Annotated in this window: 113 protein-coding genes and 3 tRNA genes (1 of these 116 only partly in view); 50 read left to right on the forward strand and 66 right to left on the reverse strand. The window is 55.9% G+C overall.

Annotated features, from left to right (window positions below):
* The 4 genes from AC2FLX_RS03535 to AC2FLX_RS03550 all read left to right on the forward strand — a co-directional run.
* On the forward strand, positions 1-359 hold a 359-nt coding region (locus AC2FLX_RS03535), incomplete at its 5' end, for a putative nucleotidyltransferase substrate binding domain-containing protein (RefSeq protein WP_496875378.1).
* Positions 360-385: 26 nt separating this feature from the next.
* Positions 386-910: a hypothetical protein gene (locus AC2FLX_RS03540; RefSeq protein WP_496810844.1), complete on the forward strand. Its 525-nt coding sequence runs from the start codon at positions 386-388 to the stop codon at positions 908-910.
* Positions 907-2,319, forward strand: a complete 1,413-nt coding sequence (locus AC2FLX_RS03545) for a 3'-5' exonuclease (protein WP_496810845.1) — start codon at positions 907-909, stop codon at positions 2,317-2,319. The genes AC2FLX_RS03540 and AC2FLX_RS03545 overlap by 4 nt, the downstream gene beginning before the upstream one ends.
* Positions 2,320-2,407: 88 nt before the next feature.
* Complete coding sequence (locus AC2FLX_RS03550) at positions 2,408-2,908, forward strand: flavin reductase family protein (RefSeq protein WP_480749917.1); 501 nt, start codon at positions 2,408-2,410, stop codon at positions 2,906-2,908.
* A gap of 94 nt (positions 2,909-3,002) precedes the next feature.
* Here the strand turns inward: AC2FLX_RS03550 and AC2FLX_RS03555 are convergent, their stop codons facing one another.
* Genes AC2FLX_RS03555 through AC2FLX_RS03570 form a run of 4 tightly spaced genes read right to left on the reverse strand, consistent with a single transcriptional unit; the run spans position 3,003 to position 5,435 of the window.
* Positions 3,003-3,482: a DUF6505 family protein gene (locus AC2FLX_RS03555; protein ID WP_496810846.1), complete on the reverse strand. Its 480-nt coding sequence runs from the start codon at positions 3,480-3,482 to the stop codon at positions 3,003-3,005.
* Positions 3,479-4,183, reverse strand: coding sequence for a biotin/lipoate--protein ligase family protein (locus tag AC2FLX_RS03560; RefSeq protein ID WP_496810847.1), 705 nt, complete (start codon positions 4,181-4,183; stop codon positions 3,479-3,481). The genes AC2FLX_RS03555 and AC2FLX_RS03560 overlap by 4 nt, the downstream gene beginning before the upstream one ends.
* Positions 4,180-5,241, reverse strand: coding sequence for an Mrp/NBP35 family ATP-binding protein (locus AC2FLX_RS03565; RefSeq protein ID WP_496810848.1), 1,062 nt, complete (start codon positions 5,239-5,241; stop codon positions 4,180-4,182). Before AC2FLX_RS03565 ends, AC2FLX_RS03560 begins: the two co-directional genes overlap by 4 nt.
* Positions 5,238-5,435 (reverse strand): DUF6494 family protein, encoded by a 198-nt coding sequence (locus AC2FLX_RS03570; RefSeq protein ID WP_480749913.1) that lies wholly within the window; start codon positions 5,433-5,435, stop codon positions 5,238-5,240. The genes AC2FLX_RS03565 and AC2FLX_RS03570 overlap by 4 nt, the downstream gene beginning before the upstream one ends.
* Positions 5,436-5,500: 65 nt before the next feature.
* On the opposite strand from AC2FLX_RS03570, the gene AC2FLX_RS03575 reads away from it, so the two are divergent.
* Positions 5,501-6,229 (forward strand): hypothetical protein, encoded by a 729-nt coding sequence (locus AC2FLX_RS03575; protein ID WP_480749912.1) that lies wholly within the window; start codon positions 5,501-5,503, stop codon positions 6,227-6,229.
* Here AC2FLX_RS03575 and AC2FLX_RS03580 read toward each other — a convergent pair.
* Positions 6,223-8,178, reverse strand: coding sequence for a 4Fe-4S binding protein (locus AC2FLX_RS03580; RefSeq protein ID WP_496810849.1), 1,956 nt, complete (start codon positions 8,176-8,178; stop codon positions 6,223-6,225). The genes AC2FLX_RS03575 and AC2FLX_RS03580 overlap by 7 nt on opposite strands.
* Positions 8,179-8,445: 267 nt before the next feature.
* Between AC2FLX_RS03580 and AC2FLX_RS03585 the strand changes: the two genes are divergently transcribed.
* The 9 genes from AC2FLX_RS03585 (at position 8,446) to AC2FLX_RS03625 (ending at position 17,577) form a co-directional block, all read left to right on the forward strand.
* Positions 8,446-9,000, forward strand: coding sequence for a DUF3305 domain-containing protein (locus tag AC2FLX_RS03585; protein WP_496810850.1), 555 nt, complete (start codon positions 8,446-8,448; stop codon positions 8,998-9,000).
* A complete protein-coding gene (locus AC2FLX_RS03590; protein ID WP_496810851.1) occupies positions 8,997-9,575 on the forward strand; it encodes a DUF3306 domain-containing protein in 579 nt (192 codons plus the stop codon). Before AC2FLX_RS03585 ends, AC2FLX_RS03590 begins: the two co-directional genes overlap by 4 nt.
* Before the next feature lie 4 nt (positions 9,576-9,579).
* On the forward strand, positions 9,580-10,191 hold the full coding sequence (locus tag AC2FLX_RS03595) for a TorD/DmsD family molecular chaperone (protein WP_496807434.1): 612 nt from the start codon (positions 9,580-9,582) through the stop codon (positions 10,189-10,191).
* A gap of 61 nt (positions 10,192-10,252) precedes the next feature.
* The gene (locus AC2FLX_RS03600; RefSeq protein WP_496810852.1) at positions 10,253-10,441 is read left to right on the forward strand and encodes a twin-arginine translocation signal domain-containing protein; all 189 of its coding nucleotides are present in this window, start codon (positions 10,253-10,255) and stop codon (positions 10,439-10,441) included.
* Between the two features lie 105 nt (positions 10,442-10,546).
* Complete coding sequence (locus tag AC2FLX_RS03605; protein ID WP_496810853.1) at positions 10,547-13,441, forward strand: formate dehydrogenase subunit alpha; 2,895 nt, start codon at positions 10,547-10,549, stop codon at positions 13,439-13,441.
* 12 nt (positions 13,442-13,453) lie between these two features.
* Entirely contained in the window at positions 13,454-14,047 is a 594-nt protein-coding gene (gene fdh3B, locus AC2FLX_RS03610; protein WP_480601309.1) for a formate dehydrogenase FDH3 subunit beta, read from the forward strand.
* 75 nt (positions 14,048-14,122) lie between these two features.
* Positions 14,123-15,319 (forward strand): formate dehydrogenase subunit gamma, encoded by a 1,197-nt coding sequence (locus tag AC2FLX_RS03615; RefSeq protein WP_496746199.1) that lies wholly within the window; start codon positions 14,123-14,125, stop codon positions 15,317-15,319.
* Complete coding sequence (locus AC2FLX_RS03620) at positions 15,320-16,585, forward strand: c-type cytochrome (protein WP_496810854.1); 1,266 nt, start codon at positions 15,320-15,322, stop codon at positions 16,583-16,585. It begins immediately after the preceding gene.
* A gap of 119 nt (positions 16,586-16,704) precedes the next feature.
* Complete coding sequence (locus tag AC2FLX_RS03625) at positions 16,705-17,577, forward strand: substrate-binding domain-containing protein (RefSeq protein WP_496810855.1); 873 nt, start codon at positions 16,705-16,707, stop codon at positions 17,575-17,577.
* Positions 17,578-17,625: 48 nt separating this feature from the next.
* On the opposite strand, the gene AC2FLX_RS03630 is transcribed toward AC2FLX_RS03625, so the two are convergent.
* From AC2FLX_RS03630 to AC2FLX_RS03675, 10 genes are all read right to left on the reverse strand, one after another.
* Complete coding sequence (locus AC2FLX_RS03630) at positions 17,626-18,441, reverse strand: ABC transporter substrate-binding protein (RefSeq protein ID WP_480749902.1); 816 nt, start codon at positions 18,439-18,441, stop codon at positions 17,626-17,628.
* A 19-nt stretch (positions 18,442-18,460) separates the two neighbouring features.
* A complete protein-coding gene (locus AC2FLX_RS03635; protein WP_496810856.1) occupies positions 18,461-19,195 on the reverse strand; it encodes an ATP-binding cassette domain-containing protein in 735 nt (244 codons plus the stop codon).
* The gene (locus AC2FLX_RS03640; RefSeq protein ID WP_496810857.1) at positions 19,188-19,901 is read right to left on the reverse strand and encodes an ABC transporter permease; all 714 of its coding nucleotides are present in this window, start codon (positions 19,899-19,901) and stop codon (positions 19,188-19,190) included. Before AC2FLX_RS03640 ends, AC2FLX_RS03635 begins: the two co-directional genes overlap by 8 nt.
* Positions 19,902-20,070: 169 nt before the next feature.
* Positions 20,071-21,060, reverse strand: coding sequence for an ABC transporter substrate-binding protein (locus tag AC2FLX_RS03645; protein ID WP_496810858.1), 990 nt, complete (start codon positions 21,058-21,060; stop codon positions 20,071-20,073).
* Between the two features lie 59 nt (positions 21,061-21,119).
* Positions 21,120-21,968 (reverse strand): ABC transporter permease, encoded by an 849-nt coding sequence (locus AC2FLX_RS03650; RefSeq protein ID WP_496810859.1) that lies wholly within the window; start codon positions 21,966-21,968, stop codon positions 21,120-21,122.
* A complete protein-coding gene (locus tag AC2FLX_RS03655; RefSeq protein WP_496810860.1) occupies positions 21,965-22,897 on the reverse strand; it encodes an ABC transporter permease in 933 nt (310 codons plus the stop codon). Before AC2FLX_RS03655 ends, AC2FLX_RS03650 begins: the two co-directional genes overlap by 4 nt.
* Before the next feature lie 27 nt (positions 22,898-22,924).
* Positions 22,925-23,707, reverse strand: a complete 783-nt coding sequence (locus AC2FLX_RS03660) for an ABC transporter ATP-binding protein (RefSeq protein WP_480749896.1) — start codon at positions 23,705-23,707, stop codon at positions 22,925-22,927.
* Positions 23,704-25,104, reverse strand: a complete 1,401-nt coding sequence (locus AC2FLX_RS03665; protein WP_496810861.1) for a pyridoxal phosphate-dependent decarboxylase family protein — start codon at positions 25,102-25,104, stop codon at positions 23,704-23,706. Before AC2FLX_RS03665 ends, AC2FLX_RS03660 begins: the two co-directional genes overlap by 4 nt.
* A gap of 5 nt (positions 25,105-25,109) precedes the next feature.
* Positions 25,110-26,564, reverse strand: a complete 1,455-nt coding sequence (gene hydA / locus AC2FLX_RS03670) for a dihydropyrimidinase (protein WP_496810862.1) — start codon at positions 26,562-26,564, stop codon at positions 25,110-25,112.
* A gap of 92 nt (positions 26,565-26,656) precedes the next feature.
* Positions 26,657-27,907: a Zn-dependent hydrolase gene (locus AC2FLX_RS03675; protein WP_480749893.1), complete on the reverse strand. Its 1,251-nt coding sequence runs from the start codon at positions 27,905-27,907 to the stop codon at positions 26,657-26,659.
* 171 nt (positions 27,908-28,078) lie between these two features.
* Between AC2FLX_RS03675 and AC2FLX_RS03680 the strand changes: the two genes are divergently transcribed.
* Complete coding sequence (locus AC2FLX_RS03680) at positions 28,079-28,690, forward strand: TetR family transcriptional regulator C-terminal domain-containing protein (protein WP_480749892.1); 612 nt, start codon at positions 28,079-28,081, stop codon at positions 28,688-28,690.
* Between the two features lie 3 nt (positions 28,691-28,693).
* Here AC2FLX_RS03680 and AC2FLX_RS03685 read toward each other — a convergent pair whose 3' ends face one another.
* From AC2FLX_RS03685 to AC2FLX_RS03705, 5 genes are all read right to left on the reverse strand, one after another.
* A complete protein-coding gene (locus AC2FLX_RS03685) occupies positions 28,694-29,953 on the reverse strand; it encodes an MFS transporter (RefSeq protein WP_480749891.1) in 1,260 nt (419 codons plus the stop codon).
* 94 nt (positions 29,954-30,047) lie between these two features.
* Complete coding sequence (gene preA, locus AC2FLX_RS03690; protein WP_480749890.1) at positions 30,048-31,352, reverse strand: NAD-dependent dihydropyrimidine dehydrogenase subunit PreA; 1,305 nt, start codon at positions 31,350-31,352, stop codon at positions 30,048-30,050.
* A gap of 18 nt (positions 31,353-31,370) precedes the next feature.
* Complete coding sequence (locus AC2FLX_RS03695; protein WP_480749889.1) at positions 31,371-32,207, reverse strand: class I SAM-dependent methyltransferase; 837 nt, start codon at positions 32,205-32,207, stop codon at positions 31,371-31,373.
* Between the two features lie 46 nt (positions 32,208-32,253).
* On the reverse strand, positions 32,254-33,588 hold the full coding sequence (locus AC2FLX_RS03700; protein ID WP_496810863.1) for an NAD(P)-dependent oxidoreductase: 1,335 nt from the start codon (positions 33,586-33,588) through the stop codon (positions 32,254-32,256).
* Between the two features lie 157 nt (positions 33,589-33,745).
* On the reverse strand, positions 33,746-34,378 hold the full coding sequence (locus tag AC2FLX_RS03705; RefSeq protein WP_496743928.1) for a cupin domain-containing protein: 633 nt from the start codon (positions 34,376-34,378) through the stop codon (positions 33,746-33,748).
* A gap of 172 nt (positions 34,379-34,550) precedes the next feature.
* Between AC2FLX_RS03705 and AC2FLX_RS03710 the strand changes: the two genes are divergently transcribed.
* From AC2FLX_RS03710 to AC2FLX_RS03720, 3 genes are all read left to right on the forward strand, one after another.
* Positions 34,551-35,549, forward strand: coding sequence for a GT-B fold glycosyltransferase domain-containing protein (locus tag AC2FLX_RS03710; RefSeq protein WP_496810864.1), 999 nt, complete (start codon positions 34,551-34,553; stop codon positions 35,547-35,549).
* 116 nt (positions 35,550-35,665) lie between these two features.
* Positions 35,666-36,958 (forward strand): O-acetylhomoserine aminocarboxypropyltransferase/cysteine synthase family protein, encoded by a 1,293-nt coding sequence (locus AC2FLX_RS03715; protein ID WP_496743931.1) that lies wholly within the window; start codon positions 35,666-35,668, stop codon positions 36,956-36,958.
* A gap of 20 nt (positions 36,959-36,978) precedes the next feature.
* Positions 36,979-37,686 (forward strand): GNAT family N-acetyltransferase, encoded by a 708-nt coding sequence (locus AC2FLX_RS03720; protein WP_480749884.1) that lies wholly within the window; start codon positions 36,979-36,981, stop codon positions 37,684-37,686.
* A 7-nt stretch (positions 37,687-37,693) separates the two neighbouring features.
* Here the strand turns inward: AC2FLX_RS03720 and AC2FLX_RS03725 are convergent, their stop codons facing one another.
* The gene (locus tag AC2FLX_RS03725; protein WP_496875379.1) at positions 37,694-38,416 is read right to left on the reverse strand and encodes an SIMPL domain-containing protein; all 723 of its coding nucleotides are present in this window, start codon (positions 38,414-38,416) and stop codon (positions 37,694-37,696) included.
* A 138-nt stretch (positions 38,417-38,554) separates the two neighbouring features.
* Here AC2FLX_RS03725 and AC2FLX_RS03730 point away from each other — a divergent pair, with 138 nt between their 5' ends.
* Positions 38,555-40,705, forward strand: coding sequence for a hypothetical protein (locus AC2FLX_RS03730; protein WP_496811401.1), 2,151 nt, complete (start codon positions 38,555-38,557; stop codon positions 40,703-40,705).
* 264 nt (positions 40,706-40,969) lie between these two features.
* Here AC2FLX_RS03730 and hppD read toward each other — a convergent pair whose 3' ends face one another.
* Positions 40,970-42,070 (reverse strand): 4-hydroxyphenylpyruvate dioxygenase, encoded by a 1,101-nt coding sequence (gene hppD / locus AC2FLX_RS03735; protein WP_496743937.1) that lies wholly within the window; start codon positions 42,068-42,070, stop codon positions 40,970-40,972.
* A 148-nt stretch (positions 42,071-42,218) separates the two neighbouring features.
* Here hppD and AC2FLX_RS03740 point away from each other — a divergent pair, with 148 nt between their 5' ends.
* Both AC2FLX_RS03740 and AC2FLX_RS03745 read left to right on the forward strand, forming a co-directional pair.
* The gene (locus AC2FLX_RS03740; RefSeq protein ID WP_480750006.1) at positions 42,219-42,674 is read left to right on the forward strand and encodes an Lrp/AsnC family transcriptional regulator; all 456 of its coding nucleotides are present in this window, start codon (positions 42,219-42,221) and stop codon (positions 42,672-42,674) included.
* 18 nt (positions 42,675-42,692) lie between these two features.
* Positions 42,693-44,567: a monovalent cation:proton antiporter-2 (CPA2) family protein gene (locus AC2FLX_RS03745; RefSeq protein WP_480749880.1), complete on the forward strand. Its 1,875-nt coding sequence runs from the start codon at positions 42,693-42,695 to the stop codon at positions 44,565-44,567.
* Positions 44,568-44,620: 53 nt separating this feature from the next.
* Here the strand turns inward: AC2FLX_RS03745 and cobT are convergent, their stop codons facing one another.
* Positions 44,621-45,634 carry a nicotinate-nucleotide--dimethylbenzimidazole phosphoribosyltransferase gene (gene cobT / locus AC2FLX_RS03750; RefSeq protein ID WP_496811402.1) on the reverse strand — a complete coding sequence of 338 codons (1,014 nt, stop codon included), beginning with the start codon at positions 45,632-45,634 and terminating at the stop codon, positions 44,621-44,623.
* Here cobT and cobS point away from each other — a divergent pair.
* A complete protein-coding gene (gene cobS, locus AC2FLX_RS03755) occupies positions 45,633-46,478 on the forward strand; it encodes an adenosylcobinamide-GDP ribazoletransferase (RefSeq protein ID WP_496811403.1) in 846 nt (281 codons plus the stop codon). The two genes, cobT and cobS, sit on opposite strands and share 2 nt — an antisense overlap.
* A gap of 84 nt (positions 46,479-46,562) precedes the next feature.
* Here cobS and AC2FLX_RS03760 read toward each other — a convergent pair whose 3' ends face one another.
* The 5 genes from AC2FLX_RS03760 to AC2FLX_RS03780 form a co-directional block, all read right to left on the reverse strand.
* A complete protein-coding gene (locus AC2FLX_RS03760) occupies positions 46,563-47,072 on the reverse strand; it encodes a CarD family transcriptional regulator (protein ID WP_496743945.1) in 510 nt (169 codons plus the stop codon).
* A gap of 283 nt (positions 47,073-47,355) precedes the next feature.
* Entirely contained in the window at positions 47,356-47,694 is a 339-nt protein-coding gene (gene fdxA, locus AC2FLX_RS03765; RefSeq protein ID WP_480749877.1) for a ferredoxin FdxA, read from the reverse strand.
* Positions 47,695-47,759: 65 nt separating this feature from the next.
* Complete coding sequence (locus AC2FLX_RS03770) at positions 47,760-48,131, reverse strand: RNA-binding S4 domain-containing protein (protein WP_496875380.1); 372 nt, start codon at positions 48,129-48,131, stop codon at positions 47,760-47,762.
* A 6-nt stretch (positions 48,132-48,137) separates the two neighbouring features.
* On the reverse strand, positions 48,138-50,957 hold the full coding sequence (locus AC2FLX_RS03775) for a helicase-related protein (RefSeq protein WP_496811222.1): 2,820 nt from the start codon (positions 50,955-50,957) through the stop codon (positions 48,138-48,140).
* A 30-nt stretch (positions 50,958-50,987) separates the two neighbouring features.
* Entirely contained in the window at positions 50,988-51,557 is a 570-nt protein-coding gene (locus AC2FLX_RS03780; RefSeq protein ID WP_480749874.1) for a tetratricopeptide repeat protein, read from the reverse strand.
* A gap of 68 nt (positions 51,558-51,625) precedes the next feature.
* Between AC2FLX_RS03780 and AC2FLX_RS03785 the strand changes: the two genes are divergently transcribed.
* The 3 genes from AC2FLX_RS03785 to AC2FLX_RS03795 are packed head-to-tail and all read left to right on the forward strand — an operon-like array spanning position 51,626 to position 54,771.
* Positions 51,626-51,916: an SCP2 sterol-binding domain-containing protein gene (locus tag AC2FLX_RS03785; RefSeq protein WP_496743950.1), complete on the forward strand. Its 291-nt coding sequence runs from the start codon at positions 51,626-51,628 to the stop codon at positions 51,914-51,916.
* A complete protein-coding gene (locus AC2FLX_RS03790; RefSeq protein ID WP_496811221.1) occupies positions 51,916-52,899 on the forward strand; it encodes an alpha/beta hydrolase in 984 nt (327 codons plus the stop codon). The genes AC2FLX_RS03785 and AC2FLX_RS03790 overlap by 1 nt, the downstream gene beginning before the upstream one ends.
* A 51-nt stretch (positions 52,900-52,950) precedes the next feature.
* On the forward strand, positions 52,951-54,771 hold the full coding sequence (locus AC2FLX_RS03795) for a M3 family oligoendopeptidase (RefSeq protein ID WP_496811220.1): 1,821 nt from the start codon (positions 52,951-52,953) through the stop codon (positions 54,769-54,771).
* A gap of 234 nt (positions 54,772-55,005) precedes the next feature.
* Here the strand turns inward: AC2FLX_RS03795 and AC2FLX_RS03800 are convergent, their stop codons facing one another.
* The gene (locus AC2FLX_RS03800) at positions 55,006-55,275 is read right to left on the reverse strand and encodes a DksA/TraR family C4-type zinc finger protein (RefSeq protein WP_496811219.1); all 270 of its coding nucleotides are present in this window, start codon (positions 55,273-55,275) and stop codon (positions 55,006-55,008) included.
* Between the two features lie 135 nt (positions 55,276-55,410).
* Here AC2FLX_RS03800 and AC2FLX_RS03805 point away from each other — a divergent pair, with 135 nt between their 5' ends.
* A complete protein-coding gene (locus AC2FLX_RS03805) occupies positions 55,411-56,589 on the forward strand; it encodes a dipeptidase (RefSeq protein ID WP_496811218.1) in 1,179 nt (392 codons plus the stop codon).
* Positions 56,590-56,668: 79 nt separating this feature from the next.
* Here AC2FLX_RS03805 and rpoH read toward each other — a convergent pair whose 3' ends face one another.
* Both rpoH and AC2FLX_RS03815 read right to left on the reverse strand, forming a co-directional pair.
* Positions 56,669-57,565: an RNA polymerase sigma factor RpoH gene (gene rpoH, locus AC2FLX_RS03810; RefSeq protein WP_480749867.1), complete on the reverse strand. Its 897-nt coding sequence runs from the start codon at positions 57,563-57,565 to the stop codon at positions 56,669-56,671.
* 147 nt (positions 57,566-57,712) lie between these two features.
* Positions 57,713-58,747, reverse strand: coding sequence for an RluA family pseudouridine synthase (locus AC2FLX_RS03815; RefSeq protein ID WP_496811217.1), 1,035 nt, complete (start codon positions 58,745-58,747; stop codon positions 57,713-57,715).
* Here AC2FLX_RS03815 and AC2FLX_RS03820 point away from each other — a divergent pair.
* Entirely contained in the window at positions 58,746-59,048 is a 303-nt protein-coding gene (locus AC2FLX_RS03820) for a DUF6476 family protein (protein WP_480749865.1), read from the forward strand. The genes AC2FLX_RS03815 and AC2FLX_RS03820 overlap by 2 nt on opposite strands.
* 41 nt (positions 59,049-59,089) lie before the next feature.
* On the opposite strand, the gene AC2FLX_RS03825 is transcribed toward AC2FLX_RS03820, so the two are convergent.
* Together AC2FLX_RS03825 and AC2FLX_RS03830 are read right to left on the reverse strand one after the other, a co-directional pair.
* Positions 59,090-59,166 (reverse strand) — tRNA-His (locus tag AC2FLX_RS03825).
* Positions 59,167-59,213: 47 nt separating this feature from the next.
* A complete protein-coding gene (locus tag AC2FLX_RS03830; RefSeq protein WP_480749864.1) occupies positions 59,214-59,696 on the reverse strand; it encodes a GNAT family N-acetyltransferase in 483 nt (160 codons plus the stop codon).
* 77 nt (positions 59,697-59,773) lie between these two features.
* On the opposite strand from AC2FLX_RS03830, the gene AC2FLX_RS03835 reads away from it, so the two are divergent.
* Positions 59,774-59,962 (forward strand): DUF6324 family protein, encoded by a 189-nt coding sequence (locus AC2FLX_RS03835; RefSeq protein WP_480749863.1) that lies wholly within the window; start codon positions 59,774-59,776, stop codon positions 59,960-59,962.
* Between the two features lie 4 nt (positions 59,963-59,966).
* Here the strand turns inward: AC2FLX_RS03835 and AC2FLX_RS03840 are convergent, their stop codons facing one another.
* The 5 genes from AC2FLX_RS03840 to ribB all read right to left on the reverse strand — a co-directional run bounded on the left by AC2FLX_RS03840 (position 59,967) and on the right by ribB (position 63,217).
* Positions 59,967-60,398, reverse strand: coding sequence for an MmcB family DNA repair protein (locus AC2FLX_RS03840; RefSeq protein WP_480749862.1), 432 nt, complete (start codon positions 60,396-60,398; stop codon positions 59,967-59,969).
* Positions 60,399-60,687: 289 nt separating this feature from the next.
* Positions 60,688-60,993 (reverse strand): hypothetical protein, encoded by a 306-nt coding sequence (locus AC2FLX_RS03845; RefSeq protein ID WP_496811216.1) that lies wholly within the window; start codon positions 60,991-60,993, stop codon positions 60,688-60,690.
* Positions 60,994-61,063: 70 nt separating this feature from the next.
* Positions 61,064-61,546 carry a transcription antitermination factor NusB gene (nusB, locus tag AC2FLX_RS03850; RefSeq protein ID WP_480749860.1) on the reverse strand — a complete coding sequence of 161 codons (483 nt, stop codon included), beginning with the start codon at positions 61,544-61,546 and terminating at the stop codon, positions 61,064-61,066.
* On the reverse strand, positions 61,543-62,094 hold the full coding sequence (locus AC2FLX_RS03855) for a 6,7-dimethyl-8-ribityllumazine synthase (RefSeq protein ID WP_480749859.1): 552 nt from the start codon (positions 62,092-62,094) through the stop codon (positions 61,543-61,545). Before AC2FLX_RS03855 ends, nusB begins: the two co-directional genes overlap by 4 nt.
* Before the next feature lies 1 nt (position 62,095).
* Positions 62,096-63,217, reverse strand: a complete 1,122-nt coding sequence (gene ribB, locus AC2FLX_RS03860; protein ID WP_496811215.1) for a 3,4-dihydroxy-2-butanone-4-phosphate synthase — start codon at positions 63,215-63,217, stop codon at positions 62,096-62,098.
* Between the two features lie 271 nt (positions 63,218-63,488).
* On the opposite strand from ribB, the gene AC2FLX_RS03865 reads away from it, so the two are divergent.
* Positions 63,489-64,547: a phosphatase PAP2 family protein gene (locus AC2FLX_RS03865; protein ID WP_496811214.1), complete on the forward strand. Its 1,059-nt coding sequence runs from the start codon at positions 63,489-63,491 to the stop codon at positions 64,545-64,547.
* Here AC2FLX_RS03865 and AC2FLX_RS03870 read toward each other — a convergent pair.
* Positions 64,544-65,137: a riboflavin synthase gene (locus AC2FLX_RS03870; RefSeq protein WP_480749856.1), complete on the reverse strand. Its 594-nt coding sequence runs from the start codon at positions 65,135-65,137 to the stop codon at positions 64,544-64,546. The two genes, AC2FLX_RS03865 and AC2FLX_RS03870, sit on opposite strands and share 4 nt — an antisense overlap.
* A 138-nt stretch (positions 65,138-65,275) precedes the next feature.
* Here AC2FLX_RS03870 and AC2FLX_RS03875 point away from each other — a divergent pair, with 138 nt between their 5' ends.
* From AC2FLX_RS03875 to AC2FLX_RS03885, 3 genes are all read left to right on the forward strand, one after another.
* A complete protein-coding gene (locus AC2FLX_RS03875) occupies positions 65,276-66,586 on the forward strand; it encodes a capsule polysaccharide biogenesis protein (RefSeq protein ID WP_480749855.1) in 1,311 nt (436 codons plus the stop codon).
* A 95-nt stretch (positions 66,587-66,681) separates the two neighbouring features.
* Positions 66,682-67,812 (forward strand): polysaccharide biosynthesis/export family protein, encoded by a 1,131-nt coding sequence (locus AC2FLX_RS03880; RefSeq protein WP_480749854.1) that lies wholly within the window; start codon positions 66,682-66,684, stop codon positions 67,810-67,812.
* Positions 67,812-69,815, forward strand: a complete 2,004-nt coding sequence (locus AC2FLX_RS03885) for a capsule polysaccharide biogenesis protein (protein WP_480750005.1) — start codon at positions 67,812-67,814, stop codon at positions 69,813-69,815. The genes AC2FLX_RS03880 and AC2FLX_RS03885 overlap by 1 nt, the downstream gene beginning before the upstream one ends.
* A 7-nt stretch (positions 69,816-69,822) precedes the next feature.
* Here AC2FLX_RS03885 and ribD read toward each other — a convergent pair whose 3' ends face one another.
* From ribD to AC2FLX_RS03955, 14 genes are all read right to left on the reverse strand, one after another.
* Positions 69,823-70,935, reverse strand: coding sequence for a bifunctional diaminohydroxyphosphoribosylaminopyrimidine deaminase/5-amino-6-(5-phosphoribosylamino)uracil reductase RibD (gene ribD, locus AC2FLX_RS03890; RefSeq protein ID WP_480749853.1), 1,113 nt, complete (start codon positions 70,933-70,935; stop codon positions 69,823-69,825).
* A complete protein-coding gene (gene nrdR / locus AC2FLX_RS03895; protein ID WP_480749852.1) occupies positions 70,932-71,402 on the reverse strand; it encodes a transcriptional regulator NrdR in 471 nt (156 codons plus the stop codon). The genes ribD and nrdR overlap by 4 nt, the downstream gene beginning before the upstream one ends.
* A gap of 120 nt (positions 71,403-71,522) precedes the next feature.
* Positions 71,523-71,936 (reverse strand): secondary thiamine-phosphate synthase enzyme YjbQ, encoded by a 414-nt coding sequence (locus AC2FLX_RS03900; protein WP_496875381.1) that lies wholly within the window; start codon positions 71,934-71,936, stop codon positions 71,523-71,525.
* Between the two features lie 33 nt (positions 71,937-71,969).
* The gene (locus AC2FLX_RS03905; RefSeq protein WP_480749850.1) at positions 71,970-72,374 is read right to left on the reverse strand and encodes a hypothetical protein; all 405 of its coding nucleotides are present in this window, start codon (positions 72,372-72,374) and stop codon (positions 71,970-71,972) included.
* Positions 72,375-72,440: 66 nt separating this feature from the next.
* Complete coding sequence (locus tag AC2FLX_RS03910; RefSeq protein WP_496809878.1) at positions 72,441-72,971, reverse strand: DUF4166 domain-containing protein; 531 nt, start codon at positions 72,969-72,971, stop codon at positions 72,441-72,443.
* 3 nt (positions 72,972-72,974) lie between these two features.
* Positions 72,975-73,412 (reverse strand): thiol-disulfide oxidoreductase DCC family protein, encoded by a 438-nt coding sequence (locus AC2FLX_RS03915; protein WP_496743976.1) that lies wholly within the window; start codon positions 73,410-73,412, stop codon positions 72,975-72,977.
* 102 nt (positions 73,413-73,514) lie between these two features.
* Entirely contained in the window at positions 73,515-75,503 is a 1,989-nt protein-coding gene (rpoD, locus tag AC2FLX_RS03920; protein WP_496809877.1) for an RNA polymerase sigma factor RpoD, read from the reverse strand.
* Positions 75,504-75,617: 114 nt separating this feature from the next.
* Positions 75,618-77,567 (reverse strand): DNA primase, encoded by a 1,950-nt coding sequence (gene dnaG, locus AC2FLX_RS03925; RefSeq protein WP_496809876.1) that lies wholly within the window; start codon positions 77,565-77,567, stop codon positions 75,618-75,620.
* An 80-nt stretch (positions 77,568-77,647) separates the two neighbouring features.
* Positions 77,648-77,944, reverse strand: coding sequence for a hypothetical protein (locus AC2FLX_RS03930; protein ID WP_480749845.1), 297 nt, complete (start codon positions 77,942-77,944; stop codon positions 77,648-77,650).
* A 37-nt stretch (positions 77,945-77,981) separates the two neighbouring features.
* A complete protein-coding gene (locus tag AC2FLX_RS03935) occupies positions 77,982-78,527 on the reverse strand; it encodes a sarcosine oxidase subunit gamma (protein WP_480749844.1) in 546 nt (181 codons plus the stop codon).
* Entirely contained in the window at positions 78,520-81,453 is a 2,934-nt protein-coding gene (locus tag AC2FLX_RS03940) for a sarcosine oxidase subunit alpha family protein (protein WP_496809875.1), read from the reverse strand. The genes AC2FLX_RS03935 and AC2FLX_RS03940 overlap by 8 nt, the downstream gene beginning before the upstream one ends.
* Positions 81,450-81,713, reverse strand: coding sequence for a sarcosine oxidase subunit delta (locus AC2FLX_RS03945; RefSeq protein WP_480749842.1), 264 nt, complete (start codon positions 81,711-81,713; stop codon positions 81,450-81,452). The genes AC2FLX_RS03940 and AC2FLX_RS03945 overlap by 4 nt, the downstream gene beginning before the upstream one ends.
* Positions 81,714-81,772: 59 nt before the next feature.
* On the reverse strand, positions 81,773-83,026 hold the full coding sequence (locus AC2FLX_RS03950; RefSeq protein ID WP_480749841.1) for a sarcosine oxidase subunit beta family protein: 1,254 nt from the start codon (positions 83,024-83,026) through the stop codon (positions 81,773-81,775).
* A gap of 211 nt (positions 83,027-83,237) precedes the next feature.
* Positions 83,238-84,668: a Glu/Leu/Phe/Val family dehydrogenase gene (locus AC2FLX_RS03955; protein WP_496743985.1), complete on the reverse strand. Its 1,431-nt coding sequence runs from the start codon at positions 84,666-84,668 to the stop codon at positions 83,238-83,240.
* Between the two features lie 332 nt (positions 84,669-85,000).
* Here AC2FLX_RS03955 and AC2FLX_RS03960 point away from each other — a divergent pair, with 332 nt between their 5' ends.
* From AC2FLX_RS03960 to AC2FLX_RS03970, 3 genes are read left to right on the forward strand one after another with little or no spacing between them, the layout of a single operon-like run.
* Positions 85,001-86,683 carry a Tad domain-containing protein gene (locus AC2FLX_RS03960; protein ID WP_480749839.1) on the forward strand — a complete coding sequence of 561 codons (1,683 nt, stop codon included), beginning with the start codon at positions 85,001-85,003 and terminating at the stop codon, positions 86,681-86,683.
* Entirely contained in the window at positions 86,680-87,213 is a 534-nt protein-coding gene (locus AC2FLX_RS03965) for a TadE/TadG family type IV pilus assembly protein (RefSeq protein WP_480749838.1), read from the forward strand. Before AC2FLX_RS03960 ends, AC2FLX_RS03965 begins: the two co-directional genes overlap by 4 nt.
* Before the next feature lie 30 nt (positions 87,214-87,243).
* Positions 87,244-87,771 carry a TadE/TadG family type IV pilus assembly protein gene (locus AC2FLX_RS03970; protein ID WP_496809874.1) on the forward strand — a complete coding sequence of 176 codons (528 nt, stop codon included), beginning with the start codon at positions 87,244-87,246 and terminating at the stop codon, positions 87,769-87,771.
* On the opposite strand, the gene AC2FLX_RS03975 is transcribed toward AC2FLX_RS03970, so the two are convergent.
* Entirely contained in the window at positions 87,768-88,238 is a 471-nt protein-coding gene (locus AC2FLX_RS03975; protein ID WP_496743991.1) for a hypothetical protein, read from the reverse strand. The genes AC2FLX_RS03970 and AC2FLX_RS03975 overlap by 4 nt on opposite strands.
* 182 nt (positions 88,239-88,420) lie before the next feature.
* On the opposite strand from AC2FLX_RS03975, the gene AC2FLX_RS03980 reads away from it, so the two are divergent.
* Both AC2FLX_RS03980 and AC2FLX_RS03985 read left to right on the forward strand, forming a co-directional pair.
* Complete coding sequence (locus AC2FLX_RS03980; RefSeq protein ID WP_496809873.1) at positions 88,421-89,332, forward strand: pirin family protein; 912 nt, start codon at positions 88,421-88,423, stop codon at positions 89,330-89,332.
* 45 nt (positions 89,333-89,377) lie between these two features.
* Positions 89,378-89,680, forward strand: coding sequence for an antibiotic biosynthesis monooxygenase family protein (locus tag AC2FLX_RS03985; RefSeq protein WP_480749834.1), 303 nt, complete (start codon positions 89,378-89,380; stop codon positions 89,678-89,680).
* Here AC2FLX_RS03985 and AC2FLX_RS03990 read toward each other — a convergent pair whose 3' ends face one another.
* Positions 89,681-90,268 carry a TetR/AcrR family transcriptional regulator gene (locus AC2FLX_RS03990; protein ID WP_480749833.1) on the reverse strand — a complete coding sequence of 196 codons (588 nt, stop codon included), beginning with the start codon at positions 90,266-90,268 and terminating at the stop codon, positions 89,681-89,683.
* Between the two features lie 99 nt (positions 90,269-90,367).
* Here AC2FLX_RS03990 and AC2FLX_RS03995 point away from each other — a divergent pair, with 99 nt between their 5' ends.
* The 6 genes from AC2FLX_RS03995 (at position 90,368) to AC2FLX_RS04020 (ending at position 95,228) form a co-directional block, all read left to right on the forward strand.
* Positions 90,368-90,655, forward strand: coding sequence for a hypothetical protein (locus tag AC2FLX_RS03995; RefSeq protein ID WP_480749832.1), 288 nt, complete (start codon positions 90,368-90,370; stop codon positions 90,653-90,655).
* 104 nt (positions 90,656-90,759) lie between these two features.
* Positions 90,760-92,046: a homoserine dehydrogenase gene (locus AC2FLX_RS04000; protein ID WP_480749831.1), complete on the forward strand. Its 1,287-nt coding sequence runs from the start codon at positions 90,760-90,762 to the stop codon at positions 92,044-92,046.
* 80 nt (positions 92,047-92,126) lie between these two features.
* The gene (gene glpX, locus AC2FLX_RS04005; protein WP_480749830.1) at positions 92,127-93,110 is read left to right on the forward strand and encodes a class II fructose-bisphosphatase; all 984 of its coding nucleotides are present in this window, start codon (positions 92,127-92,129) and stop codon (positions 93,108-93,110) included.
* Positions 93,111-93,200: 90 nt separating this feature from the next.
* On the forward strand, positions 93,201-94,949 hold the full coding sequence (gene recJ / locus AC2FLX_RS04010; protein ID WP_480749829.1) for a single-stranded-DNA-specific exonuclease RecJ: 1,749 nt from the start codon (positions 93,201-93,203) through the stop codon (positions 94,947-94,949).
* A 103-nt stretch (positions 94,950-95,052) separates the two neighbouring features.
* Positions 95,053-95,127, forward strand: a tRNA-Glu gene (locus AC2FLX_RS04015).
* 26 nt (positions 95,128-95,153) lie between these two features.
* A tRNA-Glu gene (locus tag AC2FLX_RS04020) sits at positions 95,154-95,228 on the forward strand.
* A 124-nt stretch (positions 95,229-95,352) separates the two neighbouring features.
* On the opposite strand, the gene AC2FLX_RS04025 is transcribed toward AC2FLX_RS04020, so the two are convergent.
* The 11 genes from AC2FLX_RS04025 to AC2FLX_RS04075 all read right to left on the reverse strand — a co-directional run bounded on the left by AC2FLX_RS04025 (position 95,353) and on the right by AC2FLX_RS04075 (position 108,603).
* Positions 95,353-96,639: an ABC transporter permease gene (locus AC2FLX_RS04025; protein ID WP_496809872.1), complete on the reverse strand. Its 1,287-nt coding sequence runs from the start codon at positions 96,637-96,639 to the stop codon at positions 95,353-95,355.
* Positions 96,636-97,556, reverse strand: a complete 921-nt coding sequence (locus AC2FLX_RS04030) for an ABC transporter permease (RefSeq protein WP_480749811.1) — start codon at positions 97,554-97,556, stop codon at positions 96,636-96,638. Before AC2FLX_RS04030 ends, AC2FLX_RS04025 begins: the two co-directional genes overlap by 4 nt.
* A gap of 12 nt (positions 97,557-97,568) precedes the next feature.
* The gene (locus AC2FLX_RS04035) at positions 97,569-98,681 is read right to left on the reverse strand and encodes an ABC transporter ATP-binding protein (protein WP_480749810.1); all 1,113 of its coding nucleotides are present in this window, start codon (positions 98,679-98,681) and stop codon (positions 97,569-97,571) included.
* Positions 98,682-98,797: 116 nt separating this feature from the next.
* A complete protein-coding gene (locus AC2FLX_RS04040; RefSeq protein ID WP_496744000.1) occupies positions 98,798-99,922 on the reverse strand; it encodes an extracellular solute-binding protein in 1,125 nt (374 codons plus the stop codon).
* A 585-nt stretch (positions 99,923-100,507) separates the two neighbouring features.
* Positions 100,508-101,653, reverse strand: a complete 1,146-nt coding sequence (locus AC2FLX_RS04045; protein ID WP_496809871.1) for an iron-containing alcohol dehydrogenase — start codon at positions 101,651-101,653, stop codon at positions 100,508-100,510.
* 67 nt (positions 101,654-101,720) lie between these two features.
* A complete protein-coding gene (locus AC2FLX_RS04050) occupies positions 101,721-103,103 on the reverse strand; it encodes an aldehyde dehydrogenase family protein (RefSeq protein ID WP_496809870.1) in 1,383 nt (460 codons plus the stop codon).
* A 131-nt stretch (positions 103,104-103,234) separates the two neighbouring features.
* Positions 103,235-104,596, reverse strand: coding sequence for a glutamine synthetase family protein (locus AC2FLX_RS04055; protein ID WP_496744005.1), 1,362 nt, complete (start codon positions 104,594-104,596; stop codon positions 103,235-103,237).
* Positions 104,593-105,342 carry an N-formylglutamate amidohydrolase gene (locus AC2FLX_RS04060; RefSeq protein WP_496744007.1) on the reverse strand — a complete coding sequence of 250 codons (750 nt, stop codon included), beginning with the start codon at positions 105,340-105,342 and terminating at the stop codon, positions 104,593-104,595. The genes AC2FLX_RS04055 and AC2FLX_RS04060 overlap by 4 nt, the downstream gene beginning before the upstream one ends.
* On the reverse strand, positions 105,339-107,039 hold the full coding sequence (locus tag AC2FLX_RS04065) for a Na/Pi cotransporter family protein (RefSeq protein WP_496809869.1): 1,701 nt from the start codon (positions 107,037-107,039) through the stop codon (positions 105,339-105,341). Before AC2FLX_RS04065 ends, AC2FLX_RS04060 begins: the two co-directional genes overlap by 4 nt.
* A 3-nt stretch (positions 107,040-107,042) precedes the next feature.
* Complete coding sequence (locus AC2FLX_RS04070; RefSeq protein WP_480749803.1) at positions 107,043-107,816, reverse strand: inositol monophosphatase family protein; 774 nt, start codon at positions 107,814-107,816, stop codon at positions 107,043-107,045.
* Positions 107,800-108,603, reverse strand: a complete 804-nt coding sequence (locus AC2FLX_RS04075) for a DeoR/GlpR family DNA-binding transcription regulator (RefSeq protein WP_496809868.1) — start codon at positions 108,601-108,603, stop codon at positions 107,800-107,802. The genes AC2FLX_RS04070 and AC2FLX_RS04075 overlap by 17 nt, the downstream gene beginning before the upstream one ends.
* Before the next feature lie 363 nt (positions 108,604-108,966).
* Here AC2FLX_RS04075 and AC2FLX_RS04080 point away from each other — a divergent pair, with 363 nt between their 5' ends.
* From AC2FLX_RS04080 to AC2FLX_RS04110, 7 genes are all read left to right on the forward strand, one after another.
* Complete coding sequence (locus AC2FLX_RS04080; protein ID WP_480599878.1) at positions 108,967-109,182, forward strand: Flp family type IVb pilin; 216 nt, start codon at positions 108,967-108,969, stop codon at positions 109,180-109,182.
* A gap of 252 nt (positions 109,183-109,434) precedes the next feature.
* Complete coding sequence (cpaB, locus tag AC2FLX_RS04085; protein ID WP_480749801.1) at positions 109,435-110,238, forward strand: Flp pilus assembly protein CpaB; 804 nt, start codon at positions 109,435-109,437, stop codon at positions 110,236-110,238.
* A 24-nt stretch (positions 110,239-110,262) separates the two neighbouring features.
* Positions 110,263-111,711: a pilus assembly protein TadG-related protein gene (locus AC2FLX_RS04090; protein WP_496809867.1), complete on the forward strand. Its 1,449-nt coding sequence runs from the start codon at positions 110,263-110,265 to the stop codon at positions 111,709-111,711.
* 4 nt (positions 111,712-111,715) lie between these two features.
* Positions 111,716-112,219, forward strand: coding sequence for a TadE/TadG family type IV pilus assembly protein (locus tag AC2FLX_RS04095; protein WP_496809866.1), 504 nt, complete (start codon positions 111,716-111,718; stop codon positions 112,217-112,219).
* Entirely contained in the window at positions 112,216-112,872 is a 657-nt protein-coding gene (locus tag AC2FLX_RS04100; protein WP_496744015.1) for a TadE/TadG family type IV pilus assembly protein, read from the forward strand. Before AC2FLX_RS04095 ends, AC2FLX_RS04100 begins: the two co-directional genes overlap by 4 nt.
* Positions 112,873-112,894: 22 nt before the next feature.
* Positions 112,895-114,109, forward strand: a complete 1,215-nt coding sequence (locus tag AC2FLX_RS04105) for a CpaE/TadZ family protein (RefSeq protein WP_496809865.1) — start codon at positions 112,895-112,897, stop codon at positions 114,107-114,109.
* 13 nt (positions 114,110-114,122) lie between these two features.
* Positions 114,123-114,687 carry the start of a TadA family conjugal transfer-associated ATPase gene (locus AC2FLX_RS04110; protein WP_496744019.1) on the forward strand. It continues 821 nt past the right edge of the window, so only the first 565 of its 1,386 coding nucleotides appear in the window; it begins with the start codon at positions 114,123-114,125; its stop codon lies beyond the right edge, outside the window.

The following is a 114,687-nucleotide window of genomic DNA, read 5'->3' on the forward strand; positions in this document are numbered from 1 at the left end:
AGCACCGCAACACGCTCGACCTCAAACACAATGGGGTTGTGCCCGTGGTGGACCTTGGGCGGGTCTATGCGTTGCAGGGAAAGTTGACTGAGGTGAATACTCGTGCGCGACTCAAGGCAGCCGAAGCGGCCAGCGTGCTCAGCTCGTCCGGCGCACGCGATCTTCTTGATGCCTATGACCTGATTGCGGAAACCCGGCTTGAGCACCAGGCGGCACTGGTGCGAAAAGGCGTCGAGCCCAATAACTATCTGGTTCCCGCGGACCTGTCCGATTTTGAACGAAGTCATCTGCGCGACGCCTTTGTCGTGGTAAAAACCATGCAATCAGCGGTCGGACACGGCAAGAGCATGCTGAGCTGACACAAGACGGATTGGGAGAACAAGCCATGTTTCTGGAGCTGATTGCGACGGTCTTTGCGGGCATTGCCATCGCTGGATTGGTGATGATCTTCAACCGTGCGACCGGAGGCCGTTTGCCGCGCTGGCTGGCCCCGCTGGCCGCAGGATCAGGGATGATCGGCGTAACGGTCATCAGCGAATACTCTTGGTACGACCGAACCCGCGCCGCCCTTCCCGAAGAGATGATAGTCGTGCAGGAAGTCGAAAGCCGTGCGGTTTACCGCCCCTGGACATATGTGGCACCATTTGTCGTACGCTTTGCCGCAGTCGATGAAGCTTCGGTTCAAACAAATATGAAAGTCCCTGGTCAACGCCTTGCCGATCTCTATTTCTTCGGCCGCTGGGCGCCGGTGTCCAAGCTGCCTATAGCCGTAGATTGCAACCAGTTGCGTCGGGCAGACCTTTCCGATGGTGTTGAGTTCGCCTCTGATGGAGAGGTGCTGAATGCCAACTGGATAGAGGCGGACAAAACTGATTTGGTAATTTCAGCGACTTGCGAGATACAGCAGTGATGGCCCACTTAAGCCTGCGACTTCGCGTGTTTCTATTTTTTTGCCTGCTCGCTTTGGGCGGGTTGAGCGTGACCGGCGCCGCTTTGTGGTTGGGCTATAGCCGAGCAAACGCACCGGACATGCTGGATGCGTTCGTCTTCAGTGGGTTGCTCGTCGCCTTTGGATTGCTGGGATTGATTGTCGGGGTTTGGTTGTTATTCGACGAGAATGTCGCCAAGCCGATTGAACGCTTGTCCGCGCAGATGCGGGCGCGGACGTATGCCGGAGTGGCCACCGATCTGGATATGCATAACGCCCGCTATCTGGGTGATCTTGCCCCGGCCGCCGCCGGGCTTGCCGGCGTTCTGTCCGAGACGGCCATGAACACCGCCGAAGCCGTAGCTGCTGAAACTGCGCGATTGACCGCCGAAAAGGAACGCTTGACCGCGCTCCTCACCGAAATTCCGGTGGCCATGGTTCTGGCCAGCCCAAAACACCATATCGTGCTCTATGACGGGCAGGCTGCCGAGGTGTTGGCGCAAATCGCTCCTCCTCGCCTAAACGCGTCCCTGTTTGACTACCTGCGCCGCGATGCACTGGAGGCGGCATACGCGAAACTCATCAAGACAGGTAGGGATGTATCCTGTACTCTGACCGGTACAGACGGAACGCAATCTTACGCGGTGCGAATGAAACCGCTTGGGAGTGCGCCTGGATACATGCTGATTTTTGATGAAGCCACAGCGCAAATATCGCCCGAATCCGAACGCCCGCTGGTCTATGATTTCGATCTGCTGGAATCGCATCTTGATGAGGCGTTTGAAAACCGACGTCTCGCTGATTTATGCTTTGTTGTGTTCGACACCGAAACCACCGGCCTTTTACCGCACAAAGACGAAATCGTGCAAATTGGGGCTGTCCGGATCCTGAAGGGACGGATTATCTCGGGAGAGAGTTTGGATACACTTGTGGACCCCGGAATACCAATCCCTCCTGCTTCCACCAAGGTGCACAAAGTAAGTGACGCAATGGTTCGGGGCGCGCCGGATATCGTCGAAGCTGGCCGAGCCTTCCATCACTTTGCTCGCGATGCAGTAATTGTGGCGCATAATGCACCTTTCGATATGGCCTTTCTTCGTCGGCATGCGAAACCTATGGAGGTCGTCTGGGATCATCCGATCCTGGACACAGTACTACTCTCCGCCGTTCTGTTTGGCGCCAGCGAGGTTCATACACTCGACGCTCTGTGCGACCGGCTAGACGTCGCGATTCCAGAATCTTTGCGACACACTGCGCTGGGCGACGCGCAAGCTACGGCAGAGGTGCTGGTCAGGATGCTTCCCATGCTTCAGGCCCGCGGCATGCAGACCTTTGGCGATGTGATTGCTGAGACCCGCAAACACGGTCGCCTGCTCGAAGACCTGAACTGACGTAAAGGCGCCTTGCGCGCCCTGCTTGCATGGACAAACTGCCCAAGGCATGGCAGGTGGGACCGACTCAGGAACACGAGCGCGCGCGATGACTGAAAAAACCTTTGTTCCCGGCACGGAGGCGACCCTTGCCTTTCGCGAGGCATTGGGCTGTTTTGGAACTGGCGTCACAGTCGTCACGACGGCAGCACCGACCGGTCAGGTCGCAATAACGGTCAACTCATTTTCTTCGGTTTCCCTGACACCACCACTGGTGCTTTGGTGTCTGGGCAAGGACTCCAACCGGTTCGAAGCATTTAGTACATCAACCCGGTATGCCATTCACGTCATGGCCGAAGACCAGCAGGGTCTGGCGCTTCGTTTTGCCCGCAATGGGTTCGATTTCACTCATACCACTTGGACACCGGATACGAACGGCACCCCTTTGCTATCGGGTTGTCTTGCCCGGTTCGATTGTCGGTTGAACGCCCGGCACGAAGCAGGAGATCACTTGATCATAGTCGGAGAGGTAGAGCAGGTCATGTACCGCACCGGCAAAGGCCTGATGTTTAAACGGGGCCAGTATGGAGCTTTCAAAGACCTTCTCTGAACTCACCAACCGCCATATCGTTATTGCTCCCAAACACAAAACGAGGGAGTGAATTACCTACAGGACAAGAGAGACGGCGTCCCCTGGAAACATCTCAGTCGTCCAATATCCCATGAACTGCAAATGCCGCCAACTCTGCCTCTTGAGGAGTAATTACGCGGTAAGTTTCATGAACTCCAGCATCTCCCAATGTGCGGGCGACCGTAAGCAAGGTGTTTGGAGAGTGGTCGTCACAAAGATCGGCCATGAACACGATTTCATCGCGCGCGACATCCAGTGCCGCTTCGACGGACGGTGCGCCATAAAAACTTACGAAGTAGTCGGCCAGTCCCTTGATCAATCGCTCAAACTCGGTCTGTTCCACTTGGGTCACTGCAACGAACGTCACGCGCCCAAACGTTTCTAGCCCAAGCCAACCATTGGAAAAAGCCTGCTTCGCCTTACCCTCCAGATCGGCTTGCGACCAGTTCGAAAACTCGAAGCCACCCGAGATGCACCACTCACCGGTGCGCGCCGGGGAATGAAAGACATTCAGGTCGCTTTCATCGAAATGGATTGCGCGCGCGAGTTTCATTCCCTCCCCTCCAACACTGTTTCCATCGGTAACAAATGAGTGTCGGCTCCTTCCCGGATCAACATACCGAACCGTTCGTCCGTTCCAACAAATATCCCGTGAATCCCTGACTGAGTGACCGGTTCGCCGATGCCGCGCAAAAGTCCCATCCATTCGCCGTGCAAGGGGCCGTTGCCGTCCTCTTGCCATCGATTGAGCCGGGTCAGCATGTGTCGCGACCAGCTTTCGATCAGCCCGACAGGAGATACTTCGGCGCAACCTTCATCATAAAGCGCAGTATTATCAAGCTTGTCACCCGGCGCGTCAGTTTGCATCAAGGCCAAGGTCCATCCGATCACGAGCCAATCGGGTGCCTGTTCAGAGTCGGCCGTGGAGGCCGCGGCGCGAAAATACCCGCAAGTAGCTCCATTGACGCATATCAGCCCGTCCCAACTCAGGTGAACCGCCACCTCTGGTGGCGCTTGCACGCCCAGGGCATTCTGGAACCCCACAGCGCATAGAGGTAGCATCGCCATTGCGTCGCTCAGCGGAACTTCGGGCGCGAAAACAATCGCCACCCGCAATAAGTCGGCCTGGATGTTATAGGTCACGGTGCCCGAATCACAGCCTAGTTCGGCAAGGGCCTGAGCACGATCAAAAGGATCTTCCCCACCCCGCACGGGATGACCGGCCAGCAAGGGAGGAAAGACCGGCTGATTCATGCGTACCCTTTTGCGATCAGATCGCGGGCGATACGTCTGAATGCGTCAGCTTGTGGGCTTTCGGGCTTGCTGACCACAATGGGGGCCCCACCATCCGCCGCGATCCGGATATCGAGGTGCAAGGGGATTTCCCCCAATAGCGGCACATCCATCGCCTTGGCCTCGGTCGCAACGCCACCATGACCAAACACGTGCTCTTCATATCCACAATTGGAACAGATATGAGTCGACATGTTTTCGATCATCCCGTGGATCGGCGTCTTGAGTTGACGGAACATATCAATCCCTTTCCGGGCGTCGATCAAGGCCACGTCCTGTGGGGTGGAAACGATGATTGCCCCATCCACCTTGAACTTCTGACTGAGTGTCAGTTGCACATCGCCAGTCCCTGGCGGCAAATCGACGATCAACACATCAAGCGCGCCCCACTGCACCTGACCCATCATCTGTTGCAAGGCGCCCATCAGCATCGGACCGCGCCAGACCACGGCCTGGCCTTCATTCACCATCAATCCCATAGACATCATGGTGACACCGTGATTTCGCAGAGGCAAAATCGTCTTACCATCAGGGCTTGCCGGACGGCCTGACACGCCCAGCATCCGCGGCTGCGAAGGACCGTAAACGTCGGCATCCAACAACCCAACTCGCCGACCTTCCGCGGCCAGTGCACAAGCGAGATTGGCCGAAACCGTGGATTTGCCCACCCCCCCCTTGCCTGAAGCAACTGCAATGATGCGATCCACGCCCGGCACTGCCTGCGGCCCGGATTGGGACGGCTTCGGTTTTGGTTTCAGGTCCGGCGGCGTCTTTTCAGAATGTGCGGTCATCATGGCCGAAACCTTTTCGACGCCCGAGACCATTTTTGCCGCCTGCTCGGCCGTGGCACGGATAGGTTCCATCCGCTCGGCCTGTTTGGGATCGATTTCCAGAACGAATCGTACCGTATCGCCTTCGACATTCAGCGCGCGAACAAGCCCAGCGCTCACGATGTCCTGCCCGGAAACTGGATCAGTGATTTTCTTGAGGTTGGCCAAAACGGCATCACGAATGCTCATGCGTTGTCATCCTTAATCTGGCCCGTCACAACGTGCTCGACTTCCAGCCCTTCGATGGTCAGCACAACCTTGGCCTCAAAGCTCTTGCCCAACGGATTGCCTGCCTTGCGCAGCCCTTCTTCGATGGCCTGTTGGCTGGTCACGCCGACCTGCTTGAGGAATTTTCGCATCGACATGTTGTAGTCACAACTCATCGCATGTGTCTCCATCTCATACTGTTCATTTGACGCATTCGTCCAAATCCTTCTAGGCTTGTTCCATGCGCTTTGCCCCGTTGTGCCTGAGCCTGATGCTCTACGCCAGCCCCTCTTGGTCGCAGGAGGTATTGGGATTGTCTGCACCTGATGAAGTTGTTCAATCGGGTTTGTTGAAATATATTCTTCCACGCTTTTCCCTCAAGACCGGCGTTAAGGTTGTTGCAGACTCAAACGGACCGATGTTGATCGTCACTGAAGCGCCAGGGGACCCCGTGTTCCAGCGTGGCGGCACACTGTATTTTTTAAGAACTGAAGCAAAAGCGGGTCAGCAACGATTTCGGAAGTGGCTTCTGTCCGACATCGGCAAACGAACAGTCGAGAGTTATCGGCCTCATGACGGCATCCCTTTTGCCGCGAGTATTGATATTGCGTCCATTGATGAAACAACCGATTTCGAAGGCAATGCGCAACTTGGCGCGAAACTCTCTCTGACTCATTGTGGTCGTTGCCATGTGATCGGGCCGGAAAACCGAATGAACGGGCTTGGTTCGACACCCTCATTCGCAGTGTTGCGGTCATTGCCTGACTGGTCCACGCGATTTCAGCAGTTTTATGCGCTTAATCCGCATCCAGCCTTTACCCAGATCGAAGGGGTAACGTCGCCTTTTGATCTCGGACGTCCGCCACCAATCCATCCAGTAACGATTACCCAATCCGAACTGGAAGCGATTCTCGCTTTTGTCAGCGTGGTTGCTGCTGCAGATCTTGGCGCGCCTTTGCAAACTCAGTGATCCTTGCGCTTGCTGAAGTAGTCTTCGGTAGTGACAATCCGCGGTTTAGGATTGCCGGTGAGCGGGTTGTTTTTGCTGTTAAATTGGGCCTGAACACGGCAATTGTCGCACATCTGGATTAGGCGCGCTTGTTCCGAGGACGCGAACATGGGATGGCTGCCCGCCAGTTTTTCCATGATCCGCTCGATTGTGGATGCCACCCCGAAAGGTGTTCCGCATTCGATGCAGGTAAAAGGCTCCTCTTCGTTCAGAACACATTGTGACAGAGCAGCATCCATTAGGTTTAGTTGAGGCACCAACGTGATCGCTTTCTCCGGGCACGCCGTCCGGCAAATGCCGCATTGGAGGCAGGCATCTTCTTGAAAGTTCAGTTGTGGTTTGTCCGGGTTGTCGATCAGTGCGCCCGAAGGGCACAACGACACACAGCTGAGACAAAGCGTACAGGCGTCGGTGTCGACGGCAATCGCGCCATAAGGGGCCGTCGCAGGCAGCGGCAATGGATCGGGCGCATCGGGATTCAGCGCCTTTGCGGCAAGTCGAGTAATCTGGCGACGGTTGCCAAGTGGCAAAACCGGAGCGGATAGAGGGACCGGCACAAGCTGAGAGTACAAAATCTCCGCCAACACGTCCGGGTCGGATTCGTCTATCAAACCGACTGCGTTCTCTCCTGCAATTGCTTGCGCCAATACCAGTTCGCGCAGCAAGGCATCACGTTCCGTTTTTAGAGAGATTAGTACGTCCACACGTGCAAATCCGTGCGCCAGAGCTGCCAGCATCTCTGCATGTCCAAAACCGGACACGACGCCCAGCTCAAGCGGGATCACACTGGCTGGCAACCCGCGCCCGAACCGGGCCGCCAGTCGGATCATCTCGCCCCCAAACCCATCATGCACCAATAGGCGCGGCGACAAGCCACCAGCCTGACGATAGGTGCGTGCCAGAATCTGTATACGCGAAATGAGCGACGCGAGTGGAGGATCTTCATAGGCGATTGCAGTCGACGGACAAAGCGCTGCACACTCACCACATCCTGCACAAATCATCGGATCGATTTGAATGTGGTCGCCCGCTGCGGTTATCGCCCCGGTCGGGCAAATGTCGAGACAATTCGAACAGCCGGACAGCCCTGCACGGGAATGAGCGCAAAGACTTTCATCAAGACGAACATACAAGGGTTTCTCGAATGTCCCGACCAGTTGCGCCGCTTCAAAAGCCAGTCCAGCGACCGCAATAGCATCGCGAGGGTCGGCCCGGAGATATCCCTCGCGTTTCTGAGGCGACTGCACAAGGGCCTGTTGGCCCGTCAGATCGATCACAATGTCGCATTGCGACCGGGCACCATCACGCGGCGCAGACCACTCAAAGGTGTCACGCCCGCCAGGACAAAGTTGCTGCATCGCATCAAGGCGCAACTCGAAATCACCAAGTGCGCCACGAACTTGCCTGATCTTTCCACGTACAGCATCGAATGCCCGCGACACAGGTGTTGCATTGTCCGTTACCAATACAGTGACGGTCAAACAATCCGACAACCGCAATGCAAGGTCAAAAGCCACGTCGCCCGGCCCGACGATAAGGCAGACTCCTTCGCTGACGACATCCCGGCTGGGCGTTGTTGGAATAGGCAGCATGGCTTCGGCAGTTAGTGCCGCCATTTTCGGCATCGCGTTGGCACCTTCATCCGACCACCCTGCCCGATCGCGCAGATCCACGAAACCGACGGTATCGGCACCAAGTTCTTCCGCCAGTTCCTGAAAAACCACCTTCTCTTGGCCGCAAGCAATAAACAGTTCCGTGTCTTGTTGCATTAGCTTGGCGGCGGCGGCCAGTTCGCTCGTACAAAGCGCCGAATGAACGCGCGAGCACATTGCGCCACAAGACTTGGAAAGCGCATCCCCATCTATCGATTGCGTTCCGGCACAATCGCACAAAAGCAGTGTTTTCTTCATGTCCTCCCCTCGGACAAACCAAGCCCAACTGTCTCTCCATCCATCGTTCGAACAGCAAGTCAGTAAGAATCAAGGCAGACAGGCCGCCACTCCTTCTGCACTATAGTTCATAAATTTCCGCAAGCCAGCAGCACAGAACTGGTTATTTAGTTGATAAAATAATGGTGAACACAAAAATAATCTTTTCTCCGGGCTTGGCACAGCGCTGTTTTGTGTACCATAGTTCACAATATGGAGGGATGGGGAGAGCCTTCCAGGGAGGAGTACGTGGCCAAGGCCGCCAATCACATTGAGATGCCGCTGGGCGTAGTCGTTCGGAAATCACCAGGCGTGACCCGGTGGGCCAAGTGGAACTGGCGCGCGGTCGCGGTTCTACCCGGCGCTGGTCCTGCCAATTGGGTCGAGTTGCGTCGTGAGGGCGATGCAATCGAGTATCATGCCGCCACGTTGCCTCTGACGCTTTGGACGTCCGATACCGAGGCCTACAAGGTCAATCTGGCCGACAGTCAACCTTCAGTCTATTTGGTGTTGCGCGACGAGGGCGACGAAAGCGGCGTCTTGAACGCTGTTTTGGCCACGGCTTCTCCATTCGAAGGACAGGACTATGCCGACACCGGTGAAGAAATCGTCGAAAAGATACCGATGTCCGAGGGGTTGATCGCCTGGGTTCGAGATTTCACCCTGAAACACCATCGCGATGAGGCATTCGTCAAACGGCGGCGCGACAGAAAAAGGGTAGATATGGTAGAGAACGGCAAGGGCGACGCTCGAATACGACAAGACGCGGACGTCTACCGCGCGCCACGGAGGATCGTGCATTGAGTCGCCCGCACGATTTCTGGTCCCGCCGCAAAGCCGCTGTTCTGGCAGAGGAAGATGCGGAGCGTGTTGCCCTGCAAACCCAGGCGAGCATGGAGCAACAAGCGGAACTCGAACATAGAAGCGATGCCGAAATACTCGCCGAGCTGGACCTGCCCGACCCGGACCACCTAAAGCCGGGTGATGACATCGCAGGTTTTATGGCACGTGCCGTTCCCGACCGCATTCGCCGTCGTGCGTTGCGGCAACTGTGGCGGCTGAACCCGGTTCTGGCGAACGTTGACGGATTGGTTGACTATGGTGAAGATTTCACTGACACGACGCGGGTTGTCGAAAATATCCAAACGGCATATCAGGTCGGAAAAGGCATGATAGCCCATGTCGAGGCTCTGGCATCAAAAGAAACGGAAATGCCGGATGTCGATGAAGTGGTCGAAACGACGATTTTTGATGACGTCGAACCCTCACCCCCTGCTCTCGCTGCTGAGCCTCCTGCAGAAGTCAGCGATCTTGGCACAGAAGACAGATTGAGCGCCGCACCTCCCCCTCGCCGAATGCGGTTCGAATTTGAAGGATAACCTGATGACGGCCAAGACTGCGCAAATTCCGGAAATAGCCGCCGAAGACCGGACGCGTGCGGATTTCTACAACTTTCTTGGCGTGTTGCTTGCTAGCCCGCCCGAACAGATTCTGTTGAATCAGATCGCAGGACTACGCGGCGACGACTCGGATTTGGGGCTAGCGATTCAAACGATGGCGCGTGTGGCCAAAGTGACCAAACCAGCCGCAGCGGAACGCGAGTTCAACGCCCTGTTTATCGGATTGGGACGTGGGGAGTTGTTGCCCTATGCCAGTTTCTACCTCACCGGCTTTTTGAACGAAAAGCCTCTGGCGCAACTGCGAAACGACATGGTCGCGCGTGGAATCACACGTGCACCGAACGTGTTCGAGCCCGAAGACAACATTGCCTCGCTGATGGAGATGATGGGGGGCATAATAGTGGGGCGCTTTGGTGCGCCCGCGTCATTAGGCGATCAAAAGTTGTTCTGGAGAAAACACATCGCCCCTTGGGCGGTGCATTTCTATTCGGATCTGGAAGCTGCCGAAAACTCGGTCCTCTATGCCTCCGTCGGTACTGCCGGGCGGATATTCATGGAAATCGAGCGTGAAGCGTTCCGAATGACGGCAGCGTGATGCGTTGCCACTCGCCAGCGCCCGAATGGGCGCTACATCGCAAATGGGAAAGGAGGATCCCATGAGCAAGACCAAGGAAACCGGCACATCCCGCCGCGACTTCCTGAAACTGGCCGGAACCGCAGCGCCTGCTGCCGTCGCCGCAGCCAGCCTGAGCGACAAAGCCGAAGCGGCGCATGAGCCCGTGGATGAAACCCGCATTCAGGATACCGCGCACACTCGCGCCTACTTGGACAGCGCCCGGTTCTGAACCGTACGACGTCACCACCCGGTCGACGGTTGCGTGAGGCCCTGACACCGGGTTTTGGGAGTACCAAGCCAGCCATGAATATATGGCGTGCAAGGGAGGAAAAACATGCTTAGGAAAAAGACCAACGGGGTTGCGCGACGCCCCCAGCGGACAAGTATCCTGTCCCAGGTCGGCGAGAAAACCGTCGATCGCCGCGCATTCTTGCGCGGGTCCGGGTTAACGATCGGCGGATTGGCCGCGATCAGCGTAACGGGCGGAACCGTGACGCCAGCCAGCGCCCAGACAGCGGCCAATCAGGCCGTTGAAACCATCAAGTCCGTCTGCACCCACTGTTCGGTCGGATGCACAGTCATTGCCGAAGTGCAAAACGGCGTCTGGGTCGGGCAGGAACCCGGTTGGGACAGCCCGTTCAACTTAGGCGCACACTGTGCCAAGGGGGCGTCGGTTCGCGAGCACGCCCATGGCGAACGCCGCCTGAAATATCCGATGAAAAAAGAAGGCGGAGAGTGGAAACGCATCAGTTGGGAAGAGGCGATTAACGAGATCGGCGACGGCATGATGCAGATCCGTCAGGAAAGCGGGCCTGACAGCGTTTATTGGCTCGGTTCAGCCAAACACAACAATGAACAGGCGTACCTGTTCCGCAAGTTTGCCGCCTATTGGGGCACGAACAACGTGGACCACCAGGCCCGTATCTGTCACTCGACCACGGTTGCAGGTGTGGCAAACACCTGGGGCTATGGCGCGATGACGAACAGCTACAACGACATCCACAACTCCAAGGCCATCTTCATTATCGGCGGCAACCCTGCCGAGGCTCATCCGGTCTCGCTGTTACATGTTTTGCGCGCAAAAGAACAAAATAATGCCCCGCTCATCGTCTGTGACCCGCGGTTCACAAGAACCGCGGCCCATGCCGATGAATACGTGCGCTTTCGTCCGGGGACGGACGTGGCACTGATCTGGGGTATCCTTTGGCACATCTTCGACAATGGATGGGAAGACAAAGAGTTCATCCGCACCCGTGTCTGGGGCATGGATCAAATCCGCACCGAAGTCGCTCAATGGACACCAGAAGAGACCGAGCGTGTGACAGGCGTACCGGGAAGCCAGCTCAAGCGCGTGGCCCGCACCATGGCCAACAACCGTCCCGGCACCGTAATCTGGTGCATGGGCGGCACCCAGCACACCAATGGTAACAACAACACCCGCGCCTATTGCGTGCTTCAATTGGCGCTAGGCAACATGGGCACCACGGGGGGCGGAACCAACATCTTCCGCGGCCACGACAACGTACAGGGTGCAACCGACCTTGGCGTTCTTAGTCATACTCTGCCCGGCTATTATGGCCTAAGCGCCGGGGCGTGGGGCCACTGGACGCGAGTTTGGGGCGAGGATTTGGATTGGCTAAAGGGGCAGTTCGCCACGATCAAGGATAAGGATGGCAAGGATAAGCCGCTGATGAATGAAAGTGGCATTCCAGTATCCCGCTGGATCGATGGTGTTCTGGAAGACCCGGCCAACATGGACCAGGACAACAACGTCCGGGCTATGGTGTTGTGGGGTCATGCGCCCAACTCGCAGACCCGCGGGCCGGAAATGAAAACGGCGATGGAGAAGCTCGATATGCTGGTCGTTATAGACCCGTATCCAACTGTTTCCGCCGTGCTTCATGATCGCACTGACGGCGTCTACCTGTTGCCTGCGTGCACGCAGTTCGAAACCCGGGGCTCGGTCACGGCCTCGAACCGCTCGCTGCAGTGGCGCGACAAGGTGGTGGATCCGTTGTTCGAAAGTCTGCCCGATGAGGTCATCATGGCCAAGTTCGCCAATAAGTTCGGCTGGTCAGATCGTTTGTTCCGAAACATCGAAATGGAGGATGCCGAAACCCCAAACGTCGAAAGCATCACCCGCGAACTCAACTCAGGTCTCTGGACAATCGGATATACTGGGCAGTCGCCGGAACGGCTCAAAAGTCACATGGCCAACCAGCACACGTTTGACAAAACCACGTTGCAGGCTGTGGGCGGACCGAACGATGGCGAATACTACGGCCTGCCGTGGCCTTGCTGGGGTACAGCCGAGATGGGGCACCCCGGAACGCCTAACCTTTACGACATGTCCAAACCGGTCGCCGAAGGCGGCCTGTGCTTCCGCGCACGGTTCGGGGTCGAGCGGGATGGTGACAACCTGTTGGCTGACGGCGTCTCAAACCCAGGTGCTGAAATTCAGGATGGCTATCCGGAATTCACCATGCAAATGCTAATGGATCTGGGATGGGACGGCGATCTGACGGCCGAGGAACGTACGGCCATCGACGCGGTTGCAGGCCCGGAAACCAACTGGAAAACCGATCTTTCCGGCGGTATCCAGAGGGTAGCAATCAAGCATGGCTGTGCTCCTTTCGGCAACGCTAAAGCCCGCGCGGTCGTTTGGACTTTCCCGGACCCGATCCCGATCCATCGCGAGCCGCTTTATACACCGCGGCGTGATTTGGTGGCGGATTACCCGACCTACGAAGACCGGCATGCGTATCGCTTGCCTACCCTCTACGCCTCGATTCAGAAGAACGATTTTTCAAAGGATTACCCGATAATCCTCACGTCAGGTCGACTGGTCGAGTATGAGGGTGGTGGCGAGGAAAGCCGGTCAAACCCATGGTTGGCCGAACTGCAGCAGGACATGTTCGTCGAGATCAACCCGCGCGACGCCAACAACCTTGGCATTCGTGACGGCAGTCAGGTCTGGGTCGAAAGTCCTGAGGGAGGCAAGGTCAGGGTTATGGCGATGCTAACCGAAAGGGTCGGTGCCGGCGTGGCCTTTATGCCATTCCACTTCGGTGGGCATTTCCAGGGCGAAGACCTTCGTCACAAATACCCGGCCGGGGCAGACCCTTATGTGTTGGGTGAAAGCTCAAACACGGCGCAGACCTACGGTTATGACTCAGTGACCCAGATGCAGGAGACCAAGTGTACTCTCTGCAAGATCTCGGCAGCGTAAGGAGGACGATTTATGGCTAGAGCAAAGTTTCTCTGCGACGCTGAACGCTGCATTGAATGCAACGCCTGCGTGACCGCGTGCAAGAACGAGCACGAGGTACCCTGGGGCATCAACCGCCGACGGGTGGTAACGATCAATGATGGCAAACCAGGTGAACGCTCGATCTCGGTGGCCTGCATGCACTGCTCGGATGCACCCTGCATGGCGGTCTGCCCGGTAGATTGTTTCTATCAGACCGAAGACGGTGTGGTACTGCATTCAAAGGACCTGTGCATCGGGTGCGGCTATTGTTTCTATGCGTGCCCCTTCGGCGCGCCACAATATCCGCAGGCGGGTAATTTCGGATCACGTGGAAAGATGGACAAATGCACGTTCTGCGCCGGTGGCCCCGAGGAGACGCATTCCAATGCGGAATTCTCGAAATACGGCCGCAACCGTATTGCCGAGGGCAAACTACCCATCTGCGCCGAGATGTGTTCCACCAAGGCCCTGCTGGCAGGTGACGGCGATGTGGTTTCGGCGATTTACCGTGAACGCGTCGTGGCGCGCGGATTCGGCTCGGGCGCTTGGGGATGGGGCACAGCCTATGACCAAAAAGGCGGTTAAACAGCTGGCCTAATAACGAAATAGGTGACCCGCCCTGCGGGTCGCCCCTCCCTCTGAAAAGGGATAGGTATCGCCATGATCCGAATGATTTTTGCAATCATATTCGCGTTTGGAATGGCCGCAGATGTATCTGCGCAAGAAACTGCAACAGGTGAAAACGCGCGTGCCGCAACAGGCGGAGCTTCGACTCTTGAAGATATCCTTGCACGTCAGCGTGGCGAGCAAGTCAGCAACGATTACCGCTCTGGCAATACAGGTCAGGGAAACGTCGAAGCGCTGATCGGCCAATTGGGCACGCGCGGCACTGCGTCGGACAGCGACGTGTTCCGCGCTCTTCGCTATGGATCGGCGGATGTAACAACCTCATCGCGCAGCCCGGCCTCGAGTGTTATCATTCAGGACAGCGGCATGTGGTGGTTGAATTTCCGTACTGGCCCGCTTCGTACCTATGGCACATATCTGTTGGGGGCAATGCTGGGTGTCCTGCTGTTATTCTATTTCGTCCGAGGCAAGATCCGCATCGATGGCGAGAAAACGGGGCGGACTGTCACACGGTTCTCTGGCTTTGAACGCTTCGGTCACTGGTTGTTTGGCGGGTCGTTCCTGATCCTTGGAGCAACCGGTTTGATTACGCTCTACGGACGAGATTTTTTGATTCCGCTTGTCGGGAAAACTGGCTTCGCTTCAATTGCGTTGGCCTGCAAATGGGTTCACAACAATATCGCATGGGCCTTTATGCTGGGGCTGATCATCATCACGCTGAACTGGGTCGCCCACAACATTCCCAACCGCCATGATATAAAATGGCTTGCTGCGGGCGGCGGTTTGTTCACAAAGGGCAGCCATCCCCCGGCAAAGAAGTTCAACGCCGGACAAAAAATCATCTTCTGGACGTGCGTTATTCTTGGCATATCGATTAGCCTATCGGGTTTATCACTGCTTTTCCCATTTGAGTTTCCGATGTTCGCCAAGACGTTTGTCATAGCTAACGCTACCGGACTTCCCGAATATCTTGGGCTGGGCTTACCCGAACAAATGTCCCCGCATAAAGAGATGCAATTTGCTCAGGTATGGCACGAAATGGTCGCCTACGGTTTTCTGGCCATTATCATCGCGCACATCTATCTGGGATCGATTGGAATGGAAGGCGCTTTCGACGCAATGGGTTCGGGTGAAGTTGAGGAACAATGGGCTCGTGAGCACCATTCGCTGTGGCTGGATGAGGTCCGAGAGGCACAAGCCTCCAAAAGCGCGACCTCGCCTGCGGAGTAGATGAGGTCGCTTATCCTTGTATTGAGCCTACTGCCGCTGCCTTTGGCGGCAGAGTTTTTCACGCTCAAAGGACACGGTGGGCCGATCATGGCTATCTCGGTCGCTCCAGATGGTCGCATTGCCACTGCTAGTTTCGACAATTCCGTGGGCATCTGGTCCGGGCGCGCGCCAGAATGGCTCGAGGGCCACAAAGCGGCAGTCAATGCAGTAATCTTCAATGGAACTGCGGTCTACTCGGCGGGTGACGATTTCTCGCTGCGCCGATGGCCTGGTGGTGACGTTGTCGGAAAACACAAGGGTAAGATCGTCGGCATCGCCGCTTCCAAAACGCATGTAGCCACAGCCAGTTGGGACGCTTCCATCGGTATTTGGCCCGTCGACGGCAGTTCGCCGACAACTCTGGGTCCGACAAGTAGCGGCGTGAATGCTGTCACCTTCAGTAACGATGGTCGCCAGTTGTACTCTGCCGGAGCCGATGGCGCCATTCGCCTGTGGGATGTCGAAACCGGTAGGGAACTGCGTCGCATCGTCAAACACGAATTCGGCGTCAATGAATTAGTCCTGAACGAACATGACGGTTGGTTGGCCTATGGGGCAGTCGATGGCGGCACTCGTGTTCTATATCTCGACACAGGAGAAGAACACGATTTCACTCTGGACCGCCGCCCCATTTTGGCCTTGGCGTTGAGCGCCGACAGGCGCCTCATGGCTGTTGGTGATGGCGAAGGCTATATCATGGTGATTGACACAGAAAACTGGGGGATCGTCCATGACTTTCGCGCGACATTGCATGGTCCCGTGTGGGCTCTGGCCTTTTCTCCGGACGGAGAAAACATCCACGCTGGCGGTATTGACGATGTCATGTACAGTTGGCCGTTGTCTGCCCTGGGCGAGTACAGATTGATTGCCGAGAAGGAACGCTCATTTCTGAAGGATCCGGCCGAAATGGACAATGGTGAACGCCAGTTTTTCCGAAAATGCTCCATCTGCCATTCGGTCGTTTCCGATGGGGGTCGCAAGGCCGGGCCGAGTTTGCATGGCCTTTGGGGGCGGCGCGCAGGAAGCCTTCCAGACTATCTGTATTCTGAGATACTAAAAAACTCTGATATCATCTGGACAGAAGAGACCATAAATGCCCTTTTCGATCTTGGGCCGGACCACTACATTCCGGGCTCCAAGATGCCAATGCAGAGGATCACGAGCGCAGACGACCGCGCCGATCTGATTGAGTTTCTGCGCTGGGCCACTTCGCAGGAGGAACATTGATGAAAGCGTTTTTGGCCGCTCTCGCCACCATGGTCGCGGTCGCCGCAGCCGCCCCGATGGCGCTGGAGCAATTCGGGTTTTCGGCTTCAAACACCGGTTCCTCGGTTCGTCTCGACTGAATGCCCGAGTTTCTGACCACCCGCGAGTTGGCCGAATTGCTGCGGATCGGCGAGCGCAAAGCCTATGACATGGCCTCATCAGGTGAAATTCCACATGTGCGTGCTATGGGAAAACTGCTGTTTCCCCGCACCGAGATTTTGGCTTGGCTCAACGCGTCACACTCAGGTCCGCAGGTTGCGGAACCTTCATTGCCTCAGATCGTGGCCGGTAGTCATGATCCATTGCTGGACTGGGCGCTGAGGGAAAGCGGGTCAGGACTTGCAACGTATTACGATGGGTCTTTCGATGGGTTGGAACGTCTCAGACGTCGAGGCGCACAGGCCGCAGCGTTGCATATTCACGAAGCCGACGGTTTCAACCTACATACCCTTCATCACAGTATGGGCGAGGCACCTGTAGTTCTGATTGAAATCTCCCGTCGCCAACGCGGATTACTGTTGGCACGCGGCAGCGTTGGCATTACCGGTTTTGAAGACCTGAGGGGTCGTCGGGTGGTGCAGCGCCAACACAACGCTGCCAGCCAGCGCCTGTTCCTGTCGCAACTGGAACAACACGGCCTGAACACGAATGATCTTGCCCTGCCCCAGCACTGTGCCCGCACCGAAGAAGAATTGGCCATTGCGTTGCACGACGGCAAGGCCGAGGCCGGGTTTGGTCTGGGTGCTCTTGCGGGTCTTTATGGGCTGGATTTCGTTCCGACCCACGAGGAACGCTTTGATCTGGCGATTTGGCGGCGGGCCTTTTTCGACCCACCAATGCAAAACCTTATGGGGTTTTTGCGCTCGGACAGGTTCTCAGCACGAGCGGTGGAATTGGGCGGGTATGACCTTTGCGGTCTTGGAACAGTTCACCACAACGGGCAGTCCGGTTAGGAAGCCGCACGGCACCCTACCTATTCCGACACGGCGGTTCGCCTCGGCTCATTTCGCGTTCGGAAAGAACAGTTGCTGTCCGTCAAGCATGTAAGACGCGATAGCCGATTGACCATCGTCGCTAAGCAACCAGTCAATAAACCGTTTCCCGGCTGCAGCTTTGACTCCCGGATGCTTATTTGGATTGACCAGAATAACTCCATACTGGTTGAACAGTCGGGGATCGCCTTCGATCAGTATCTCAAGGTTCCCCTTATTACCAAATGCGATCCATGTGGCGCGGTCGGTCAAAGAATAGGCATCCATTCCGGCTGCTATGTTTAGTGTTGCGCCCATGCCGGACCCTGTTTCGCGATACCAATCCCCCGAGGCCGCACCAACGTCTATTCCTGCGTTCGCCCAATGTCGCAATTCGGCCTTGTGCGTTCCGCTGTCATCCCCTCGCGAAGCGAAAGGGGCTTTAGCCCAGGCAATGGCTCTCAAAGCGGCGACGATATCATTGCCACCTTTAATCCGGGCCGGGTCTTTTTTCGGACCGACAAGCACAAAATCGTTGTACATCACGTCAAAACGTTCAACCCCCCAACCGTCAGAAACGAATTTCTCCTCGGCCTGCCTGGCATGCACCAGCAAGACATCACCGTCGCCATTGGTCGCGTTCTTGATTGCCTGCCCGGTGCCGACCGCAACCACGCGAACTTCGATACCGGTTTCAGCTTCAAATCCCGGCAAGATAAAGTCCAGCAGTCCTGAGTTCTGCGTCGACGTCGTCGATTGCAAGACAATGAAGGCGTCCTCGGCCTGTGCCGATCCGGCAGCCAAAGCAAGTGCAAACGCACTTGCCCGGAACCATGCTCCAAACATGTGTTTCTCCATAATTGAACTACGTCACCAAGCCCCCGGCGAGATAGCAGCGTGCCGCATCGGTTTTCGGGGTATCAAGTATCTGTTTGGCGACACCATGTTCGACAACACGACCGCCTTGCATCATCACGATATCTGCCGCCAGTCGGCGCGCCTGACCAATATCATGCGTCACCATTACGATTCGCACACCGTGTGCCGAAGCGTCCAAAATCATTCGTTCGATCGCTTGGGTTGCAGCTGGGTCCAGAGCGCTCGTGGGCTCATCAAGCAAAAGGATATCCGGGACCGTCGCGAGCGCCCGCAGAATTGCAAGGCGCTGAGCCTCACCACCCGACAATGAACGAGCCGATTGCCGAGCCTTGGCTAGCAAACCGCCTTCGGTCAGCAACTCTGCAATTCTTTGACGTCGCACATTGCGCGGCAATCTTTGGCGCTTCAAAACAAAGTCCAGATTGGCGGCAACCGAACGGCGCAACAATACAGGTTTCTGAAACACCATCGCTTGCCGCGACTTTTGTTCGCTATTGAGTATAGTTCCGTCCTGTATGACCTTTCCAGCGTCTGGAAAAATCAATCCGTGCAAGCATCGTAGCAACAGGCTTTTGCCTGCACCATTCGGGCCAAGAATGAGCGTCGGGCCCGGACCTTCAAGCAGAAGATGAGGCACGTCCAGCAAAATACGGTCGTTGCGTCTGATGCGCAGGCCTCGCGCCTCGAACCCTCTTATCGCTTCCACGCTGAGATCACGCATGGCGCAATCCCTCCCGTTCCGATCTAAGCGTCAGAGCACTGACAAATGCGTTCACGGCAACGGCGGTAGCGATCAAGATCGTGCCCAAGGCCAAGGCAAGCGAAAGATTGCCCTTTGATGTCTCCAGAGCGATTGTGGTGGTCATTACCCGAGTGACGTGGTTGATGTTGCCGCCTACGATTATGACGGCACCAACTTCGGCAATTGCGCGCCCGAAACCGGCCAACAACGCCGTCGCCAGCGCCAAGCGAGCGTCCCACAGGAGGACCGGGACCGAGGCAAGGCGCGAGACCCCTAGGGAAAGCAGTTGTTCGGCATATTCCTCGGCCAGCGTTTCCACAACCTGACGGGTCAAGGCGGCGACAATGGGTGTCACAAGCACCACTTGCGCGATGATCATCGCCGTTGGTGTATAAAGCAATTGTAGTACACCAAACGGTCCCGAACGCGACAACATCAGATAAACCAGTAGCCCGACAACAACTGGTGGTAGGCCCATTAAGGCATTAATCAGAACGATCACAGCACGTCGTCCGGGAAAACGACCAACGGCCAAAGCCGCCCCCAAAGGCATGCCGATGAGCGCGGAAATCAGCACAGCCATTATTGAGACACGTAATGACAACAGAACAATCGCCCATAGCTCGGCATTGCCCTGAAATATCAGGGTTATGGCCACCTGCAGTTCTGCCGCAAAATTATGCACTATTTTCCGTCACACCAAGATAATGCCTAAATCACCGAGATTTACAAAACAACTTAACGCGGCGACGGTAAATCTCCAGCACCAAAACCGACAAGATACCAAAAAAACGCGGCCCCTCTAGGGGCCGCGTCGGTTGCTTGTATACAATTCGAGCAGGAAGGTGGTCGACTTAATTCAAGGCGCCATCAGTGATCTGATGCGTCCAGGCGCCATCCGGCGCCGCAGTGATCACCGGGTCAGAACCACCAGCGAGCAGAGTACTCACCGTGCGTTCATAGTCGGCAGGATCTAGCGCGCCGTTGGACCCGGCGGTCAGCTTGGCGATTTCACCCATCATACGCTTCTGGTGCTTTTCGGTTTGCGCCCCGGTTTCGTCATTGTCGAGCACGATCAATGCGGCCTCGTCAGGATTCTCTTCGGCGTATTTCCAGCCTTTCATCGAGGCACGCACGAAACGAGTCATCTTGTCGACAAATGCCGAGTCGCCCAAATTTTCCTCAAGGACATAAAGCCCGTCTTCAAGCGTCGCAACGCCCTGATCTTCGTATTTGAACGTCACCAGTTCCTCGGGGCTGACACCAGCATCAATCACTTGCCAGTACTCATTGTAGGTCATCGTGCTGATGCAATCCGCCTGACGCTGCAAGAGCGGATCCACGTTGAAACCTTGTTTGAGTACTTCGACGCCACTGTCACCCTTGCCGCTTGTATCGATGCCCAACTGACTCATCCAGCTCATGAACGGGAACTCGTTGCCAAAGAACCAGACACCTAACGTGCGGTTCTTGAGGTCATCAGGCGAGGCTATGCCCGCATCCTTCCAACAGGTCAACATCATACCGGAGCTTTTGAACGGCTGCGCGATATTGACAAGTGGCAGGCCTTTTTCACGTGCAGCCAGCGCTGCGGGCATCCATTCGACCGTAACATCTGCACCGCCCCCAGCGATCACTTGCGTCGGAGCGATGTCCGGACCACCAGGTAATATGGTGACTTCCAGACCTTCTTCATCGTAAAACCCCTTGTCCTTGGCCACATAATAGCCCGCGAACTGGGCCTGGGTAACCCATTTCAACTGCAACGTAACTTCATCGGCCGCCAAAGCGCCTGAGGCAGCAAAGCCCAGGGATAGGGCCAACCCTGTGATCGTTTTTCTCATGTCTTACTCTCCTTGTTGATTTCAATGTCCTCTTTCAGAGGATCTGCTGTTCCTGTAGTTCATCTTCTGCGCTGCGAAGGATGCCAAAAGGTAACCGTCCGCTCAATCAACACCACGATACTGTAAAAAGCCGTGCCCGCTAGTGCCGCAACCGCGATCTCGGCCCAAACGAGGTCGATGGACAGGCTTCCGACACCCGTTGATATGCGAAATCCCATGCCCCGGGTCGGCGAACCGAAGTACTCTGCTACTATTGCCCCGATCAGGGCCAGAGTGGTGGCGATTTTCAATCCGTTGAACACGAATGGCATTGCGGCTGGCAAGCGAAGCTTTAGCAGGGTTTGCCAATATCCGGCCGCATAGGTGCGCATCAAGTCCCGCTGCATCGCATCGGATTCCCGCAATCCCTGCACTGTGTTGACCAATATTGGAAAAAACACCATCACCACCACGACCGCAGCCTTCGATTGCCAATCGAATCCAAACCAACTGACCAGTATTGGGGCAATCCCCACAATTGGCAAGGCGGCAACGAAATTGCCGATGGGCAACAGACCCCGCGTCAAGAACGACGATCTGTCGATGAGAATCGCGGTTGCCAATGCCGCTGCTCCGCCGATGAGAAATCCGGTCATCGCCCCCTTGAACACAGTTTGCTGGAAATCTTCCCACAATGTGGCCGTAGAGGCAGCAAAGGTCTGTGCGACAGCTGACGGCGCTGGCAGAATGACTGGAGAAACCTGCAGCCCCCTCACAATACCTTCCCACAGAATTAGAAGCGTCATCCCAAACAGGACTGGAACGAATATTCGCGCCGAGCGGGTATCGCGCAATTGAGAACGGGCGAGCCAAGAATTCAGCGCCCAAGCACCGAGCCAGAACAACAGGGCGAACATTAGCCAGTTCATGCTTCCATCCCCATCCGCTTGAGCGCTGCCCGCTGCAACACATCCAAAAGCGTCACGAGGATACCTGCCAAAATTGCTGCAGCGAGCAGCGCCGCCCAGATCGCCAGTGGCGTTCCGAATTGATCCCCGATCAGAATGCGCGCCCCCAACCCCGAGATTGCACCAGTCGGCAGTTCCCCTACAATAGTTCCCACAAGAGAAGCCGCGACACCAATCTTGAGAGAAGTAAACAGATACGGAACAGAACTGGGAAGGCGAAGTTTAATAAATGCGTCTAACCCACCGGCATTATAGGTTTTCAACAGATCCAGCTGTGAATGGGCCGGCGCACGCAGCCCTTTTACCATCCCTACAAGAACCGGAAAATAACACAGGTAGGCCGAAATAATCGCCTTGGGAACTCCTCGCCCTTCAATTCCAAGTTGCGAACTAAGCACGATGATCATCGGTGCCAGCGCCACGATAGGAACTGTCTGACTGATGATCGCCCAAGGCATCAAGCTCATATCCACGACGCGGGAATAGACGATAGCCACCGCGCCCAGAATTCCCAGCGTTGTTCCCAGCAAGAAACCCCAAAGCGTCGATTGCAGCGTGATCCCCGCGTGGTAGATCAGTGAACGTTTGGACATCGCTCGGCCTCGCAAGGCCATCTCACCCGTCGTTTTCCACAATTCGCTGCCCACCTGGGCCGGTGTTGGCAGACGCGGACGTTCCAGATCGTAGCCTACGGCGACCAAATGCCGGTTTTGCGTCATCAACCACCATACGGAGACGCTCTGCCGAGCCAAGGACGTTTCGGGCACAACCTGCTCTCCGCCTCGCTCGGCCTGATCCAGCGCGACGCGGATGTTCATCGGCGCCACGGCGAGATACCAAAGCCCGGCAAGCACAGCCAGCACAGTCAGGATAGGCAAGAAATTTCTCATGCAATACACCCCGCAATATCCAAGGCATCAATCATCATAGGCGTGCCCTGCCCTCAAGCCTTCACGCACGCGGTGTGCAACCTCAAGAAACTCCGGAGTATCGCGAATATCCAGCGGACGCTCTTTGGACAGCGGACTTTCTATCACATCGGTAATCCGCCCCGGACGCGGGCTCATCACCACAATCCGGGAACTCAGATATACTGCCTCCGGAATCGAGTGAGTAACAAAGCCAATCGTCTTTCCAGTCTGGCGCCAAAGTTTGAGCAACTGTTCGTTCAGGTGATCACGGACAATTTCGTCCAGCGCACCAAATGGTTCGTCCATCAACAGAATATCCGCATCAAAGGCCAGAGCCCGCGCAATCGAAGCGCGCTGCTGCATCCCGCCAGAAAGCTGCCAAGGATATTTACCACCGAACCCTTTCAGATCAACCAGTTCCAGAACCCGGTCAGCCCGTTCTTCCTGCTCATCACGAGAATATCCCATGATCTCGAGCGGGAGTTTTATGTTCTTTGCGATGGTGCGCCAAGGATAAAGGCCTGCTGCCTGGAAAACGTAGCCATAGGCCCGGTTGCGCCGCGCTTCGTCCGGTGTCAAGTCATTGACGCTGAGGCTGCCGCCCGTGGGTGTTTCCAATGCCGCAACACATCGCAGAAAAGTGGTCTTCCCGCACCCGGAAGGCCCGATGAAGCTGACAAAATCGCCCTTGTTAATAGTGAGACTCACATCCTTGAGCGCGTGGACCGGCCCGTCATTGGTCTGAAAGGTCAAATCCAGATTCTCGGCCTTGATGACTTCTTCCTTCAATTCTTCCCCCGCACGATCTTCCAAGCATTGATAAGTTCGGACACCAATTGGTCCGTGTGTTCTTCCTGTGTCGAATAGCCGATCACTGAAACCCTAATGATTTCGCGCCCCTGCCACTGCCCATGGGTCGGATATACCCGCCCCGCTGACTGCACGATCCGCAACACCTCGCGCGTTTCAGCGTCGCTGTCGCCACAGCGAATGGCCACCTGGTTTGACACCACGTCGTTCATCACCATCAGCCCAGGTTCGGCAACGATCTTTTCGGCGATCCGGTTGGCGAGCGCACAGTGTCGGGAAACCATTTCCCGAACACCGCTCCGACCAAGATGGCGCAAAATGGCGTAGCTGGGCACACCACGTGCTCTGCGAGAAAGCTCGAAAACAGAATCGGTAGGTTCCCAATGTGCGTTGGTTGCTGGCAAATACGCCCCCCGCGCAGACATCGATGCCACCAGTGGCGCACGGTCGCGAACTATGGCAACACCCGCATCAAAAGGCGCATTCAACCATTTGTGCAGATCAACCGCCCAGCTGTCCGCCAACTCCACCCCCGCAAGGCGCGACGCTAGCCCTGGCACGGCTGCAAGCCACAGGCCAAAAGCTCCGTCCACATGAATCCAAGCATTTCGCCCACGGGCCATCGGGATGACTTCGGCAAAAGGATCGAATGCCCCGGTGTTGATCTGTCCCGCCTGGAGAACAACCAGAACAGGCCCAGTCGCTCGACTCAATGCCTTTTGAAATGCCTCCAGTCTAATCCGTCCTTGACCATCTGTAGCCACCCTCAGAACGCGGGACGCACCAAATCCAGCGTATCTGAGCGCTGCGAATGGCGCCGAATGCGCGTCTTCACCAATCAACACAGAAATCTCGGGTGCTCCGAACAACCCGTCCGCCTCGACGTCCCACCCTTCTTGCGCCAGCAACGCATGCCGTGCAGCCATAATGCCTGTGGTGTTTGCGAGCGTCGCCCCGGTGGCTATACCCACTCCACTTTCAGGCGGAAGGTTTAACAGATCGACCACCCAATCACATACGGCACGCTCCATCCCGGTGATCGACGGTGTCTCGACAGAAGAAGCGACATTCTGTCCCCAAGCGGATACCAACATGTCCGCCGCTACGCCAACAGGGTGAGAGCCACCCAGAACAAAGCCGTAAAAATTGGGTGAGCACATCTGGTTTATCCCCGCATCCGCATCTCGGGCCATATGCGCAACGACCGCTTCGGCGGACAGACCTTCCTCGGTCAGCGGCGTCCGAAACCTGGCGACCGCCTCATCTAGACCCAGCGCTGGAGGTACCTGGCGGTCCGGCACGCCCAGGCGGTAGGAAACCGCCTTTTCGGCGGCCAACCGCATTGCCAGTTCGTGATCGGTGCTGAGCCCTGACACTCGGTTCAAACCCCCGTTGCCGGAATACCTGTTCGCTCTATGGGACGCGGTGCGGTCAGCTCCTTCCAGGTGCTCAGGGCCTTGTTCACCGTCGTATTGGCCTCGCGGGCGACAAACTTGCCATGGCCTTCCTGCGTGCGGATTTCGCCGTCATGCACGGCGACCTGCCCGCGTGTCAGGGTAAAACGCGGTAAGCCTTTCACCGAGTGACCTTCGAATACGTTGTAGTCGATCGAAGATTGTTGCGTAGTGGCCTGAATCGTTTTTGTTTTCGCCGGATCCCATACTACCAAATCCGCATCCGCTCCGACCAGAACAGCACCTTTCTTGGGATAGCAATTCAGGATCTTGGCGATATTGGTCGATGTCACGGCCACGAACTCGTTCGGTGTCAGACGCCCTGTGTTAACCCCATGAGTCCAGAGCATCGGCATCCGATCCTCAAGACCACCCGTGCCGTTCGGGATTTTAGTGAAATCACCAACGCCATAACGTTTCTGCTCGGTCGTAAAGGCACAATGATCAGTGGCCACCACCGAGAGCGATCCCGACTGCAATCCGGCCCAAAGGCTGTCTTGGTGTTTCTTGTCGCGGAACGGTGGCGACATGACACGCCGGGCGGCATGATCCCAATCGGGGTGCGTGTATTCGCCTTCGTCCAAAGTAAGGTGCTGGATCAGCGGTTCACCCCAAACGCGCTTGCCCTGCATCCGTGCCCTTCGGATTGCCTCGTGACTTTCCTCGCAAGATGTATGAACCACATAAAGTGGCACGCCCGCCATGTCGGCGATCATGATGGCGCGGTTGGTGGCTTCGCCTTCCACTTGCGGCGGGCGAGAATAAGCATGCGCTTCGGGTCCGGTATTACCTTCGGCCATCAGTTTGGCCTGCAGTTCGGCCACCACGTCACCGTTCTCGGCATGCACCAGCGCGATCCCCCCCAGTTCGGCCAGACGCTGGAACGAAGCGTACATCTCGTCATCATTCACCATCAACGCGCCTTTATACGCCATGAAATGCTTGAAGGTGTTGATGCCGCGTTGTTCAATTACAGTCTTCATGTCGTTGAAAACCTGTTCGCCCCACCAGGTCACCGCCATGTGAAAGGAATAGTCGCAATTGGCACGGGTCGATTTGTTGTCCCATCGCTTCAGCGCGTCCAACAGGCTCTCGCCCGGATTGGGCAACGCAAAATCAACCACCATCGTGGTGCCACCCGCAAGCCCGGCACGGGTCCCGGATTCAAAATCATCCGAGCTGTAGGTGCCCATGAACGGCATTTCCAGATGAGTATGCGGGTCGATCCCGCCGGGCATCACATAACAGCCAGTTGCGTCCAGCTCGTTATCCCCTTTCAGACCCATCCCGATCCCGGTGATCACGCCACCTTCGACCAATACATCCGCCTTGTATGACAAATCCGCGGTGACAACAGTTCCGTTTTTAATAACAGTACTCATTTTGAACTCCCTGATGCGGTCTGCGCCGCTTGCTTCATCTGGCTAAAAATATCCCGGGGGAGTCGCCCAATGGGCGACGGGGGTAACGCCCCCTATTCCACGATCTCCGCCGTCTCCACGACCGCGTGGAACAGCACATCCGCCCCGGCCGCCGCCCAATCCTTGCTGATCTCCTCGGCCTCGTTGTGGCTCAACCCGTCCACGCAGGGGCACATCACCATCGCCGTCGGCGCCACCCGGTTGATCCAGCAGGCGTCATGGCCGGCGCCCGAGATGATGTTGCGGTGCGAATAGCCCAACCGCTCCGCCGCGTTGCGCACCGCCGCGACGCAACCCTCGTCGAACTCCACCGGGTCGAAGCCGCCCACCTTCTCGAAGGCGATCTTTAGCCCCATTTCGTCGGCGATCTTCTGGCTTTCGATGCGCAATCGCCGCTCCATGTCCTCGATCACCACCAGATCGGGCGAACGGAAATCGACCGTAAACACAACCTTGCCCGGTATCACGTTACGCGAATTTGGATAGACATCGATGTGCCCCGCCGCACCCACGGCGTGTGGCGCGTGGGACCAAGCGATCTCATCAACCTTTTCCAACACCCGCGCCATACCGAGCCCCGCATTCTTGCGCATCGGCATCGGGGTCGAGCCGGTATGGGCATCCTTTCCGGTGATCGTTATTTGCGTCCAACTCAGGCCCTGCCCGTGAGTGACAACGCCAATATCCTTGCCCTCGGCTTCAAGGATTGGACCCTGTTCGATGTGCAACTCAAAGAAAGCATGCATCTTGCGCGCGCCGACCTCTTCCTCACCCCGCCAACCGATCCGGTTCAGTTCATCCCCGAATTTCTTGCCCTCGGCATCTTCACGGTCATAAGCCCAGTCCTGCGTGTGCATTCCAGCAAAGACACCAGACGACAGCATCGCAGGCGCATACCGCGTCCCTTCCTCGTTGGTCCAGTTGGTCGCCACGATGGGATGTCTTGTCTTGATCCCGAGATCATTGAGCGTGCGGATAATTTCCAGCCCCCCCAAAACGCCCAGCACACCGTCATATTTTCCACCGGTCGGCTGCGTATCCAGATGCGATCCCACATAGACCGGCAAAGCGTCCGGATCGGTGCCTTCACGATGCGCAAATATGTTGCCCATCTGGTCAAGACCCATGGTGCATCCGGCCTCTTCACACCATTTCTGGAACAAGGCGCGACCTTCGGCATCGTCGTCGGTCAGAGTTTGCCGGTTATTCCCCCCCGCAACACCGGGACCGATCTTAGCCATCTCCATCAGGCTGTCCCACAACCTGTCGCCATTGATCCTGAGATTCTGCGCCGGAGCTGCCATGTTTTCCCCCTGTGTCTTGCTATTTGGCACGCTTTTGATGTCTTGATTTGACCATCTGGTCAAACTCACGCTATCACGGGGCAGACGTCAGTCAAGGAATAGCAACGTATCGCCAAAAAAATACACGATTTTGGCGTGCTTCGGTAAGAAAGACGGGACAACACAAAAGCGATGCCAGACGACCGCGCGCCAACCCGCATCCAGAAAAAGAACCGCGCTGCGATTCTCGAAGCAGCGCTGGAGGTATTCTCGGCTCATGGATTCCGTGGAGCAACCGTGGATCAGATCGCTGTGGAATCAGGGCTGAGCAAACCAAATCTGCTATATTACTACCGGAGCAAGGATGCGATCTACTCGGCGTTGCTCGAACGACTGCTGGATACCTGGCTCGATCCTTTGCGTGCCATAGATCCCAAAGGCAACCCTCTGGACGAACTGTTGTCGTATATCCAGCGAAAACTGGAGATGAGCCGCGACTATCCGCGTGAAAGCCGCCTGTTCGCAAATGAGATCATCCGTGGCGCGCCGCATATTCATGAAGTTCTATCCACCGACCTGAAAGCATTGGTGGATAAAACTGCGGTCTTGATCCAGCACTGGATAGACAAAGGCCACGTGGCTCAGATCAATCCATACCATCTGATCTTTTCGATTTGGTCTCTGACCCAGCACTATGCGGATTTTGACATCCAGATTCGGGCTGTTTTGGGGGGTGAAGACCCGTTCGACGGCGCTTCAGAATTCGTGGACACGCTTTACCGTCGCCTTTTAACACCTAAATGACATCTAACCTTCAGTCGGCAATTCCTGATCTTCGCCTTCACCGACCGCAAGAAGTGTTGTTTCTGGCGTCATCGCCCGAGCTGTCGGCGAGGGTACAAACGCAGCCTTGCCGTCCGCTTCGACGGCGGGGCGTGTAAGAATGCGAGCTGTCGTGAACAGGATCAGCAGCGCGTGGGACAAAGCCGAAGTTATGAACAGGCCCTGACCGCCCAAATATGACATTCCATAACCCGCAACGGCCGGCCCCGCGATTGAGCCAACACCATAGATCATCAAAAGACCACCGCTTACTTGAATGGCCGTCCCTTCGGGCGCGTGATCATTGGCATGAGCGATGATGATCGGATACATCGCATAGATCGCCGCTCCAAACAGTGCAGAGAGAGCCAAGTTGACTTCAACCGTTTCGGGTCGGATAAGAATGAAGAAGAGGTCGGATACGATTGCAACAGCGGCAACCGTTACCAAAACGATGCGGCGATCCATTCGGTCTGACAGCCAACCAATCGGGATCTGGGAAACAGCGCCCGCCATATATGGCAAGCTCGCAAACAGCGCCATCGATGCGACGGCAAGACCAATCCGGTCGGCATAAACTGCCGCCAAAGTTCCGAATGCGCTGTTGGATATGCCCACGAAAAACACGCCGACCACGGCTACTGGCGAGTTGCGCCACAACGCCCTGAGATCAAGTCTTACACTGACCAGTGGCTTTGGCACCGCGCCAGTGGAAATCGCGGTCGGAACGAGGGCAAGGCAGTAGAAAATCGCTGGCAGAACAAAGAACAGAAACCCGCGCGTGTCGCCCAACGTCAGAACCAGTTGCCCCGCGGTCGAAGCTCCGAGGTTAACCATCGTATAGAGACCAAAAATCCTACCTCGCGAGGACGGGTCGGCCCGTTCGCTGAGCCAGCTCTCAACGATCATCGCGGCTCCGGCGAAACAAAAACCCGATATGGCACGAAGCGGTATCCAGGCGTACGGTGACAGGAAAATCAACGATGCAAGAACTGCGATGGCCGCAAAAGCTGCCATGACGCCGAACGACCTGATGTGACCGACATTGCCGACCAGCGGAGGCGTCATCAAGCATCCAGCAACGTATCCCACAGCCCAACCGGTTCCAAGAAGACCTAAAGAAGCAGCACTGAATCCCTCAGCTGTACCCCGTATGGGAAGAATCAAACCGTTCATGCCGCCGGCGAACAACAGCAATGCCGAACCCAGCAGCAATGCACTTACCGGAAACAGTTGCTTGATCATTAGTGAGCCTTTTCAATGCCAAAGCGGGGCAGCAATGCCACCCCGCTTATCATAGCCTTTCTGTCCAATACCAGCCATGGCGTACGACTTGGCGTTACTCCGCCGCCTTGGCCATCGGGTTATTCGGATGCGTGGTCCAGTTGGCGTATTCTGCCTCGACCACCTTGCCAGTGCGTGGATCGGTTTCACCCGCAGCCATCGGCACCATCGAAATGCACCCTTCGACCGGGCATACATCAACGCAGAGGTTGCAAGCCACACATTCTTCGTCCTTCACCTCGAACACCCGGTCTGACGACATCGAAATAGCTTGGTGGCTGGTATCCTCGCAAGCCGCATAGCAACGACCGCATTTGATGCACTGATTCTGATTGATGCTGGCCTTTGCTACGTAATTCAGGTTCAGAAATTGCCAATCGGTGACGTTGGGGACCGCACGTCCAACGATTTCGGAAACGTTGACATATCCCTTTTCATCCATCCACCGCGACAGGCCAGCCGTCAACTCGTCGATGATTTTGAACCCATAGGTCATAGCAGCGGTGCAAACTTGCACCGTGCCGCAGCCGAGGCTCATGAATTCTGCCGCGTCACGCCACGTTGTCACGCCACCAATGCCCGAAATCGGCAACCCGCGCGTGTCGGAATTTCTCGCGATTTCTGACACCATTGACAATGCAATCGGCTTGACCGCTGGCCCACAATAGCCGCCGTGGCTACCCTTGCCGTCAATCGTCGGTTCCGGGCTGAAAGTGTCCAGATTAACACTGGTGATCGAGTTGATCGTATTGATCAGAGACACCGCGTCTGCACCACCGTTTTTCGCCGCAGTGGCTGGCTTTCGGATATCAGTGATGTTCGGCGTCAGCTTAACGATCACCGGCTTATCATAGTATTGCTTGCACCAGCGAGTGACCATTTCGATATATTCGGGCACCTGTCCAACCGCCGAACCCATGCCGCGTTCGCTCATCCCATGGGGACAGCCGAAATTGAGCTCGATCCCGTCAGCCCCGGTTTCGGTCACCTGCGGGAGGATCGCCTTCCATGCCGCTTCTTCACATGGCACCATGATCGAAGCGATCAACGCCCGATCTGGATAGTCCGCCTTGACTCGCGCCATTTCCTCGAGGTTCACCTCAAGCGGGCGGTCGGTGATCAGTTCGATGTTGTTGAGACCCAGCAAACGCCGGTCAGCCCCATAGATGGCGCCATAGCGAGGACCGTTTACATTGACCACCGGCGGGCCTTCGGCCCCCAGGGTCTTCCAGACGACACCACCCCAACCGGCTTCAAAGGCGCGGCGCACATTGTATTCCTTGTCCGTCGGCGGCGCAGAGGCCAGCCAGTACGGATTTGGGCTGGAAATGCCCAGAAAGTTTGTTGTCAGATCGGCCATGGCTTCTCCCTTCCCGGCTCAGCCGGATTTTTTGAATATCATTTCGGTCGGACGTATGCGCCCGGCCTTGAGGTTTTTGACGTAGTTCTGGAACTTTTCGGGTGCCGTCTCGCCCATCATCAGATGAATGCCCAGAGGTGCCGGGCCGGATTCGGCAATCTTTGCAAAGACGTCCTCGAAGAACTGTATCGCGAATTCGGTGCGATCCGTTTCTGTCACCAGTTCAAGACCCGCGGCGCTTGCCGCAGACTTATAAACACCCGGCGCATCCACGAACGAGGTTTCGGCAACAGTGGACCACGGCAGAGGGAAAGCCAGCGGCTCGTCCACGTCTCCGGCCATCACATCGAACAGGGCAAAAGTACCGCCCTTGGCCAGCGCCCGCGACACTTCAGCGAACAGCCCGGCCTTGTCCTTTATGTTCATGCCCACATGCATCATGACAGCCAGATCGAACCCAGCATCCGGCACCGGCATCTCCAAAGCACTGCCCACATGAAAGCTGGTTTTCGAGGAATGCCCGACCATATCGCTGAGCACCTTGGCGGTTTCAACGAATTCCGGTGTCAGATCGACGCCTGTTACTGTCGAGCCATAGCGATCCACGACATAGCGAGAGGTTCCGCCGATACCGCATCCGACATCCAGAACACGGGTCGCATGGGTCGGCGACAACTGCGCAAACAGGTTGTTGGTCGCCAGAACGCCGCCCGTATGGAACTCGTCCCCTGCTTTCAGGTCTGCGACCGTGGCCGCATCCGGATCGATACCGCTGGCCTCAAGCGCCGCGCGAACGCGGTCAGTCAGTGCTCCGGTGGTGTAGTGTTGCGCTACGGCTTGTTCGATCTGGGACATGGGAATACCTCAGCAGCGAAAGGAATGGGGCGAATACCCCATCCTATCACGAAACCAGCGTCTCGTGGATGTCCATCGCAGCATCCCGGCCTTCAGCAACAGCCGTAACGGTGAGGTCTTCACCGCCCGCCGCGCAATCTCCACCCGCCCAGACACCTGCCACGGAAGTGCGGCCCGCACCGCTGACAGCGATCTTGTTGCCGTCCAGCTTCAGCCCTTCCGGCGCACCTTCCAGCGTTTGACCAATGGCCTTGAACACCTGATCGACAGGCAGGCGCACGGTTTCGCCCGTACCAATCAGTTTGCCACCATCATTGACAGTATACTCCAGTTCTATTTCGGTCGCGGTATCACTTCCGTGAACTGACAACGGTTGTACGTTGAACATCAGCTTGACGCCTTTTGAAGCCGCCAGGTCCTGTTCGAACCGGCTGGCTCCCATTGCTGAGCGATCCCGACGATAGGCGATGGTGACATTCTCCGCCCCCAGCAGTTTGGACTGCACTGCGGCGTCCACCGCGGTCATCCCGCCACCTATGACGACCACATTGCGACCAACAGGCAAAGTAGCCAAGTCGCTGATCTGCCGGAGATCCGCTATGAAATCCACCGCATCAAGTACGCCATCCTTATCCGCGCCTTCGACACGCAATGCGTTAACCCCGGCCAAACCGATAGAGAGAAAAACGGCGTCATAGTTTTCGCGCAAGCCATCTATTGTTATGTCCTTACCCAACACGGACCCTGTTTCGATGGTGATGCCACCGATCTTTAGAAGCCAATCCACCTCGGCTTTGGCAAAGTTGTTTGTGGCTTTATACGCGGCAATGCCGAACTCGTTAAGCCCCCCCGATTTTGCACGTGCCTCGTGGATCACCACATCATGGCCCATCATTGCCAGTCGGTGAGCACAGGCCAACCCTGCCGGACCTGCCCCGACAACAACTACGGTTTTGCCTGTCGGTGCGGCACGGCTGAACGGGTGCGTGCCAGAAGCCATCATGCTGTCTGTGGCATACCGCTGCAAACGTCCAATCTCGACCGGTTTGCCTTCGGCAGCCTCCCGAACGCAAACCTCTTCACACAGCGTTTCAGTAGGACAGACGCGGGCACACATCCCGCCAAGAATATTTTGTTCTAAGATAGTCTTGGCTGCCGCCTCGGGTTGTCCCACCTGAATCTGTCGAATGAACAGCGGGATATCGATATCGGTGGGACAGGCCTTGGTGCACGGCGCATCATAACAGAAATAGCAGCGATCTGCCGCCACCGCGGCCTCGTGAGGCGCATAAGGCGGATGCAGATCCGCGAAATTCGAAATCAGCTCTTCGCTGGAAAGCCGTCCGGCTACAATGCCGGGAGCCATCTGGCCCTTTGCCATCGCTCTACTCCCTGTAGATGTGTTTTCTTGACTACAGCTTGCCACATTTGAAATTTTTATCAATTGGTAAAATTTAGAAATCAGTCAAAAAAAGCGAAATCCGGACCATTCGGCCCGGATCTCATGAAACCTGGAACTGTTCGCGCGGTTTGCCAGTTCACACCATATTCGTCAGATGCCCGGACTTGATCCAGACGCGGGCACCCTCTGGCCCGACAATCGCCCGAAACTCGGCACCCGGCGGCAACCGCAGCCAATCCCACTTGCCGAATTTCTCTTCTGATTCTGTGAACATCCCACGGATCACAAACACTTCCAAACCTCCGGCTACGTCAATGCTGACATCTGCTCCCGGCAACCATGTTTCGACGCGGACGTCTTCGTGGATATCTTTGTAGAGAGCGATGTCACTCTCACCGTTGAGCGAACGATGCACTTCCGTGCGGTCTGCTGGATCAAACTGATGAAGCTTGACCAGAATGGTCGCCCCTTCTTGCGCCGAAGGTGTGTGAGAAGTGGTTGGCGGATTACGAACATAGCTGCCAACTGGGAAATCGCCGCTTTCATCCTGAAATAAGCCTTCGAGTACGAGAAACTCTTCCCCACCATCGTGGGTATGCGCAGCAAAAGAGCTCCCAGGCGCGAAACGGACAATCGTTGTGGCCCGCGCAACCTCTTCTCCAATACGGTCCAGCATCTTCCGCTCGACCCCAACCGCCGGAGATTTTACCCATTCGGTTTCCTCAAAATGCACGGCTGCCCGTTTCGTGAAATCGGCATTGATCCTCATGGGCTTTCTCCTGACCTTTTTTCCATCTTTAGATGGTATCTCAAGCGTAAAGTTCCAACATATTTGAAGAGAGAGCGTAGCAAGGCACCTGTTCCTCCAAAATGGTTTTCACCCAACAAGGCACACTCTATAAGCGCTTGGCAGCCGAAGCCAAAACAGGCAGAGATCTTCAATGACACCGAACACGGGCGCAAGCTTCAATATTGTCATCATCGGGCAAAATAACCGCTTGCAATACGAAGCCGTTCTGTTTGCCGCATCGCTGCGTTTGAGTTCCCCCAATTTCAATGGCCGCCTAATCGTCGCCGCACCGCAAATGGGGTCAGAATGGAACAACGACCCCGGCATACGAAATGAGGACATTTTGAATGCACTGGACTACTTGGAGGTCGAATTCTTACCCTTTGAAAGCCGAGTTTTCGGCGAAAGTTACCCCTATGGCAACAAGATCGAAGCCCTTTTGTCATTACCTGAGGGAGAACCGTTTGTATTCTTTGATACCGACACCCTGATCACCGGCGATCTAACCACGGTCCCGTTCGAGTTTGAACGCCCTTCGGCCTCGTTACGGGTCGAAGGAACCTGGCCCAAACCTACACTTTATGGCCCAGGCTTCGACGACATCTGGCGCGCCTTATATCAACGTTTTGGTCTGGATTTTGAAAGCTCTCTCGATCACAGTCAGCCGGTCGATCATTGGCGGCGTTACTTGTACTTCAACGCAGGCTTTTTTTACTATTCCTGCCCAAGAAAGTTCGGACAGCGGTTTCTCGACTATGCCCGCTCCATTCGAGATGACGATATTCCCGAACTTTTAGGGCAAAGCCTTGATCCATGGCTGGATCAGGTTGCGCTGCCCCTGGTGATCCACTCATTCGGCGGTGGGCGTGACGCGTTGCCGCTGGGACTTCTGGATGGGACCGTCAGTTGCCACTATCGCCTGTTTCCCTTGTTGTATGCCCGTGAGAGTGACCATGCCATCGAAGTCGCCGAAGCGGCCACATCTCATAACAAAATCAAAAAAGCACTAAAACCGTATGAACCAATAAAGAAAATGGTGCTTCAAGGCAAAGGCGCCAAAGTACGAGCGATGTTCGACCAACGCAACCTGCCTGTAAGAGAACAGGTCATTCGCAAACGGATCAAGGACAGTGGCCTATGGCTCCGTTGAGCGCTCCTGATTATCCAGCCTATGACACACCACCGTTCTTTACATAGGGTTCGTTGTGAAACTGCAAGCTATAGCTTACTGATTCCGCCAAGCATGTTCCAAAGGGAGACCAGATGATGTCCAACGGCCCGACTTATGGCTTTGATACGCTGCAAATTCATGCCGGAGCGCGCCCCGATCCGGCAACCGGCGCAAGGCAGACGCCGATTTATCAGACCACGGCCTACGTGTTCCGCGATGCCGATCACGCTGCAGCGCTTTTTAACCTGCAAGAGGTCGGCTTTATCTATTCGCGCCTGACCAATCCGACCGTCGCGGTTCTGCAAGAACGCATCGCAACACTCGAAGGCGGTGTTGGCGCGGTTTGCTGCTCGTCGGGCCATGCGGCACAGATCATGGCCCTGTTTCCGTTGATGGGACCAGGTTGCAACGTTGTCGCATCGACGCGCCTATATGGCGGAACGGTCACTCAATTCAGCCAGACGATAAAACGGTTCGGTTGGTCGGCCAAATTCGTCGATACCGACGACCTTGACGCGGTGAAAAAGGCAATCGACGAAAACACTCGGGCCGTGTTTTGTGAATCCGTTGCCAATCCCGGAGGCTATGTGACTGACATTCGGTCGCTTGCAGATGTCGCTGATGCAGCCGGCGTTCCGCTAATTGTGGACAATACTTCGGCCACCCCGTACCTCTGCCGCCCGATCGAACAAGGTGCAACGCTTGTTGTGCATTCGACCACGAAATACCTTACCGGCAATGGTACGGTAACTGGTGGCTGTATCGTGGATTCCGGGCAGTTTGATTGGTCCGCCAGTGACAAATTTCCCTCGCTCAACGCGCCCGAACCAGCCTATCATGGGCTGAAGTTTCACGAAACATTCGGTCCCCTCGCTTTCACGTTTCACAGCATCGCTATCGGCCTGCGTGATCTGGGCATGACAATGAACCCACAAGCGGCACACTATACATTGATGGGCATCGAAACACTCTCTCTAAGGATGCAGCGCCACGTGGAAAACGCGATGAAGGTGGCGGCATGGCTCGAAACGGATGAGCGTGTGGACTATGTGACCTATGCTGGCCTGCCCTCTTCCCCTTATCATGATCGGGTCAAAAAATATTACCCCAAGGGAGCGGGAGCTTTGTTCACATTTGCAGTCAAGGGCGGATATGAGGCTTGCGTCAAGCTCGTCAACGCGCTCGAGATTTTCAGTCATGTGGCCAACCTCGGAGATGCACGTTCGCTGATCATTCACTCAGCCTCTACAACACACCGCCAGTTGACAGTAGAGCAACAGGAAGCCGCAGGTGCGGGACCAAACGTTGTACGCCTTTCCATCGGCATCGAAGATGCGGACGACCTGATTGCCGATTTGGATCAGGCGCTGGCAAAGGCGTGTGACTGAACGCTACTGGCGATTGTACCATGACGGAGCAGCGCACTAACAAATTTGGACAACCCATCGGAGAGCCGGTCACGACCGGTTTTCCGCGCCCTCTCCCGCCTCATAGTGCAATGCATGGGCAGTTCTGTTCAGTTCTGCCTTTGGACGTAAACGCGCACGGTCCGGAATTATTCCGGGCCTATGCGCAAGACGCGAACGGGCGGAACTGGACCTATCTGCCCTATGGCCCTTTTGACACCCAGGCGAGTTTTCTGGATTGGATGATCAACTCCTGCTCGGGAGCCGATCCTCTTTTTCATACCGTAACCAATGTCGAGGGAATGCCAGTCGGAATAGCCAGTTATCTACGCATCGAACCCAACCACGGAGCAATTGAAGTCGGGCACATCCATTTCTCGCCCCTGCTTCAGCGCCGTCCCGAGTCGACAGAGGCGATGTATCTGATGATGCGCCGGGTTTTCGATGAACTAGGTTATCGCAGATATGAGTGGAAATGTGATGCTTTGAACGGCCCGTCCTGTCGAGCAGCTGAACGTCTTGGGTTCCGGTATGAGGGTACGTTCCGTCAGGCGACGCATTACAAGGGTCGGAACCGGGATACCGCCTGGTTTGCCATTATCGATAAGGACTGGCCGCGCATCCGGCGCACCTTTCAAACCTGGCTTGACCCCGGAAATTTTGATGCCGCGGGCCAACAGAAATCAGCGCTATTGGCCCGCGAGAGTTGAAAGCGGACTATTCCGCGATCTCAAATACCATCGACACGGAAGTTTCCACCGTTATCTCACCGGCGGCGATTGGAAGTCCGCCAGAATCGGCCATCGACATCTCAGCCATACGCATCATTGGTCGACCGCCTCCACCGTGATCGTTGATGGCAACGACTTTGCCGAGCGAAATACCCGCCGCATCAGCCAACTGTTTCGCCTTGTCCATTGCGTCAGCAACCGCTTTGACGCGCGCATCAGCCTCCAACGGCTTTGGATCCTGCATTCCAAAGCTCAACCCGTCAAAATCATTTGCACCGTCGCGAATGACCGCATCAAGTATGCCTCCCAAACGATCAAGATCGCGAATCCGAACGACAACCCGATTCGACGCGACAAAGCCAGTTATTCTGGGCTCCTGATCATTCTGGCCATGACGCCCAGCCCAAACCGGGGACAGAGATAGATCACGTGTTTGGATGTCACGCTCCTCGATCTCTAGTTCCAAGAGCCTGTTCAGAATCGCAGTCACGGCATCTGATGTCGCACGCATTGCCGCGGCAGCTTCGGTGTTCTGGTTGGTAACGCCTAACGTGATAGTCGCCATATCTGGCGCTGCCTCAGCTGTTCCGGTTCCGTTGACCGTGATACGGCCTTCATCTGCGCGCGCCAATCCTGCAGCTGTTGCCAACAAAACTGCAATAAGAAAAACCAATATCCTCAAAACACTTTCTCCTGTTGTTTCAGTCATAAAGATGGGTGCGCGGGGCTTTGCCGGACAAGGGGAGATTTGGTGTTTTTCTTTCCCTCGGCGACATCCTGCTCTAATCTCGGCACGTGGACACGATACCGTCTGCACATGATCTGAGGTTTACGGTATTTCCAGAGCATGAAACCCGCATTTGCTTTGCTGTTGTCGGTCGACAAGATCACGTTGCTGCACCGAGCCGATCAGGGCTGGTTGCGGGTCGGGGATGTATTCGCCAGCGATCCCGACCTCACCGCTGTTCTGGCAACTCTATTGGAGAAGGCCACGTTGCTCGAACTGGACACACGCTGCAAGGTGGTGCTTCCCGACGATCAGATCAGATATCTGACGATTGATACCGGTTCGGCCTCCGTTGACGAAAGACAGGTCCTGATTGAATCGGAACTTGAATCCGCGACTCCGTATCGGCTGAACGATCTGGTCTTTGACGCTGCAGAAGAGGGAACGGTTACGCATGTCGCCGCAGTCGCCAAAGTCACACTGAGCGAGGCAGAGGCATTTGCCAGAAAGCACCAGTTTCAACCAGTCAGCTACGTTGCATTGCCCAAACCAGATATGTTCCCACATGAACCGTTCTTTGGAGCAGCTTTGGGATTTGACGAACCGATCGAGCCAGACGACGATCGAATCGAAATAGTCGGGGAAGCCTCTATTCCGCAATTTGAAATTTCTTCGGATGCACTTTCCCAGAACCGAGAAATCTCTGTTCCTTTAGTCCAAGGCCCCGTCGGACCGGCAACAGGGCGACAAGACACCGTAGGATTCACATCGTGCCGACGCCCAAATCTACCCGAAGTCGAACAGGAAAACACAGGAAACAGCGCCGAGCCAACTCCAACAAAACCCGTAGAAAAACCGCACACTACTAAACTGCAGCGACCGCACCAACCTACAATACATCCGATCGCCGACTCGGCACCAGCTGCGGTATTTCAGGCGCCAATCGTGCCGAAATCACCGCCGAATGAGGCGGAGAGATTGACAATCTTCGGCGCAAGAAACTCAGGGCGCAAAAATCGTCTTTTAGCGATTACGGCCATTGCCGCATCAATGTTTGTCGTCACAGGTTTGGCGGGTTGGCTTGTAGTTGGGACCAGCACTGGTCCCGATCCCGTTCCTGACCTCCAGAACCCGCCATTAGAAGTATCCGAGCGGATCAACCCTGCCGATCCCGATGAAGGGCCACATGTGGTTGTCGATCAGGGCATTCCCGAAACGGCGGGAACGCCGGTGTTATCCGTCACAGACAGCGCAGTTCTCGACGCTTTGCGGGTCGAACCCCAGTCAGTTGATGTGGTTGACGTCAATCCAGAAGTAGAAGACTCACTTTATGCAGAGAGTGGTGTCTGGAGTGACGATCCGTTACCGCCTTTGGATCCTGAGATCGACACGTCCCTTAATGATCTTTACGTGGCCTCAATCGATACCGCCGACCTGTCGCAAGATGCCATCGCTTTACCTGATGCAGATTCGTTTAATACCGACTATCCTCTTGGTCAGGTAAGCCTCCCAGGCACGGCTGGAGCGAAATTTGAACTAGACTCTCGAGGGCTGGTGACTGCAACGCCCGAAGGAACGCTCAATCCGGATGGGGTGATAATCTATTTGGGACGGCCCTCGACCGTACCGCCGCCGCCACCCGAACGGACTGAATCCAAACCGGAAATAGATGAAACCCTAGTTCGCCTTGGCGGGTTCAAGCCGAAGCTGCGCCCCGATACACTTGTAGAGAATAGTGAACGCCAGCAACTTGGTGGGCGCTCGGTCGAAGAATTGGCCGGGCTGCGCCCCAAATTACGCCCTGAATCCCTCCAGACCGATCCGACGATTGACAACGCACCAACAGCTCTTGCTGTTGTTGTCGCTTTGAAACCAAAGGTCCGCCCGAAAGGTCTGGCACCTGTAACGGCCTCAGTGTCCGCGGCAACAAACAGCACACTTGGAGCGTCAGGCGGTCAGGACAGTTCTGCATCTTCCGACGAAGCAGGCAGTTTTGCAGCAATATCCGTTACGCCGAAAATCCCTTCAACAGCATCAGTTGCCCGTCAGGCAACGCTAGACAATGCGCTCAACCTTCGGCGTCTCAACTTGATCGGCGTATATGGAACCCCGGCCAACCGTCGAGCTTTGATCCGACTGCCGAGCGGGCGGTACAAAAAGGTCAAAGTCGGCGACCGGATCGACGGCGGGAAGATCGTCGCCATTGGCGACAGCGAATTACACTATCAAAAAAACGGCCGAAAAGTAACGCTGGACATGCCTAAAGGCTGAGTTCCCGTCTTTCTCTTGTAGAATCCCCTTGATGCTGCCTATCGAAACCTTGTCTCGCAGAACTCGCACCGAGGTGCAGACAATGGGGAAGTGGCTGTCGTGTTCTGGAAGTTCTGCGCGACCATTCCGTTTGTTTGACTGATCACGTTGGTACTGCAGACGTCATAAAATAGCCCATGGCTCCGTCGCAAAAAAACGCCACGCGAGGGAGCGCGACGCTTTTCTTTTTCGGGCCTGTTTTTCCAGCCCGCGTCCCATATCTGTCTATTCCGCAGCGTGAATCTCACCAGTTTCGATCTGCTCGCGCTCAATTGACTCGAAAAGCGCCTTGAAGTTGCCCTCACCAAATCCGTCATCGCCTTTTCGCTGGATGAACTCAAAGAAGATTGGGCCAATTACGGTTTTCGAGAAAATCTGAAGCAGAATTTTGGTCTCACCGCCGTCAATCACGCCTTCCCCATCGATCAGGATACCATGTTTCATCATTCGATCCTTGGGTTCGCCATGACCCGTGACACGTTCATAGGACATGTCATAATAGGCCTCGTTCGGGCCGGGCATGAATTTCAAACCCTTGGCCGCGATTGCGTCTGTCGAATCGTATATATCATCAGTACCCACCGCGATGTGCTGGATCCCTTCACCCTTGTACTTCTTCAGATAGGCCACGATCTGGCCCGTTTCGCCGCGGTCTTCATTGATCGGGATGCGGATGCGGCCACATGGCGATGTCAGTGCGCGACTGAACAACCCGGTAAACTTGCCTTGAATGTCAAAGAAACGGATTTCCTTGAAGTTGAACAGATCGCCATAGAACTTGAACCACTTGTCCATGTTGCCCTTGAAGACATTGTGAGTCAGGTGATCGAGGTAATAGAACCCGTCGCCACGCGGTTTGGATTGCTTGAGCCACTCGAACTCTGCGTTGTAGGGTGAAGTATCGTAGTATTGGTCGATGAAATATATCAGAGAGCCACCAATGCCCTTGATGGCGGGTACATTCATTGTTTTGTCGGCGGCATCATACGGCTCGGCACCTTTCGAGACTGCATGCTCATAGGCGTCCCGCGCATCCGCAACACGCCAAGCCATCGCCGGGGCGCATGGGCCGTGTTCCTCGACGAATTTTGCAGCAAAGCTGTTCACATCGGCATTCAGGATATACGTCACGTCGCCTTGCTGCCAGAGTTCGACCAAGGGCTTGTTCTTGTGGCGGGCTACCAGTTCAAACCCCATCTTGGAAAACAAATCACGCAGTTCCTGCGGTTCGGGATGAGCGAATTCGACAAACTCGAACCCATCCGTGCCAGCGGGGTTATCAGCGCTGATAACAGACTTGGGGGCATTGTGTGGAAAGGGGCCCATGCGGCTTCTCCATGTTAGGACGGGTTCAATTTAGCTGATTCGAGAATACGCCTTTCTAGATGCTAGTTTTGCGCAATTTTTAGCTTACCCAGATGTTTACACGCGCGTTTCGCGCACTATCATTCAGAAAAAAGAGAAAATGACGCACATGCTGGATTCTATAGACTCGAAACTTCTGGCAGCACTGCAAAAGAACGCTCACCTAACCTCACATCAGTTGGGAGAGATGTTGAATTTGTCGCCTAGCCAGGCAGGTCGCCGCCGACAAAGGCTTGAAGCAGAAGGATACATCACCAACTATGCGGCCAAACTGGATCCCTTGAAACTAGGCCTGCATGTTCAGGGCTTTATTCAGGTGCACCTTGGTACTCACGGTCCTGACCAGTCCGCCGGATTCGCCCGCATGGTCCATTCGCGACCAGAGATCACCAGTGCCTGGACGATGACCGGAGAAGCGGATTATCTCCTACACGTCTATTGCGACGATCTTCCTGCTCTCAATCGGTTGCTTCACGAGGTAATCCTGCCCCATCCTGCAGTTGCGCGGGTACAAAGCCAGATCGTTATGGACCAATTGAAACGGGACGCTCCCCTGCCTATTTGAACGCCGGAAAGGGCACCAATGGAAAATTTCCTCTACCAGGCTTCGATTTATCTGGCGGCGGCGGTAATAGCGGTACCGCTTTCGGCACGTCTGGGATTGGGATCGGTACTGGGCTATCTGGCCGCCGGCATTGTCATTGGACCGATTCTGGGGTTGGTCGGCGCAGAAACAGCCAGCCTCCAGCACGTTGCCGAGTTCGGTGTCGTCATGATGCTGTTCCTGATCGGCTTGGAGCTTGAACCCAAAGCACTTTGGGATATGCGCGACAAGCTTCTGGGGCTTGGCGGGCTCCAGGTCGGGGTATCTTCGCTTGCGATCATGGTGGTAGCTATGATTGCCGGACATTCGTGGTCGATCGCCTTGGCCGTCGGGCTGACGCTGTCCTTGTCGTCGACGGCCATCGTGCTGCAGACCCTTTCGGAAAAGGGACTGATGCAAACCAATGGCGGGCGGGCGACATTTTCCGTGTTGCTCACGCAAGACATCGCGGTCATTCCCATCCTCGCCTTCCTTCCATTGCTCGCCATCAGCCCTGGTGCACGGATACAAAACGACGGTTCCATCAGCCGCGGAGGTAGTGATAGCGGCCATCATCAGGCCCTTTCACTGGTAGACGGCTTGCCGGGCTGGGCAGTGACCTTGGTAACGATTGGAGCGATTGTATTTGTTGTTCTCGCTGGCGTCTATCTAACCCGACCCTTGTTTCGCTTCATTCACTCCACGCGGCTGCGCGAAATGTATACGGCCCTGGCGTTAATGATCGTGGTAGGCATTTCTTTCCTGATGACGTTGGTTGGGCTGTCTCCTGCACTCGGTTCATTTCTTGCTGGCGTGGTTCTGGCCAGTTCTGAATTCCGCCATGAAATGGAAAGTGACCTTGAACCCTTCAAAGGCCTGCTGCTGGGGCTGTTCTTCATTACTGTCGGCGCAGGGATCGACATCGCCTATTTCTTCCGCGATCCGTTGGACCTGATCGGGCTGGCGTTACTGGTAATACTGGCCAAAGGTATCATTCTCTACGTCGTAGGTCGTGCATTCAAACTCAAAGGGCGGGATCGCTGGCTTTTCACCCTTGGATTGGCCCAAGCAGGTGAATTCGGTTTCGTTCTGCTGGCGTTTTCCACCAAACAAAACGTCATTCCGCCAGACTTGTCGCAAAAGCTTCTGATGGTCATTGCCCTGACTATGCTGATCACACCGCTTTTGTTTATTGTCTACGACATCCTGTCTCGAAACATGCGGGACAAAATCCCGACACCCGAACCAGACAAGATCGACGAAGCAGGCCCGGTAATTATAGCAGGCATTGGGCGGTTCGGGCAGATCGTTAATCGGTTGGTACAAGCCAGTGGTTTCAAGACCATCGTTTTGGATCACAATATTGAAACGATCCAGTTGATGCGTCGCTTCGGAGTCAAAGGCTTTCTAGGAGACCCGACCCGACCGGAACTGCTACGTGCAGCCGGGCTCGCAAAAGCACAGGTTCTGGTGGCAGCCATGGATGATCCGAAGATGGTGACGCGTCTTGTGACATACGCCCGCAGACAGCGACCTGACCTGCACATTATCGCCCGTGCCCGTGACCGCAATCACGTCTACGAACTCTATCAGGCCGGGGCTGACGACATCGTTCGCGAAATGTTCGACGGGGCATTGCGCGCAGGACGCTATGTTCTAGAGAATGTCGGCCTCAGTGAGTACGAGGCCGCGCAGGCTGAAAAGACATTCTATCGCCACGACCGCAACACGATCCGGGATTTGGCGGATCTGTGGGTACCCGGCATGCCGACCGCCGAGAACAAGAAATACATCGAACGGGCTCAGCTTCTAGAGAAAGACCTCGAAACCGCGCTTTTGGAACTAGCTGAGGAACATGCCAAGAAAACTGCTTGATCGTCACCCGACGGGTCAATGCTAATGCGGCCCGCCCTAGACAGACAGGCGGTTCAACCGTCCGATACACCTGCTTCGGCAAAAGTCGCCATACCTGAATGGCATGCGACAGCGCTTTTCAGAATGTGTATGGCCAGCGCCGCGCCCGACCCCTCGCCCAATCGAAGACCAAGGGACAACAGCGGCTCCTTGTTCAGGTGTGCCAAAACTGCGCCGTGTGCGCCCTCGGCGCTCTGGTGCCCGGCAACGGTATGATTCAGCGCACCAGGTACCGTGTATTCCAGGCACGCCGCGGCCGCCGAACAGATAAAACCGTCCAGGATGACGGGAATGCGCAACACCCGCGCGGCAGCGATTGCACCAGCCATCGCCGCGATTTCGCGTCCACCTAGCCTACGCAAGATTTCGATGCCATCCCCGCTGTCACCATGCAGGGCAACACCTTCGGCCACGACGCGTGTTTTATTAGCAAGTCCAGCATCATCGACACCGGTGCCGCGCCCGGTCCAGTCTACAGCTTCTCCACCAAACAAGGCACAAGCAATAGCAGCCGCTGGTGTCGTGTTTCCGATCCCCATTTCACCTACAACCAGAAGATCCGAATTCGGACTGACCGCATGCCAGCCGGTCCGCAGCGCCATCAAAAGGTCGTCTTCAGACATCGCGGACGCCTTGGTAAAATCTTCAGTCGGCCGATCCAGTTCAAGCGCACAGACATCCAACTTTGCGCCCGCTGCCTTTGCCAACTGATTGATCGCAGCGCCACCATGCTGGAAATTCAAAACCATTTGCTCGGTCACTTCCGGTGGAAATGCCGACACCCCTTGCACCGTAACACCGTGGTTTCCTGCAAATACGATGACCTGTGGCGCTTCGATTACTGGCCGTGCATTCCCTCGCCAACCAGCATACCAGATGGCCAGTTCTTCCAGCCGCCCAAGCGCCCCCGGCGGTTTCGTCAACTGCCCATTGCGTTCTTCCGCCCCTTTGACCGCTTCGATATCTGGACCAGGCGCATCGGAGAGAAATGCACGAAATGAATTCAAATCGGAGAGTTCGGGCAGCATGGAAAGCCTCGTTGCATCGGAGTGGTGCTGCGTGTTTAACCACTGCATCCGTTGCCGCAACACCCCGAAAGGCCTGGATGTGACAAAAAACGACACGAAAGCTTTTTTGCTGTGGGATGTTGTCCTTGCACTCGTCCTGCTGACACGCCTGCCGATTCCAATGCTCCCTGACTGGGTGCTTGCTCGTCAGAAGCGAGCCGCATGGGCATTTCCAGTTGTGGGCCTGGTTCTGGGGGCGCTGGCCTGCACTGTCGGCCAGATCGCAGTCGCCATCGGGCTTTCATCGTGGGTGAGCGGCGGTTTGGTTGTTGCGGTCCTGATCCTCTGCGCGGGCGCGATGCACGAGGACGGCTTGGCTGATACCGCAGACGGGTTATGGGGCGGTTTTTCCCCAGAAAGACGGTTGGAGATCATGAAGGACAGCCATATCGGCACCTATGGGGTCCTGGCGCTGATCCTGTCCCAGTTTCTCCGGATCTCGGCTGTTGCCGCACTCATAGCCGCAGGAGCCTTGTGGTCGCTTCTCGCGGCGGCAATCTGGTCGCGGGCCTTGATGCCAATCTCAATGGGAGTTTTGCCCAATGCTCGAATTTCTGGTCTCAGCCATCAGGTTGGACGACCCTCAAAAGCCACTTGGATAGCTGGTCTGGGAGTTGCGCTAGTTTTTTGCTTTGTCCTGGGTGGTACTGCATTCCTGCTCCCTGCACTCTGCGCAAGCGCCACGGCATTTGCACTCGCAGTGATCGCCAAATCAAAAATCGGCGGGCAGACGGGTGATATACTCGGGGCTACGCAGGCACTCAGCGAAATCGCTTTTCTTTTGGCACTGGCGGCGCAAACCTGACTAAAGACACATGATCAGGGCATTACCGCAACCACAAAAAAAGACCGCCCGAAACGGGGCGGCCTTTGTCTTATCATGGCTATGTTACGCAGCGCGCGAAGTCAGGACATCATCCACCTGCTTGGCAGCCGACATCTCATCCCCGCCGGATACAGCGGCGACCTCACGAGTTAACCGTTCCAGTGCAGCTTCATAAAGCTGACGCTCTGAATAGCTTTGCTCGCGCTGGTCATCAGTTCGGTGAAGGTCGCGAACCACTTCGGCGATCGAGATCAGATCTCCCGAGTTGATCTTTTGCTCATATTCTTGCGCGCGACGAGACCACATGGCGCGTTTGACCTTGGCTTTACCCTTCAGTGTCTTCATTGCCTGACTAATCACATCGGGTGAACTGAGCGATCGCAGGCCGGACTCGGTTGCCTTGTTGGTCGGCACACGGAGGGTCATTTTGTCCTTTTCAAAGGAAATCACGAACAGCTCGAGTGTGAACCCGGCGACTTCCTGCTCTTCGATCGACATGATCTGTCCAACGCCATGCGCCGGATACACAACATACTCGTTCGGGCGGAATTCGAGCTTCTTCGACTTTGTCATTCACATTTTTCCTTGGTTGGAGACCGACATGCAGACGACGAAAACAGCCATTCGGGGCATTGGTTCAGCCCCGGCTGGCGGTGTCCATGTCACTAATTTACAACTCCAAAGCATACACACTTACGGAGCACATCCCGATCTCTGTCATCTTGTGACACCAACCATACCATAAAAATCCGACCACTGGAAGTTGACCCAGCGTAATACGCAGGGAAGCACTTTGTTTTCAAGGATCCGACAATGGTACTCTTGTATCACTTCATGACGATCAACGCCGAATCACTCAACCACCTTCGCCCGGCGTTTCGGAGAAATACTTCTCCATTTTGCCTTCTTCTCCGTCACGTTCCTCGGCATCTGGCAGCGGATCCTTCTTGGTCACAATTACCGGCCACTGCTCGGCATATTTGCGGTTGAACTCGACCCACTGCTCCATCCCCGGTTCGGTGTCAGGACGAATTGCGTCGGCAGGGCATTCCGGCTCACACACTCCACAGTCGATGCATTCATCGGGGTGAATGACCAGCGTGTTTTCACCTTCATAGAAACAATCCACAGGGCAGACTTCGACGCAGTCGGTATATTTGCAGCCAATACAGTTTTCGGTGACAACATAGGTCATGGTCGGAATCCCGTTTACACTTTGGCGACTAGCTAAAACAGACTTGCCCGCTCTTCAAGGGAAGATCACCCCTCATCAGGTCGAGAAAGATCAAGCTTGCGTCGATCCTTCTTAGTTGGGCGTCCTTTTCCTTCGAATTTCGGATTTGCCTGAGGTTCGTCCCACTTTTCCGACAAATCCTCGTACAACGTTTGTGCCTCAGGCGCTGGACCACGCCTTGTACCCAAGGCCGCAATACGAACGACGCGAATATCCCGGCCCTGGGCGAAGGTGAGAACATCGCCAAGTCCAACGCCATAGGCAGGTTTTAGTACCCGGCTTCCATTTACGCGGACGTGGCCGCAGCCAACCAACTTGGCAGCCAGACTGCGCGTCTTGAAAAAACGCGCATGCCAAAGCCATTTGTCGATACGAAGCTTGGCCTGAGCCTCGCCCATATCTGGTCAGTTACCTTCCTTGAGCGCCATCAGCGCAGCAAAGGGGTTGTCCGGATCGATGGCTTTTTCTTTTTTCGGAGGACGGGAAGAGAAGGTCTTGGCACCCTGCAGAGGTTTGCCGCCTTTTTTTCCTTGCGGCTTCCCTCGTCCATCCTGAGGCTTTCCGCGTGGTTTGCCTTTGCCCTGACCCGTGCGCTGCTCCCGGCGTGGCCCGCGGTTGGTTTGACGCTGGCGACCCCACACAAACGTATAAAAAACCTCATTCTCGGGCTCACCCTCAGTCGGAAGGGCGGCTACTGTCTCAGTGACCTCTGCGACCTCTGTTATTTCCGAAGGTTCAGAGTTCTCTGCCTCTACGGCCGCGCTTTCTTGCTCTTCTGCAGCCTCCGCCTGATCTGGCGCTTCCGTCGTCGTAGCAGGCTCTGAAACGGTCTCCGTTGCAGCTGGCTTGATCTTGGGGCGCTCGCCGCGCTCGGCACTATAGCCCAGCCCCTTCATCAACTCGGCAAACTGATCCAATGTCATACCAGTGATCGAAAGCATATCGGCTTTGGCTTCGAACCCGCCCCGGCTGTCCTCGGAACGCAGCATATCCGCCAGACGCTCCAGCATGTCGATGCGAATCGAACGTTCGCCTGCTACGCGATAACCGCACACGGTGTCGTAGCCATCTGGTGCATCAATTGCAGTAGGAACAGTCACCAAACCAGGCGGCGGCGCCTCGGGGAATTCCTGCAAACCTTCTGCTAGTGACCACAAAACCAGCCTCAACCGCGTCGGGGCGGGTTTCAGCAACAACGGCATAAAGATGGTGAATTGTCCGAAGCGGATACCATGTTTGCGAAGTGCGCCGCGCGCGTCCTGGTCCAGATCCTTGACCTCTTGCGCAACCTGAGCACGCGGGAGAATCCCAAAGGCTTCGACCATTCGGAACGCAAACCCGCGTGCTAGCCCGGTCAACTCCTCATCCCGCGACAAGGTCAAAAGCGGTTCAAAAAGCGCAGAAATTTTTCGGTCAATGAAATGCTGCAAACGGCGTTGTACCTTTTGCTGCACATCCGGGCCTGCAGCCTCATCCACAAACACTTCAACCTGCGGTTTGAGCGGTTCGGCACCCGAGACAAGTTTGCCTACGGCGTACTCGCCCCACATAAGGCCACCCTGTTCGGTGAAATCAATCTCAGTATCGGGAGAATTGTAGAAGCGGTCGGCGCGTAGATGGAATTGCGGTGCCAGAGCCTGCAAAGACGCCGATTTCAGTGCCTTCGCTTCGGCCCCTTGTGCGCTTTTGTCCGGGCTGAACCGGAAGCCTTCCAAACGACCAACGAATTCTCCTTCGACGGTCACTTCACCCTTGTCATTAACCTCGGCCAAAAGGGCCTCCTTCTGCTTGAGCCGGCGCAACAACACGGAAGTGCGCCGATCCACAAATCTTTGTGTCAAACGTTCGTGAAGAGCGTCTGACACCCTGTCTTCTACAGCGCGCGTTTCGGCGCGCCAATGCGATTCGTCACGAACCCAGCCATTCCGCTGGGCGACGTATGTCCATGTGCGAATATATGCCAGTCGTCTGGAAAGTGCATCTATGTCGCCGTCAGTTCTGTCAATACGGCGGATTTGCCGCGCCATGAAGTCCTCATGAATGGCGCCGTGCTCGTGCAGATTGCCGTAGATAACCTCTAAAAGGGTGGCATGTTCAGCATGGCTGATGCCTCGAAAGTCCGGAATGCGGCATACATCCCACAACAACCGAACCGAAGAGCCATCGCTGGCGCGCGCAGCTACCTCAGTCACTTGGGAAAGAGATTTCAACACGTTAAGATCATCGGCAGGCCGTGCCTTGATCAGATGGTCGCTGTCCGGAGCAACCTCAAGAGAGGTGATTAAAGTGTCAATCGAGCCGAACCGCAGAGCCTCGTTTCGCCAGTTCAGCTTTTTGAGAGGCGCAAAGCGGCTTTCCATTATTGCCAGGGCCACACCTTCTTCCATCTGTGGCGCCTCGCCTGTAACGCCAAATGTACCGTCTGACATTCCGCGCCCTGCCCGGCCGGCAATCTGTGCCAACTCATTCGGTGCCAAGGGTCTCATTCGCCTTCCGTCAAACTTGCTTAGCGCCGAGAAAGCTACGTGATTCACATCCAGATTCAGCCCCATGCCAATGGCATCTGTCGCCACCAGATAGTCAACCTCGCCATTTTGGTAGAGCGCTACCTGTGCGTTGCGGGTGCGCGGGCTAAGGGCCCCCATCACCACGGCTGCGCCACCTTTCTGTCGGCGCAGCAATTCAGCAATGGCATAGACATTCTCAACCGAGAAACCGACAATCGCACTGCGCGGCGGCATCCGGCTGATCTTTTTGGAACCTGAATATATCAGTTGCGACATACGTTCGCGGCGCACGAACTGTGTTTGCGGGACAAGTGCGGTGATCGGGCCGCGCATGGTGTCGGACCCCAGAAACAGCGTCTCGTGTGTACCCCGTGCGCGAAGCAACCGATCTGTAAACACATGCCCTCGCTCAGGATCCGCACAAAGTTGGATTTCATCCACTGCGACGAAGTCCGCTCCCATTCCTTCCGGCATCGCCTCTACTGTGCAGACCCAATACTGAGCACGCGGCGGCACGATCCTTTCTTCGCCCGTCACTAGCGCCACAACCGATGGCCCGCGAATCGCAACGATCTTGTCAAAAACCTCACGCGCCAATAGACGCAGCGGCAGACCAATCACCCCGGTGCGATGCCCCAGCATCCGTTCAATGGCATAGTGTGTTTTGCCTGTGTTGGTCGGGCCCAGAACAGCCACGATTCGGGTTGACCCGTTCACCTATGCCCCCTGCCCCGCATCCAGGGCGATCTAGAGTGATTTGCCCGCCACCTGGGGCTTCAACCGATTCACGGCTTTGGTTACTTCCTCGTGGCTGGGATGTATAGCCAACGCACGCGAATAGATGTCGAAGGCTTTTTCTGGCTGGTTCAAGGCCTCAAAGATCAACCCCAAACCGAAAATCGCGTCATAGTGATTGGGATTAAGCGCCAGCGCCCGCTCGAGATCTGACAGCGCCAAACCGTATCGCTGCAACCCAAAAAACGCGGATGCGCGAGCATGCCAACCTTCGGCAAAATCGGGCGCGTGATCTGTTAGGGCAGTCAAATGTTCAATAGCGGTCTCAATATCACCGATTTCCAACGCTTCGCGACCTCTTTCAAGCAGGAAATCGGCCGAAGCAGACCCTGACTTGGCCCAAAGCGCCTGCAACTGGCGATCAATATGAATCGACTGCACCGGATCGGCCAGCAACAACTCGCCCAGCAACTTGGCTTCATCGCTTGAATCCGAGTCCTGCGCCACGCTCATTCCGGAAAACGTGACTATGAACGCGATTGCCGCGACGATAGGTTTGAGATTGGGATATTCAAAGCTCATAACAAGAGTCACTGTAGCGTGGCGTCAGAGTAAGTCCAATCACGGCGCCGTATCAATATGAGGAAAAAATGAACGACGTATTAGAGAAGGCCGCGGCCGCACTGAACGACAAACTGGCGGGCGGCGCTTTCGGTGCTTCAGCAAAGTTTTCTATTGCAGAAATGGGTTCGATCGTTCTGGACACTGACGGAGCGCGCGTCAGCGACGAAGATGCCGACGTGACCCTAAGTGCCGATGCCGACACATTCGAACAGATTCTCAGCGGTGAACTGAACCCGACAGGCGCATTCATGTCAGGCAAGCTGACAATTGACGGCGATATGGGTGTCGCGATGCAACTGGCATCGGTTCTAGCCTGATGACCCTGTCGCCGGCCCCCTATTTTTCCGACGTGGCCGGCGAACCAGCTGGCGGGTACGCCCATTGGGTTCAGACGTCTGACGGCATCCGTATCCGCGTAGGCCTCTGGCGGCCTGACGAGGTTCCGCACGGAACTGTACTGATCTTACCGGGTCGCACCGAATACATAGAGAAATACGCAGACGCCGCGCGTGAATTCGTCAGACGCGGATTTGCCTGCCTTGCCGTGGACTGGCGTGGACAGGGGTTGGCGCAAAGACTGCTTAGCGACCCACGCATCGGGCATGTAGGTCATTTTTCGGACTACCAAAAAGACCTGTCGGCTGTCCTTGATCTGGCTTTAGAACTGGCATTGCCCAGACCCTGGTATCTGGTTGGCCACTCGATGGGCGGCGCCATCGGACTGCGCGCGGTCATGGAGAGCGACAGCTTTTCAGCCTGCGCCTTTACCGGGCCGATGTGGGGGATTTTCTTTACCCCGATTATGAAACCACTCAGTTGGGTGACGGCTTATTGGGGACCAAAATTCGGCTTGGGGCATAAAACGCCGCCTACGACGTCGCTGGAGAGTTATGTCGTGACACAGCCGTTTGAAGGTAATGTACTAACGCGCGATCCGGATATGTATCAGATGATGAAGGACCAGTTGGCAGCCCATCCGGAACTGGCGCTTGGGGCACCGTCTACGCTTTGGCTGCGCGAGGCGTTGACCGAGTGCGACTATCTGATGGCACAACCCGCGCCGGACCTTCCTTGCGTTACTTTTCTCGGCAGTCATGAACAAATCGTTGACCGGAAAGCCATCCGGGCGCGGATGGCGAATTGGCCTAAGGGTACTTTGGTTGAGATTCCAGGCGGTGAACACGAGGTACTTATGGAATCCCCCGAAGTCAGAGGTCCGGTGTTCGATAAGATCGCCTCAGTGTTCCAATACGAAAACTCAATTGAAGGGCTGACGCGCCCCAATATGCCTCGCTTGTGATCTTCTGTCGTCACGCTTAGATGTGTGCAACGCAGTTTCATGAGGTGTTCAATGCTCAACCTTCCCTTTCCTTTACAAGATGCCAATGCCAACGGAGGAACAAAGGATCTTGGCGATTTGCCGGAATGGGACCTGACGGACCTCTACACGTCGAAGGATGCCCCCGAACTGGCACGGGATCTGAACTGGCTGGAAAAAGAATGCCCATCCTTTGCTGCAGATTATGAAAACAAGTTAGCAGGTTTGGATGCCGATCAACTGCTACTCTGCGTCCAACGAAACGAAAAAATCAGTTCTATCGCCGGGCGGATCATGTCGTTTGCCGGCTTGCGGTACTATCAACTTACCACCGATGCTGAACGCGCGAAATTTCTGTCAGATTGCCAGGAACAGATCACCGTCTTCACAACGCCGCTGGTCTTTTTCACGCTGGAGCTGAATCGGATCGAAGAAAAGACGCTTAAGGAGCATTTCTCGGCCAATGCAGAGCTAGCGCGCTATGAACCCGTCTTTCGCCGTATTCGCGCGATGAAACCGTATCAGTTGTCGGATGAACTGGAAAAATTCCTGCATGATCTCGGCGCGGTCGGTGATGCGTGGGAGAAGCTGTTCGACGAAACCATTGCCGGGCTGACCTTTTCCGTCGATGGCGAGAGCCTGAACATTGAAGGCACTCTGAACCTGCTCACCGAGCAGGACCGCACCAAACGCGAGGTTGCGGCACGAGAACTGGCTAGTGTCTTCGCAGACAACATCAAGACCTTCGCCCGTGTTCACAACACCCAGGCAAAGGAAAAAGAGATCATAGATCGCTGGCGCAAGATGCCGACGGCGCAAACAGGCAGGCACCTGTCAAACGACGTGGAATCCGAGGTAGTCGAAGCCCTGCGCAAAGCGGTGGTTGCCGCCTATCCCAAGCTCAGCCACCGGTACTATGAGCTAAAACGTAAATGGCTGGGTCTGGACAAGATGCAGGTCTGGGACCGCAACGCTCCGCTTCCGATGGAGGACACGCGTGTCGTCAACTGGGCCGAGGCTGAAAAAACCGTAATGGAGGCATATAACGCCTTCGACCCACGCATGGGCGAAATCGCATCCCCATTCTTTTCAAAAGGTTGGATCGACGCCGCCGTCAAACCCGGTAAGGCCCCCGGCGCGTTCGCCCATCCGACCGTGACCGAGGTGCATCCTTATGTGATGCTCAACTACTTGGGCAAGCCTCGCGATGTGATGACATTGGCCCACGAGTTGGGGCATGGCGTGCATCAGGTTCTGGCTGCCGGACAAGGCGAAATGTTGTCATCGACTCCGCTGACACTGGCCGAAACCGCCAGCGTATTCGGAGAGATGTTGACCTTCCGCAAGATGCTCGAAAAGGCTGGAACCAACGAGCAACGCAAGGTTCTGTTGGCCGGCAAGGTTGAGGATATGATCAACACTGTCGTCCGACAGATCGCATTCTACGACTTCGAGTGCAAACTGCATGAGGCGCGCCGTGGAGGCGAGCTCACACCAGACGACATCAATGCACTATGGATGAGCGTGCAGGCAGAGAGCCTTGGCCCCGCATTCGAGTTCATGGACGGGTATGAAACTTTCTGGGCCTATATCCCGCATTTTGTGCACTCGCCCTTCTACGTCTACGCTTATGCATTTGGCGATGGTCTGGTGAACGCGCTCTACACGGTTTACGCCGAGGGCAAATCCGGCTTTGAAGACCTCTATTTCGATATGCTGAAAGCGGGTGGATCGAAGCACCATAAGGAGTTGCTGGCTCCTTTCGGCCTTGATGCAAGCGATCCCAAATTCTGGGACAAGGGCCTGAACATGATATCGGGCTTCATTGACGAGTTGGAGGCGATGGAAGAGTGAACAAACAAGGGCGTTGGGCTGCGCTGAGGACGCGTCTGCGCCCTGCCCTGGTTCGTATCCGCCGCAATGTGCCGCGTGGCTTGAGGATTGTCGTGGGTTTTCTACTCATTCTTGGAGGAGTTTTGGGTTTCCTGCCTGTGCTCGGATTCTGGATGATCCCGCTGGGTATTATGGTCGCGGCGATGGATGTCGATCTCTTTCGCCGCTGGCGACGACGCAGAAACCACCGTTAACTCATTTCAGCTGGCTGTCTTTGGATCCTCGGCGGTTGATGCCACCGCGGGCCTTGAATGCGCTGTCCCTCTCTTGCTGACAATCTATACACAGCTTTACTCCAGGCTGGGCTGCTCGACGTTGTTCAGAAATTGGCTCTTCGCATTCAGCGCAATGTGTCAGGCTCTTGCCTACAGGACGTTTATGCGCTTGCATTCGCGCCAGTTCGTCGTTGATCGACGCCTCTATCTGTTCGCTCACCGCGCCGTCGCGCGCCCATCCACCTGCCATATCGCTCCTCCCTTGCGTCATTCATGCTTACAGGCTTTCAAGGCCGTTTCAAGCTGGTGACGAAACCGACGCCAAGTCAGGCTTTATTTGCGGTGACACCCAGTTACTGTGAAGTGTCAGTGACGGAGGGCAGTGATGCGCAGATTTCTGAAATTGCTTGGCGGTCTGTTCATCATAGTTGTTGTGTCCAGCTTCATTGTTTTTTTCGGGTTTCTTCCAGCCTATGTTGAAGACACACGTAACAGCGTGATCGACCACGCGCCTTATCCGGTTTCCGACGCGGGCGCTACGTTGCATGAGACGCTGATCGTTGGGGATCTGCATGCCGATCCCCTGCTCTGGAGCCGAGATCTAAACAAAGCCGGCACTCGCGGGCAAGTAGACGTTCCGCGACTAGCCGAAGGGAACGTTGCACTGCAAGTCTTTACCGCAGTTACCAAATCACCCGCCGGCCAGAACTATGACAGCAACTCATCAGATGCTTTCGACAACATCACCTTACTCGCTATCGCTCAAATGTGGCCGCTGCGGACCTGGGCCAGCTTGAAAGAGCGCGCAATCTATCAAGCCGAGAAATTACATAAGTTCGAAGCTGAATCTGATGGCCGCCTGAAGATCATCAAGTCAACCGCAGATCTGGACGCGGTTTTGAACGCCCGCGCCAACGGGGAAATGGTTATCGGAGGCGTATTGGGGATAGAAGGCGCTCATCCCCTAGAGGGCGATCTCGCCAATCTTGATGCAATCTATGATGCCGGGCATCGGGTGTTTGGCCTTCAACACTTTTTCGACAATGACTTGGGCGGCTCTTTGCATGGGAAGTCGAATTCCGGATTGACCGACTTTGGCCGTGCGGTGGTTGCGGAGTTGGCGCGGAGGCCAGTGCTAATCGATCTGGCCCACTCCAGCCCACAAGTCGCACGAGAGGTTTTGGCCATGACGGACATTCCCGTGATTGTCAGTCATGGCGGACTGCATGGGCACTGCGCGGTTAAACGTAACTTTCCCGACGAATTGATGCAGCAGATTGCAGCCACTGATGGCGTCATCGGAATGGGTTATTGGGCCGAAGTGACCTGTGGTGATAACTCTCCCGCCGGGATAGCAGAGATGATACGGGTCGCTGTGGCAACTGTGGGTGAAGACCACGTGTCGCTGGGATCGGATTTTGACGGATCGGTCGAAACGGCATTCGACACATCCGAACTCGCAGCGCTGACGTCTGCACTTTTGGACGAAGGGTTGACGGTACCTCAGATCCGCAAGGTTATGGGCGAAAACATGCTACGTGTTTTGCGCACAAGGTTGCGTTGAACATTGGAGTCGGCAGCACCTTCAAAATTCCCCCACCAAGTCTTAAACCTGTTGGGGGTACGGAGTCACCAGCGCCCAATCAGATACCGTTGAGCATGCCCTTTTCACGGGCAAGTTCGCGCATTTTCTTTTGCAGTTTTTCAAAAGCCCGCACTTCAATCTGGCGAATGCGCTCTCGGCTTACATTGTATTGCGTGCTCAGATCCTCCAGGGTCACCGGCTGATCCATCAGGCGGCGCTGGGTGAGGATGTCTTTTTCACGGTCGTTCAGAACATCAAGGGCCGCAGCCAGAAGTTCGCGCCGCGCCTCCAACTCGTCACGCGCCTCATAATCTCCGGCCTGATCCGCATCTTCATCTTCCAACCAGTCCTGCCACTGCATGGCGCTGTCGCCTTCGGTGCCGACAGTTGCGTTTAGTGATGCATCCCCGCCTGACATGCGGCGGTTCATGCTGATCACGTCTTCTTCAGACACTCCAAGATCGTTTGCAATCTGCGCGACATTTTCCGGGCGTAGGTCGCCCTCCTCCAACGCACCGATACGGGCCTTGGCCTTGCGAAGGTTGAAGAACAGCTTCTTCTGCGCTGAAGTCGTGCCAAGCTTGACCAGCGACCAGGAGCGCAGAATGTACTCCTGGATCGATGCGCGGATCCACCACATCGCATAGGTCGCCAGACGGAAACCCTTCTCAGGATCAAACCGCTTTACGGCTTGCATGAGACCGACGTTGGCCTCGGAAATCACCTCGGCCTGTGGTAAGCCATAACCACGGTATCCCATTGCGATCTTGGCCGCCAAACGCAGGTGGGACGTCACCATCTTGTGAGCGGCCTCAGCATCCTGCTCTTCGACCCAACGCTTGGCCAGCATGTATTCTTCTTCCGGTTCAAGTAGAGGAAACTTGCGGATTTCCTGCATATAGCGGTTCAGGCCGCCTTCCGGCGTCGGGGCTGGCAGATTTGCATAATTCGCCATGTCCGTGTCCCTCCAGACTTCAATGTTTAGTCATTTAACATAGGATATGGGTCGTGAATACTTCCCTTTCAAGGGGCGGGTTAACAGTCTGTTCTTAAACTTTCATTAAGGAAAGATAAGTTTCCGAGGATCACAGTGATTTGCGCATTATGACAATGGTTCGCGCAACTCGGAAATTAATGTCTTCATGTCCTTAGGTACTGGCGATTCAAACCGCAGAGCTTTGCCTGTTACCGGATGTTCGAACCCCAGAACAGCCGCATGCAGTGCCTGACGCGGGAAATTCCGAACTGCTTCGACAGCTTCGCATGCAAACGACTGTTCCGGCAACTTTCTCTTACCCCCATAAACGGGATCGCCAACCAGCCCATGCCCCGCATGGGCCATGTGCACGCGAATCTGGTGCGTCCGACCTGTCTCAAGCCAGCATTCGACCAGCGCCAGAACCGGGGGAGCACCGAATACCTCGACCACCCTAACCCGGGTCACCGCGTGACGACCGCCATGAAACAGAACCGCCTGTTTCTGCCTGTCAGTCTTGTGACGTGCCAATTGCGTGGTCAGACGCAAAATGTTGCCCGGCTCGAAGCTTGCTCCTTTGACGCCCCGCAGACGCGGATCACTTCTGTCAGGAACACCATAACAAACCGCCCGGTAATAGCGTTCCACGCTGTGCGCCTCGAACTGGGCCGCCAACCCGTGATGTGCAGCGTCCGATTTTGCCACAACGAGTAACCCGCTTGTATCCTTGTCGATCCGATGGACGATACCTGGGCGCTTGACACCGCCAACCCCAGACAACTTGTCGCCACAATGATGCAGCAGAGCATTTACTAGCGTCCCGCCAGGCGATCCTGGCGCCGGGTGAACAACCATTCCAGCGGGCTTGTTGATGACGACTAGATCTTTGTCTTCATAAACGACGTCCAACGGAATATTTTCCGGGCCTATGTGGCTGTCTTTGGCATCTTCGATCACTATAGAGATACGACTTCCTTCAGCTACACGTGCCTTGGCATCCAAAATAGCAGCACCATCGACCGAAACCGCCCCGCTTTCGATCAGACGGGCAAGACGGGTACGCGACAGGTTGGCCTGGTCTGGCACATCCCGCGAAAGCGCCTTATCAAGGCGGGGTGGCGGAGACGCCGCAATTTCGAACTCAATCAGGCGGGTACCCATGACTGTCCCTTCCGAACCGCAAGAACCGCTGGAAACGCCACAACTTAAACTCTTGAGGCGTATGGTCATGTTACTGACGGCGGTAATGATTGGCGGGGTTGTATTGACATTTGCGCTGATTGTCATCCGTTTGTCCGATCGCACCCCTAATTTGCCGGACGAGGTCGAATTACCCGGCGGCGCTCGCGCTCAGGCCGTGACCATCGGGAACAACTGGTATGCGGTGGTGACGGATGACAACCGGATCATGATCTTTGACAAAACGACAGGCAATCTGAGACAGCAAATCGAGGTCGAATGAAACCGCAATAGCTTGTGCGTCGATACCCTATAATCGAGAGATGGTACCGCCTCCCTGGCTTGAACAGGGGACCTCTGGATCCACAATCCAGCGCTCTAACCAACTGAGCTAAGGCGGCACTTGTGAGGGGCGATGTACCCAACGCGTCCCGGGATTGCAAGAGGGTTATAGCTGAATTCTCCAGCTTTGTTCGATCAAGTCGACCCCAAATGAACGCACAGATTTGCAGGCTTCTAGCTGCCAGCCAAAGGCCGCATAAAGCCCACAGGCCGCACGGTGGCTTTCATGCGTCCAAAGCACCATTTCGCTGTATCCGGCCTCGCGGGCGAACCCCATGCAGGTACCAAGTAGACGTTTGCCTAACCCTTTTCCGCGCGCTTCAGGAACCAAAAGGAAAAGGCGCAACTTTGCCACGGCATCACCGGCAGAGACACAAAAAACGCTTCCTAGTCGTTGCCCATCGACTTCAGCGATCCACCCCTTTTCACGATTGGGATCGTTGCAAGCGATGAACTCCTCAAGGATGCTTGCGACCAACGGCGCAAATGTATCGTCAAATCCTTCTTCACGAGCATAGAGCGTTCCGTGGCGTTCCACCAACCACGGAGCATCTTCGGGGCGAAATCTGCGAAGCGACACATCTGACATGCCTCATAAGACCGCAAAGGGCGCTTGATTCTCAACCCGCTGCGGGCTAGCACGAATACTCAATTCCGGAGGCCGTCATGGGCATCAATACCGAACGCGACATCGAAGCGAATTTGCAGATCGGGCCGACCGATCAAGGCATGGTGCGCCTGTTCATCGAGGCGGGCGACCTTGAGGTTCCGATGGACTTCGATCCGGAAGAAGCCGAAGAAATCGCAGAAGAAATCCGCGCGGCGGCGCAAGCGGCAAGAAGCGTTAAAAGCTGAACAGCTACAGCTTCGGATCTCGCAGAGCGCGCAACCGTCGAGCTGCGTCCATTGCAAACTTCTGGATCATTTTTTTGCGACGTGGGGGCGCAACCTTTTCTTCCGGAGCCATTCGGATGATTTCGGCATCATAGGCATCCGCGATGATCAGTCCCGTATCCCGGGGCAGCATTTCGGTTGGGAACTCGATATCGACGGCCCAAAAAAAACGATCGCACCATTCCAAATAACCGTGCCATTTCGAATCTGCCTGATAGTCGGCCCGACTGGACTTGCACTCGATCACCCAAAGCTCTCCCTTGGGGCCTAACCCCATCACGTCAACACGGAGCCCACGTGCAGGAACAAATTCTTCAACAGAAACAAAACCATGAGTCGATAAGTGTCGCGCCACACCGCGCGCAAGTCTCTGGCCTGGTTGTAAATCGAGAGTCATGCTGCAAGGGTGAACAATAAGTGAACAAAAAGCAAGTCCGAGTGAGCTTGGAAAATCTTAGCGCCTACCCTCTTGTGCAATCTCACTGCAAAGCCTACTTAGGCTGTCGGCGGGTTCTACCCTTCTCGTGTCAGGCAGTATTCCGGTGGCCTTAACCATTTCCGAGGGGGCTGGCTCTGTTCAGGTCCTGGCCTGATTACCTGGCACCCACCTGTACATGCAGGTCCTCGGGAATCAACGCCCCACGGTTGTCTGGTGGTCCCGCCACTTTTCCATTTCCGTAAATAATTCAGCGCCTTTCGCTTGCCTTTTGCTTCACAAAGGCGGGTTTCAAACCTGAAGCAATCGGCGTACCGCCCCGAGGTTTGTCAGGTTTCTCGGCCATACTCATGATCTTCCAGGCAAACTGAACACCAGCAAAAACAACGCCATTCATGAACCAGATCATACCCAAGGCCATCGGTCCAACTTCTGATCCAAGGATCAGGCCGCGCAAGTTAGCCACATTCAGAGCCAGGAGCACGCCAACGAAGATCGCCGACAAGATGAAACCAATAAGAACCTGTGTGATATAGAGACGGACGAGTTTCGGCATGCTGTGTCTCCTTGCACCATGACATTCAATCTAGCGCATATGAAGCCAAGGTAAAGCGCGCACCTGCATGTCAGAAAGACTCTGGCTTGGCTTCTCGTGCCATATGATCCAGCACAGCGTTCACGAATTTAGGTTCCTTGCCATCCGGGAAGAAGGCCCGAGCAATTTCCACGAACTCGTTGATAACGACCTTTGGTGGTGTATGGCTTTGTGTGAGTTCCGCTCCTGCAGCGCGGAAGGCTGCCCGCAGCGTCGGGTCGATCCGCGAAATCGGCCATTTGGCTACGAGCGCCCGGTCAGTCATCTGGTCGATTGCAGCCTGATAGTTCACTGCGTCATCCACCAGTCTGCTGAACAACGAGACATCACCCGCAATCATCTCGTCGCCCTCATAGATAGCTCCGAAACGGTGGTCCAGAAATTCACGCACCACTTGTTCGGTGGTTTGACCGGATTGCTCCATCTGGAATAACGCCTGCACGGCATAAAGTCGTGCCGCGGACTTCATCATGCGTTTCCTGCTGCCCGGTTTGGGCGCTTCTTTGGTATTCATGCCGTCGAGGGTCCGTTGCTGTCGCCCGCCACAAGGTTGGACTCGGACGGCGGCTTGAACCCGACGCCCTTCTTCGAAGCGCCCCATTTACGGCTGAGCGCGATCAGATGCAAGGCCGCAGCCGCAGCCCCTCCCCCTTTGTTCATTTGTTTGGTGTCTGCGCGCACAATGGCCTGTTCGCGGTTCTCAACCGTCAGTATGCCATTACCAATACAAAGCCCCTGCAACCCCATCAGCTGAAGCGCACGGCTGCTGTCATTGCATACTGTGTCGTAATGCGTGGTTTCCCCCCGGATCACGCAACCCAGCGCGACATAGCCATCAAAGTTACGCTGGCGATCGGCCATGGCGATAGCCGTCGGCACTTCCAAAGCCCCTGGAACCTCCGCGACTTCCCAAGTCCCTTTCGCCGCTTCGATCTCTGCCCTTGCACCCGCAATAAGATCGTCAGCGATATCCTTGTAGTAGGGTGCCACAACGATGAGAAGTTTGACCGGATCGTCGAATTCCGCGCGCGGCAACGTATAGTGGGTTTCATGTCCGGCCATTTCAGTCATCCTTTAGGATGGGGCGGGTGCCGACAATGGAAAGACCAAAGGCATCCAGACCCAGATATTTTGTTTGTGGAGAGTCGGTTAGCAGGATTAGTTCGTGAACACCCATCTTCGACAGTATCTGTGCGCCCAGACCGGTTTGTTTAATCGTGCGCGGACCTTCGTCCTCGGTCGCATAGAGAGAATTTCGAGGTTGCCGAAACAAGCAAACGACTCCGCGTCCTTCCGCCGCGATCTTTTCCATGGCGCGGGGCAGTTCTTTGACTGATTTCACACCTATCCCAAGAACGTCAGACGCCTCATGCAACGCGTGGGTCCGGGTCAGTACAGGTCCCGGAGTCGAGATGTCTCCCTTGACCATTACCACGTGCTCAATACCATGAGTCTGGTCCGTGAATAACCGCAATTCCCACTCGCCACCATATTCCGATTGCACCAACTCGCGCGAGGTCTCGACCACCAGATTGTCATTGCGCGCGCGATAGGCAATCAGATCATTGATGGTGCCAATTTTCATTTCGTGCTGTTTCGCGAACTCAACCAAATCCGGCAAGCGTGCCATCGTGCCGTCTGGCTTCATTATTTCGCAAATGACGCCGGAAGGGTTCAGACCAGCAAGTCGGGATATGTCCACCGCTGCTTCGGTATGGCCCGCTCGCACCAACACGCCACCCCGCTTGGCGCGCAATGGAAAGATGTGGCCCGGCGTCGCCAGATGCGCCATCGTGTTCAGTTCGTTGATCGCTGTCGCTACAGTCAGTGCTCGGTCACTTGCTGAAATACCCGTGCTGACGCCTTCGCGGGCCTCAATCGAAACGGTGAAAGCGGTTTCGTGCCGGGATGAATTGTTGACTGCCATCATCGGCAACCCCAGCCGGTCAATCCGCTCGGCAGTCATCGGCAAACAAATCAACCCGCGCCCATGGGTCGCCATGAAATTAATTGCATCAGCATCCGCAAACTCCGCTGCGATCACCAGATCCCCTTCGTTCTCACGATCCTCGTGGTCAACCAGGATATACATACGACCCAACCTGGCCTCATCGATGATCTCCTCAATGGGGCTGATCGCATCACGCAACTGGGCCTCGACTGGACCGGGTGTTTCAAAGCTCATGTGGCAGCCTTTCGCAGCGCAAGTCTTGCCGGGCGGGAATAGACCACAACACCGGTAAAGACCAGACCGCAAAACAGCAAAGGCAACTTTGAAATGACGTGGATTTACATCCCAGATCGTTTCGCCAGCAGACACAGCCACCGCAACATTCTTGGGAATACTATCACCTCTGCCATAATAACGCCCGATTGATGCCTATCCGCTGTCAGAATAAAATCTGACATATCGACAAGTGGTTTCCTCATCTTGAACAACTACGGCACGATCGGGCATGGCTATTACAACAGAATTTCCTAGCCAGCACTCAGCGCTGGGTGATATCGTTAGAAGGCGAAAGCTGCTCCTTTCGATTGTCTCGTGCTATTTGCTGGTCGGTGCTCTTATTGGCAGCATTATCGGCTTGGATTTCTGGCCGAAAGTTCAATCGCACGTGTCTGGCGGGCTGTACGTATTGCGGTATTTCTTGTTTCTCTTTGGCGGCATCTATCTGGTTTGGCGCTTTGCCGTTGCCGCGTTCCGTGTAAAACCAAAGAAACCTATTCAATGGTTTGTTAACGACTTACGATCGACATTTTTGGGGCCGTCCAATCTGCTTGAAGGTGCAATCTGTTTTCTGGCAATCACCATCTTTATTGCCGGTTTTGCGTTCTTCAAAAACTTGATACCGATATTCAACCCCTTTGCTTGGGATCCATACTTCTCCGCTCTGGACCGAAGCATTCACGGTGGGGCGGATCCGTGGACTTTGATATGGAGCGTCTTTGGATCACCGATTGCGACCTATCTTTTGAGTCTCGCATATCATATCTGGTTCGTCGTCGTGTATTTGGCCATATTCGTCGCTGCCTTCGACCGAAAAAACCCCGCAAGAGGAGCTGAATTCCTGATCGCATTCCTACTTACCTGCATCGTCGGCGGTACAATTATGGCGATGGTTTTTTCATCTGGTGGGCCTGTGTATTTTGAAGCATTCGGATATGGTGACACCTATACCGAACAATTGCGAAAGCTGGAAACCGTCGGAAGAACTTACACACTTTGGGTGCTGGATGTTCAAGATTCTGTACTGCTAAAATTCCGTGAAGACGGTATCAGCCTGATTTCCGCGATGCCAAGCATGCACGTCGCCTCTAGCGTGGTCATTGCCTTATTCGGCTTCAGCTACTCGCGCCTGTGCGGCTGGTTGCTTAGTGCGTTCGCCCTTTGCGTAATGATTGGTTCAGTTCATCTCGCCTGGCACTACGCTGTGGACGGGTACATTGGGGCGGCAACGGCATTCGGTTGCTGGTTGAGTGCAAAGTCGCTGGTTCGAAAATTTGGAGAAGGTTAGAGTTGTCCAGCTTCCGTCAAACGGGCGACATACCGAGCCAAAGTATCAATTTCGAGGTTCACGCGATCTCCGACCTCTACCCTCCCCCACGTGGTCACCTCCTTGGTGTGCGGGATGAAATTGATTCCGAACTCGCATCCCTGGACATCATTGACCGTCAGGGAAGTACCGTTCAAGGCGACCGACCCCTTGGGAGCAATAAATTTGGCAAGCTCCTGAGGTGCCCGCAGCGTGACCCGCGTGCTGTCCCCCTGGTCATCTACCGACATGATTTCTGCTACCCCGTCCACGTGCCCTGAAACGATGTGTCCACCCAACTCGTCACCAACTTTCAGAGCTCGCTCAAGGTTGACGCGTTTCCCCACGTGCCATTCGTCGAAATTGGTCTTGGATACCGTCTCTGCGCTGATCTGAACATCATACCAAACATCGCCTAGAGCTATAACCGTCAAACAAACGCCGTCACTGGCAATCGATGCACCAATATCAATGGTGTCGGTATCATAAGCAGTTCGGATCCGCGCTCGCAAATCTCCCTGTTGATCCAGTTCCACCACGGTTCCGATATCGGTGACGATCCCTGTAAACATGCCGTTAACTCTCCGAGGGTAGCGTTCAGTCCCGAACTACCCCTCCCGAACGGCTGCGGCAAGTCCCGCCTTGCGCGAATTTCAGAGAGTCGCCATAGTTTGCAAAAACAACCACCGCCGCGGCCGCGAGCAGTATCGATGACACAAGCGCCAACGAATTCCAACATTTCGGCTTCAGGGCGGGTGTTTTTGTTTCTGCAAGGTCCTCACGGACCGTTCTTTTCGATGCTTGGGGGCTTGTTGCGTCAAGCAGGCGCAACGGTTTGGCGCGTAGGATTCAATTCAGGCGACCAGGCGTTTTGGAATGATGCAGACAGCTTTATCCCTTTTCGCGACCAACCGGATGAGTGGCCCGCAGCTATTGACGCGTTATTGAAACACCACGGAGTCACCGATATCGTATTGTACGGCGACACTCGCCCTGTTCACGCCCTTGCCGTTGAAGCAGCGGGAAAAATGGGCATCGTCACACACGTTTTCGAGGAAGGTTATTTGCGCCCGTGGTGGGTAACTTATGAGCGGGGCGGCTCCAACGGGAACTCACGATTGATGCAGATGGAACTTGACCAGATGCGGCACGCGCTGGATCAAGCTGGTACCGACACCCCTCCACCACCCGCCCACTGGGGCGACATGCGCCAGCACGTTTATTATGGCGCGCTATATCACTGGTTCGTTATGCTCCTGAACCAAAAATATAAAAACTTCCGCCCCCACCGCGCGCTACCCGTGTCCAAAGAGTTCCGCCTGTACTTCAAACGCTTGTTGTTTATGCCCCTGCGCCGGATCGAGCGATTTCTGGCTACGTCCCGAGTACAACGTGGAGGGTTTCCATATCACTTGGTCCTTCTGCAATTGGAGCATGACAGTTCCTTCCAAAGCCATTCCGACTTTTCCTCCATGACCGAGTTTTTGGAACTAGTGATCGAAGGTTTCGCCAACGGCGCCCCGGCACATCACCACCTCGTCATCAAGGAACACCCACTGGAAAACCGTCAAGTACCACTACGCCGCGTAGTGGGCCACCTTGGGCGCAAGTTCGGCGTGTCGGGACGCATACATTATCTACCTGGTGGCAAACTCGCAAAACTGTTGGACGATGCCCATACCGCAGTCACGATCAACTCGACTGCAGGGCAACAAGTTTTGTGGCGAGGCAAACCTTTACGCGCATTCGGGCGCTCGGTTTACGGCAAGCCCGAATTCGTGTCACTGCAGCCTATCAGTGAATTCTTCGCGCACCCACGACAGCCCAACATCCATGCCTACCGTGACTACCGGCGCTTCCTCCTGGAAACGAGTCAGATTCCTGGCGGATTCTATTCACAGAGAGGACGCAGGCAATTGCTAAGACATGTGATCGACATGATGCTGAATTCCCAAGACCCTTATGAGGCGCTTGCAGCCAAGACAGAGTCCCGGCGGCAACAGTTGCGGGTTGTAAGGTAATATCTCTGTCTATCGCTGGAAAGTCACACGGGAACCGTATAAGTTGCGCAAAACTCGGAAGACCGAGCATAAATAATCGAGGAGTTCGGGCAGTGATGGGGATATCCCGCGTTTGGGCCAGATCTTGCGCCCTTTTCGTGTCAGTTGGCCTGTTTTCGGCCTGCGCGCTTCCCAAATCCGGGCCAAATGAAAAGGAAATCCTTGCAGGCTCCATTCAGGAGAGCGGGAATGCGCATGTCGTTCTTGTTGACGACCGGGTAGCTAGGGCTTCCGCCTCGGTCCCGAATCTGGGTTTTTCATCGGCCTTTCGTAGCGCTTCGAACATAACCGCCGACACTATTCGCCCAGGCGATGTATTGGGTTTGACCGTGTGGGAGAACGTGGATGACGGTCTGCTAAGCGGCGACCTTGGAAACTCCACTATACTCGAAGAAGTTCAGGTCGACAGCGACGGCTACATTTTCATGCCCTACGCAGGACGCGTCCGCGCGTCTGGCAATACACCCGAACAATTGCGTGAACTGATCACCTCCAAACTGCAAGATCAGACGCCTGATCCGCAAATCCAAGTTCGCCGCCTTGCGGGCGACGGTGCAACGGTTGCTCTGACTGGGGCTGTCGGGGCACCCAGCGTCTATCCAATAGAACGCCCAACGCGTACTCTTGCCAACATGCTGGCAAAGGCGGGAGGCGTCACAGTTGAACCCGAAATTGCCCTTGTGACTGTAATCCGGGGACCGCATAGAGGAACGATTTGGTACCAAGATCTCTTCAAGGATCCTAGCCTCGACATTGCTTTGCGTGGCGGCGACAGAATACTAGTCGAAAAGGATACCAGATCGTACGTTGCTTTGGGATCCACCAACAGTCAGGCCCGCGTCGCGTTTGAGAGCCAAGACTTGTCCGCACTTGAAGCGTTGGCGCAGGTTGGGGGGTTACAATCCTTTTCTTCCGACCCAACGGGCATTTTCGTTTTGCGCAACGAAACGCAGGATATCGCGCGGAACGTTTTAGGGCAGCCGGGTCTGCAAGGCGCGCAGCGATTGATTTACATCCTGAACCTGACCGCCCCCAACGGATTGTTCGTTGCCCGTGATTTTGTCATCCGGGACGACGACACAATTTATGTGACCGAAGCGCCCTATGCGCAATGGACCAAAACCGTATCGCTTATCGCAGGTGGTTTGACGCCGGTTGCCAATGTCGCGACGCTGACCGGCTCTTGATCGTGGGCAAGACCCACGAAGCGATAGACGGAAATGACCGAACCCGCTTGTTCGTATTCAACGGTGGGTTTCTGACCCAACGACGTTTGCGGCGGATTCTTACGCTTAAAGGATTCGATATTCGGGTTGGCCTTCCAGTTGACGGCGACCTTGTCGGCGTTTGGGGGAATAGTCCCACCGCACATCGCGGCCGGAACATTGCTTCAAGGCGTAACCTGCCCGTTCTGCATATCGAAGATGCATTTCTCCGCTCGATGAAACCGGGACGCAGCGGCGAACCTCCTTTGGGACTTTTGCTGGATGGTTCCGGGGTTCACTTTGACCCAACGGTACCGTCGGACCTGGAACAACTGCTTGTTTCGCATCCACTTGATGATACCGCCCTATTGGATCGCGCACGCGGTGCCATAGAACGGATGAAGGAAGCACATCTAAGCAAATACTCTGCCCACGATATTGGCGAGAGTATTCCTGACCCCGGTTATGTTCTGGTCCTCGACCAAACACGCGGCGATGCCGCCGTGGCCGCAAACGGCGGCACAGACGCCATGTTTCGCGAAATGCTAATTTTCGCTCAAGAGGAACACCCCGGAGCACGCGTGATCATCAAAACGCATCCAGAAACATCAGCAGGATTTCGCCCCGGTCATTACTCGACGGCGGACACGACTGACCGCGTATCCCTATTGGATCGCTCTGTCAGCCCGTGGGCTTTGCTAGATGGCGCGGTGGGTGTCTACACTTTGTCCTCTCAAATGGGGTTCGAAGCCATTTTGGCAGGGCACAAACCACGGGTCTTTGGACAGCCTTTTTACGCAGGTTGGGGCCTGACCCAGGACGAAAACCCACTCCCGCGCCGTACTCGCAAACTGACCCGAGCACAACTGTTTGCTGCAGCGATGATGCTTTATCCGACATGGTACGACCCCTATCGTGATAAACTATGCGACTTGGAAACCGTTCTGGACGCGCTCGAAGCGCAAGCACGCGCGTGGCGCGAAGACAACCATGGTTGGACTGCTTCAGGTATGCGGATATGGAAGCGGCGGTATCTGCAAGACATGTTCGGCCAACAGAAAAGAATCCAATTTGTCGACAAAGTCGAACCTTCTTCGCAAAGACGGCATATGGCGTGGGCCACACACGCGGGCGATGTGGAAGGTATCGTGCGGGTCGAGGATGGCTTTCTACGCTCCCGCGGGCTGGGCGCAAAGCTTGTTCCACCACTCTCTCTGGTGACGGATGACTTGGGTATCTACTATGATCCGACCCGCCCCAGTCGATTAGAAACTTTGATCACCGCTCGCGAGACCTTGCGTCCCGACCAACGTTTGCGAGCCGAGCGTCTGATAGAGCGCGTAATTCACGAAGGACTGAGTAAATACAATATCGAAGGCCCAATTCCGCAGCTGCCTGACGGATATCGCATACTCGTTCCCGGTCAGGTCGAGGACGATATGTCGATCCGAAAAGGGGCAAGCAGTATCCGGACCAATCTCGAACTCCTGCAAGCCACACGCGAAGCCAATCCAGAAGCAGTTATTGTCTACAAGCCCCATCCCGACGTCGAAGCCGGCCTTCGAGAGGGGGCGATAGATACCTCAGCATTGGCCGATGTCGTCGCCACAGGCACAAGTCCTGCCGAATTGCTAATGCAAGTTCAGGAAGTATGGACAATTACATCCCTTATCGGCTTTGAGGCACTGATCAGAGGGATAAAAGTCACGACATTGGGCGCGCCTTTCTATGCCGGTTGGGGTTTGACGAAGGATCTTGGCGCGGTCCCCGCGCGCCGCGGAGCGCACCCAACTGTACAAGGACTCGCACATGCTGCACTTATCGACTACCCTCGCTATCGCGATCCTGTGACCGGGTTACCCTGTCAGGTCGAAGTCGTCGTAGATCGCCTCGTGCATTCGGACATACCGAAAACCGGATTAGTCAACCGCCTTTTGTCAAAGGCACAAGGGGCGTTTGCGTCATACACTCATTTGTGGCGATGAAGCAGTTTCACCGCGGTTTTAAGTTCAAATCTCTTGTCCAACGCATCAACACATCACCGCCGACATCACGTGTCTCAACGAGTTCAAAGCGCGGCGCTTCTTGAAGATGATTCAAACCAAGCGCGCTGATGGCAGGCAATCCTTCCGCTCCGATCGCAATACCTGCAGAAAAACCGATCAACTCGTCAACCAGATCCTCGGATAACAACGTTGCCGCCAGTGCCGCACCACCTTCACAAAAAACCCGGGTCAATCCTGCCTTGCCCAATTGTTGCAGCAAATCTGAAGCATCGATCTGGGTTCCATTCACCGCGCAGGGAATAAGTCGGGCCCCCATACCTTCCCACGCACGGATCCGTTCAATGTCAGCACCGGGTCCATGACACAGCCAAACCGGGATGTCCGACGCTGTACGCGCCAGTTGCCCCATCAGCGGCAAGTCAAGATGCCGCGATACCACCACGCGAACAGGCTGAGTTTCGATACCAAGATCCCGCACAGTTAACGAAGGATCATCCGCCCTTGCTGTTCCCGCACCCACCATCACCGCGTCGTGATGCGCACGCATGGCGTGGACAGTGCGACGCGCTTCCGGGCCAGTGATCCATTTGCTTTGCCCCGTCGCCGTAGCGATACGACCATCAAAGCTGCTCGCAAGTTTGAGCGTCACAAACGGGCGCCCCTGCTCGGTCTTCAGAAAGAAACCGGCATGCTCGCGAGCCGCCTGTTCGCTCAGTACACCGGAAACGACTTTAATCCCCGCATTTTGCAGCATGGCAAAGCCTTGCCCAGAAACTCTTGGATCGCTGTCCTCAATAGCGCAAATCACACGCGCAACCCCTGCGGCGATTAGGGCATCTGAACAAGGCGGCGTCTGACCATGATGCGCACAAGGTTCTAAGGATACATAGACCGTTGCGCCCCGCGCAGCCTCGCCTGCCTGCGCCAATGCTTGCGTTTCGCCATGTGGCCGACCTCCGGGTTGGGTCCAGCCACGACCAACGATCCGTCCATCTTTTACGATGACACAGCCAACGGCCGGATTTGGCCAACACAAACCTTGATTGCGCCGGCCCAAGGACAGGGCCAACGCCATATATCGCTTCTCTGTATCGTTCATTCTTCCGTCGGTGGCTGCGGTGGGCGCAACTCGTGGACAAAATCTTCGAAATCGTCGGCTGCCTGGAAATTCTTGTAAACACTGGCAAAGCGCACATAGGCCACCGTGTCGATCCGCGCCAGCGCTTCCATCACGATCTCGCCAATCTTGTTGGAGGGAATGTCCGTTTCCCCCATGCTTTCCAGCCGTCGCACAATGCCTGAGATCATCTGGTCGATCCGCTCAGGTTCAATCGGGCGTTTCTGCATCGAAATGCGGATCGAACGCTCCAATTTGTCGCGATCAAAATCCTCTCGCTTCCCGTTTGTCTTGATCACAACCAGATCGCGCAACTGAACCCGCTCGTAAGTTGTGAACCTCCCGCCGCAAGCCGGACAGAACCGACGCCGCCTGATCGCCACATGGTCCTCTGCTGGACGTGAATCTTTGACCTGAGTATCGATATTTCCGCAAAACGGGCAGCGCATCCGCCGTCTCCTCGTCCCTTGTCCGCCTCTTTTGTGAGTACTTTGGCCCACTTATCCACAACTATAGGACAGCCGCTAGGATTTGGGTAGTCTGAATTTTGCACCGCTAGATAATGGGCGCTAGGCAAAATACCCAGCGACCTTGCGGGTATGGGGCGCATCGCGATGTTCAAACAGATAAATGCCTTGCCATGACCCCAACACGGGCACGCCTCCGACCACCGGGATAGACAGAGAAACCGGCATCATCGAGGCCTTGATATGCGCGGGCATATCGTCTGGGCCTTCATAGGTATGACGGAGATAAGTCATGGCCGGATGGTTTGAATGAGGCACGAGGTGCTGAAAGAAGGCCTTGAGGTCTATTTGAACGTCTGGGTCCGCATTCTCCTGAATCAACAGGGAACAGGACGTGTGACGAACAAAAAGTGTCGCCAAACCATCAATTCCAACAGGTTGCAACCAGTCGCTAAACTGTGTCGTGAACTCGTAAAGCCCCTGTCCGTTAGTGATGATCTGGAACTCGCGGTGCACTGTTGTCTTTCGAATGGCAGGAATCTCAGGATCCTAAAAGCCCGGAGGAGACGGAAAGCAATTTCCGTTGGCCTGCTGGACACTCATGCTGTCACCAACCTTGAAACCAAGACGAAGAAAGCTGTTTGACCCAGCTCCGTTGTCGGCTGCTTGCGAGTTCAGAGTGAACTGCACGGCGGTCTTGCGCCCGGTTGTCACGCTTGGCCCATAGCCTCGCGCGATATAGATGCGCTGTCGCCAATCTGCTCCAAGTTCGCGCCGTGCATATTCCGAAGCTGCACACCAGTAGTCGACGGAACGTTGGGGGCCACCTGGAATCACTTCGAACACATTGCTGTCGACCTGATTTACCGAATATCCACCTCTGGCACGAAAGGCGTCCGCTTGCGTCGCTGCCACCAAAGCAAGGGCTGTGGCCAATCCAATCATTTTTTTCATTCGCGGAACTTCCTTCGACTGTCTTGTTACCTAAACTAATGCCGAATAACGGGAAATGACAGGCGGTTAAGACAACAAAGGTTCGAGCGTGCCGCAATACCGGATCAACAAGCCCAATACCGGCAATCGGGCGCTCACGTCGAAGGCAAATCTCGCCTGCTCATCCTCATGCTCGAACGTCTCTGATTGCGGCAGGAACCATCGAGGAACAGGTATGCGATAAACATATACCCCCGCCACCTCAATTGCGATCCGTTTACCCCTGGCTTGTGGCCGCAACGTCAAGGTCACTGCCCCAAACTTTTCGTGCACCAGATTGCTTTTCGCGTCGTAAGAAAGGACCGAACGAGTAACGTGCCCGTCAAAATTCCTTTCCCACATCCATTTCAAACCACGCTTTTGGATACGTAACTGCACCGGAACATTCACTGCGGAAGGCGGAAAACCTCCAAGACGCAATGCCAGCGAAACCAAGCACCCTTTGCCTTTCTCGATTGTGCAATGACCAACATACTCCCCAGCGGTGCTATGCAATTGCCGTAACGATGTTGGCAACGCCACACAATCCGGCAATGCCTGCAGGAACGGGTCTCTCACGCCTCAGAATCCTCCCACGGCAAACCGCGCTTTGATTTCAGCATCTGGGAGAATGCATCGGTTGAACCGGCCAAAGATCGAATAGCGGTTTCTGGCAATAGATTGGTAAATACGGTCCTTCAGAAAGCCCGGCAGATAACAGCAGATCGAGAAGGCCGGCCAAATCCCAGAAAGCTCCCGCATGGCTGCCGCAAAGGCATCCAGTCGCTGATGTACTCTGCCTCTCACTATGACCAGATTGGTTTCAAAATCCTCCGTCGGCAGACCAAGCTGGCGATAAAGCTTCTGACCTAAAGCAGATTGCGCAGTGGCAAACGCGAACTTTTGCGCTTGGTCGTGCCGGAGTATAAACTGGAAAAAGCCAGAGCAGAGAACGCATTCACCATCGAAAACAATCAGATCGCGCCCGGCTGCCTCCGGTATTTCAACAAGGTCTTGCATTCCGACACGCTCAAATACTGCCGCCCTCACGATTGCATGGCGCACAAGTTCCAAGCAATGCGACAAACGCGTCACAAAAAAAGCGCCCCGCAGGGCGCTTTTTTACTGATCAAGAAATGAACGGAGTTTTCGACTCCGGCTAGGATGTTTCAGCTTTCGCAAAGCTTTGGCTTCGATCTGACGAATTCGTTCGCGGGTCACGCTGAACTGTTGACCAACTTCTTCCAACGTGTGGTCTGTATTCATGCCGATGCCAAAGCGCATTCGCAAAACACGTTCTTCACGTGGCGTGAGCGAGGCCAGAACCCGTGTGGTAGTTTCCTTCAGGTTCTCCTGAATGGCCGAGTCCAGCGGCAGAACCGCGTTCTTGTCCTCGATGAAATCGCCAAGCTGGCTGTCCTCTTCGTCGCCGATGGGCGTTTCCAGCGAAATCGGTTCCTTGGCGATCTTCATCACCTTGCGGACCTTTTCCAGCGGCATTTGCAGTTTTTCGGCCAGTTCCTCGGGGGTCGGCTCGCGTCCGATTTCGTGAAGCATCTGGCGACCGGTTCGGACCAGCTTGTTAATTGTTTCGATCATGTGAACCGGAATACGAATCGTGCGCGCCTGATCCGCGATCGAGCGCGTAATCGCCTGACGAATCCACCAAGTAGCATAGGTCGAGAATTTGTAGCCGCGACGGTACTCGAATTTGTCCACCGCTTTCATCAGGCCGATGTTGCCTTCCTGAATAAGATCAAGGAATTGCAGGCCACGGTTCGTGTACTTTTTGGCAATCGAAATAACCAATCGAAGGTTGGCTTCGACCATTTCCTTTTTGGCCTGCCGCGCCTCTTTCTCGCCCTTTTGGACCTGCTGCACGATCCGGCGAAATTCTGAGATATCCAAGCCGACATATTGGCCCACCTGTGCCATGTCGCTCCGCAGTTCTTCCACCTTGTCCGACGAGCGTTCAATGAACATCTGCCAGCCACGACCGGGCTTTTCAGCCATCTCGGCCAACCAATTCGGATCTAATTCACGGCCGCGATAGGTATCAACAAATTCACGACGATTAATCCGGGCCTGATCGGCAAGTTTCACCATGGCACTGTCCAGCGACATCACCCGTTTATTGATGCCATAAAGCTGGTCAATCAATGCGTCGATCCGGTTGTTGTGCAAGTGCAGGCCGTTGACCAACTCCACGATTTCAGAGCGCAAGGCCTGATAGGTCGCCTCATCCTGATCACTGAACGAACCATCTTCGTTCAGCGTTGCCGAAATACGGCTGTCCTGCATTTCGCTGAGTTGCGCAAAGTCAGTCGAAATTCGCTCCAAGGTATGCAGAACCTGCTCTTTGAGCGCGGCCTCCATTGCCGCGAGCGACATATTGGCCTGATCGTCCTCGTCTTCGTCTTCTTCCTTGGTAATCGGGTTGCCATCGGCATCAAGCTCGGGACCGTTGTCTTCGGACTTTTGTGTCGTGGGCGCGACAGAAGAGTCGACAACGGGCTCTTCAACCTCGCCATCTTCGTCCAGCTGATTGCCGAATGTGGTTTCCAGATCAATCACGTCGCGAAGCAGAATATCTTCGCTGAGCAACTCGTCATGCCAGATCGTAATCGCCTGGAAGGTCAGTGGGCTTTCGCACAGCCCCGCAATCATTGTGTTCCGCCCCGCCTCAATCCGCTTGGCGATGGCAATCTCGCCCTCTCGGCTCAGCAACTCGACGCTGCCCATCTCGCGTAGGTACATGCGAACCGGGTCATCGGTCCGGTCCAGTTTCTCCGCCTGGGCGCTTGCCAGCGCAACTTCGCGGGGGCCGTCAGTCGTGACCAGATCGGTCGAACCTTTCTGCTCTTCCTCCTCGGCTTCTTCGTCCTCAATGATGTTGATGCCCATTTCCGAAAGCATCGACATCACGTCTTCAATCTGTTCCGAACTGACCTGATCAGGTGGCAGAACCTGATTGAGCTGGTCGTAAGTAATATAGCCTTTCTCGCGGGCCTCGGCGATCATCTTCTTGATCTGGGCCTGGCTCATATCCAGCGAGACTTCCTGTTCCTGCTCGTCGGATTTGCGTTCCTCGGTCGTGTCCTTGGCGGCCATTCAGTAGCTCCTGCAGGGTGGGTGATTCGTTGGAACCGAATCATTAGCGCGTAGAAATGATTCGGCCACCCGTTTACCCGTTTTTCTTTTGCTGTTCTTCCGGAAAACACAAAGTCATCTGCGTTTTCGTTCAAATTTGATGCCAGACATGATTGATTCGAAGGCTTCCCTTTCATCCCGGCTGAGGCGGGCACCATTGTCGGCAACATCGAATATGGCTTTATCCTCGTTCTGGCTGCGATTAGCGCGGTTTCTTTCTTCGGCAGCTTGAGCCAGTCGATATGTCAGCGCCTCGTCTGCCAGATCAGACAACTCCTCTTCAGCTTCGGCAATTTCGGCGTCAAGCCCCCGGAGTGCTTTGATTTTTGCGAGTTCCTCGGCCAGGGTCATCTCGGCCTTTTCAACGTCGCCCGGCTTGAACACACAGGGGATCACCGCGACGTGGCGAAGGGCTAGTAGGTTTTCAAGGGGTTCGGGTCCTAAAGCTGCAACAATGTGGTCTTTGATGTTGTCCGGGTCGTCAATTGCGTGCCGCAGGATGGCCTGCCTGAGAGCCGCGTGATCCGGGTCGAGGCATTCCATGTCTTCCAATTGGTGTTCGAACTGGACAACGACTTTCGGGTTTAGAATTGCAATGGCCAGAATTGCCGCTTCTCGCAGGCGGATGTCGGCATTTTCTGAAGATGCCAGAAACGACGCGCGGGCTCCGGGCGATGCAGGCGCCTTCTCCGGCTGCCATTTCCCACGCGGCTGCCAATCTCTTCTTTGGGGCGATCGTTGTGCGCGAAACAACTCCCAGCGCAGGTCCTTGACCGCTTGCCCATAATGCGCCCGGATCGATGGGTCGCGGATCAGCTTGATTTTCTCGCGCAGGGACTTGTCCAAAGCCGCCTTGCGCTCGGGGCTGTCGAACACCTTGCCGTCGGTCTCGCGCTGCCACAGCAGCTTGACCATCGGATTGGCACCATCCAGCACGGCCTTCACAGCGCCTGCCCCTTCGGCGCGCAGCAGGTCGTCCGGGTCTTTGCCCTCGGGCATCAGGGCAAACCGCAGCGACTTTCCAGCTTCCAGCAGCGGCAAAGCCAGATCAACCACCCGCATCGCAGCGCGCAGACCTGCTGTGTCGCCGTCCAGCGCAATGATCGGCTCGTCCGATATCCGCCAGAGCAGTTGCAGCTGATGTTCGGTGATGGCGGTACCCAATGGCGAAACCGACGCGCCAAAGCCTGCTTCGGCCAGCGCGATCACATCCATATAACCTTCGGCCACGATCAGCGGCTGCCCCTTACCTGCCGCCTGTCGAGCCGGGCCTTGATTGTAAAGACTGCGCCCTTTGTCGAACAGCTCGGTCTCGGGCGAGTTCAGGTATTTCGCGTTGTCATTGGGGTCCATCGCCCGCCCGCCAAACGCGATACAACGTCCGCGCGGATCGCGGATCGGGTACATGATGCGGTTGCGGAAGGTGTCATAAGGCTTTTTGCCCTTGTTCGAGGGCTTGGCCAGCCCGGCCCCAAGGATCAGGTCCTCGGCCACGTTCTTGCCGCGCAGATGGTCCCACAGCGCCTGCCAATCGTCCGGGGCAAATCCAATCTCCCACCGGTCCAGCGCTTGCGCGTTCAACCCGCGGCGCGCGAGGTAATCTCGTGCGGCGGCTCCTGCCCCGGTCTTGAGTTGCAGACGGAAGAATTGCACCGCCTGTTCCATCACATCAGCCAGCTGTGTGCGGTGGTCCTGTTTTTCCTGCGCCTTCGGATCGCGCGCAGGCATCGGCATCCCGGCTTCGCGGGCCAGAATCTCGACAGCTTCGATGAACGAGACATTCTCGGTCTCTTTTACAAAGCTGATTGCATCACCTTTGGCGTGGCAGCCAAAACAGTAATAGAATCCCTTCGTGTCATCGACGTGGAACGAAGCCGTCTTCTCATGGTGAAACGGGCATGGCGCCCACATATCGCCCTTCCCCTGATTTGACTTTCGGGCATCCCACATGACCTTACGCCCGACAACCTGTGACAGGCTCAGGCGCGTACGCAATTCATCCAGAAATCCAGGGGGCAATGACATGAACTGAATGTGGCAGAAACGGAAACGCTCGCCAAGGCATAGGCGAGCGTTTGTCCACAGCGAAATGACGGATGTGTGGATTATTGCTGCAAGCAAAGCTCCAGCCAAGCGGCCGCCAAATCCTTGTTTCGCACGTCGCGCATCTTCTGCTCATAGACCCAGGGCGTGATCAGCGGAATTGCAGCATCGTAGTTATCGGGCCAGACTGGATTTGTTGCCGCAATCGCTTTTGGCACGTCGCGCTCTTTGACCCGATCCAATCGTGCCTTCTGTATCGCAGCGACTACATCCGACTGATATCGGCAACTTTCTTCCTTGGACTCGGCCGCAGAAAGCGGGGTTGCCAATAGCATGGCAATAACGGCAAGGCGGATCATCATGGTCCTCCGGGAATCAATTCATAACCTACGCATGTTAACCGCGTGCACCCGCTCCTTCCATCGCCGTTTTCAGATCATGGGCCAGCGTTTGGGCCATCGACCGAAATACCATGATCTGGAAGGTGTTGTCGCCAATACGAGTGATCGAAGCCGTCATGTGAAACATCAGACTGCGCACGGTATGTCCACGCTTGAAGTGTACCTCTCGCAAATCGACCGGCACCAAGCGGGCCAGCACGTCCTCGGCCCCCACCCCTTCTAACCGGACCACAGCCCAGGCATCGGACTGATCGACAAGGGCCGCATGCTCTGCCAATGCCACATCTGGAGCTGGCCCCATCAGCATTGCCGCCGAATGACCAAACCAGACCGCACGCGATCCGGCCTTGCCAGTCGCGCGATTTGCCGCAGGATAGGTCATTCCATGTGCTGACTTCAGAGCATCGGACAGGGCCTTGGTCTTACCTTTGTAAGGCGTGACAGACGTCATCACACCCGCGTCTTCCTCACTTAACGTGACGGTACCAACCGTCAGCGGCAACAGTCCTTCACAAGGGGTTTTGGCAATCAAGTTATCCACGTACGCGCCCTCCCTCCGGGTCAAGGAACACCGGGTTCACCACTTCGCAGAGCGTCGTCACCCCGCGCAGACCATCTACCATCTTGACGACTTCGCCGTATCGTTCAGGCCCATCAGCCAGAAAACCAAGCCCCAACATGCAGCCCAACATGGGAGAGAAACAGACTGACGTAATATAACCCTGATCGTTGACGCGTACTGGATCCGCCTCTTCGCGATATAGATGCGCTCCGGCCAGCAACTGTTTGCTTTCTCCGATGGGTTTCAGCCCGACTAACCTTTCCCGCCCAGCTTCTTCAAGACCGGGTCGTTCCGACATTGTCTTGCCGACGCAGTCCTTTTTCTGCGATACCATCCGGCCCATTCCAATGTCATACGCAGTGGTCCGACCATGGATTTCGGAATGGGTGATGAATCCCTTTTCTATCCTGAGAACGTTGAGCGCTTCCATCCCGTAGAGACCACCGCCCAGCGCCTCGGCGCGTTCGGTCAGAAAATCAAAAAGGCTAGCGCCATAACGTGAAGGAACCGCGATTTCATAGGCTAGCTCACCCGAGAATGATATTCTGAACAATCGCCCATCAACCCCCAGAACCTTGATCGGTCCACAAGCCATAAATGGCCAGTTGTCATCGCTCAGATCTTCTTCAACCAAGTCACTCAGCAACTCGCGTGATCTTGGTCCGGCGACGGCAAACTGCGCCCATTGCTCGGTTACCGATGTAAAGGTCACATCCAGATCCGGGCGCAGGCATTGCGCCACAAATTCCAGGTGCGTCATCACCTCGCCCGCACCAGCAGTCGTTGTGGTCATGACATAGTGATGTTCTCCCAATCGTGCGGTGGTGCCGTCATCCATGACAAACCCATCTTCGCGCAGCATCAAGCCATAACGAGTGCGCCCGACCTTCAACGTCGAGAATATGCTAGTATAGACGAAATCCAGAAACTGTCCTGCATCCCGACCCTGAACGTCGATTTTTCCCAAAGTTGAAACGTCGGCTACGCCAACCGCCTCGCGTACGTATTTGACCTCGCGGTCACAACTCTCACGCCAAGTAGTTTCACCTGATTGCGGGAAGTAACTGGGCCTGTACCACAGGCCAGCCTCGACCATAGGTGCTTTGCGCGCGACGCTGGCCTTGTGCGAGGTTGTAAACCGTTGTGGTCTATAACCCATTCCTTCGGCACCAGCGCCCAGCGCGGCAATCGCTACCGGCGAATATGGCGGTCGGAAAGTGGTCGTCCCAGTCTCGGGTATCTCACGTCCGGTAGCGTCAGCCAGAATGGCCAGCGCCGCCACGTTCGAATTCTTGCCCTGATCAGTCGCCATCCCTTGGGTGGTATAGCGCTTCATGTGCTCAACTGAACGAAAGTTCTCGGTTGCTGCCTGTTTCACATCTTTTACGGTGACGTCATTCTGGAAATCCAGCCAGGCGCGCCCCTTGCCTGGAACGGACCAAAGCGGCGCGATTTCATAAGCCGCATCTTCGGCATGCGGCACCACCACCTCTGGCACTTTACGCCCCAACTCGCTCAACACCTCCTCCGCTGCGGCAACGCCCTCGCGCAGGCAGTCCGCGGTCGAGAAAGCCCCTTTGCACGCACCTGCTGCCACCATTCCAGGAACTGCACCTGGAGCAGGAACAAAGGCAGCAATGTCGCGCCGCCAAACCGGACGCCCGCTCATGTGGCAGGTCAGATGGACTGACGGATTCCACCCACCTGTCATCGCAAGGCAGTCAGTCTGAATCTTCTCTTCTCCGCTGGGGCGGCGCACGGTTATGCTTTCCAACCCCTTTCGGCCGGAACTACCGCAAACCTGAGCCCCGCGCAGAACCTGATAGTCGTCGGACAGAGGTGCATCATGACGGCTGTCGATCACCGCCGCCACATGCACACCGGCCTCCAAAAGGTCGCGGGCCGTGCGATGAACGTCGTCAGTATTGCCGAACACCGTTACGTTCTTGCCCGCACTCACACCCCAGTGGTTGAGGTACGCGCGCACTGCCCCTGCGGTCATGATTCCCGGGCGGTCGTTATTGCGAAACGCAACCGGCCGCTCCAACGCGCCTGCGGCCAGTACCGATCGCTTGGCTACAATCCGCCAGAACGTCTCCATCGGTGCACCGTTGGGACGGTTGCCAGTGTGATTGTGCACCCGCTCCAATGCCCCATATGTGCCGTGATCATAAGCGCCTACCACGGTCGTCCTCGTCATCAGGCGCACATTGTCCATCGCCCTCAACTCGGCGATAACTTCGTCGGCCCAGACGTGGCCGGTTTTTCCGTCCACCTCATATGTTTCGGCCAACAAACGGCCACCCATTCGGCTGCCTTCATCCGCGAGGATCACATCCGCCCCGGCCCGACCTGCGGCCAACGCTGCCATCAGCCCGGCAGGCCCTGATCCGATAACCAGAAGATCACAGAATGCAAAAGCACGTTCATACTTGTCGACATTGTTCAGGCCCGAAAGCGCGCCAAGACCTGCTGCTCGGCGGATCGCTGGCTCATAGACTTTTTCCCAAAAACTCTTTGGCCACATGAAAGTCTTGTAGTAGAAGCCCGCCCCGAAAAACGGCGCCGCTAGATCGTTCATACCGAGCACATCAAAATTCAGAGACGGCCAGCGGTTCTGACTGCGTGCCTCCAACCCGGCATAGATCTCTTGCATGGTGGCACGCACATTGGGTTCCTGCCCAGACCCATGGCCTACGGTCATCAACGCATTAGGCTCTTCGCCTCCTGCAGTCAGCACCCCGCGCGGGCGGTGATACTTGAACGACCGTCCCATCAAACGGACATCATTCGCAAGCAAGGCCGAGGCTAGAGTATCTCCGGCAAATCCCGAATAACGCACACTGTCGAAATAGAAGGAAATTGGCTTGGTGCGGTCCACAAGGCCCTTGCCCTTGATCCTCATGACTGCGTCTCCGATGCGAGTTCAGTGTTCAGAATGTCATGTGAGATCGTGTTACGGGTCACTACGATCCAGGCCCCGCAGCCGCCTTCGTGATACCACAGGTCGCGTGTCTTTCCGGCTGGATTCTCGCGCAAGTAGACGAAGTTGTCCCATGCCTTCTCCCCGGCATCGGGTGCAGGCCGGTCCAAACCCACGGCAGCACCGCGATAGTAAAACTCCCGGCGATCGCGCTCGCCGCAATGCGGACAGGTGATCCTCATGCTCTCGCCCCCAGCTTTTCTTCGTCAAGAATACCGAATTCCAACATCTGCCATACGCCTCAGTGCAGGTTGTGTTGAGAGCCCTTGCCCTCTTCGTCCAGAATGCTTCGCCCGGTCCGGAACCGGTCCAGGCGGAACTTGGTGGCGTTCTCATGGTATTGGCCCGTGGCGATCAGGTGAGCAAAGACATTGCCGGACCCCGGAACTGCCTTGAAGCCACCATAGTTCCAACCGCAGTTCAGGTAGAGTCCGTCAATATGCGTCTTGTCGATGATGGGCGAGCCATCGGGAGACATGTCCATAATGCCCCCCCAACTGCGCAGCACTTTAGCTTTGCCGATCATCGGCATCAGCGCCATGCCGGCTTCCATCACGTTTTCAACAGTGGGCAGGTTTCCGCGGGCGGCGTAGGATGCGTAGAAATCCAGATCGCCGCCAAAAACCAGCCCGCCCTTGTCCGACTGGCTGATATAAAAGTGCCCCATACCGAATGTCACAACGTGATCGATACAAGGTTTCAACCCCTCGGTAACAAAAGCCTGCAGAACATGGCTTTCGATCGGAAGGCGCATCCCCGCCATCGCAGCCACCTGGCTGGATCTTCCGGCAACTACCATAGCAACTTTCTTGGCCCGGATAGCGCCGCGTGTTGTCCGCACGCCTCGAACAGCGCCGTTCTCGATATCGATGCCCGTGACTTCGCAGTTCTGAATCAAATCTACGCCCCGCTGGTCGGCACCACGGGCGTACCCCCATGCCACCGCGTCGTGGCGCGCGGTGCCTCCGCGCGCGTGATAGAGCCCGCCATAGATAGGAAAGCGCAAGTCTTCAAAATTCAAAAAAGGCACTTTGGCGCGGACGCCGTCGCGGTCGAGCAACTCGGCGTCATCACCCTGACTGATCATCATGTTGCCACGACGCGCCGCTGCGTCCCGCTGACCATCGGAATGGAATAGATTGATGATGCCTCTCTGGGAATGCATCACATTGTAGTTCAGGTCTTCTTCCAAACCTTCCCAAAGTTTCAGCGAATGAGAGTAAAACTCGGAGTTGCCCGACAAAAAGTAGTTTGCCCGGACGATAGTCGTGTTCCGCCCCACATTACCGCCGCCGAGATATCCTTTCTCCAGTACCGCAACATTGGTTAGACCGTGCTCCTTTGCCAAGTAATAAGCCGTGCTCAGCCCGTGACCGCCGCCCCCAATGATGACGACATCATATTCAGACTTAGGCTCTGGGTCCCGCCAATGAGGTTCCCATCCCTTATTGCCCGTCAACCCTTCCTTCAGCACTCGAAGGCCAGAAAAACGCATCGTTCACTCCCTTTCGGCCAACTCTTGACTGGCCCACCGGGGAACACCTATCAAGCAGATCGTTCCTGGGCCATATCGCTTTTCGACAAATACTATTCTACCCGCGACTATCAACGCCGTATTCGTAACGTCTGTTCACCTGCCACAAACCGAACACGGGCCAAAAAAGGGCGCGCCAAAAGGCACGCCCGAGAAGAAAACTTGCAATGCGTTACAAGCCTTTGGCGCGATAGCTCTTGGCCACCCTGTCAATGGCTACAATATAGGCCGCTGTTCGCAAATCCTCGACGTCGGATCTGGCGTGCCATACTTCTCTCATCGATTGATAGGCAATCCGCATGGTGTCATCCAGGCCCGAGCGAACCAACTCCAATTCGTCCGCACCCCTGAGGTATTTGGCCTTGAAGTCTGGGGACATCGACCAGGCATCGCCAAGATAACGATCGAGCCGTTCGAGTTCCTGCACAATCAGTTCGTGCCGCGCCTCTTCCTGGCGACGTTGCATGCGGCCAAAACGGATATGGCTGAGGTTCTTGACCCATTCGAAGTAGGAAACCGTCACACCACCTGCGTTCGCATACATATCCGGGATTATTACGGTTCCCTTCTTGCGCAGGATCTCGTCTGCGCCCGCAGTCACTGGTCCGTTCGCGGCCTCGATGATGAGAGGTGCCTTGATCCGCTCTGCGTTGGACAGGTTGATTACCCCTTCCAGCGCAGCCGGAATAAGAATGTCGCATTCTTCTTCCAAAACTGCTGAACCTTCGGCCGTATGGGTCGCGTCCGGATAACCCGCCACGCCGCCGTGCTTTGCTATCCATTGGTGCACCGCTTCGACGTCTATACCCTCAGGATCATACAGCGCACCGTCGCGCTCAATGATCCCGACGATTTTCGAGTTGTCTTCTTCGCTAAGAAATTTGGCGGCGTGATAGCCTACGTTACCCAAACCCTGAACAATGACGCGCTTGCCATCGAGCTTTCCGGACAATCCAGCTTTTGCGACGTCTTCAGGATGCCGGAAAAACTCGCGAAGCGCGTATTGAATGCCTCGCCCGGTAGCCTCGACCCTGCCAGCAATGCCGCCAGCATTCAGGGGCTTTCCGGTGACACACGCCCGCGCATTGATATCCGTCGTGTTCATTCGGGCATACTGATCCGCAATCCAGGCCATCTCTCGTTCCCCGGTACCCATATCCGGAGCGGGTACGTTTTGAGACGGATTGATCAGGTCGCGCTTTGCCAGCTCATATGCGAACCGGCGGGTGATCTGTTCCAACTCGTGCTCTTCGTACAAACGCGGATCAATGCACAAACCACCTTTGGATCCACCGAACGGCGTTTCGACCAACGCGCACTTGTAAGTCATCAGAGCCGCAAGGGCCTCGACCTCGTCCTGATTCACGGCAGTCGCATAACGAATTCCACCTTTGACAGGTTCCATATGTTCCGAGTGAACGGACCGGTATCCGACAAAGGTGTGAATCTTGCCCCGCAACCTTACGCCAAAGCGAACCGTGTAGGTCGCGTTGCAGACCCTAATCTTTTCTTCAAGCCCGGGGGGAAGATCCATCAGAGCGGCCGCTCTGTTGAACATCAGATCCACACTTTCACGGAAACTGGGTTCGGTTACGCGCGTCATAAATTCCTCCCTGACCTCAGATAATTGGAGACACTCTCCATGTCACTTTGTCGCAATCTGGTTAAACCTGATCAATCCATTTCTGCCAATATTTTGAGCATTTGCAAAAATTAACCGTCCGTCATCCGCGAGTCGTGTGAACTATCAAGAATGGCGACTATTGTTTTCAATTCAGCAACAGAACGGGCGATTGACCAAGAGTGGGCGCAATTGTCGTTCAGTTACAGCAAGATAGTGGCAAAACCGCCCAATTCTCGCCACGTTCTGCATTTACCTTTAGTCAGTCCAATATTTCGAATGACCGTTCTGCCCGGTCCGGAAAGGGTATCGTTATGCGCAAGGTTCTCTGGAAGTCCAATGGCGACAATATAACGTCGGCTGACTGTACGCCAGCACAAACGAGAGGCTTCATTGACAGCGAAGATGGGTCGATGAGCATTCTCGCTCTATTTCTGTTCCTCATCATTGTCGCCGCAGCCGGGATCGGTGTGGACCTGATGAAGTATGAAAGAGAGCGCGCCGAATTGCAGTACACAATGGACCGCGCGGTATTGGCTGCGGCTGACCTTGATCAAAAGGTTGATGCCGAAACAGTCGTAAAGTCGTATCTCGACAAGGCGGATCTACTGGACAACCTCAAGGACGTCAAAGTGATTAACAGTACTGGTTACCGCCATGTTACTGCGTCGGCGGTTGCTGAGTTCCCGACTCATTTCATGCATTTGAGTGGCGTCGATAGCTTGAGCGCTCCAGCGCTCAGCTCCGCCGAGGAAAGTGTCGGTGCCGTCGAAGTGTCTCTGGTTCTGGATTTTTCCACATCCATGTATGGTCCGAAACTGGCAAACCTAAAGACTGCAGCCAAAAGCATTGTCACGCAGTTGGGCTTGAAGAATGGTCTTTGGAACAAAGAGGTGTCTTTCTCGATCATCCCTTACGCAAGCCAGGTGAACGTTGGCGCGGACATGATCAAGTACTATAATCTGGATCGTTTCCAGAACTATTCTCATTGCATCAACTTCGTCGATGACGAATTCAGCAAGCCGTATCTGTCGACAACCGAGTTGAGAGAGCAGACCGCGCACTTCGATCCCTACACGATGTCGAGGGAGCCAATTGAATACCCTGTCTGTCCAACTCGGGCTGGATCCGCAATCCTGCCATTCCAGAATGACGAAACCGTCATTCACAACTACATTGATGGTCTGACTGCCCTGAACCCGGCGGTGTGGGACGAGGACTCAAGTGAAGATACCGGTACCGACAATGGTGCCAACTGGGGTCTTGCCCTTCTCGACCCCGGCACGCGACCGGTGATCAACAGCTTGGCGCATGTTGACGGGATTGTGCCGACCATGTTTGACAACCGCCCAGTTGAGTATGGAACCAACGTCCTGAAGATCTTGATCATTATCTCAGACGGGGACAACACCGACCAGTTCATGCTGAATTCATCGCGCCGTACTACGACGTCGGACATCTGGTACAATCCGGACGCAACTGCTGACGAAGGCTATTTCTCGCTGTATCAATCAAGCGGTAGCAAAGAGTACTGGTGGCCACACGATCAAACCTGGCAGGATCATCCCTACGGCAACGGCGGCCAATACTGCACCGGAAAAGGCGGAAGCCGGACCTGCGTCGAACAACCTGCCGCCGACGAACCCGGTACTGCAGTACAGCTGACCTATGTGGAGCTTCTGAACCTCGTTTCGCTGGAGTATATCGAAAATGAGATCTTCGATACGCCAAACGCATACGGTGTGTGGGAAAGCGCGGCGTTCAGCAAGAAAGAATCCACAGCCAAGGACGCTCGCACCAAGCATGTCTGCAAGGCCGCCAAGGACGAAGGCGTGATCGTGTTCAGCGTCGGTGTCGACGTAGCCTCCAACGGTAAAAAGGTCTTGGAAGACTGTGCCAGCTCGGACAGCCACTATTACGACGCAACGGCTGTTGAACTTCCGGATGCTTTCACCTCGATCGGCTCGTCCGTCCGCATGCTGAGGCTCACCCAATGATCGGAAAACTGGTTTCTGCTCTGCGCAGCTTCCGAAACCGGGAAGACGGCACCGCAACGGTCGAGTTTGTGATCGTCTTCCCCGCTTTCATGGCCTTGATGCTGTCGGGGGTCGAGTTGGCCTTCGTCACACTCAACCACGCGACCTTGGAACGAGCGGTAGACCAAACGGTAAGGGACATCCGCTTGAACACCGGTGTCGTTTTGAACCACGATACGATCAAAAAGTCGATTTGCGAGCGTGCTATGTTCATTCGCAACTGTGAAAACAGCCTCAAACTGGAAATGATCAGCCAGGATCCGTTTGCCGCGGTTACGATACCGGCCGAGCCGGACTGTACCGACTTGTCAGAAGAACCGAGACCCGTACGCAATTTTGAGAATGGACAGGAAAACCAGCTGATGGTTCTACGCGCATGCGCAAAGATCAACCCCGTGTTCCCGACTTCAACAATGGGAAAGGCCCTGGCCAATCTGGAGGGTCAGTACGCCCTGACAGCGACAACTGTATTTGTACAAGAGCCGATCTAAGCCATGTTTATATCCCGCATGCAAACCCGAATGAAACGTTTCCGCAATGACGAGCAAGGTTCCATTGCGGTGGAATCCTTGATTATCTTGCCGATCCTTTTTTGGGCGGTGATGGCCGGATATACATTCTTTGAAGGTTATCGACAGAGCGCGTCGAACATCAAGGCGGCCTATACAATCGGAGACCTTCTGTCTCGAGAGACCCGCACCATCGACAATATCTACGTCGACTCGATGGAGGACATGTTCAAATTGATGGTGCGCAACGAAGCTGACCTGAAGATGCGGATTTCAGTCGTGGTATACGACGAGGCCACAGACAGCCACTCCGTATCCTGGTCAGCAATTCGCGGCGGATATACTGAGAAACTCGACGATGCAAACATCGTTTTTTACAAGGATTCCTTGCCAGCGATGGCGGATCAAAACACTCTGATTCTGGTCGAGACATCGAACACCTTTGTGCCGCCGTTCAGAGTTGGCCTTGACAACATCGATCTGAAGAACTTCGTTTTTACCCGTCCGCGCTTTACGGAAAACCTCAAGGGAAATGTCTAAATCCGCTCGGCAATCATCGCCGAAAGCACTTCGGACATGAACTTTGTCTGAGCACCCGGTGTAACACCTCCTACCCCAACGCGTCGACCAACGCGCCACCACAACCCCGGATGCCATGCGCGAAATCCGGGGTTTTTCGTCCGGATCAGAAAACCACTGGATGGCTTGAAGGCGAAAACACCCCGGTCAATTCCCTCGATTTCCGAGACCAGCGCAATCACTTCGCCTGAACTGGCTCGCAACTCCGTTTCCGTCAACTCGATCCGGTGGGACGTCGCCTGATACAGTCGTTGCGCAAGCCACAACGACAACGCACCGATCAAAATCAGAAAGACTTGCCAACCCAAGGCCGGCGGCTGTGATATGGCCACAAAAAACACCAAGAATCCGACAACGCTTAGAATAAGGACTCCCATCCAGCGCCTGGGCGCCGAAGCCTCGACAACTGCTAAAATCTCGTCTTGCATTCGGCCACTCCGGGTTGATCAGGCTTTCCAATACCCCAAACGACAACCAAGCAACAGCCTGACATTGTTCACCTTCCGCACTTCGCAAAATCGCACACTTTCGGTGAGCATCGGCCGATTGAAACCACCAAGATCATGATTACACTTAATGTCGCAAGATCCCACAAAGATCAGGAGGCACCATGTCAATCCGACCAATGCTTGAATCTAGAAAAGCGGTTCCAACGATGGAAGGGGCCGGTGTCAAACTTCACCGGGCATTTGGCTTTCAGGACCCGACTGAACTTGATCCGTTCCTGCTTTTTGACGATTTCAGAAATGATTTCCCCGAGGATTACCTTAAAGGGTTCCCGTGGCATCCCCATCGCGGTATCGAAACCATAACTTATGTTCTGGCTGGAACGGTGGAACACAGCGATTCGCTTGGTAATACTGGGTCTTTGGGCGCGGGCGATGTGCAATGGATGACAGCAGGGTCTGGAATCCTGCATCAGGAAATGCCCAAAGGGAACGCGACCGGGCAGATGCACGGCTTCCAATTGTGGGGAAACTTGCCCGCAAGCCAAAAAATGACAGCGCCACGTTATCAGGATATTCGTGGCACGGACATTCCTGAAATAACCGATGACGACGGCACCACTGTTCGTGTGATCGTCGGCTCATTCTGGGGCAAGACCGGACCGGTCGAGGGAATTGCCGCAGATCCGCAATATCTGGACATTTCTGTTCCTGCAGGCGTCAGGAAAACGTTCAAAATCGACACCTACTGCAAAGCCTTTGCCTATGTTTTCCAAGGTCAGGCTGCCTTTGCTGATGCATCGACACCGGTAGGCGTGCTGCTTGAAAAGGAGGTTGGCGGGCAAGAGGTCAATATTCGCGACATGTCGGGTGACCGAACGCTGATCCGGTTCGGCACTGGTGACGAAATCACGCTGCAGGCGGGGCCGGAAGGTGTGCGGTTCCTGCTGATTTCTGGCGCACCAATTGCAGAACCAGTGGCCTGGCACGGGCCGATCGTGATGAATACACGCGAGGAACTGCACCAGGCATTTCGTGACCTGCGAAACGGGACCTTTATTCATCCCACGCACTGAGGTGTGATATGATGGTTCTATATTCCCCTAAAACAGGGAGCCACCATGATCGTTCGTATCTTTCGCGCCGTTATCTTTGATGATCAGATCGAGAATTTCCGCCAGTTCATGCTCGAAACTGCAATGCCCTTAATGCACAAACAAAAGGGGCTCATTTCGATAACTCCATGCCTACCCCGACCGGAGTCTCCAAACGAGTTTTGCCTGGTGATGGTGTGGGAGTCGGTGGAGGCCCTGGCAGCTTTTGCCGGAGAGGAATGGCACCATCCACATATCATGCCCGAAGAGGAAGGCATTGTGAAAGAGCGGTTTCTACACCACTACGACTTGGCAGCGGAAACACCCTGATCAGGACGTCATGGCCTTTCGTACCATATCCCAATAGATCTTTTCGACCTGATCAAGCGACAACCTTCCTCCGCTACGATACCAGGTGTTCACGCCGTTGAGCATGGCGATCACGGCCAGCGTTGCGATCTTGGTGTCCGGAACAATGAAACAGCCCTCCTGCACGCCTCTCTTCAGAATGCCTTCAAGATCGTCCTCGTACCGGCGACGCAGTGCTTCGATCATTGCGAAATTCTCGGCCGTGAGATTGCGCAATTCCATATAGGCTATGAAAACCTCATCGGGCCGCTCCAGATGGAATCTGATGTGGAACCCCACGAATTGCTCCAAGTCCTCCAAAGCGTTGCCGGTGGCTAACCTTGTTTCGCGGGCGCGCAGCAACTCGTCCATGTGCCCGTGCATCAGGCGAAACAGCAGGCTCTGTTTGTCAGGGGTATAGTTGTACAGCGCACCGGCCTGCACTCCGACATCTTTTGCGATCTGCCGCATGGAAACCGCAGCATACCCGTGTTGTGCAAATAGACGTAGCGCCGCCTTTTGGATGCGCGGGCCAGTGATATCAGAATGGGAACCTTGAGTACGTGCCATTGGCGCAGGTTATATGAACATTCGTTCAAATAGAACCCCGCTTGAACCAGTCTGGAAAAGCGGGCATCAAGATATAACGCTCCTACGGAAGAGACTTCCATGAAACGGCTTATCTTTGCCATTCCTCTTGCCATGCTCGCTGGCTGTACGACGATTCCCGAGCTCACCGAAAGAGTCCCTCCCCAAATTAAGAATGCAGCTTATCCCGAGTTGGTTCCGTTGGAGGATGTCTTGGGGGCACCCGTCAATCCGCAAGAAGAAGCTACGGAACTGCAGAAACACCTACAGGCGCGGAGCGAGAGGCTGGCGTCAAAGGCACGCGAATTGCAATCCCCAGTTCTTGACGAAGCGGATCGGGACCGACTAGGTCACGAAATTACCCAATAAAACAGGCCTCAGCCGCATTGCACCCGTTCACCGAACCGGGTAAGGCAGCCCGCAACGGGCTTACAGTCAATGGCTGAAAATTCGAGCGGAAAAGGACCCAAAAAATGACACAGGCGCTGCGGCTTGGGATTGCTGGCTTGGGAACTGTCGGTGTCGGAGTTGTCAAGATTATCAGACGTCAGGCTGAAATGCTCAAGGCCCGCACAGGTCGACCGATCGAGATCGTGGCCGTATCGGCCCGAGATTCCGGAAAGGACCGGGGCATCAACCTGTCTGGCTATGCGTGGGAATCCGATCCCGTGGCCTTGGCCAAACGGGATGACATCGATGTTTTCGTCGAACTTATGGGTGGCGAAAACGGCCCTGCCAAAACCTCGGTCGAGGCTGCGCTGGCAACTGGCAAGGACGTGGTGACTGCCAACAAGGCGCTGCTTGCCATTCACGGTCTGGCATTGGCAGAAACAGCCGAAGCGGCAGGCCGCGTAATTCGTTTCGAAGCGGCTGTCGCCGGTGGCATCCCGGTCATTAAGGCGCTGACCGAGGGGTTGGCCGGCAACGAAATCACCCGTGTCATGGGCGTCATGAATGGGACCTGCAACTATATCCTGACACGCATGGAATCACAGGGGCTCGGCTACAACTCCTTGTTCGAAGAATGCGCCAAGCTCGGCTATCTAGAAGCAGATCCGAATCTTGACGTGGGCGGTATCGACGCCGCGCACAAGTTGACCCTGTTGTCGTCAATCGCATTTGGCACCAAGCCCGATTTTGATGGAATCGAGATCGAGGGCATCCAGCATATCAGCCTCGATGACATTCGTCAGGCGGCTGACATGGGATATCGAATCAAATTGTTGGGTGTCGCTCAGCGCAGCCCTCGCGGACTAGTCCAGCGGATGCAGCCATGCCTGGTGCCCAGCGACTCGCCGCTTGGTCAACTGGAAGGTGGCACCAACATGGTGGTCATCGAGGGCGACGCGGTTGAGCAAATCGTTCTGCGCGGTCCGGGAGCAGGCGAAGGTCCAACCGCGAGCGCGGTACTTGGCGACATTTGCGATCTCGCACGAGGTCTGCATATCCCCACCTTCGGACAACCCGCGAACACTTTGAAAGAAATGCTTCCGGCAAAAACAGGTCTGCCGGCCCCCTACTATCTGCGCCTGGCACTGGAAGACAAACCCGGCGCGTTGGCCAAAGTTGCTGCGATTCTTGGCAATGCGGGTGTTTCGATAGACCGAATGCGCCAATATGGGCACACCGAAAGCACCGCACCAGTTTTGATAGTCACACACAAAACCACTCGGGCAGCTCTGGATGTGGCCCTCGAAGGTTTCCGGGCAACCGATGTCGTCGCTGGGGAAGCGGTTGCGTTGCGGATCGAACAGGTCTGAGTGACCTCTCCTCTTGCGAGACCCGCCATCGGCGGGCTATGCCGATAGAAACGTCTGAATGACCGAAGGAAATTAGGGACATGAACGCAGCCAAGATCGAATTCAACGACCGGATGCTGTCACTGGGCCTTGCGCGGGTGGCAGAACAGGCCGCCCTGGCCTCCGCCTCTCTGGTGGGACGAGGTGACGAAAAGGCGGCGGATCAGGCTGCAGTGAATGCGATGCGCGAGCAATTGAACCTGCTCGATATCGCGGGCGTGGTGGTGATCGGCGAGGGTGAACGCGACGAGGCACCGATGCTCTATATCGGAGAAGAAGTAGGGACGGGCAATGGCCCGGGCGTCGACATCGCCCTAGACCCTCTCGAAGGCACCACGCTGACTGCCAAGGACATGCCGAACGCGCTGACAGTGATCGCCATGGGTCCGCGTGGTTCGATGCTGCATGCACCCGACGTCTACATGGACAAATTGGCAGTGGGTCCAGGCCTGCCGCAAGGCGTCGTCTCTCTGGACATGACACCGCGCGAACGGGTCGAAGCGCTGGCAAATGCCAAGGGCTGCAAGCCGTCAGACATCACCGTGTGCATTCTGGAACGACCCCGCCACGAAGCGATGATCGCCGAAGTTCGCGATACCGGCGCGGCCATCCGTCTGATCACCGATGGCGATGTCGCCGGCGTGATGCACTGTGCCGAAAGCGAGACGACCGGTATCGACATGTACATGGGTCAGGGCGGCGCACCCGAGGGCGTCCTGGCTGCAGCGGCACTTAAATGCATGGGAGGCCAAATTTTCGGCCGCCTCCTGTTCCGCAACGACGATGAACGTGGTCGTGCCGCCAAGGCCGGGATCACCGATCTTGACCGTATCTATTCGCGTGACGAGATGGTGACTGCGGATGTTATCTTTGCCGCAACCGGCGTGACCGGCGGTTCGCTTCTCCCGCGCATCAAACGCGAACCCGGTTGGGTAGAAACCACTACGTTGCTCATGCGCTCCAAAACCGGTTCGGTGCGTCGCATGTCCTATCGCACCCCGATGTGGTCGCACGATCCGGCATAACGCTTGCACTGCCGCTGTCAGCAGGCGTAAATGGCAAAACACGAGGGGCCGGGTCCGAAATGGGTCCGGCCTTGGTCTATGAGGTGCGGTTTGAGCTTTCTGGGTGTGGAACAGTCGTTGACCGGGCGGCGTTGGGTTGGTCCTTCGGTCGAGGTTGAACGCGCCTCTGAAATGATGGCGCAGCAAAGCGACTTGCCCAGGCCGGTTTGTCAGGTATTGGCGCGGCTCGGCGTGCCCCTGATCGAAGCCAAGAGTTTTCTCGAACCCAAACTCAAGGAATTGCTGCCCGACCCCCGTGCACTCAAAGACATGGAAAGGGCCGCCAAGAGGTTTCTGGATGCGGTTCGAAAACATCAAAAGATCGCCGTCTTTGCAGACTACGACGTGGACGGAGGCAGTTCGGCGGCACTGTTGCTCGTCTGGCTGCGGCACATGGGAATACATGCGACGCTTTACGTTCCCGACCGCATCGACGAGGGTTATGGACCCAATACCCCAGCAATGCAGGAGCTCGCCTCATCGCATGATCTGATCATCTGCGTCGATTGCGGCACCCTGAGCCATGAACCGATTGCTGCGGCACAGGGGGCCGATGTGATCGTCCTGGACCACCACTTGGGCGGCGAGGCTCTGCCCGACTGCGTTGCCGTGGTAAACCCGAACCGGCAGGACGAAAGTGGCGATCTGGGATATCTTTGCGCTGCTGGAGTAGTTTTCCTGATGCTTGTCGAGGCAGGCCGCCAGATGCGCGAAGCTGGCACCAATGGGCCGGATCTTTTGTCGCTGCTCGACCTGGTGGCCCTTGCCACAGTCGCGGATGTAGCACCGCTGATTGGGGCCAACCGGGCACTGGTTAGGCAGGGGTTGAAGGTGATGGCGCAGCGAAAGCGCCCTGGACTTGTGGCCCTGTCAGACATAGCTCGAATGGATGCGGCGCCCAATACATATCATCTTGGGTTTCTTTTAGGTCCTCGGGTAAATGCAGGCGGCCGGATCGGACAGGCCGACCTCGGCGCGCGCTTGCTTAGCACCGACTCGATGGTCGAAGCCGAAGCGCTGTCGCAACGACTGGACGAACTGAACACCGAGCGCCGCGATATTGAGAACATGGTGCGCGCTGCCGCTCTGACGCAGGCAGAGGACCGCGGGTTTGATGCCCCGTTGGTCTGGGCCGCTGGCGAAGGGTGGCATCCCGGTGTTGTCGGGATCGTCGCCTCTCGACTCAAAGAAGCTGCCAATCGCCCGGCCATCGTGATCGGGTTCGATGGCAGCGAAGGCAAGGGATCTGGGCGTTCGGTGTCGGGGATCGACCTAGGCGCATCAATCCAAAGACTTGCCGCCGAAGGACTGCTGGTCAAAGGTGGCGGTCACAAGATGGCTGCCGGACTGACCGTCCTGCGCGATCAACTTGAACCGGCAATGAAGCGATTGTCGGAATTGCTCTCGAAACAGGGAGCTGGTCAGGGTGGCCCTGCCGATCTGAAGCTCGACGGCACCTTGATGCCGGGAGCTGCAACAGTGGACCTGGTAGAACAGATCGAACAAGCAGGCCCGTACGGGGCCGGTGCCCCTGCCCCACGCTATGCCCTACCTGACTTGCAAATCCGCTTTGCCAAACGCGTCGGAGAGAGCCACCTGAAGCTGTCTCTATCCGATGGTATGAGCGGGGGATTGGACGCAATCGCCTTTGCCGCCTTTGACAGCTCGATGGGGGACAGGTTGACCAATCATGGTGGGGCGCGGTTCCATTTTGCAGGGCGGCTGGAGGTCAACTCCTGGGGTGGTCGGCAAACTGTGCAACTACGGATCGAAGACGCGGCTGAGGCAGCTTTGTCGTGATTTTCTTCCTGATTGCAGAGGCGTAAAAAAGTTTCTCCGCACCGCATTTTTCGGCTTGCGGGGGAACTGCGTAATACGTAAAAGGCCCTCCACAAGCCACCGTGGCCCGTTCGTCTATCGGTTAGGACGCCAGGTTTTCAACCTGGAAAGAGGGGTTCGATTCCCCTACGGGCTGCCACATGTGCTTGTCTTGGACCAAGAAATGGCCCGTTCGTCTATCGGTTAGGACGCCAGGTTTTCAACCTGGAAAGAGGGGTTCGATTCCCCTACGGGCTGCCATTGGCCGCAACCTTTCAAACAGACAGCTTTTTGGATCCCGATCTAGCAGCTGACCGGTTTTGCCTTTACGATAAAAAAACCCGGGCCAGCGCGGCCCGGGTTCGTTTTGGTCGCAAGGATTGTCCTACTCGTCGCTCTTCAGGCTGTTGGGATCGAACACATTTCCGAACCCACTGTTGTTCGACGGCTGTTCTTCGGTATTCGAAGAACTGTCATCCTCTTCACCAGTCAGCGATCCCGGCGCGAACACACCGCCAAAGCCAGAGTTGTTGGAACCAGACGGCGCCTGAGAGTCGTCCTCTTCCGTTCCCGGCGTCAGATCGTCCGGATCGAACACGCCTTCGAACCTGCGTTGACGACGCTCTTCGCGCTCCTGACGCAGTTTCTGAATACGCTCTTCAGCTTCAAGACGTTTCTGCTCTTTGACGTCCGCAATACATTGCGCAGGATTATAGACGGTTGCCGTGCCAACAACCGTGATCGTTGCGATGCAGAACATCACAAGGATAACAGCTGCCATATTGCCGGCAAAGAAGCTGGGCAGTTTGATCTTTCCCGCCAATTCCTCGACCGTTGCATTCTTGCGTGCAGCCGCCACCAATTCCTGACGCTTGATCTTGGTTTCGTTGAGAAGGGCAAAGAACACCGTCAGCACAACAATTATGAAGGCCAGCGCCGAAATCGCCGGAGTGATCCCGTAACGCACCTTTTGCGCCAGTTCGATCGTGAGCGTCGGATATTCGCCGAAGGTGAAGGTGGTGGTGTTGTAGTTCTCGAACGAGGCGAGAAACGCCAATACCGCTGCCGAGGCGATGGCCGGTCGCATGAACGGCAGAAGGATCTTGCGGAAGGCCTGAGCGTGACTTGCCCCAAGGTCAAGAGCCGCCTCTGTGAGCGCCACGTCATAACGCTGGAGCCGCGCCACGAGTACCAGCATGCAATAACTGGCGATGAACGTCGACTGACCTACCACTGTCAGGAAGATGCCATTCGACAGAAAGCTGTCGGCCCCCAAGCCCAGAACCCGGTTGATCCGATCCCAGAACACCAGTGTCGAGATACCCAATACCACGCCGGGGATCAGGATCGGTGCAATGATAATCGTATAGTAGGTGGCCCGAAGCTTGGGCCAGATCTGGGTGAGCATCAGCGCCCCAGCCAGACCCATCGCCACCGACAGAATGACCGTTCCAAGGCCAATGATCACCGAGTTCTTGATGCCATTCAGGATGCGATCATCCTGGAACAACGCGCCGAACCACTCGAACGTCAGACACTCCCAAGGCGTCATACTCGGGAACTCGGACGAGTTGAAGGCGGTGATCGACATGATCACCAACGGGCCCAAAAGATAGGCAAAGAATATCGCCAGATAGACCCAGATGCTTACACGAAGGATAGAGTTGTTCATTTCCCTATATCCCCCATGTTCACCTTGAACACTCGCATCATTGCCAGCACGAACAGGATACAGGTCACCAACAGCACGATCGCATAGGCTGCGCCTTGCGGCCAGTCGTTGTTGTCATTGAACTGCTGATAAATAAGTTGCGTGAACCACAGGGATGACGGACCGCCCAGAATTTGTGGCGCAGCCAGCGCACCGGCGCTGAGCATGAATACCATGGTACAGCCCGAGCTGATACCGGGTTTGGCGTATGGAATAACCACCCGCCAATGGATGCGCCACCAAGGTGCACCAAGATCCCGTGCAGCTTCGATCTGATTGCCGTCGAGGCTTTCGATCACGTTGTACATCGGGAAAATCATCAGCAGGATATAGGCGTAACCCAGACCGGCATAGAGCGCGATGTCGTTGCGGATGAAGTCAAAGGGCGTATCAAAGATACCTGTCCCTATCAGCAAAGTATTCAGCACCCCGGTCTCACCAAAGATGATACGCAAGGCAAATGCGCGCAGGATCTCGTTGATCCAATAAGGAATGATCAACATGATCGCGAAGACGCGGATCTGATTGCCTTTGGTCTGTCCAAGATAATAGGCAATCGGATAGCACAGGATCAGGTTGAAGATCGTCACACAAACTGCGGCAACAAGCGTGCGGAAAAAGACCTTGAGGTCGACGACGTTATAGTCCTGCCCGCCCCCTTCTGGTCCAAAAACGAGGTATTTATAGTTCTCCAGTGTATAGACGTCCTTTGGACCACCGATTTCTGGCGGCGGCAGGTTCGGACGGAATGAAAAGTCAAGCATCGACAGCTGTGGCAGGATGATCAGGCCGATGGTCCAGAACAGGACCAGACCCAGGATCGCAAGCCCCATGCCGAAGCCGTTGCGGTTGAAGAATTCCTTGAGGAAGCCGGGCATGATCTGGCCTCCTTATTCCGCAGCCAGTTCGCCGGCGGGCACGATAACCGCATTGCGGGTCTCGTATTCCAGCGTGATCATCTGGCCGGTATGATCGTCGAAGGATTGGCCAAGGTTGGGAATGGACACCTTGATTTCTTTGCCTCCTTCACCTGCGGTGAAAATGTTGAACGCATTTCCTTCGAACTCTTCGTGATTGACCCGCGCGGTAACAAAGTGCGTTCCCTTGGCACCATCCGGAGCGATAGCGAACGCTTCGGGGCGGATAAACATCATGGCGGCATCGCCCTCATTCATCTTGCCCCGATTGGCAGTCGATATTCGCGCAACCAGATCGCCCGAGCGGTTCGTCGAAATCATCGCCTCATTACCCATGATTTTCTTGATCTTACCGCGGAACACGTTGTTTTCGCCAACGAACGACGCAGCGAATGCCGTCGACGGATCGTTGTAGATCGATTTGCCATCACCGATTTGGTCGATCACACCGGCACGCATCACGGCGATGCTGTCCGACATGGTCAGTGCCTCGCCCTGATCGTGAGTGATATAGATGAACGTGATGCCCACGCGCTGCTGGATTTCGCGCAATTCAGTACGCATGTGCTGACGCAATTTCAGGTCGAGTGCGGAAAGAGGCTCGTCCAGCAGCAGCACATGCGGCTCGGCACATAACGCACGAGCGATGGCGACACGCTGGCGCTGGCCGCCTGAAAGCTCACTGGGAAGCTTGTCACCTTGTCCCGGCAGCGCAATCATGTCCAGCAGTTCGTCCGCGCGCTTGCGACGTTCAGCGGCACTGGCGCCCTTGATTTCCATCGAAAAGGTAATGTTCTCCCAAACTTTCATCAGCGGGAACAGCGCAAGGTTCTGAAAGATCAGCGCCGTCGGCCGCTTGTTCGGGCCGATCCCCTTCATGTTGTTGCCGCCGATCAGAACATTGCCCTCGGACGGTTCCAGAAAGCCCGAAACTGCGCGCAAGATTGTGGTCTTGCCACAGCCCGAAGGGCCTAGGAACGAAAAGAAATCGCCCCCGTTGATATTCACATTGGCGTCGCGCACGGCGACAAAGTCCCCGAAACGGATCCAAAGGTTTTCCAGATCGACTCCGACCCCAGCACTCATTTTTGGTTTCTCCCTGTGATGTCAGTCCGTTCATGCGGCGACATCTTTTGTTGCAGTGTGCAAGACGCACACAAAGAGGGCCCCCTGAACACGCAGGGGACCCATATTTGAAGCGATCAGGCGCTTACGAACTTGTTGACGAACTCGGTCCGCACTTCGGCATACCAGGGGGCTTCGGCCGGCCACGGGTTCAGGTTGGCCAGCGAGTCGCCCGGATAGGCTTCGGCAAAGTTCTTCTTGTAGACGTCGCCAGCGAATTGGTCGGCGCCCAGTACCGGCGAGTTGTAGCCGTGACTGTCGATGGCCACGCCGGCCGGTTCCTTGCGATAGGCGAACTCGATGAAAGCATAGATCTGATCCATGTTTTCTGCACCGGTAGGCATCGACATGCCATCAACCCACGCCATCGCGCCTTCGACCGGGGCTTGATAGTGGACCGGTTCGCCTGCGGCCTTAAGCGCCAGCGGAGGACCATCCCAAGTCTGACCGACCACAACACCTTCGTTCAACAGCCCGTTCTTCTGGGTGTCGGCGTCATTCCAGATCAGCTTGATGCGCGATTTGCGCGCGATGACCCAATCGGTGATCTGACCCCATACCTTACGCATGGTGTCTTCGTCATTATATGCAGACCAAACCGATCCAGGCTCCATCTCGCCTGCGCGTTCCATGTACAGGCCAGCACCCAGCATCATCGAATGCGCGCGCCCCATGGTCTTGCCAGCATTCTCTTCCGACCACACATCGCCGTACGATGGTGCATCGCCATCGGGAAGCCATAGATCGGTACGATAAGCGATGCCCTCGGTACCCCAGATGTGCGGCAGCCAGTGCACGCCGCTGCCGCCAAAATTCCAGGCATCGGTGCCGATTTTGGCCATGGCCGGGTTCACCGCGTCGATACCAACCTTACTCATGTCAAAGGGCTGCAGCAGTTCCAGCGGTTCCCACTGGAGCGAGCGATTGTTTGTAGGCGAAACAATATCGAAACCCTGCCCCTTGGTGGCCTTCATCTTGTTGATGATTTCCTCGTTCGACCCGATACCGGTATAGTTCACCTTGATACCGGTCTCTTTTTCGAACGCTTCAAGGAACGACGGTGGCAGATAGTCAGACCACATCAGGATGTTGATTTCACCCGACGAGGCCAGCGCGCTTTTCGAGTACAAAGGCGCTGCCAAAGCGGCTGCACCTGCACTCTTCAAGACACTGCGTCGAGTTACGTTAGATTTTGAAGCCATTTTTATTCTCCCATTTTGGACTGTTTTGGCTAGTTTGTTGTTGTTGTCAGATGATGACGTTTTCATGAAGTTTCCTAGTGTCTTTTACCTTCCTGAAGTGACAGTTGGATATTTCCATAAGTCCAGTTTACGTAAGGACTCAATTCTTAGTGAAATATTGCATTGGTCATCTACCTTTGCAAACCCGCTGGCCACTTCCCCGCACATGCCCGCTTAACCTTTTTCAATTATTTGAAAAGTTTGCAGCAGATTATTGATGCGCAGCTCATGATCGGCTTGCATTCTTTTTGGGTTTCTTGGATCGGTGGTTCTCCATTGAGGTTTCCACTATCCATCTCACCTGTTCCGTCATGCACTCAGTTTCAAACAGATCAACTTGCAAGGTCAACACAATTGAGAGCAACCGTCAGTCGCTGCATTCGCCAGTTTTGGGACATCGGGCAAAGAATAAACACCGGCGGCGCGCGTTTCACCCAAAGTGATCTCCCATAACGCAGTATTGGGGCATGCAACAAACTTCTTTCGCGTCGGGAAATTCAGGCTGGCGAGCCTACACGCCGGCCCGATTCACCCACGTGTTTCAATTCACAAGGCGGTTCTGAACAAGCCATTCAGGTTTTCTTCGGTCAACTTGATCGGGTTCCCGCCGCAGGACGGATCGGTGATGGCACCTTTAACCAACTCTGGAATGGACCCCTCTGTCACCCCCAGTTCAGACAGTCTGCGCGGGATGCCGAAGCTGTCGTTGAATTCCTGCACAAAGGCGCGGAACCCGTCAAAGCCGCCATCGATGCCCAGATAGGCGGCCGCCTGCTGGAACCGGTCTGCAATGGTCGGGGCGTTGAAGTCCAGAACTGCAGGCATGCAAACGGCGTTGGTGGTGCCGTGATGGGTGTTGAACACCGCACCGATGGGGTGGCTCATGGCGTGGATCGCGCCCAGCCCCTTCTGGAAGGCGGTTGCGCCCATGGCCGCTGCGCTCATCATCTGGGCGCGGGCCTCAATGTCGCTGCCATCTGCGTAAGCGCGCGGCAGATATTCTTTCACCAAGCGCATACCTTCCAGCGCGATGCCCTGGCTCATCGGGTGATAATGCGGGCTCGAATAGGCTTCGACGCAATGCGCGAAGGCGTCCAGACCGGTGCCTGCGGTGATGAATTTGGGCATCCCAACCGTCAGTTCAGGATCGCAGATCACCACCGTCGGCAGGACCTTGGGGTGGAAGATGATCTTCTTGGCGTGGGTCTCGGAATTTGTAATGACGCTGGCGCGGCCAACCTCGGACCCGGTCCCCGCAGTCGTCGGAACCGCAATGATCGGCGCGATTGCATCCGCGTCGGCGCGGGTCCACCAGTCGCCGATATCCTCAAAGTCCCACACGGGCCGCGTCTGGCCGCACATGAAGGCGACCATCTTGCCCAGGTCCAGCCCCGAGCCGCCGCCAAAGGCAATCACACCATCGTGCCCACCGGCCTTGTATGCCGCAACGCCTGCGTCGAGGTTTTTCTCATTTGGGTTAGGGTCCACGTCACTGAATACACCGCGGCCCAGACCAGCCGCCGCCATGATATCCAGCGTCGCCGCAGTGATCGGCAGATCGGCCAACCCCTTGTCCGTGACCAGCAGGGGTTTCTTCATACCGGCTGTGGCACAGGCTGCGGGCAGTTCCTTGATGCGCCCGGCACCAAATTTGATTGCGGTCGGATAGGACCAGTTTCCAACAAGTGACATGTCAGGTTTCCTTTGTGATATGAGACCTGCTCGGGCGAGGGGGTCAGACCCGAGCAGGCCGTCGTCCTTAGCCCGTGACCTTCTTCAGGTGGTAGGATTTGGGACGGGTGAGATTGTGATAGCCGATGACCGAAAGACCACCGCCGCGCCCGGTATTCTTGCAACCGGTCCAGCACAGGCCAGGGTCCAGATAGTCGGCCCGGTTCATGAAGACGGTGCCGGTCTCGATCTGGTCGCCCACACGCGCCGCGCGATCCACATCGCGGGTCCATAGGCTGGAAGTCAGGCCAAATTCGCTGTCATTCATCAGCGCGATGGCCTCAGCATCCGAGGACACTTTCATGATGCCCACTACAGGCCCAAAGCTTTCATCCCGCATCACCCGCATGTCATGGGTCACATTGGTCATGATCTGCGGCGTGAGATATGCGCCGCCGTCATCCTCGGGGAAGGGGGCGATCTGCGCGACCGCACCGGCCTCAACCGCTTCGGCAATCTGGGCGCGCACCTCGTCAGCGAAACGCACATTGGCCATCGGACCAATGGTTGTTTCGGCGTCCAGCGGATTGCCCAGTTTGTAGCCTTTCACGATCTCAACAGCCTTGGCGACAAAGTCATCATAAAGGCTTTCGTGAACGTAAATCCGCTCGATCCCACAGCAACACTGGCCCGAATTGAACATCGCGCCATCGATCAATGTATCAACCGCTGCGTCCAGGTCGGCGTCGTCCATGACATAACCCGGATCCTTGCCCCCAAGTTCGGTGCCGACTCCGGTGAAGGTGCCCGCTGCCGCACGCTCCATGGCCTGACCGCCACTGACCGAACCGGTGAAGTTCACAAAGTCGAATGCGTTGCCCGCAATCAGATCATTGGTCACGTCGTGGCTGAGGAATACATTCTGGAACACGTCTTCAGGCACCCCCGCCGAATGGAACGCCTGCGCCATCCGCTCACCAACCAACAAAGTCTGGGTCGCGTGTTTCAGAACAACCGTGTTGCCCGCGATCAGCGCGGGCGCCACCGTGTTGATCGCCGTCATGTAAGGATAGTTCCAGGGTGCAACAACAAAGACCACCCCGTGAGGAATGCGCTTGATATAGCGTTTGAAAGTCTCGTCTTCGCCCACGGCAATATCGGCCAGTGACGCTTCGGCAATCTCCGCCATATGGCTGGCACGTTCGCTGAAGCCACCAAACTCGCCGCCATAGCGCACCGGGCGGCCCATCATATGCGCCAGTTCCGGAACGATCTCATCATTCATCGCGCCGACGGCCGCGACGCCCGCCAAAACGAGGTCAATACGGTCCTGCAAGGGCCGCGCCGCCCAATCCGCCTGTGCTTTGCGCGCGCGCGCTGCGGCTGCAAAGGCAGCCGCCCGCGGCAGTACTTCTCGTTCCGCAAATACCGATCCATCGATCGGCGAGACACATTGCAACATCTGCCCCATAGTCACTCCATCTCTAAAGAGAGCAGGATCCCTGCTTCATCTGGCCATAAATATCCCGGGGGTCGCCTTTGTTTGCGCCATTGGTCCGAGCAGACAATGGCGACGGGCAGGACCCCCGGCCGCGCCTGATCTCAGGCCCGCTCAAACCCGCGGGCAATTTCCCAATCGGTTACCACGCGTTCGAATTCCTCGATTTCGACCTCAGCCGCGCGGGTATAGTGATCGACAACGTCATCGCCCATCGCCGCGCGCAGCATCTGTGATCCGTGCAAAGCGTTGCGTGCATCCTTCAATGTACCCGGGATCTTTCCCGTCTCGCCCTGATAGACATCACCCTTTGTCGGCGGCTGCAACTCCAGCCCTTCTTCGATCCCCGCGATCCCGGCCGCCAGCATCCCTGCAATCGCCAGATAGGGGTTCATATCCGACCCCGGAATACGGCACTCGACCCGTATCGCCTTGGTGCCATCCCCGCACAGGCGGTACCCGGCCGTGCGGTTGTCTACCGACCAGATGATCCGCGTCGGTGCAAAAGTGCCCTTCATGAACCGCTTGTAGCTGTTGATGTACGGAGCCATGAAATACGTGTAATCGGCGGCATATTTCAGAAGACCGGCCATATAGCTTTTCATCAGCGCCGACATGCCCAGTTCATCCCCGGCATCATAGAAGGCAGGTTTGCCATCCGCCCATAGCGACTGATGCACATGAGACGAACTGCCCACCCTTTCATGATGCCATTTCGGCAGAAAGGTCGCCGCATGACCCTGCTGCCAGGCGATTTCTTTCACCGCGTTCTTGGCGATCGAGTGATACTCTGCCGTGTCCATCGCAGGCGCGTATTTGATGTTCAGCTCTTCCTGCCCGGCCTCGGCTTCACCTTTGGTGTTCTCGACCGGAATGCCCGCATCCCACAGGTGGTTCCGGATCGGGCGCATCACATGCTCTTCCTTGGTGGTCTGCAGAATGTGATAATCTTCGTTATAACCCGAGATCGGCTCCAGATCGCGGAACCCTTCCTTGCGGATCGCATCAAAGCTTTTCGCGAACAGGAAGAATTCCAGTTCGGTGGCACACATCGCCTCATACCCCATCGCCTTCAGGCGGTTCACCTGTTTCTTCAGGATCGAGCGCGGCGCATGGGGTACCTCTTCGTGGGTGTGGTGATCCAGAACGTCACACAAAACCATCACCGTGCCTTCGAGCCAGGGCACCGGGCGCAGCGTGTCCAGATCGGGCTTCATGACATAATCGCCATACCCCCGCTCCCAGCTTGTGGACGCGAACCCGCTGGGCGTGGCCATCTCAAGGTCGGTGGCCAGAAGGTAGTTGCAGCAATGGGTTTCTTCCCATGCGCCTGCCACAAAATGACCGGCATGGAACCTTTTGCCCATCAAACGGCCCTGCATGTCCACCATGCAAACCAGGACAGTATCCACTTCCCCGGTCGAAACCTGTGTCTTGAGATGTTCGAAGGTGAGTGTTGCGCTCACGATGCGTCCTCCCTGATCGCAATGTCCTTCAGCGCCGGCTCAAGCAGCGCCAATATTTCCCGTGCCATGTCGGCAACCTGCTCATCGGTGCGCAACAGATCGTTGCGTACTTCAATCATCACATTGGCCAAGCCCCGGCTCAGAGCGTGCAGGCGCAGCGAATGGGTCACGCCGTCGGACGGACCATAAGGTTCGTTCCTTTCGATCTGGCGGTGTGGAATGCGATCAGCGTGGCCCAGCATCGCATCCACCAACCGGCTGTCTTCATCATGAAGCAAACCCAGTTCCACCTTGCGCGCCTGCCCAAAGTAAACCCGCGTGAAGGAATGCACCGTCACCACCACCGTGTCCGGTCCGCGTGCCTCCAGCACCTGAGAGACTGCAATGCAAAACGGGCCGTAAACTGCCGCCGTGCGGGCGTCCCGGTCTGCTTGAGTGAGATTGCGGTTGCCCGGCACTTCGATCAACTCAGATTTCTCGGGTATGGCACTTGGCGCTTCGGGTGGGCGGTTACAGTCGTAGACCAGCCGCGACACCGTCGAAGCCACTCCGACCGCATCCAGCGCCTCGGATAAAAGCAGCGTCAAGGCACGCGCGCCCGGATCCCATGCAGCGTGGCTGAGGCGCTCAACGTCAGACAAACCCAAACCGTCATACTCGTCTGGAATCCTATTGCTGGCATGTTCGCACAGAAGCACAACCTGCCCTTTCCCCGTTGCATTCAGTATCTCGAACGGAGCCGTCATTCCTGATCCTCCGAATGCATCTGCCTGTCACTTCTCGGCATATCTTCGATCAAACGAGTTTCCAGCAATTGCCCATTGCGATACAGGATCGGATAGGCCACCGCCGCAATATGGCTGTTGAACTCACGAAGCGCGCGCAGGGTTTCCAGATGGATGTCGCTGGTCTCAAAACTCTCTGTTGTGCCGTGCTGCAGACGTTTGAGATGGCGCTTGCGGCTGTCACGCTCGGCACGTTTGATCTCGGTTTTTTCCAGGCTTAATAGACGGGCGCTTTCCAGATCGTCCGAGATCAACACGTTCGAAGCCAGCTTCAGGTTCGCAACGATGCCTTCATGCATGTGCACCAGTTCCATCCACCCTTCCTGCGAGAACGAAGCGCCTTTTTTTCGCATCTCTCCGGCCAGAACCGTCAGACGTTTGGCGACCACGTCGCCCGCAGTCTCAAGCCTGATGGCATATTCCATCAGATCACGGGCGATCTTGGCGTTTTCCTTTCCGAATCCCTCTGTCGGGATCGACGCAACATAAGACCGGATGCCCGACAGACAGTCATTCACATCGTCATCGATCACCTGCACCGCGCGGATCTGTTCCTTGTCGCCGCTGCGATACAGTTCCAAGGCAGGTTCGAACATGGACTGTACCAGATCGCTCATCCGCAGCAATTCTCGCTTGAGCCCGGCCAAAGCTTGAGAGGGATTGGTCAGGACACGCTTGTCCAGCGCGCTGTGCGGTCGTCCGGGTTGCAACTTGGCGCTGTCCCTGTTGGGTTCGGGAATAAGCCGCTCGAACGGGGCCTGCAAGCGACCGCAAAACGGGATTGCCAGAACAAGCAATGATGCGTTGAAGACAAGGTGTGCGTTCACCAGCATCTGCCCCCCTTGCAGATCACCCAGAAGACCGCTGCGCAGTGCGATATTGGCGGCGAACAAGGTAACTACCGCCCAGCTGCCGCGCAGAAACAGGTTGGCGAACGGGATGCGGCGTGCGGAAAGGCTCATCCCCCGGGTCAGCCAGACCGGAATGAAAGCCGAACCGAAATTCGCCCCCAGCATCAGTGACAATCCGGCGGCAAAGGGAATAGCGCCGATCTGCACCAGCGTCACGCACATCAAAATCGCCGCCACCGAGGAATGCATGACAAAGGCCAATGCGCCGCCGACCAGAAACGCAGTTATATAGTCACGCGCCAGATAATCCGCGATTGCGGGCAGAAAGGCGCTGTCGCGGATCGGGTCCATCGCTTCGCGCAGGAAGCGCAGCGAGATAAGAATGAACGCAACCCCCATCAGGATACGCCCAAGTTGCCGCGCCTTCTTGGCCTCTGTCTTGACAAACAGATAGCCACCAATGGCCAACAAAACCGGCACAAGCCAATCCAGCTCGAATGACAGGATCTGAATAATCAGCGCCGAACCCAGGTCTCCACCCAACACGATGGCAAGCCCGGCTGGAAATGTCAGAATACCGCTGGCGGCAAATCCCGAGGACAACAATGCCACCGCCGCCGAACTTTGCAGCACGATGGCCATGACAATCCCGACAAGCGACGCTTGGGCATAGCTGCGCTGACCGGTCATGACACGTTGAAACGACGCGCCATAGCTGCGCTCGATCCCCGTGCGCACCATCCGCACTGCATAGAGCAGCAGCATTGTCGCTCCGGCCAGGCTTATGATGAAACTGACAATCGCCATAGTTTATCCGCGCACAAGTTTGAGCATTTCAGCATGCAAATCCGGCGTTGCTGCCGAGATCACTTTCCCATCAGAATTCAACCCCAAAGGCTGCCCTTCCCAATCCGTCATAACGCCTCCCGCCGCTTCGATGACGACCGAAACCGGCAGATAATCGTAGGGCTGCAAATCATAGTCAATCACCGCATCCACATAGCCCGCCGCCAGCAGCGCATGTGGATAGCAATCATAAGCAAATCGGCGCGTCTGACCTGCATTCATCAACCTTTCAAAAACGTCGGGATGGTCGCGGTGGATCTTGTCGCCTTCATTCACAAATAGAATGGCCTGATCCACCCTCGTTTTGGCGGACGCTCGAATGGCCTCGCCATTTAGCGTCGCCCCCTGCCCCTTCACACCCAGAAATATCTCGCCAAGCGCAGGCATGGCGATGACACCAACCTGAGGAACACCGTCTTCCAGATGCCCCAGCAGGAACCCGAACAATGGATGACCGGACAGAAACGATCGGGTACCGTCAATCGGATCAACGATCCAGATATGGCGTCGGTCCTTACCTTCGAACCCGTGCTCTTCTCCAAAGATGCCATGATCCGGGAAGTGTTGCTCAATGTAATCGCGAACGCACGCCTCGACGCCTTTGTCGGCCTGGGTGACCGGGCTTTCATCCAATTTGAACTCGATCCCAAGATGGCCACGGAAATAACCACGCGCGGCCTTGGCCGCGATTCCTGCGATTTCGACCGCGTGACCCGCGTAGTCACTCTTCGCCAGCACCGGCCTCTCCTCCTGTCGCCACCCTTACTTTGATACCCCACTCCTTGAAGGCCGCCGCAAGTACGCCCTTGGGCCGTTTGTCCGTGAACAGATCGTCAACCCGTCGCGGGTCGGCACCGCGATAGGGCGCGGTTTCACCGAACTTGAAATGGTCGGCCGCAACCACAGACCAGTCGCTATTGTCGACGACGATAGACGCCAGATCCGCCTCGGCAGAACTCAGATACAAAAACCCTTTGCGTGCCGACACGGCATCCGCACTTAAAATGGACAGATCGAATGCGAATCTCTGCGCCTGACGGTGCGTGACATGACCAAAGGTTCCGCGTTCATCGCTTTGCATCTCACCGCCCAACAGGTGAACCCGCGATCCATTTACACCCACCAGGCTTTGCGCCACTCCTACCGAGTTGGTTACGACAGTAAGGTTGCTGCACTGGCGCAGCTCTTCGGCAACGAAAGCCGTTGTCGACCCCACATCCAAAAAGACCGTCATCCCATCGCGCACGACTTGCGCGACGCTCGATGCGATCAGGCGTTTTTCGTCAGGATGCTGCGCGATGCGACGAAAGAAACTCGGATCACCCTGAGTTCCTGCCAGATAGGCCCCGCCATGCACGCGTTCCACTGCCCCGGATTTGGACAATGCCTTGATCGCGCGCCGTACGGTTTCCTCGGACACATTGAGGGCTTTTGCCAGATCGGAGTTCCGCGCGGTCCCGCCGAGGCGACGTAACACATCCAGCAATTCGACTTCTCGATGCGTATGTACACCGCGATTCGACACAGCGCCCTCAGAATAACCCCACGAACATGTTCACCCAGCCACACAAGGCGGTCAAAAGCAAGCACTTCATTTGGAATTTGACGGATTGAATCCACTTGCTTGGGAAGATTCCCTCGTTTTCCCTCAAATTTGCTCACATGACGCAAATCCAAGCAGACAGCGCCGATTTCAATTCCACGCTTTCAAAAGACCTTGACGGAAAAAGATTCAACCCAAAGGGGAAAATCTGATCCTCTTGAACGACGCGGCGTCATATTCGGGTCCTCTAATGTGGGTATCAGCAGCGTTTCCAGGGGGTGGATCGTCTGCGAACTCACCATCGCCCCCAACACCTGGGGCGACCCACATTTTTTGGAGCAAAATATGAAAAACTTTATCGCAAATACCTTCAAGCGTCTGCGTCGTGACGAGTCGGGTGCAACTCTGGTCGAATACGGCATCGCAATCGCACTGGCGGTCGTATTGGGCGCCGGCGCGCTTTCGACGCTGGCAGGCGACGTCGCGGGTTCGATGACTGCCGCCGGCAACTGTATGCCAAATGCAGACGGCTCGGTGCCGACCTGCGGAACGACGCCGTAACTTTAGAGAAGCACTTTCTCAAATGAAATTGTTGCCGCGGCCTTGGAGATTTCGCGGCAACACCTCCCGGAGCAAATCCGCAAGACGTCACCGTTATCCATAGTTTTTTTAAAGAGTGCGACTTCGAACGGATTTGAACAGGGCGTTTCACCGCAAATCAGTACATGGCTGCCAAGTCAGCGGTGAAACGCCCCCTCCGGGCCATTTGATCAACGGCATCAAGAGCGCCGACCAACAATATTGGAGACCACCATGCGTTTCTCTTCTTTCCTGACATTCGTCGCCGGACTGGGGGTTGCAGCGGGCTCGGTGTATCTGGCCCGTGACTACATCGAGAATGAATATGCCAAACGACAAGCCGTCGAAGAAGAAAAGGTCGTCAACGTCATCGTTGCCGCCCAGGACATCGACTTTGGCCAAGTCGTGGACGCCCAGAAACTGACCACTATCGCCTGGCCGAAAGAAGCGCTGCCAAGCGGCGTTTATACCGCCTACGACACATTGCTTCCAAGCCAAGGCAAGGAATTTCGCCGCGCCAAGCGCGCAATCTCTCAGGGTGAGCTGATCCTGACCAACAAGGTCTCGAACTTTGGCGAAAAAGTCACCATCGTTCAGACCATCAGCGCCAACAACCGCGCGATGGCAATCAACGTGAACGCCCAGTCCGGTGTTGGCGGTTTTGTCACGCCGGGCGATTTCGTCGACATCCTGTTGACGCACGGCGCCAACAAGGACCTCAAGACCGTCACGATCCTGCAGAACAAGCGCATCATTGGCGTTGATCAGGAAGCGGACGAGCAAAAAGACGCGCCCGGTGTCGCCCGTACCGTCACCGTCGAAGTCACGCCTGAAGAAGGCCAGCGCCTGGCGCTCGCCCAGCGCGCAGGAACGCTCAGCCTGACGCTGCGCACACTTGAGGCGGCCAATGACGAACCGCTGGAATCCATCGGACTGAGCGATGTTCTGCGCGAGTTGTCGCCGGTGCCGGAACAAGCACCGATCAAAACCGTCGTCGTTCGCCGCGGTACAGACGTGACCGTTACCGAACTGCGCTGAAACGATTTGCCGAGGAGATGACAGATGAAACCCGCCAACACCATGAAACGCCTCGCCTCTGACGAAAACGGCGCGATGCTGGTGATCTGGGGGGTATCGTTTGCCATCTTCTTCGGTATCGTCGCACTTTCTTTTGACGTCGGTCGCACCGCGATCACCCGGACCGAACTTCAGTCCTTTGCCGATCACGTCGCCCTGGCCGCAGCCGGAGAGCTGGACGGAGGTGCCGACGCCATCATCCGGGCAACCGCAGCCGCCGAGAACATGATCGTCGACAACAAGACTTTCGGCAGCGGCGGCAGCCAGCTGAGTGGCAATACCGACTTTACCCTGACATTTCTGTCTGACCTTCCCGCCGATGACACCGATGTCGTGACAGCGACCACCACGGATGCGACCGAAGCTGCATATGTTCTGGTTCAGACCACACCTTCGACAGTCGCCGCAACGTTCGGCGCTGTCTTCGCCGCCCTGACCGGAAATCCAATGCCAGACGGTTGGGCCAATGGATCGGCAATCGCCGGATTTACCCAATATGCCTGCGATGTGACCCCGATGATGTTCTGCCTGCCCGACTCAAATTACAAGGCGGACGAGAATATCGGTGATATGATCCTGTTGCGCTCTGGCGGCAATGGCGCGGGCTGGGGGCCCGGCGATTTCGGCTTCCTCGACCCGGCCAAGACTTTGGTCGACGACGAAGGCCCCTGCGCCGGTCTGAGCGGTGTGAACCTTGACGCCTGCCTGATCGGGGCCGAGGGCAGCATCACGCAATGCTTCAACATGCGCGGCGTCGATATCGAACCGGGCCAGAAAGTCGGCATCGAGAACGCCATCTATAACGTGCGCTTCGATATCTACCGCTCGATCATGAATGGCAAGAAGAACAATGCGAACTTCCCGCCTGCCCCAAATGTGATCAAGGGTATTGTTCCCGGCACCGGCAACACCTGCATCAGCGGAAATGAGGAGATCTCGCCTGATACAATGGGCATGCCGCGCGACGATTGCTTTGGAAGCGGTGGCTGCAGCCGATTTGGCGACGGCAGCTGGAACGCAGGCCGAACAGCCTATGTCAATATGAACTACGACGGCACTGATCCGCACCCTTCCGCCACAACTCGGTATGAATACTACCTTGCCGAGATCAACGCGGCCGCCAGTTCCTCCGCTCCGCTTCTGACCGGCAAGGCCGAAACCGGTCGCCCGATGTGCTCGAACAATCAAAGCAGTGATCCGGATCGCCGCGTGATCATCGCCGCCGGTATCGATTGCTCTGCCAACCCGATCAACGGAGCCGCCACCAACGTGCCAGTCCAGGAATTCTTCAAGATCTTCCTGACCGAGCCTGTCGGCGATGACGGTTCCTCTCCTCCCACCGTTGACATCTGGGGCGAGGTCGTCGGCAGCGCCAGCGAATACAGCCCCGGTGCCGGCTCTCTCTTCCACGACGTTGTCCAGCTTTACAGGTGATCCCATGTTGTCTCGTCTGTTCCATAGCAAGAAACTGTCGAATTTCCGCCGCGACGAATCCGGTGCCGCCTTGGTCGAATTCGCCATACTGATGCCGATGATGCTGGTTCTGTTCGCCGTAACCATCGAAGGCGGTCGTCTGTTCTGGGCCTATCAGAATGTCAACGCAGGCGTCCGTGACGCCACGCGCTATCTGGCCCGCGTCGCTCCCAAGGATATGTGCAGCGGCGGCACAGCGGTCAGCACCTATACGACCAAGGCCGAAGAGATCGTCAGAAACCGGATCGACGGCACCTCGCCGTTCCCGTCTGGGATCAGCGTCAACTCGGTCTCGCTCAGCCTGAACTGCGTCGCCGGAACCTACCGCGTTTCGCCCGCGCCGGTCATCCAGGTCACTGCGAACCTGTCGGTCACTTTCCCCTTTGCCGATGTCTTCTCACTGGTCGGGGGCAACCTGCAAAACGTCAACACCGTCATTTCGGATCAGTCACGGGTATTTGGAGCATGAGACATATTGCAAGAAAATACCGCCTCGCCCAGCAACTGGCACGCCTGCGTCGGGATGAAAGCGGCACGACACTGGTCGAATTCGCTGTTGTCCTGTCGATCTTCCTGCTTATGTTCTTTGGCCTGATCGATTTTGGCCGCATGAGCATGCACTACGCTGCCGCCGAACGAGCCATGCATGTGGCGGCCCGCATCGCCGCTGTTCGCCCACCGGCCTGCACCGGCGTACCGAACGTGCACCGCCGCGGACCGGTTCAAAACGGCTCCACCGCGCCCGACTTTGGCACAATGTGCAGCAGCGGCGCGAATGTCTGTGCCGACGTCGGAACGATCAGCTGCAGCGGAGACTCCACCAACGACACTGCCAGCGAGATCTGGGACATCGTTCAAGGATCAATGCCGATCAACAGCACGATTTCCAATCTGCGCTTTTCCTACACTTACGACAGTGACCTTGGCTTCTTGGGCGGTCCGTTCACGCCGATCGTTACAGTTGAGGTGCAAAACCAAACTTTTGAATTCATTTCGCCGCTAGGGGGGCTGGTGGCATTGGCCGGAGGTACGTCCTCCCCGGATCTCGGGGCCTCCGTAACCTTCCCCTCCATGAGTGCATCGATGCCTGGTGAAGACCTGGCAATGGGCACCAGCGGATAATTTCAGACAGGAGCATAGTAAAATGGAACAGAGACATAAGACAATTGCAGTCGTATCAGACGACCCGCTGGTTCACTCCAGCCTGCAAGCCGCTCTGGGCACCGACGCTTCGCTGAAAGTGACGGGTTTGAACGCAACCCTGCCCCAGATCAACGGCAAGGCCACCGAACTCGCCGCTTCGACCGATGTGATCGTGTTCCGGACCGGAACTGCAGCTTCGGACGATGTCGAAGCGATCCGCGCCATTCGCAAGGGCGGAGGCACACATGCAGCGATCATCGCGCTCAGCGATGATGGCATCCTGTTCAGCGATGCCCGCAAACTGACCGATGCCGGCGCAACCGACGTGCTGCCTATCTCCATGAACGCCGATGATCTGCGCAACAGTATCTGCAAGGCAATGAATGTGGGCAATCAAATCGCATTCGGATCTGCCGATTCCGGTCGCGCTGGGAAAATCATCTCCGTCGCGCAAGCGCGTGGTGGGATCGGCTCGACCACCGTCGCCGTCAATGTGGCCGACCAGCTATTGGACCGGCGTGGCATGATGAAGAAGGTGCCGACCAACAGCGTTGCGCTGGTGGATCTTGATCTGCAATTCGGCGCGATCAGCAGCTTTCTGGACGTGCAGCCGAACGAAACTTTGTTCCAGATGGCGGTTGAGGGAACCATGCCCGACGCCACATTCTTGGAACAATCCATGGTAAAGGCCGAAAACGGGGTCGATGTCCTGTCAGCACCAACTGGATTTGCGCCCGTGGATTCCCTGCGCCCCGAGCAAGTGAAATCCCTGCTTAACGTTCTGCGCAGCAAATACGACTATGTTGTCGTGGATCTGCCTCGCGCCCTGGTGCCCTGGCTGTCGCCAGTGCTCGAAATGAGCGACCGGATGTGCCTTGTGACCGACAGCGCGGTTCCGTCCGTTCAGCAATGCCTGCGCCTGGCCAATTTCTTCACCGAGGATGTGCCAACGCTTCAGATTGATCTGGTGGTCAATCACGAGAAAAAGCCGCTGGTTCAATCCAGTCATCACAAGGAAGCTTCGGCGATCCTGGGCCGCCCGCTCCGCTATTGGCTGCCGCATGACGAAAACGCAGCTCGCGAAGCTGTCGATCGCGGTCAACCGCTATCGAAAGCAGCCGGGCGATCGGCGCTGACCGCAGCGCTTGCGAAGATGGGAAGACAGATCGCTGCAGATCTTAAGGAAAACACTGCAGTCGCGACTGCGAAAGCCTGATTAGGGGGTAAAAATGTTCAAGTATTTTTCAAATAGCAGCGAGCAAGCGACTGCAAAGGCCATTCATCTGCGTCCGGTCGAAGATGTAAAACCGGTGATAGTGGCCAAGCAATCGGAAGAAGAAAAGGAGCTGGTAAAGTTCCTGGAACTCAAAAGCCGCCTGCACGAAGCCCTGCTGGATCGCCTCAACCTTTCGGTTGTGGAAAAAGTTGCGCCCGAGGAACTGCGCCGCGAGGTCGCCGCGCTGACCAGCGAGGTTCTGGCCGCGGAAAACAACCCGCTTCGCTCGGATGATTTCCGCCGGATCGTGGATGAGCTGATGGACGAGGTTCTGGGCCTTGGGCCGCTTGAGCCACTGCTGGCCGATCCGACGATCAACGACATTCTGGTCAATGGCCACCGCGACGTGTTCGTGGAGCGCCGCGGCGTGCTGGAACGCACAAACACGCGCTTCCGGGACGAAAAGCACCTGTTGCGCATCATCGACAAAATCGTGTCACGCATCGGTCGCCGCGTCGATGAAAGCAACCCTTGGGTGGATGCCCGTCTCGAGGATGGAAGCCGTGTCAACGCCATCA

It is taken from the genome of Ruegeria sp. YKSF57, assembly GCF_059612585.1.

Bases quoted from the DNA above. Each gene is read 5' to 3' on its own strand.
- AC2FLX_RS04080 (WP_480599878.1), top strand. From the start codon at position 108,967: ATGAAAAACTTTATCGCAAATACCTTCAAGCGTCTGCGTCGTGACGAG.
- AC2FLX_RS03680 (WP_480749892.1), top strand. From the start codon at position 28,079: ATGCCAGACGACCGCGCGCCAACCCGCATCCAGAAAAAGAACCGCGCT.
- AC2FLX_RS03960 (WP_480749839.1), top strand. From the start codon at position 85,001: ATGCGCAAGGTTCTCTGGAAGTCCAATGGCGACAATATAACGTCGGCT.
- AC2FLX_RS03555 (WP_496810846.1), bottom strand. From the start codon at position 3,482: ATGAAACTCGCGCGCGCAATCCATTTCGATGAAAGCGACCTGAATGTC.
- AC2FLX_RS04065 (WP_496809869.1), bottom strand. From the start codon at position 107,039: ATGGCGATTGTCAGTTTCATCATAAGCCTGGCCGGAGCGACAATGCTG.
- cpaB (WP_480749801.1), top strand. From the start codon at position 109,435: ATGCGTTTCTCTTCTTTCCTGACATTCGTCGCCGGACTGGGGGTTGCA.
- ribB (WP_496811215.1), bottom strand. From the start codon at position 63,217: ATGAGCTTTGAAACACCCGGTCCAGTCGAGGCCCAGTTGCGTGATGCG.
- AC2FLX_RS03830 (WP_480749864.1), bottom strand. From the start codon at position 59,696: ATGTCAGATGTGTCGCTTCGCAGATTTCGCCCCGAAGATGCTCCGTGG.
- AC2FLX_RS04040 (WP_496744000.1), bottom strand. From the start codon at position 99,922: ATGGCTTCAAAATCTAACGTAACTCGACGCAGTGTCTTGAAGAGTGCA.
- AC2FLX_RS03865 (WP_496811214.1), top strand. From the start codon at position 63,489: ATGGCTATTACAACAGAATTTCCTAGCCAGCACTCAGCGCTGGGTGAT.
- AC2FLX_RS03605 (WP_496810853.1), top strand. From the start codon at position 10,547: ATGCTTAGGAAAAAGACCAACGGGGTTGCGCGACGCCCCCAGCGGACA.
- nusB (WP_480749860.1), bottom strand. From the start codon at position 61,546: ATGAATACCAAAGAAGCGCCCAAACCGGGCAGCAGGAAACGCATGATG.
- AC2FLX_RS04025 (WP_496809872.1), bottom strand. From the start codon at position 96,639: ATGAACAACTCTATCCTTCGTGTAAGCATCTGGGTCTATCTGGCGATA.
- AC2FLX_RS04095 (WP_496809866.1), top strand. From the start codon at position 111,716: ATGTTGTCTCGTCTGTTCCATAGCAAGAAACTGTCGAATTTCCGCCGC.
- AC2FLX_RS03870 (WP_480749856.1), bottom strand. From the start codon at position 65,137: ATGTTTACAGGGATCGTCACCGATATCGGAACCGTGGTGGAACTGGAT.
- AC2FLX_RS03575 (WP_480749912.1), top strand. From the start codon at position 5,501: ATGCGCTTTGCCCCGTTGTGCCTGAGCCTGATGCTCTACGCCAGCCCC.
- AC2FLX_RS03695 (WP_480749889.1), bottom strand. From the start codon at position 32,207: ATGTCCCAGATCGAACAAGCCGTAGCGCAACACTACACCACCGGAGCA.
- AC2FLX_RS03615 (WP_496746199.1), top strand. From the start codon at position 14,123: ATGATCCGAATGATTTTTGCAATCATATTCGCGTTTGGAATGGCCGCA.
- cobT (WP_496811402.1), bottom strand. From the start codon at position 45,634: ATGCTGCCCGAACTCTCCGATTTGAATTCATTTCGTGCATTTCTCTCC.
- AC2FLX_RS03645 (WP_496810858.1), bottom strand. From the start codon at position 21,060: ATGAGAAAAACGATCACAGGGTTGGCCCTATCCCTGGGCTTTGCTGCC.
- cobS (WP_496811403.1), top strand. From the start codon at position 45,633: ATGGAAAGCCTCGTTGCATCGGAGTGGTGCTGCGTGTTTAACCACTGC.
- AC2FLX_RS03805 (WP_496811218.1), top strand. From the start codon at position 55,411: ATGCGCAGATTTCTGAAATTGCTTGGCGGTCTGTTCATCATAGTTGTT.
- AC2FLX_RS03685 (WP_480749891.1), bottom strand. From the start codon at position 29,953: ATGATCAAGCAACTGTTTCCGGTAAGTGCATTGCTGCTGGGTTCGGCA.
- AC2FLX_RS03630 (WP_480749902.1), bottom strand. From the start codon at position 18,441: ATGTTTGGAGCATGGTTCCGGGCAAGTGCGTTTGCACTTGCTTTGGCT.
- AC2FLX_RS04035 (WP_480749810.1), bottom strand. From the start codon at position 98,681: ATGAGTGCTGGGGTCGGAGTCGATCTGGAAAACCTTTGGATCCGTTTC.
- ribD (WP_480749853.1), bottom strand. From the start codon at position 70,935: ATGAACGATACAGAGAAGCGATATATGGCGTTGGCCCTGTCCTTGGGC.
- AC2FLX_RS03570 (WP_480749913.1), bottom strand. From the start codon at position 5,435: ATGAGTTGTGACTACAACATGTCGATGCGAAAATTCCTCAAGCAGGTC.
- AC2FLX_RS03930 (WP_480749845.1), bottom strand. From the start codon at position 77,944: ATGATCCGCCTTGCCGTTATTGCCATGCTATTGGCAACCCCGCTTTCT.
- AC2FLX_RS03815 (WP_496811217.1), bottom strand. From the start codon at position 58,747: ATGGGTACCCGCCTGATTGAGTTCGAAATTGCGGCGTCTCCGCCACCC.
- fdxA (WP_480749877.1), bottom strand. From the start codon at position 47,694: ATGACCTATGTTGTCACCGAAAACTGTATTGGCTGCAAATATACCGAC.
- AC2FLX_RS04050 (WP_496809870.1), bottom strand. From the start codon at position 103,103: ATGGGGCAGATGTTGCAATGTGTCTCGCCGATCGATGGATCGGTATTT.
- AC2FLX_RS03770 (WP_496875380.1), bottom strand. From the start codon at position 48,131: ATGGGCGAGGCTCAGGCCAAGCTTCGTATCGACAAATGGCTTTGGCAT.
- AC2FLX_RS03875 (WP_480749855.1), top strand. From the start codon at position 65,276: ATGACACAAGCGCCAACGAATTCCAACATTTCGGCTTCAGGGCGGGTG.
- AC2FLX_RS03745 (WP_480749880.1), top strand. From the start codon at position 42,693: ATGGAAAATTTCCTCTACCAGGCTTCGATTTATCTGGCGGCGGCGGTA.
- AC2FLX_RS03560 (WP_496810847.1), bottom strand. From the start codon at position 4,183: ATGAATCAGCCGGTCTTTCCTCCCTTGCTGGCCGGTCATCCCGTGCGG.
- AC2FLX_RS03540 (WP_496810844.1), top strand. From the start codon at position 386: ATGTTTCTGGAGCTGATTGCGACGGTCTTTGCGGGCATTGCCATCGCT.
- AC2FLX_RS04105 (WP_496809865.1), top strand. From the start codon at position 112,895: ATGGAACAGAGACATAAGACAATTGCAGTCGTATCAGACGACCCGCTG.
- AC2FLX_RS03675 (WP_480749893.1), bottom strand. From the start codon at position 27,907: ATGGCAGCTCCGGCGCAGAATCTCAGGATCAATGGCGACAGGTTGTGG.
- AC2FLX_RS03905 (WP_480749850.1), bottom strand. From the start codon at position 72,374: ATGAAAAAAATGATTGGATTGGCCACAGCCCTTGCTTTGGTGGCAGCG.
- AC2FLX_RS03995 (WP_480749832.1), top strand. From the start codon at position 90,368: ATGAAACGGCTTATCTTTGCCATTCCTCTTGCCATGCTCGCTGGCTGT.
- AC2FLX_RS03980 (WP_496809873.1), top strand. From the start codon at position 88,421: ATGTCAATCCGACCAATGCTTGAATCTAGAAAAGCGGTTCCAACGATG.
- AC2FLX_RS04100 (WP_496744015.1), top strand. From the start codon at position 112,216: ATGAGACATATTGCAAGAAAATACCGCCTCGCCCAGCAACTGGCACGC.
- AC2FLX_RS04090 (WP_496809867.1), top strand. From the start codon at position 110,263: ATGAAACCCGCCAACACCATGAAACGCCTCGCCTCTGACGAAAACGGC.
- AC2FLX_RS03855 (WP_480749859.1), bottom strand. From the start codon at position 62,094: ATGGCCGGACATGAAACCCACTATACGTTGCCGCGCGCGGAATTCGAC.
- AC2FLX_RS03725 (WP_496875379.1), bottom strand. From the start codon at position 38,416: ATGACTGAAACAACAGGAGAAAGTGTTTTGAGGATATTGGTTTTTCTT.
- AC2FLX_RS03740 (WP_480750006.1), top strand. From the start codon at position 42,219: ATGCTGGATTCTATAGACTCGAAACTTCTGGCAGCACTGCAAAAGAAC.
- AC2FLX_RS03845 (WP_496811216.1), bottom strand. From the start codon at position 60,993: ATGCCGAAACTCGTCCGTCTCTATATCACACAGGTTCTTATTGGTTTC.
- AC2FLX_RS03800 (WP_496811219.1), bottom strand. From the start codon at position 55,275: ATGGCAGGTGGATGGGCGCGCGACGGCGCGGTGAGCGAACAGATAGAG.
- AC2FLX_RS03945 (WP_480749842.1), bottom strand. From the start codon at position 81,713: ATGAGGATCACCTGTCCGCATTGCGGCGAGCGCGATCGCCGGGAGTTT.
- AC2FLX_RS04060 (WP_496744007.1), bottom strand. From the start codon at position 105,342: ATGACGGCTCCGTTCGAGATACTGAATGCAACGGGGAAAGGGCAGGTT.
- AC2FLX_RS03580 (WP_496810849.1), bottom strand. From the start codon at position 8,178: ATGAAGAAAACACTGCTTTTGTGCGATTGTGCCGGAACGCAATCGATA.
- AC2FLX_RS03565 (WP_496810848.1), bottom strand. From the start codon at position 5,241: ATGAGCATTCGTGATGCCGTTTTGGCCAACCTCAAGAAAATCACTGAT.
- AC2FLX_RS03705 (WP_496743928.1), bottom strand. From the start codon at position 34,378: ATGAGGATCAATGCCGATTTCACGAAACGGGCAGCCGTGCATTTTGAG.
- preA (WP_480749890.1), bottom strand. From the start codon at position 31,352: ATGGCCGATCTGACAACAAACTTTCTGGGCATTTCCAGCCCAAATCCG.
- dnaG (WP_496809876.1), bottom strand. From the start codon at position 77,567: ATGTCATTGCCCCCTGGATTTCTGGATGAATTGCGTACGCGCCTGAGC.
- AC2FLX_RS04000 (WP_480749831.1), top strand. From the start codon at position 90,760: ATGACACAGGCGCTGCGGCTTGGGATTGCTGGCTTGGGAACTGTCGGT.
- hydA (WP_496810862.1), bottom strand. From the start codon at position 26,564: ATGAGTACTGTTATTAAAAACGGAACTGTTGTCACCGCGGATTTGTCA.
- AC2FLX_RS03635 (WP_496810856.1), bottom strand. From the start codon at position 19,195: ATGCGTGATCTCAGCGTGGAAGCGATAAGAGGGTTCGAGGCGCGAGGC.
- AC2FLX_RS03700 (WP_496810863.1), bottom strand. From the start codon at position 33,588: ATGGCAAAGGGCCAGATGGCTCCCGGCATTGTAGCCGGACGGCTTTCC.
- AC2FLX_RS03730 (WP_496811401.1), top strand. From the start codon at position 38,555: ATGAAACCCGCATTTGCTTTGCTGTTGTCGGTCGACAAGATCACGTTG.
- AC2FLX_RS03620 (WP_496810854.1), top strand. From the start codon at position 15,320: ATGAGGTCGCTTATCCTTGTATTGAGCCTACTGCCGCTGCCTTTGGCG.
- rpoH (WP_480749867.1), bottom strand. From the start codon at position 57,565: ATGGCGAATTATGCAAATCTGCCAGCCCCGACGCCGGAAGGCGGCCTG.
- AC2FLX_RS03760 (WP_496743945.1), bottom strand. From the start codon at position 47,072: ATGACAAAGTCGAAGAAGCTCGAATTCCGCCCGAACGAGTATGTTGTG.
- AC2FLX_RS03835 (WP_480749863.1), top strand. From the start codon at position 59,774: ATGGGCATCAATACCGAACGCGACATCGAAGCGAATTTGCAGATCGGG.
- AC2FLX_RS04045 (WP_496809871.1), bottom strand. From the start codon at position 101,653: ATGTCACTTGTTGGAAACTGGTCCTATCCGACCGCAATCAAATTTGGT.
- AC2FLX_RS03785 (WP_496743950.1), top strand. From the start codon at position 51,626: ATGAACGACGTATTAGAGAAGGCCGCGGCCGCACTGAACGACAAACTG.
- AC2FLX_RS03790 (WP_496811221.1), top strand. From the start codon at position 51,916: ATGACCCTGTCGCCGGCCCCCTATTTTTCCGACGTGGCCGGCGAACCA.
- AC2FLX_RS03990 (WP_480749833.1), bottom strand. From the start codon at position 90,268: ATGGCACGTACTCAAGGTTCCCATTCTGATATCACTGGCCCGCGCATC.
- AC2FLX_RS03915 (WP_496743976.1), bottom strand. From the start codon at position 73,412: ATGCAAGACCTTGTTGAAATACCGGAGGCAGCCGGGCGCGATCTGATT.
- AC2FLX_RS04030 (WP_480749811.1), bottom strand. From the start codon at position 97,556: ATGCCCGGCTTCCTCAAGGAATTCTTCAACCGCAACGGCTTCGGCATG.
- AC2FLX_RS03950 (WP_480749841.1), bottom strand. From the start codon at position 83,026: ATGCGTTTTTCTGGCCTTCGAGTGCTGAAGGAAGGGTTGACGGGCAAT.
- AC2FLX_RS03550 (WP_480749917.1), top strand. From the start codon at position 2,408: ATGACTGAAAAAACCTTTGTTCCCGGCACGGAGGCGACCCTTGCCTTT.
- fdh3B (WP_480601309.1), top strand. From the start codon at position 13,454: ATGGCTAGAGCAAAGTTTCTCTGCGACGCTGAACGCTGCATTGAATGC.
- AC2FLX_RS03955 (WP_496743985.1), bottom strand. From the start codon at position 84,668: ATGACGCGCGTAACCGAACCCAGTTTCCGTGAAAGTGTGGATCTGATG.
- AC2FLX_RS03985 (WP_480749834.1), top strand. From the start codon at position 89,378: ATGATCGTTCGTATCTTTCGCGCCGTTATCTTTGATGATCAGATCGAG.
- AC2FLX_RS03715 (WP_496743931.1), top strand. From the start codon at position 35,666: ATGTCCAACGGCCCGACTTATGGCTTTGATACGCTGCAAATTCATGCC.
- hppD (WP_496743937.1), bottom strand. From the start codon at position 42,070: ATGGGCCCCTTTCCACACAATGCCCCCAAGTCTGTTATCAGCGCTGAT.
- nrdR (WP_480749852.1), bottom strand. From the start codon at position 71,402: ATGCGCTGCCCGTTTTGCGGAAATATCGATACTCAGGTCAAAGATTCA.
- AC2FLX_RS03650 (WP_496810859.1), bottom strand. From the start codon at position 21,968: ATGAACTGGCTAATGTTCGCCCTGTTGTTCTGGCTCGGTGCTTGGGCG.
- AC2FLX_RS03840 (WP_480749862.1), bottom strand. From the start codon at position 60,398: ATGACTCTCGATTTACAACCAGGCCAGAGACTTGCGCGCGGTGTGGCG.
- glpX (WP_480749830.1), top strand. From the start codon at position 92,127: ATGAACGCAGCCAAGATCGAATTCAACGACCGGATGCTGTCACTGGGC.
- AC2FLX_RS03625 (WP_496810855.1), top strand. From the start codon at position 16,705: ATGCCCGAGTTTCTGACCACCCGCGAGTTGGCCGAATTGCTGCGGATC.
- AC2FLX_RS03780 (WP_480749874.1), bottom strand. From the start codon at position 51,557: ATGAGCTTTGAATATCCCAATCTCAAACCTATCGTCGCGGCAATCGCG.
- AC2FLX_RS03795 (WP_496811220.1), top strand. From the start codon at position 52,951: ATGCTCAACCTTCCCTTTCCTTTACAAGATGCCAATGCCAACGGAGGA.
- AC2FLX_RS03710 (WP_496810864.1), top strand. From the start codon at position 34,551: ATGACACCGAACACGGGCGCAAGCTTCAATATTGTCATCATCGGGCAA.
- rpoD (WP_496809877.1), bottom strand. From the start codon at position 75,503: ATGGCCGCCAAGGACACGACCGAGGAACGCAAATCCGACGAGCAGGAA.
- AC2FLX_RS03970 (WP_496809874.1), top strand. From the start codon at position 87,244: ATGAAACGTTTCCGCAATGACGAGCAAGGTTCCATTGCGGTGGAATCC.
- AC2FLX_RS03940 (WP_496809875.1), bottom strand. From the start codon at position 81,453: ATGAGGATCAAGGGCAAGGGCCTTGTGGACCGCACCAAGCCAATTTCC.
- AC2FLX_RS03655 (WP_496810860.1), bottom strand. From the start codon at position 22,897: ATGAGAAATTTCTTGCCTATCCTGACTGTGCTGGCTGTGCTTGCCGGG.
- AC2FLX_RS03720 (WP_480749884.1), top strand. From the start codon at position 36,979: ATGACGGAGCAGCGCACTAACAAATTTGGACAACCCATCGGAGAGCCG.
- AC2FLX_RS03975 (WP_496743991.1), bottom strand. From the start codon at position 88,238: ATGCAAGACGAGATTTTAGCAGTTGTCGAGGCTTCGGCGCCCAGGCGC.
- AC2FLX_RS03880 (WP_480749854.1), top strand. From the start codon at position 66,682: ATGGGGATATCCCGCGTTTGGGCCAGATCTTGCGCCCTTTTCGTGTCA.
- AC2FLX_RS03820 (WP_480749865.1), top strand. From the start codon at position 58,746: ATGACTGTCCCTTCCGAACCGCAAGAACCGCTGGAAACGCCACAACTT.
- AC2FLX_RS03965 (WP_480749838.1), top strand. From the start codon at position 86,680: ATGATCGGAAAACTGGTTTCTGCTCTGCGCAGCTTCCGAAACCGGGAA.
- AC2FLX_RS03595 (WP_496807434.1), top strand. From the start codon at position 9,580: ATGACGGCCAAGACTGCGCAAATTCCGGAAATAGCCGCCGAAGACCGG.
- AC2FLX_RS03600 (WP_496810852.1), top strand. From the start codon at position 10,253: ATGAGCAAGACCAAGGAAACCGGCACATCCCGCCGCGACTTCCTGAAA.